The 115,343-nt window shown below is 36.1% G+C and carries 108 protein-coding genes, 2 tRNA genes, 2 pseudogenes and 3 other annotated features (2 of these 115 running past the window's edge); of the genes and pseudogenes, 12 read left to right on the forward strand and 100 right to left on the reverse strand.

Annotated features, from left to right (window positions below; translation table 11 throughout):
* From obgE to BN1372_RS09655, 33 genes and pseudogenes are all read right to left on the reverse strand, one after another.
* Positions 1 to 761, reverse strand: the 5' portion of a protein-coding gene (gene obgE / locus BN1372_RS09500; protein ID WP_062198885.1) for a GTPase ObgE. 535 nt of this gene lie to the left of the window's left edge; 761 of the gene's 1,296 nt are visible here — the first part of the coding sequence; the start codon lies at positions 759 to 761; its stop codon lies off the left edge, out of view.
* 10 nt (positions 762 to 771) lie between these two features.
* Complete coding sequence (locus tag BN1372_RS09505; protein WP_062198887.1) at positions 772 to 1,305, reverse strand: Spo0B domain-containing protein; 534 nt, start codon at positions 1,303 to 1,305, stop codon at positions 772 to 774.
* A 168-nt stretch (positions 1,306 to 1,473) separates the two neighbouring features.
* On the reverse strand, positions 1,474 to 1,764 hold the full coding sequence (gene rpmA, locus BN1372_RS09510; RefSeq protein WP_062198889.1) for a 50S ribosomal protein L27: 291 nt from the start codon (positions 1,762 to 1,764) through the stop codon (positions 1,474 to 1,476).
* Positions 1,765 to 1,776: 12 nt separating this feature from the next.
* Positions 1,777 to 2,109, reverse strand: coding sequence for a ribosomal-processing cysteine protease Prp (locus BN1372_RS09515; RefSeq protein WP_062198891.1), 333 nt, complete (start codon positions 2,107 to 2,109; stop codon positions 1,777 to 1,779).
* Between the two features lie 15 nt (positions 2,110 to 2,124).
* On the reverse strand, positions 2,125 to 2,433 hold the full coding sequence (gene rplU, locus BN1372_RS09520) for a 50S ribosomal protein L21 (protein ID WP_062198893.1): 309 nt from the start codon (positions 2,431 to 2,433) through the stop codon (positions 2,125 to 2,127).
* Positions 2,434 to 2,448: 15 nt separating this feature from the next.
* Positions 2,449 to 2,523, reverse strand: a sequence feature (ribosomal protein L21 leader region).
* A gap of 25 nt (positions 2,524 to 2,548) precedes the next feature.
* Complete coding sequence (locus BN1372_RS09525; RefSeq protein ID WP_062198895.1) at positions 2,549 to 3,934, reverse strand: ribonuclease E/G; 1,386 nt, start codon at positions 3,932 to 3,934, stop codon at positions 2,549 to 2,551.
* Positions 3,935 to 3,945: 11 nt separating this feature from the next.
* Positions 3,946 to 4,755 (reverse strand): M50 family metallopeptidase, encoded by an 810-nt coding sequence (locus BN1372_RS09530; protein WP_062198897.1) that lies wholly within the window; start codon positions 4,753 to 4,755, stop codon positions 3,946 to 3,948.
* Entirely contained in the window at positions 4,748 to 5,311 is a 564-nt protein-coding gene (locus BN1372_RS09535) for a M23 family metallopeptidase (protein ID WP_147515364.1), read from the reverse strand. The genes BN1372_RS09530 and BN1372_RS09535 overlap by 8 nt, the downstream gene beginning before the upstream one ends.
* A gap of 121 nt (positions 5,312 to 5,432) precedes the next feature.
* Complete coding sequence (gene minD / locus BN1372_RS09540; protein WP_062198901.1) at positions 5,433 to 6,233, reverse strand: septum site-determining protein MinD; 801 nt, start codon at positions 6,231 to 6,233, stop codon at positions 5,433 to 5,435.
* An 88-nt stretch (positions 6,234 to 6,321) separates the two neighbouring features.
* Positions 6,322 to 6,981, reverse strand: a complete 660-nt coding sequence (gene minC / locus BN1372_RS09545) for a septum site-determining protein MinC (protein WP_062198904.1) — start codon at positions 6,979 to 6,981, stop codon at positions 6,322 to 6,324.
* Between the two features lie 51 nt (positions 6,982 to 7,032).
* Positions 7,033 to 7,560 carry a rod shape-determining protein MreD gene (mreD, locus tag BN1372_RS09550; RefSeq protein ID WP_062198906.1) on the reverse strand — a complete coding sequence of 176 codons (528 nt, stop codon included), beginning with the start codon at positions 7,558 to 7,560 and terminating at the stop codon, positions 7,033 to 7,035.
* Between the two features lie 2 nt (positions 7,561 to 7,562).
* Positions 7,563 to 8,435, reverse strand: a complete 873-nt coding sequence (gene mreC, locus BN1372_RS09555; protein ID WP_062198908.1) for a rod shape-determining protein MreC — start codon at positions 8,433 to 8,435, stop codon at positions 7,563 to 7,565.
* A 21-nt stretch (positions 8,436 to 8,456) separates the two neighbouring features.
* The gene (locus BN1372_RS09560) at positions 8,457 to 9,482 is read right to left on the reverse strand and encodes a rod shape-determining protein (protein WP_062198909.1); all 1,026 of its coding nucleotides are present in this window, start codon (positions 9,480 to 9,482) and stop codon (positions 8,457 to 8,459) included.
* A 74-nt stretch (positions 9,483 to 9,556) separates the two neighbouring features.
* Positions 9,557 to 9,703, reverse strand: a pseudogene (locus tag BN1372_RS09565) (JAB domain-containing protein); the annotation flags it as partial.
* A 124-nt stretch (positions 9,704 to 9,827) separates the two neighbouring features.
* Complete coding sequence (locus tag BN1372_RS09570; RefSeq protein ID WP_062198911.1) at positions 9,828 to 10,820, reverse strand: group II intron reverse transcriptase/maturase; 993 nt, start codon at positions 10,818 to 10,820, stop codon at positions 9,828 to 9,830.
* Between the two features lie 494 nt (positions 10,821 to 11,314).
* Positions 11,315 to 12,328, reverse strand: a complete 1,014-nt coding sequence (locus BN1372_RS09575; protein ID WP_062198913.1) for a hypothetical protein — start codon at positions 12,326 to 12,328, stop codon at positions 11,315 to 11,317.
* Positions 12,329 to 12,741: 413 nt separating this feature from the next.
* On the reverse strand, positions 12,742 to 12,846 hold the full coding sequence (locus BN1372_RS14710; RefSeq protein WP_230198847.1) for a JAB domain-containing protein: 105 nt from the start codon (positions 12,844 to 12,846) through the stop codon (positions 12,742 to 12,744).
* A gap of 629 nt (positions 12,847 to 13,475) precedes the next feature.
* Positions 13,476 to 13,937, reverse strand: coding sequence for a RadC family protein (gene radC, locus BN1372_RS09580; protein ID WP_062198915.1), 462 nt, complete (start codon positions 13,935 to 13,937; stop codon positions 13,476 to 13,478).
* Positions 13,938 to 13,941: 4 nt separating this feature from the next.
* Positions 13,942 to 14,511, reverse strand: coding sequence for a Maf family protein (locus BN1372_RS09585; protein WP_062198917.1), 570 nt, complete (start codon positions 14,509 to 14,511; stop codon positions 13,942 to 13,944).
* A 103-nt stretch (positions 14,512 to 14,614) separates the two neighbouring features.
* The gene (locus tag BN1372_RS09590; RefSeq protein WP_062198919.1) at positions 14,615 to 15,313 is read right to left on the reverse strand and encodes a hypothetical protein; all 699 of its coding nucleotides are present in this window, start codon (positions 15,311 to 15,313) and stop codon (positions 14,615 to 14,617) included.
* A gap of 143 nt (positions 15,314 to 15,456) precedes the next feature.
* Positions 15,457 to 16,188: a hypothetical protein gene (locus BN1372_RS09595; RefSeq protein ID WP_062198921.1), complete on the reverse strand. Its 732-nt coding sequence runs from the start codon at positions 16,186 to 16,188 to the stop codon at positions 15,457 to 15,459.
* Complete coding sequence (locus tag BN1372_RS09600) at positions 16,185 to 16,790, reverse strand: PilN domain-containing protein (RefSeq protein ID WP_062198923.1); 606 nt, start codon at positions 16,788 to 16,790, stop codon at positions 16,185 to 16,187. The genes BN1372_RS09595 and BN1372_RS09600 overlap by 4 nt, the downstream gene beginning before the upstream one ends.
* A complete protein-coding gene (pilM, locus tag BN1372_RS09605) occupies positions 16,787 to 17,770 on the reverse strand; it encodes a type IV pilus biogenesis protein PilM (protein WP_062198925.1) in 984 nt (327 codons plus the stop codon). Before pilM ends, BN1372_RS09600 begins: the two co-directional genes overlap by 4 nt.
* A 15-nt stretch (positions 17,771 to 17,785) precedes the next feature.
* A complete protein-coding gene (locus tag BN1372_RS09610; protein WP_062198927.1) occupies positions 17,786 to 18,538 on the reverse strand; it encodes a prepilin peptidase in 753 nt (250 codons plus the stop codon).
* Between the two features lie 71 nt (positions 18,539 to 18,609).
* Entirely contained in the window at positions 18,610 to 19,077 is a 468-nt protein-coding gene (locus BN1372_RS09615; RefSeq protein WP_062198929.1) for a prepilin-type N-terminal cleavage/methylation domain-containing protein, read from the reverse strand.
* A 147-nt stretch (positions 19,078 to 19,224) separates the two neighbouring features.
* Positions 19,225 to 20,448 (reverse strand): type II secretion system F family protein, encoded by a 1,224-nt coding sequence (locus BN1372_RS09620; protein ID WP_062198931.1) that lies wholly within the window; start codon positions 20,446 to 20,448, stop codon positions 19,225 to 19,227.
* Positions 20,448 to 21,488 carry a type IV pilus twitching motility protein PilT gene (locus tag BN1372_RS09625; RefSeq protein WP_062198933.1) on the reverse strand — a complete coding sequence of 347 codons (1,041 nt, stop codon included), beginning with the start codon at positions 21,486 to 21,488 and terminating at the stop codon, positions 20,448 to 20,450. The genes BN1372_RS09620 and BN1372_RS09625 overlap by 1 nt, the downstream gene beginning before the upstream one ends.
* Positions 21,489 to 21,512: 24 nt before the next feature.
* Positions 21,513 to 23,177 (reverse strand): type II secretion system ATPase GspE, encoded by a 1,665-nt coding sequence (gene gspE, locus BN1372_RS09630; RefSeq protein ID WP_062198935.1) that lies wholly within the window; start codon positions 23,175 to 23,177, stop codon positions 21,513 to 21,515.
* 51 nt (positions 23,178 to 23,228) lie between these two features.
* The gene (locus BN1372_RS09635; protein WP_062198937.1) at positions 23,229 to 24,563 is read right to left on the reverse strand and encodes a VanW family protein; all 1,335 of its coding nucleotides are present in this window, start codon (positions 24,561 to 24,563) and stop codon (positions 23,229 to 23,231) included.
* A gap of 13 nt (positions 24,564 to 24,576) precedes the next feature.
* A complete protein-coding gene (locus tag BN1372_RS09640) occupies positions 24,577 to 25,299 on the reverse strand; it encodes a PRC-barrel domain-containing protein (RefSeq protein ID WP_325062685.1) in 723 nt (240 codons plus the stop codon).
* Positions 25,300 to 25,393: 94 nt separating this feature from the next.
* Positions 25,394 to 27,634: a hypothetical protein gene (locus BN1372_RS09645; RefSeq protein WP_062198939.1), complete on the reverse strand. Its 2,241-nt coding sequence runs from the start codon at positions 27,632 to 27,634 to the stop codon at positions 25,394 to 25,396.
* Positions 27,635 to 27,911: 277 nt separating this feature from the next.
* Positions 27,912 to 28,445: a prepilin-type N-terminal cleavage/methylation domain-containing protein gene (locus BN1372_RS09650; protein ID WP_062198941.1), complete on the reverse strand. Its 534-nt coding sequence runs from the start codon at positions 28,443 to 28,445 to the stop codon at positions 27,912 to 27,914.
* Positions 28,446 to 28,465: 20 nt separating this feature from the next.
* On the reverse strand, positions 28,466 to 28,903 hold the full coding sequence (locus BN1372_RS09655; protein ID WP_074018175.1) for a type IV pilus modification PilV family protein: 438 nt from the start codon (positions 28,901 to 28,903) through the stop codon (positions 28,466 to 28,468).
* Positions 28,904 to 29,472: 569 nt separating this feature from the next.
* Here BN1372_RS09655 and BN1372_RS09660 point away from each other — a divergent pair.
* Genes BN1372_RS09660 through BN1372_RS09670 form a run of 3 tightly spaced genes read left to right on the forward strand, consistent with a single transcriptional unit; the run spans position 29,473 to position 32,096 of the window.
* Positions 29,473 to 29,958: a hypothetical protein gene (locus BN1372_RS09660; RefSeq protein WP_062198944.1), complete on the forward strand. Its 486-nt coding sequence runs from the start codon at positions 29,473 to 29,475 to the stop codon at positions 29,956 to 29,958.
* On the forward strand, positions 29,951 to 30,445 hold the full coding sequence (locus BN1372_RS09665; RefSeq protein ID WP_062198947.1) for a prepilin-type N-terminal cleavage/methylation domain-containing protein: 495 nt from the start codon (positions 29,951 to 29,953) through the stop codon (positions 30,443 to 30,445). Before BN1372_RS09660 ends, BN1372_RS09665 begins: the two co-directional genes overlap by 8 nt.
* Entirely contained in the window at positions 30,438 to 32,096 is a 1,659-nt protein-coding gene (locus BN1372_RS09670; protein WP_062198949.1) for a type II secretion system protein, read from the forward strand. The genes BN1372_RS09665 and BN1372_RS09670 overlap by 8 nt, the downstream gene beginning before the upstream one ends.
* A 113-nt stretch (positions 32,097 to 32,209) precedes the next feature.
* On the opposite strand, the gene BN1372_RS09675 is transcribed toward BN1372_RS09670, so the two are convergent.
* A complete protein-coding gene (locus tag BN1372_RS09675; RefSeq protein WP_147515365.1) occupies positions 32,210 to 34,030 on the reverse strand; it encodes a hypothetical protein in 1,821 nt (606 codons plus the stop codon).
* A gap of 718 nt (positions 34,031 to 34,748) precedes the next feature.
* On the opposite strand from BN1372_RS09675, the gene BN1372_RS09680 reads away from it, so the two are divergent.
* Genes BN1372_RS09680 through BN1372_RS09690 form a run of 3 tightly spaced genes read left to right on the forward strand, consistent with a single transcriptional unit; the run spans position 34,749 to position 37,397 of the window.
* Positions 34,749 to 35,276, forward strand: a complete 528-nt coding sequence (locus BN1372_RS09680; RefSeq protein WP_062198953.1) for a type IV pilus modification PilV family protein — start codon at positions 34,749 to 34,751, stop codon at positions 35,274 to 35,276.
* Positions 35,273 to 35,758 carry a prepilin-type N-terminal cleavage/methylation domain-containing protein gene (locus BN1372_RS09685; RefSeq protein WP_062198955.1) on the forward strand — a complete coding sequence of 162 codons (486 nt, stop codon included), beginning with the start codon at positions 35,273 to 35,275 and terminating at the stop codon, positions 35,756 to 35,758. Before BN1372_RS09680 ends, BN1372_RS09685 begins: the two co-directional genes overlap by 4 nt.
* A 1-nt stretch (position 35,759) precedes the next feature.
* Positions 35,760 to 37,397: a hypothetical protein gene (locus tag BN1372_RS09690; protein ID WP_062198957.1), complete on the forward strand. Its 1,638-nt coding sequence runs from the start codon at positions 35,760 to 35,762 to the stop codon at positions 37,395 to 37,397.
* 62 nt (positions 37,398 to 37,459) lie between these two features.
* Here the strand turns inward: BN1372_RS09690 and BN1372_RS09695 are convergent, their stop codons facing one another.
* The 4 genes from BN1372_RS09695 to BN1372_RS09710 form a co-directional block, all read right to left on the reverse strand.
* The gene (locus BN1372_RS09695) at positions 37,460 to 38,749 is read right to left on the reverse strand and encodes a bifunctional folylpolyglutamate synthase/dihydrofolate synthase (RefSeq protein ID WP_062198959.1); all 1,290 of its coding nucleotides are present in this window, start codon (positions 38,747 to 38,749) and stop codon (positions 37,460 to 37,462) included.
* Positions 38,750 to 38,838: 89 nt separating this feature from the next.
* Positions 38,839 to 41,478, reverse strand: coding sequence for a valine--tRNA ligase (locus BN1372_RS09700; RefSeq protein WP_062198961.1), 2,640 nt, complete (start codon positions 41,476 to 41,478; stop codon positions 38,839 to 38,841).
* Positions 41,479 to 41,528: 50 nt separating this feature from the next.
* Positions 41,529 to 41,753, reverse strand: a binding site (T-box leader).
* Positions 41,754 to 41,781: 28 nt separating this feature from the next.
* The gene (locus tag BN1372_RS09705) at positions 41,782 to 42,459 is read right to left on the reverse strand and encodes an ABC transporter ATP-binding protein (protein WP_062198963.1); all 678 of its coding nucleotides are present in this window, start codon (positions 42,457 to 42,459) and stop codon (positions 41,782 to 41,784) included.
* Positions 42,459 to 43,697 (reverse strand): ABC transporter permease, encoded by a 1,239-nt coding sequence (locus BN1372_RS09710; RefSeq protein ID WP_062198965.1) that lies wholly within the window; start codon positions 43,695 to 43,697, stop codon positions 42,459 to 42,461. Before BN1372_RS09710 ends, BN1372_RS09705 begins: the two co-directional genes overlap by 1 nt.
* Positions 43,698 to 43,843: 146 nt before the next feature.
* Between BN1372_RS09710 and BN1372_RS09715 the strand changes: the two genes are divergently transcribed.
* Complete coding sequence (locus BN1372_RS09715; RefSeq protein ID WP_062198967.1) at positions 43,844 to 44,038, forward strand: hypothetical protein; 195 nt, start codon at positions 43,844 to 43,846, stop codon at positions 44,036 to 44,038.
* Between the two features lie 316 nt (positions 44,039 to 44,354).
* Here the strand turns inward: BN1372_RS09715 and BN1372_RS09720 are convergent, their stop codons facing one another.
* The 18 genes from BN1372_RS09720 to hemA form a co-directional block, all read right to left on the reverse strand.
* Positions 44,355 to 45,008, reverse strand: a complete 654-nt coding sequence (locus BN1372_RS09720; protein WP_062198969.1) for a 3-oxoacid CoA-transferase subunit B — start codon at positions 45,006 to 45,008, stop codon at positions 44,355 to 44,357.
* Positions 45,008 to 45,706: a CoA transferase subunit A gene (locus tag BN1372_RS09725; RefSeq protein WP_062198971.1), complete on the reverse strand. Its 699-nt coding sequence runs from the start codon at positions 45,704 to 45,706 to the stop codon at positions 45,008 to 45,010. The genes BN1372_RS09720 and BN1372_RS09725 overlap by 1 nt, the downstream gene beginning before the upstream one ends.
* Before the next feature lie 16 nt (positions 45,707 to 45,722).
* Entirely contained in the window at positions 45,723 to 47,216 is a 1,494-nt protein-coding gene (locus BN1372_RS09730) for an acyl-CoA carboxylase subunit beta (protein WP_407656473.1), read from the reverse strand.
* Positions 47,217 to 47,275: 59 nt separating this feature from the next.
* Complete coding sequence (locus BN1372_RS09735) at positions 47,276 to 48,052, reverse strand: enoyl-CoA hydratase (RefSeq protein ID WP_062198975.1); 777 nt, start codon at positions 48,050 to 48,052, stop codon at positions 47,276 to 47,278.
* 14 nt (positions 48,053 to 48,066) lie between these two features.
* A complete protein-coding gene (locus tag BN1372_RS09740; RefSeq protein ID WP_062198977.1) occupies positions 48,067 to 48,969 on the reverse strand; it encodes a hydroxymethylglutaryl-CoA lyase in 903 nt (300 codons plus the stop codon).
* 16 nt (positions 48,970 to 48,985) lie between these two features.
* On the reverse strand, positions 48,986 to 49,198 hold the full coding sequence (locus BN1372_RS09745; protein ID WP_062198979.1) for an acetyl-CoA carboxylase biotin carboxyl carrier protein subunit: 213 nt from the start codon (positions 49,196 to 49,198) through the stop codon (positions 48,986 to 48,988).
* Between the two features lie 11 nt (positions 49,199 to 49,209).
* The gene (locus BN1372_RS09750) at positions 49,210 to 50,559 is read right to left on the reverse strand and encodes an acetyl-CoA carboxylase biotin carboxylase subunit (RefSeq protein WP_062198981.1); all 1,350 of its coding nucleotides are present in this window, start codon (positions 50,557 to 50,559) and stop codon (positions 49,210 to 49,212) included.
* A 47-nt stretch (positions 50,560 to 50,606) separates the two neighbouring features.
* Positions 50,607 to 52,259: an AMP-binding protein gene (locus tag BN1372_RS09755; RefSeq protein WP_062198983.1), complete on the reverse strand. Its 1,653-nt coding sequence runs from the start codon at positions 52,257 to 52,259 to the stop codon at positions 50,607 to 50,609.
* A gap of 38 nt (positions 52,260 to 52,297) precedes the next feature.
* Positions 52,298 to 53,440, reverse strand: coding sequence for an acyl-CoA dehydrogenase (locus BN1372_RS09760; RefSeq protein WP_062198984.1), 1,143 nt, complete (start codon positions 53,438 to 53,440; stop codon positions 52,298 to 52,300).
* A gap of 69 nt (positions 53,441 to 53,509) precedes the next feature.
* Entirely contained in the window at positions 53,510 to 54,148 is a 639-nt protein-coding gene (locus BN1372_RS09765; RefSeq protein WP_062198986.1) for a TetR/AcrR family transcriptional regulator, read from the reverse strand.
* Positions 54,149 to 54,253: 105 nt separating this feature from the next.
* On the reverse strand, positions 54,254 to 54,856 hold the full coding sequence (locus BN1372_RS09770; protein ID WP_062198988.1) for a hypothetical protein: 603 nt from the start codon (positions 54,854 to 54,856) through the stop codon (positions 54,254 to 54,256).
* Between the two features lie 8 nt (positions 54,857 to 54,864).
* Positions 54,865 to 55,836 (reverse strand): LysM peptidoglycan-binding domain-containing protein, encoded by a 972-nt coding sequence (locus BN1372_RS09775; protein ID WP_062198990.1) that lies wholly within the window; start codon positions 55,834 to 55,836, stop codon positions 54,865 to 54,867.
* Between the two features lie 142 nt (positions 55,837 to 55,978).
* Positions 55,979 to 57,271 (reverse strand): glutamate-1-semialdehyde 2,1-aminomutase, encoded by a 1,293-nt coding sequence (hemL, locus tag BN1372_RS09780; RefSeq protein WP_062198992.1) that lies wholly within the window; start codon positions 57,269 to 57,271, stop codon positions 55,979 to 55,981.
* A 14-nt stretch (positions 57,272 to 57,285) separates the two neighbouring features.
* The gene (gene hemB / locus BN1372_RS09785; protein ID WP_267902257.1) at positions 57,286 to 58,260 is read right to left on the reverse strand and encodes a porphobilinogen synthase; all 975 of its coding nucleotides are present in this window, start codon (positions 58,258 to 58,260) and stop codon (positions 57,286 to 57,288) included.
* Between the two features lie 3 nt (positions 58,261 to 58,263).
* Positions 58,264 to 59,037 (reverse strand): uroporphyrinogen-III synthase, encoded by a 774-nt coding sequence (locus tag BN1372_RS09790; RefSeq protein WP_062198994.1) that lies wholly within the window; start codon positions 59,035 to 59,037, stop codon positions 58,264 to 58,266.
* Positions 59,038 to 59,964, reverse strand: a complete 927-nt coding sequence (gene hemC / locus BN1372_RS09795; protein WP_062198996.1) for a hydroxymethylbilane synthase — start codon at positions 59,962 to 59,964, stop codon at positions 59,038 to 59,040. It abuts the gene before it with no gap.
* Between the two features lie 57 nt (positions 59,965 to 60,021).
* Entirely contained in the window at positions 60,022 to 60,855 is an 834-nt protein-coding gene (locus BN1372_RS09800; RefSeq protein WP_062198998.1) for a cytochrome C assembly family protein, read from the reverse strand.
* A gap of 12 nt (positions 60,856 to 60,867) precedes the next feature.
* Entirely contained in the window at positions 60,868 to 62,214 is a 1,347-nt protein-coding gene (gene hemA, locus BN1372_RS09805) for a glutamyl-tRNA reductase (protein WP_062199000.1), read from the reverse strand.
* Positions 62,215 to 62,400: 186 nt separating this feature from the next.
* On the opposite strand from hemA, the gene BN1372_RS09810 reads away from it, so the two are divergent.
* On the forward strand, positions 62,401 to 62,868 hold the full coding sequence (locus BN1372_RS09810; protein WP_062199002.1) for a hypothetical protein: 468 nt from the start codon (positions 62,401 to 62,403) through the stop codon (positions 62,866 to 62,868).
* A gap of 57 nt (positions 62,869 to 62,925) precedes the next feature.
* Here the strand turns inward: BN1372_RS09810 and yihA are convergent, their stop codons facing one another.
* The 15 genes and pseudogenes from yihA to ilvE all read right to left on the reverse strand — a co-directional run bounded on the left by yihA (position 62,926) and on the right by ilvE (position 82,963).
* A complete protein-coding gene (gene yihA, locus BN1372_RS09815) occupies positions 62,926 to 63,519 on the reverse strand; it encodes a ribosome biogenesis GTP-binding protein YihA/YsxC (protein WP_062199003.1) in 594 nt (197 codons plus the stop codon).
* Complete coding sequence (gene lon, locus BN1372_RS09820; protein ID WP_062199004.1) at positions 63,509 to 65,836, reverse strand: endopeptidase La; 2,328 nt, start codon at positions 65,834 to 65,836, stop codon at positions 63,509 to 63,511. The genes yihA and lon overlap by 11 nt, the downstream gene beginning before the upstream one ends.
* Positions 65,837 to 65,944: 108 nt before the next feature.
* Positions 65,945 to 67,612: an ATP-dependent protease LonB gene (gene lonB / locus BN1372_RS09825; RefSeq protein ID WP_082419013.1), complete on the reverse strand. Its 1,668-nt coding sequence runs from the start codon at positions 67,610 to 67,612 to the stop codon at positions 65,945 to 65,947.
* 141 nt (positions 67,613 to 67,753) lie between these two features.
* Positions 67,754 to 69,022, reverse strand: a complete 1,269-nt coding sequence (clpX, locus tag BN1372_RS09830; protein ID WP_062199007.1) for an ATP-dependent protease ATP-binding subunit ClpX — start codon at positions 69,020 to 69,022, stop codon at positions 67,754 to 67,756.
* 293 nt (positions 69,023 to 69,315) lie between these two features.
* Positions 69,316 to 70,608 (reverse strand): trigger factor, encoded by a 1,293-nt coding sequence (tig, locus tag BN1372_RS09835; protein WP_062199009.1) that lies wholly within the window; start codon positions 70,606 to 70,608, stop codon positions 69,316 to 69,318.
* A 111-nt stretch (positions 70,609 to 70,719) separates the two neighbouring features.
* The gene (locus tag BN1372_RS09840) at positions 70,720 to 71,682 is read right to left on the reverse strand and encodes a tetratricopeptide repeat protein (protein WP_062199011.1); all 963 of its coding nucleotides are present in this window, start codon (positions 71,680 to 71,682) and stop codon (positions 70,720 to 70,722) included.
* 137 nt (positions 71,683 to 71,819) lie between these two features.
* A complete protein-coding gene (gene leuD / locus BN1372_RS09845) occupies positions 71,820 to 72,404 on the reverse strand; it encodes a 3-isopropylmalate dehydratase small subunit (RefSeq protein ID WP_062199013.1) in 585 nt (194 codons plus the stop codon).
* Between the two features lie 12 nt (positions 72,405 to 72,416).
* Complete coding sequence (gene leuC, locus BN1372_RS09850; protein ID WP_062199015.1) at positions 72,417 to 73,829, reverse strand: 3-isopropylmalate dehydratase large subunit; 1,413 nt, start codon at positions 73,827 to 73,829, stop codon at positions 72,417 to 72,419.
* A gap of 28 nt (positions 73,830 to 73,857) precedes the next feature.
* Complete coding sequence (leuB, locus tag BN1372_RS09855; protein WP_062199017.1) at positions 73,858 to 74,922, reverse strand: 3-isopropylmalate dehydrogenase; 1,065 nt, start codon at positions 74,920 to 74,922, stop codon at positions 73,858 to 73,860.
* A 22-nt stretch (positions 74,923 to 74,944) separates the two neighbouring features.
* Positions 74,945 to 76,477, reverse strand: coding sequence for a 2-isopropylmalate synthase (locus BN1372_RS09860; protein WP_062199019.1), 1,533 nt, complete (start codon positions 76,475 to 76,477; stop codon positions 74,945 to 74,947).
* Positions 76,455 to 77,487: pseudogene (ilvC, locus tag BN1372_RS09865) on the reverse strand (ketol-acid reductoisomerase). The gene BN1372_RS09860 and the pseudogene ilvC overlap by 23 nt, the downstream one beginning before the upstream one ends.
* Before the next feature lie 239 nt (positions 77,488 to 77,726).
* Positions 77,727 to 78,248, reverse strand: a complete 522-nt coding sequence (ilvN, locus tag BN1372_RS09870; RefSeq protein WP_062199023.1) for an acetolactate synthase small subunit — start codon at positions 78,246 to 78,248, stop codon at positions 77,727 to 77,729.
* Entirely contained in the window at positions 78,245 to 79,972 is a 1,728-nt protein-coding gene (ilvB, locus tag BN1372_RS09875; protein WP_062199025.1) for an acetolactate synthase large subunit, read from the reverse strand. The genes ilvN and ilvB overlap by 4 nt, the downstream gene beginning before the upstream one ends.
* A 152-nt stretch (positions 79,973 to 80,124) precedes the next feature.
* Positions 80,125 to 80,394 (reverse strand) — a binding site (T-box leader).
* A 2-nt stretch (positions 80,395 to 80,396) separates the two neighbouring features.
* On the reverse strand, positions 80,397 to 82,064 hold the full coding sequence (gene ilvD / locus BN1372_RS09880; protein WP_062199027.1) for a dihydroxy-acid dehydratase: 1,668 nt from the start codon (positions 82,062 to 82,064) through the stop codon (positions 80,397 to 80,399).
* A 17-nt stretch (positions 82,065 to 82,081) separates the two neighbouring features.
* The gene (gene ilvE / locus BN1372_RS09885) at positions 82,082 to 82,963 is read right to left on the reverse strand and encodes a branched-chain-amino-acid transaminase (protein ID WP_062199029.1); all 882 of its coding nucleotides are present in this window, start codon (positions 82,961 to 82,963) and stop codon (positions 82,082 to 82,084) included.
* Between the two features lie 1,428 nt (positions 82,964 to 84,391).
* Between ilvE and BN1372_RS09890 the strand changes: the two genes are divergently transcribed.
* Entirely contained in the window at positions 84,392 to 84,826 is a 435-nt protein-coding gene (locus BN1372_RS09890) for a hypothetical protein (protein WP_062199031.1), read from the forward strand.
* A 192-nt stretch (positions 84,827 to 85,018) separates the two neighbouring features.
* On the opposite strand, the gene BN1372_RS09895 is transcribed toward BN1372_RS09890, so the two are convergent.
* From BN1372_RS09895 to BN1372_RS09955, 13 genes are all read right to left on the reverse strand, one after another.
* Positions 85,019 to 85,645: a uracil-DNA glycosylase family protein gene (locus tag BN1372_RS09895; RefSeq protein WP_325062697.1), complete on the reverse strand. Its 627-nt coding sequence runs from the start codon at positions 85,643 to 85,645 to the stop codon at positions 85,019 to 85,021.
* 266 nt (positions 85,646 to 85,911) lie between these two features.
* A tRNA-Arg gene (locus BN1372_RS09900) sits at positions 85,912 to 85,985 on the reverse strand.
* Between the two features lies 1 nt (position 85,986).
* A tRNA-Gly gene (locus BN1372_RS09905) sits at positions 85,987 to 86,060 on the reverse strand.
* Positions 86,061 to 86,145: 85 nt separating this feature from the next.
* On the reverse strand, positions 86,146 to 86,652 hold the full coding sequence (locus BN1372_RS09910; RefSeq protein ID WP_062199035.1) for a metallophosphoesterase family protein: 507 nt from the start codon (positions 86,650 to 86,652) through the stop codon (positions 86,146 to 86,148).
* Positions 86,649 to 87,248 carry an XTP/dITP diphosphatase gene (locus tag BN1372_RS09915; RefSeq protein WP_062199037.1) on the reverse strand — a complete coding sequence of 200 codons (600 nt, stop codon included), beginning with the start codon at positions 87,246 to 87,248 and terminating at the stop codon, positions 86,649 to 86,651. Before BN1372_RS09915 ends, BN1372_RS09910 begins: the two co-directional genes overlap by 4 nt.
* The gene (rph, locus tag BN1372_RS09920; RefSeq protein ID WP_062199039.1) at positions 87,241 to 88,011 is read right to left on the reverse strand and encodes a ribonuclease PH; all 771 of its coding nucleotides are present in this window, start codon (positions 88,009 to 88,011) and stop codon (positions 87,241 to 87,243) included. Before rph ends, BN1372_RS09915 begins: the two co-directional genes overlap by 8 nt.
* 105 nt (positions 88,012 to 88,116) lie before the next feature.
* On the reverse strand, positions 88,117 to 89,166 hold the full coding sequence (locus BN1372_RS09925) for a GerMN domain-containing protein (RefSeq protein WP_062199041.1): 1,050 nt from the start codon (positions 89,164 to 89,166) through the stop codon (positions 88,117 to 88,119).
* A 125-nt stretch (positions 89,167 to 89,291) separates the two neighbouring features.
* Positions 89,292 to 90,086 (reverse strand): glutamate racemase, encoded by a 795-nt coding sequence (gene racE / locus BN1372_RS09930; RefSeq protein ID WP_062199043.1) that lies wholly within the window; start codon positions 90,084 to 90,086, stop codon positions 89,292 to 89,294.
* Positions 90,087 to 90,212: 126 nt separating this feature from the next.
* Complete coding sequence (locus BN1372_RS09935; RefSeq protein WP_407656474.1) at positions 90,213 to 90,416, reverse strand: helix-turn-helix domain-containing protein; 204 nt, start codon at positions 90,414 to 90,416, stop codon at positions 90,213 to 90,215.
* A 119-nt stretch (positions 90,417 to 90,535) separates the two neighbouring features.
* Positions 90,536 to 90,976, reverse strand: coding sequence for an acyl-CoA thioesterase (locus BN1372_RS09940; protein ID WP_187118424.1), 441 nt, complete (start codon positions 90,974 to 90,976; stop codon positions 90,536 to 90,538).
* Between the two features lie 112 nt (positions 90,977 to 91,088).
* Positions 91,089 to 91,847 (reverse strand): succinate dehydrogenase iron-sulfur subunit, encoded by a 759-nt coding sequence (gene sdhB / locus BN1372_RS09945; protein WP_062199047.1) that lies wholly within the window; start codon positions 91,845 to 91,847, stop codon positions 91,089 to 91,091.
* On the reverse strand, positions 91,847 to 93,661 hold the full coding sequence (sdhA, locus tag BN1372_RS09950; RefSeq protein WP_062199049.1) for a succinate dehydrogenase flavoprotein subunit: 1,815 nt from the start codon (positions 93,659 to 93,661) through the stop codon (positions 91,847 to 91,849). The genes sdhB and sdhA overlap by 1 nt, the downstream gene beginning before the upstream one ends.
* Positions 93,662 to 93,676: 15 nt before the next feature.
* Positions 93,677 to 94,306: a succinate dehydrogenase cytochrome b558 subunit gene (locus BN1372_RS09955; RefSeq protein WP_062199051.1), complete on the reverse strand. Its 630-nt coding sequence runs from the start codon at positions 94,304 to 94,306 to the stop codon at positions 93,677 to 93,679.
* A 454-nt stretch (positions 94,307 to 94,760) separates the two neighbouring features.
* Between BN1372_RS09955 and BN1372_RS09960 the strand changes: the two genes are divergently transcribed.
* Positions 94,761 to 95,219, forward strand: coding sequence for a DUF2507 domain-containing protein (locus BN1372_RS09960; RefSeq protein WP_062199053.1), 459 nt, complete (start codon positions 94,761 to 94,763; stop codon positions 95,217 to 95,219).
* A gap of 164 nt (positions 95,220 to 95,383) precedes the next feature.
* Positions 95,384 to 96,376, forward strand: coding sequence for a biotin synthase BioB (bioB, locus tag BN1372_RS09965; protein ID WP_062199055.1), 993 nt, complete (start codon positions 95,384 to 95,386; stop codon positions 96,374 to 96,376).
* A 56-nt stretch (positions 96,377 to 96,432) separates the two neighbouring features.
* On the opposite strand, the gene BN1372_RS09970 is transcribed toward bioB, so the two are convergent.
* From BN1372_RS09970 to zapA, 15 genes are all read right to left on the reverse strand, one after another.
* Positions 96,433 to 97,650, reverse strand: coding sequence for an aspartate kinase (locus BN1372_RS09970; protein WP_062199057.1), 1,218 nt, complete (start codon positions 97,648 to 97,650; stop codon positions 96,433 to 96,435).
* Between the two features lie 9 nt (positions 97,651 to 97,659).
* On the reverse strand, positions 97,660 to 99,435 hold the full coding sequence (uvrC, locus tag BN1372_RS09975; RefSeq protein WP_062201268.1) for an excinuclease ABC subunit UvrC: 1,776 nt from the start codon (positions 99,433 to 99,435) through the stop codon (positions 97,660 to 97,662).
* Between the two features lie 93 nt (positions 99,436 to 99,528).
* The gene (gene trxA, locus BN1372_RS09980; RefSeq protein ID WP_062199059.1) at positions 99,529 to 99,843 is read right to left on the reverse strand and encodes a thioredoxin; all 315 of its coding nucleotides are present in this window, start codon (positions 99,841 to 99,843) and stop codon (positions 99,529 to 99,531) included.
* A 137-nt stretch (positions 99,844 to 99,980) separates the two neighbouring features.
* Complete coding sequence (locus BN1372_RS09985; RefSeq protein ID WP_062199061.1) at positions 99,981 to 100,982, reverse strand: ABC transporter ATP-binding protein; 1,002 nt, start codon at positions 100,980 to 100,982, stop codon at positions 99,981 to 99,983.
* Positions 100,983 to 100,993: 11 nt separating this feature from the next.
* On the reverse strand, positions 100,994 to 102,535 hold the full coding sequence (locus BN1372_RS09990; RefSeq protein WP_062199063.1) for an ABC transporter permease: 1,542 nt from the start codon (positions 102,533 to 102,535) through the stop codon (positions 100,994 to 100,996).
* Complete coding sequence (locus tag BN1372_RS09995; protein ID WP_062199065.1) at positions 102,532 to 103,608, reverse strand: extracellular solute-binding protein; 1,077 nt, start codon at positions 103,606 to 103,608, stop codon at positions 102,532 to 102,534. Before BN1372_RS09995 ends, BN1372_RS09990 begins: the two co-directional genes overlap by 4 nt.
* A gap of 332 nt (positions 103,609 to 103,940) precedes the next feature.
* Positions 103,941 to 104,906, reverse strand: coding sequence for an electron transfer flavoprotein subunit alpha/FixB family protein (locus BN1372_RS10000; RefSeq protein ID WP_062199067.1), 966 nt, complete (start codon positions 104,904 to 104,906; stop codon positions 103,941 to 103,943).
* A 27-nt stretch (positions 104,907 to 104,933) separates the two neighbouring features.
* The gene (locus tag BN1372_RS10005) at positions 104,934 to 105,707 is read right to left on the reverse strand and encodes an electron transfer flavoprotein subunit beta/FixA family protein (RefSeq protein ID WP_062199069.1); all 774 of its coding nucleotides are present in this window, start codon (positions 105,705 to 105,707) and stop codon (positions 104,934 to 104,936) included.
* A gap of 25 nt (positions 105,708 to 105,732) precedes the next feature.
* Positions 105,733 to 106,509, reverse strand: coding sequence for an enoyl-CoA hydratase (locus BN1372_RS10010; protein WP_062199071.1), 777 nt, complete (start codon positions 106,507 to 106,509; stop codon positions 105,733 to 105,735).
* Positions 106,510 to 106,549: 40 nt separating this feature from the next.
* Positions 106,550 to 107,143: a TetR/AcrR family transcriptional regulator gene (locus BN1372_RS10015; RefSeq protein ID WP_062199073.1), complete on the reverse strand. Its 594-nt coding sequence runs from the start codon at positions 107,141 to 107,143 to the stop codon at positions 106,550 to 106,552.
* Between the two features lie 102 nt (positions 107,144 to 107,245).
* Positions 107,246 to 108,955 (reverse strand): AMP-binding protein, encoded by a 1,710-nt coding sequence (locus BN1372_RS10020; RefSeq protein WP_062199075.1) that lies wholly within the window; start codon positions 108,953 to 108,955, stop codon positions 107,246 to 107,248.
* A 252-nt stretch (positions 108,956 to 109,207) separates the two neighbouring features.
* On the reverse strand, positions 109,208 to 111,562 hold the full coding sequence (locus BN1372_RS10025; RefSeq protein WP_147515368.1) for an endonuclease MutS2: 2,355 nt from the start codon (positions 111,560 to 111,562) through the stop codon (positions 109,208 to 109,210).
* A 3-nt stretch (positions 111,563 to 111,565) separates the two neighbouring features.
* The gene (polX, locus tag BN1372_RS10030; protein ID WP_062199077.1) at positions 111,566 to 113,296 is read right to left on the reverse strand and encodes a DNA polymerase/3'-5' exonuclease PolX; all 1,731 of its coding nucleotides are present in this window, start codon (positions 113,294 to 113,296) and stop codon (positions 111,566 to 111,568) included.
* A 51-nt stretch (positions 113,297 to 113,347) separates the two neighbouring features.
* Positions 113,348 to 113,893, reverse strand: coding sequence for a CvpA family protein (locus BN1372_RS10035; RefSeq protein WP_062199079.1), 546 nt, complete (start codon positions 113,891 to 113,893; stop codon positions 113,348 to 113,350).
* Entirely contained in the window at positions 113,886 to 114,164 is a 279-nt protein-coding gene (gene zapA / locus BN1372_RS10040; protein ID WP_062199081.1) for a cell division protein ZapA, read from the reverse strand. Before zapA ends, BN1372_RS10035 begins: the two co-directional genes overlap by 8 nt.
* 112 nt (positions 114,165 to 114,276) lie before the next feature.
* Here zapA and rnhC point away from each other — a divergent pair, with 112 nt between their 5' ends.
* Positions 114,277 to 115,206 carry a ribonuclease HIII gene (gene rnhC, locus BN1372_RS10045; protein WP_062199084.1) on the forward strand — a complete coding sequence of 310 codons (930 nt, stop codon included), beginning with the start codon at positions 114,277 to 114,279 and terminating at the stop codon, positions 115,204 to 115,206.
* 60 nt (positions 115,207 to 115,266) lie between these two features.
* Here rnhC and pheT read toward each other — a convergent pair whose 3' ends face one another.
* Positions 115,267 to 115,343, reverse strand: partial view of a phenylalanine--tRNA ligase subunit beta gene (gene pheT / locus BN1372_RS10050; protein WP_062199086.1) — the final stretch only. Its footprint extends 2,350 nt past the window's final position; only the last 77 of its 2,427 coding nucleotides appear in the window; its start codon lies beyond the right edge, outside the window — the gene reads right to left on this strand; its stop codon occupies positions 115,267 to 115,269.

Genomic DNA, 115,343 nt, shown 5'->3' on the forward strand with positions numbered 1-115,343 from the left:
GGATTGCGTCCTTCAAAACCGCTCATATCGACAACATGCACAATCACGCGAGTTCGTTCAATATGACGTAAAAATTGATGTCCTAGACCTGCACCTTGATGTGCTCCTTCTATTAATCCGGGTAAGTCAGCCATCACGAAACTACGGCCATCATCTGTTTCTACTACCCCTAAGTTTGGTGTAATCGTTGTAAAATGATAATCAGCAATTTTAGGTTTTGCTTTAGAGACAACGGATAAAAGCGTAGATTTTCCAACACTCGGAAACCCGACTAATCCAACATCTGCTAACACTTTTAATTCTAGCTGCACGTACCGTTCTTGACCAGGCTCCCCTTTTTCTGCTAAATCAGGAGCTGGATTTGCTGCTGTTGCAAATTTTGTATTTCCGCGACCACCGCGACCGCCTTTTGCAATAATTGCTCGCTGTCCATGAGTGGTTAGATCTGCTAGCACTTCTTTTGTATCGTCGTCTACAATAATCGTCCCAGGTGGCACTTTTACGACTAAATCTTCTGCGCCGCGACCGTGCATATTTTTTGGCATACCATTTTCGCCTTTTTTTGCTTTAAAGTGTTTTTGGTAGCGGAAATCCATTAACGTACGTAACCCTTCCTCTACTTCAAACACAACGTCCCCACCACGACCACCATCACCGCCGGCAGGGCCTCCTTTAGGTACAAACTTTTCTCGGCGATAGGCAACCATTCCGTTTCCACCATCGCCTGCTTTTACATATATATTGACTTGATCGACAAACATCGTATCCTCCTCAGTCGCATTTTGCTTCTAGTTTCAATTCAAATCCATTATTCGTTACTTCATAATGGATTATACGTAACGGAGATGCATTTTGCGTAAAATATTGGTCTATGTCTTGAATGTTTCTTTCTCCTTCAAATTCATATTGAACGTAGAGCGTTCCATTCGTACATTGATAGAAAAGATACAATTCATTTTCCCATTGTTGGTTCTCTTGTTGATCAATTCGTTGAAACAAATATGATTGAAAATCATAAAGCGATTGATCGAGACACATCATCGTACAAACATCTCCAACGATTTCATAATCGAGTTCAAAAAAATGAGACTCATAAGAAAATGTTAATAATTGTTCTGCTACTTGTGGCATATTTAAATTACATAAATGAGCATCATTTTTAGCTTTTACAATAATATCATCGATAATTTGTTCGATACGGTCACAATGGTTCAATGCTAAATTTCCTTTTATTAATTGAATTTGATTCAAATAATCATGACGAACGTGGCGTAACAATTCCACTGTAGACCAATTTTTTCCCATTACACATGCTCTCCTATCATTCAATTTATAACGATTATACCAAAGTTAAGGCTAAGAAAAAATAGAAAGAGAATAGAAAAAATCGTTCTTACCAAACCTTTTTCTTTTTTTATCTTTCACTTAAAAGTAAAAATAAAACTCTGACTGAGAACAGCCAGAGTTTTATTTTTACGCTTCTTGTGCTTCTGGATATACGCTAACTTTTTTGCGATCACGACCAAAACGTTCGAAACGTACCACACCATCTACTTTTGCGTATAATGTATCATCGCCACCGCGACCTACATTTTCACCTGCGTAAACTTTAGTCCCACGTTGACGGTAAAGGATTGACCCACCTGTAACGAATTGACCATCTGCACGTTTTGCACCAAGGCGTTTTGAAATCGAATCACGTCCGTTTTTCGTACTACCTACACCTTTTTTCGATGCGAAAAATTGAAGGTTTAATTTTAACATTTGTTCCACCTCCTAGTTTTCTTTTATTTGTATGAACTTCCCGTACTCTTCTTCAATCGATTTTAGCGAGACAATCATTCCTTCTAGTAACAATTGAACATTATCAAATGTTTCTTTCGAAAGATTGTTCGGAACATCACAACGGATAAATCCACCATCTTCTTCTATATCTGTCACAAGGTTGACCCCTGTTAAAGTGTGAATAGCATTAATGGTACCGATTGAAACCGCTGAAACGGCAGCGCATACTAAATCTTGACCATATGGCCCACTTTCAGCATGTCCACTCATCGCAAACGACTGAACAAACGTATGATTTTTTCGATTAATACGAATAATAACCATAATATTTCTGCCTTATTATGCGTTGATTTTTTCAATCACTACTTTTGTATATGGTTGACGATGACCTTGTTTACGACGGTAGTTCTTTTTCGCTTTCATTTTGAAAACAAGAACTTTCTTTTGACGACCTTGTTTTTCTACTTTCGCAGTAACAGTCGCCCCTTCTACTGTTGGGTTACCAACTTTCACGTTGTCACCACCAACAAATAGAACTTCGTCAAACATTACAGTTTCGCCAACTTCTGCGTTTAACTTTTCTACGTAAATTGCTTGACCTTCTTCAACTTTAACTTGTTTACCACCAGTTGAGATAATTGCGTACATTCTAGCACCTCCCTAATATAAACTCAGACTCGCCTTCATCAGGTAGCATCTTATGCTTTTAAAACCTGTTCAGTGCGGTTGGAGCACAAATGGTGCTCGTAACGTATTAAATTTATCACTCCCAAATTAAAAAGTCAAGTTTATTTTTTACATAGGAAAGGAGTGTTTCTTTCGTATCAAAGCGACGAATATAATACGGTTTTTCTTGCTTTTCCTTCCGTGCTATAATCCATGTAAAAGTATCTTTCTTAGGAAATAGATGATGCTGTTCCTTTATCTTATCCCATATTTCCCCGTTCACTTCCACATATACAGCTTCTTCCTCTTCTTTTTGATACGCTAATGTTTGTAACAAATCTGTCAGGAAAATATCTGCTTCATATTTTTCTGCGATTGTTTTCACGTCTTCTTGTGTTTTTTTTCGCGTTACTTCAAACAAGCCTAAAGGTGTAAATCCAATACATTTTACTTGGACTATATCTTTTTTTACTTCCTCTTCTAACATATGGTGTACTTGTCGTTGATGTTCTTTACTTTTCATATTAATGAAATCGATAATAATGATGCCAGAAAGGTTTCGTTTCCGCATTTCTTTTGCGATTGTTTTAGCTGCTAGCATATTCGCCTCTACTGCCGTTCGCTCCATGTTTTCTTTTCCTATAAATTTTTTCGTATTGACATCAATCGCTGTTAACGCTTCTGTTTTTTCTATGACAAGACTTCCGCCATTTTGCAACCAAACATGGCTCGATAATAACTTTTCTCGTTCCTTTTGTAGCTGATACCACGATTGCATGGACGCTTGTCCTTTATAAATTTCGAGGGTTGCTTCTGGATACATATGTTTCAATGTTTGATAAAAGGATGTATCATCTACTATGATTGGATGTTTTCCTTTCTCAATCCATTCTTGTACCTTTTTTTCCATAACGGTTAATCCAGCTTGTACCACAGAAGGGGATGGCATTTTGTTTGCTTTTTTTAACAACGAATCGAACGTATTTTTTAGTGTTTCGTATTCTGACTGAAGCCTTTCATCGGCAGCTTCCCTTGCTAACGTGCGAAACAACCCTCCTTCTGGTTCATTTAAAAACGTCTTTGCTAATCGTTCTAACCGTTCCCTGTCAGTTGACGATACCTTTTTAGAAACGGCAATATAAGGACGATAGGGAAAATAAATAAAATATTTCCCCGGAAATTCTAAAAAAGTTGTCACATATGCTCCTTTTGTTCCGATTGGTTGCTTTTTTATTTGTACGAGAATCGATTGACCTTCCGTCGCTTCTCCCTTCATCTCCGAGAAAGGTAAATACGCTTTCTTATCTGTGCCAATGTCGATAAAATACGCATTCATTCCTTTTACTTTTTTTTCTATTTTTCCTTTTACAATTGTCCCTTGTGGCATCTCGTCATCTTCGATTAACCATTCTACAAGTTCTCCATTTTGCATGACAAATGCTTGTCTTTTCGTTCCGTATGTTTGAATAAGTAATCCGTCCATTGCTAGTCTCCTTACTGTTCTTTCCTAGTAAAATAATCGTGTAACAATTTCTTTTCGTTTATTATTTCTTTTTGTTTCCTTTGTTTATATTCACAAAAGCGATCTTTATATAACCATTTTAACCGTTCATAAATGGAGACATTAGTTTGATGCGTAATTAATTTTCTTTTTCGTCGTATTTTCTCCATTTGATACCGTTCGAATAAAAACATTTGAAATAAAACAAATCTTTTTTTCCAATCTAGCCAAACAGATACGAGCAAGAATAAAATCATCATCCAAAAATTTAATTGCTTCGGGACAACGAACAACACAATCCCTGTTAAACAAAGCAAAAGAAGAAAAGAAATACGCAACGTTTGTTCAAACGCACGGTGATACGGCTTACGATAGGAAAATAATAGCAACATGATTTTCCCACCGTCTAACGGATAAATAGGCAATAGATTAAAACAGAACAACGAGAAGTGAATCATCATTTGGACATCCCGATATGGAAAAGAGTCTGGAAGAAAATAAAAAATCGCGATAACCCAGACATGTTGAATTGGTCCTGCTAGCAATACAATCCACTCTTGTTTAAACGGACGGTTTCCGTATTCCTGTAATTTCACTACTCCGCCAAATGGCATTAATTCTATTTTTTCGATTACATAACCAAAACGATAAGCAGCATAAAAATGTCCCCACTCATGTAGCAATACAGCCATCATTAAAAAACATAAATAATAAAAAGAACCGGTAAGAATACTGAAGAGGATAATGATAAAAAAAAGGGGGTGGATGTGCAAATGACGAAAAAAGAAAACCCAACTATTCAAGAAAGAACACCTTCTCTGGAGACTCCCATTGTCCCTCATGTTTCAAGGCAACAAAAAGAAGATTGTCCTTTGATTTCCCAATGTACTCCCCTTTTTGAATAAACGAATACATTGGCACGTCACATTTATCTATATGCCCAATCCACATTTCACGATTATTTTCTAATTGAATGATTACTGTCTTACCGTACTGATTTTGGTTCCCACAAAACAAAATAAATCCATTTGCCGGATTTTGAATAACAGCTTGATTTGCTACTTGAACCCACCATCCTTGTGTCGTTTTTTCTACAATAGTGCCAGTCAAAAATGGTGATTCTTCTGCTACTTGTACGACATCCGTATATTTCCCATCATCTTGTAGTAAAAACGGGACAGCAGAGCCAAAAACAGATTCATATGTTTGTTTAAATGCTAAAAAAGGAAATTGTTGCGACATGATTCGATGCATCCATTGCTTATCAAATGTATCTTCATAAAAAGCAATCAATAAACAACTAAACAAACAGAAACTAGCCAAAGATTGAAAGAAAAACGGGTGTCTCTTTTTCTTCATTTGAATCACTCATCTCCATCTCTTATCTTTTTTCAATATATGAAAAAAAGAAAAAGTTATGAATGAACAAATGAAAAAAGAAGGTTATCTTCCTACTAACCTTCCTTGTTTGACTACTATGTTATTTTCGCATCCCGAAAAACTTTTTCATCTTTGTAAAAAAGCCTTCATCTTTATCTTCTAATGTCTGAAGTGGTACAGACTCACCTAAAATACGACGGGCAATATTGCGATACGCAATCCCTGATTTTGTCGACGGATCTAATGCGACTGGTTCTCCTTTATTTGATGCTTTTATCACTTCTTCGTCATCCGATACAATGCCTAATAAGTCAATGGCTAAAATGGAAACAATTTCTTCTACGTCAAGCATTTCACCATTTTGCATCATATGATTACGGATACGGTTCACGACCAATTTTGGTGACTCTACTTCTGATTGTTCTAACAAGCCAATGACTCGATCTGCATCACGAACAGACGCTACTTCCGGTGTTGTCACAACAATCGATTTATCTGCTCCAGCAATCGCATTTTTAAACCCTTGTTCGATTCCTGCAGGACAGTCAATTAACACATAGTCATATTCTTGTTTTAATTCTAAAATAATTGTTTTCATTTGCTGTTCATTTAAAACTGATTTATCTTTCGTTTGCGCTGCAGGAAGTAAGTATAAACATTCAAATCGTTTATCTTTAATTAATGCTTGTTGAAGACGGCAGCGTTCTTCTGCGACATCGACTAAATCATAAATGATTCGATTTTCCAATCCCATCACTACATCTAAATTTCTAAGACCAATATCGGTATCTATTAAACAAACTTTTTTTCCTGATAACGCTAAAGCTGTCCCGATATTAGCCGTTGTTGTTGTTTTCCCAACGCCACCTTTTCCTGACGTAATCACAATGGACTCTCCCACGCGACATTCTCCTTTCTTAAGAACGTGCAAACTTACAATCTATTTATTAGTATACTAAAAAGCTTTATAAAAAACAGTGATTCTTTGTTCAATTTATGCTGAAATTTTGTAACGTTTGAATTCGATCAATGACAATTTGTCCAGTTTCTTCGTCAATAAATGCACATTCACTTTCTCTCATTTCAATTGTTGAGTAATCAGGAGCACGACTGACTAAATCTGCAATTCGGAGTTGAGTTGGTCGCATTTGACCCGCCACAATCTTTTTATCTCTTTTTCCTGTCATCCCTGCATGAGCAATTCCTCGAAGCGCCCCAATTATGTATATATTTCCAGTTGCTTGGACGATTCCCCCTGGGTTTACGTCCCCTACTAACAATAAATCTCCTTCTACTTCTAACACTTGACCCGAACGAATCATTTTTGTAACAGAGACAATTTGTTTCGCTTTTAACAACTCCTCTGCTTCTTGTTTAGAAATAACATTAGAATAGATTTCTTGTACGACTAGTTTATTTTTTTTCCGGATAATATTTTTTAATGTTTCTTGTTCCTCATTCGTTAAATATCGGTTACCAACATGAATATTCACCGTTACAAGTGAATACTCCTCATCTTCTGGAACGGTGACTGCTAATTTTTCTTCTAGTTCTTGTAACAATTCATCAAAACGACATTGATCATCTAAATTTAACGTTAATCCATCTTTCGTTCCTTTCATGATGATATATTGCTGCTTTTTAATCATTAAGAGGTTCACCTCATCATCTAATTATTCAACAATTATTTGTGTAGTCCTTTAACGTTCATCTTCAATTTTTAGTTGTTTAAATAAACGATATAAATAACGACTCATCGGAAAATAAATGATTATTAAAAAACAGCTATTCAAAATTAACGTTGGGAATAACCTTATTTTCAAAAAGACTGGAAAAGAAATCGTAATAAATCCAAGAAAATGATAAAAATAATACAATCCGATTTCCAGTAATCCTAATCCGATAATCGTTCCTATAAAAACGGTTAGTAAATTTGGTTGTAAAAAGCGAAAGATGAATGCAATCAAATACGTTAAAACGAGTAATAAAAAAATATTAATTCCAATAATACCTGTATGAATAAAATCCAACAAAAAACCAAAAACGAGGGCATAGAGTAACCCACGTTTTCTCCCTAAAAAAGCCGTCATTAAAAAAATGACAACGACAACAAAATGAGGGACAAGCATCGCTTCAGCACCGAAACGTTCTGGCGAGAACACTTGCATGACTGTACTTTCCACAATAAAAACAAAAAATGTAAGAAGGGGGAGAAAATATTTTTCCATGTCTATTCCTCCTCTACTTGCTCAGGTTCATTTCCAATTGTTTGCGCAATTCGCTCTGTTACCATAACATGATCAACATCATATAGATCTGCTGCTGGTTCAATCAGTGCAGTTTGCGTTAAACCATAATCATCGGGGGTCACTTTTTTAATTTTCCCAATGACAAGTCCTCTAGGAAACGTTCCACCAAGTCCACTCGTTGCCACAATTTGTCCTTTTTTAATTTCAACATCACTCGGGATTTTCGTCATCACGATTGCTTTTTTTTCTGTTTGATATCCTTCAATTAATCCAAATGCTCGGTCATTTCCTTCCACTACTGCAGAAATTCGATTGGCTCGGTCAATATCACTAATTAATTGTACAGTAGAAGAAAATTGGGATACATCTTTCACTTTTCCAATTAAACCTTTGTTCGTAATAACCGCCATATTTTTTTCAATGCCATCTTTTTGACCTTTATCAATCGTGAGAAATTGATGCCATTCTTCTGGCGAACGCGCAATGACAAGCGCATTTCTTACTTTATATTCGCGAAGTGTTTCGTCTATATTAGCTTGTTCCCGTAAGTCTTCATTTTCTAACGTTAACTCTGACACTTTTACTGACAAACTAGCATACTCATCTAATTGTTTTTTTAATCGTTTATTTTCTTCATATACACGATTAATATCACGGACATTTTCAAAGAAACCCGCTACATAATCAGCGGGCTTAGTGAAGATGGACTGTACCCATCCAACGCTATCTTTCATTAATTGTTCCGGCCACGTTAACTTATCACGATCTCGCATCGACAAACCGATCAGTGCCACTAATAAAATGATGCTCGCAAGCAGTAAGATTAATTTTTTATTAGAGAAAAATTGTGGCATGATTGACACCTACTTACTATTTTAATTTCGTTTCCTTAATCCTGATTTATTCATTAAATGAAGATTTTCTAACGCTTTTCCTGTTCCAATTGCGACACAATCTAACGCATTTTCAGCAACGATTACTGGAATTTTTGTTTCTTCACTTATTACACGATCTAAACGGTGTAAAAGTGCCCCACCGCCGGTTAAAACGATTCCACGATCCATAATATCTGCCGCTAATTCTGGTGGTGTTTTCTCTAATGTGTTTTTTACGCCGTCCACAATCGCTGTCACTGTATCACGTAATGCACGTGCAACTTCTTCTGATGTAATCGTTAATGTTTTTGGAAGACCTGAAACTAAATCACGACCACGAATATCCATTTTTTCAATTTGTTCAGGTTCTCCAGCAGAACCGATTTCAAATTTCACCGCTTCAGCTGTCCGTTCCCCAATCATTAAATTATATTCCTTTTTCACATATTGAATAATTGCATCGTCCATTTCATCTCCACCAACGCGGACCGATTGACTGGTTACAATTCCACCTAATGAAATGACTGCTACTTCGGTAGTACCACCACCGATGTCCACCACTAGACTTCCTGTTGGTTCCCAGACTGGTAATCCAGCACCAATCGCTGCTGCAAATGGTTCCTCAATGGTATATGCTTCTTTTGCACCTGCTAATTTTGTTGCATCTTCAATGGCACGTTTTTCAACGGCAGTAATCCCAGATGGCACACAAACCATCACATTTGGTTTCCGTGCAAAAATATTACGTGTTTTTTGTGCCTGTTTAATGAAATGTTTCATCATCGTGGCAGTAGTATCAAAATCGGCAATGACCCCATCTTTCATTGGACGAACAGCTACAATATTTCCTGGTGTCCGACCAATCATATTTTTCGCGTCGTTTCCGACTGCTTCTATTGTACCTGTATCTTTTCTGATCGCTACGACAGATGGTTCACGCACGACAATTCCTTTCCCTTTTACAAAAACAAGTGTATTTGCTGTTCCTAAATCAATACCCATATCTCGAGAAAATCCACCAAACATTTATGTCTCTCCCTCTCTTATCAACAAAAACTCATAGATTTTATTATACTTAAATTTTTTAAAAAATAATAGTACTAGATATAGCCTTTTTCTTTTAAACTAATAAATTTTTGATCACCGATGACTAAGTGATCTAACAATTCAATGCCTAAAATTTTTCCACATTCCACTAATCGTTTTGTTACTTCAATATCTTCTCTACTCGGAGTTGGATCGTAGGATCGGGTCTCCCCTTCCTCAGAACCGTACGTACAGTAGAGTAGGCAAAAGGTCTTTGCCCCTCTCAGAACGGAGCGTGCAAGTTTCCCTGCACTCCGCTCGCCAGTCATGAAAAAACGATTTATCTCATTCATCCTTACGTATCGTTATCCTTTTCTTTTCATACCGATTATATACCTCTTTTACCGAAGTTTGATACTTTAATGCCAACGTCTTTACTAACGATAATTGCAAACAACGTTCAAACGTCCGCATCTTCATTGGCGTCGTAGTATGAGAAAAGTAATCAGATAAACGCATATATTCGTTTCGAAACAATGCAACGATTTCATCGTCTTGTTTATGCATCCACTTTTGTTGTGGGATAATTCGATGTTTTGGACAATAAACATGTAATTGTTGTTGCACATACACGGGACAAGCCATAATAATCATATTCCGTTTGGCTGTTAGTGATATGCGGTAATTGGCAAAACGAATGATTGTTTTTCCTACATGCCCGCCAGCAATACGACAATAAACTTTTTGCTTTTTATACCGGCTCTCTAGCAATTGTTTACAAGAAACAAAATCCTTTTTCCTTCCTTTAATGGCAACGATACATGTATCCTCTATTCCATCATACCATATGATTTGGTTTTCCTTTTCATATTCCTTCCTCTCTTGGAAAAAGAATAGTTGCACTAAAAACTGTTTCAACGGTCCGTCGCGCCTTACTTGTAGATAATGATGGATGAATGGATACAAATCTGCATCCTGTAACGATTGAATCGGTTTTAATAACTGAGCATTTGGAATATGCTCAAACGTAACGACATAAAACCAATCCCACTGCTCCAACGATTGTTGTTTGAACGCATCCATCATTGTCTTTTTCGTTTTCCTTCGGATGGAAAAAAGTTGCTCTAACCATTGAACAAGAATAGATTCTGCTAATTTTTGAATAAGAAAAAAGTCTACATCTGTTAGTTTCGTTTTTTTTTTCTGTTTTTCGGGTGTCCAAGTAAATGGACCATTCTGTAATAACATTAATAATTGTTTCGCGATGGCTTGATTAGGACCTTGTTTTTGCATTATTTTTTGAATGAGTTTCTCGTATTCATTCCTTCGTTTTATCATGACCTACTTCCCTTCCCCTACCAAATGGTCAGCGACACACATTACAGTTCGCCTGTGCTTCCACGATTACCGTAAAAACATTGAGTACTATGAAAGTTCCGTTACCATAGGATATTTCCCTTAGGCAATCCCATGTTCCTTTTCATTCTTTTTAGAATGTGTCCAATACGACATATAAAAACAATCGTGCAACGTAGGTTTTCCACTCATATCTTTGATTGAACGATTCGTTCAACGCTTGGTACACTTGAGGTTCGTTATGCGAAAGGCGAACATAACCTTTATACCAGTGAGCATCTACTCGCTAGATATTGGAATTCAAGCAGTATAGCCTTAACCATATTGCACAGAGCTTCTTTCATGCTATTGTCCCCTTTCTTTTTCAAGTCTAGGTAAGAAAGTTGCTCTCAAAGTTTCCTCAAGAACTTTGGTCTGCTACACAGACAATTTTTATAAAAAGTGACATGGCGCACCCTTTCGATGTATACGGCTCGCTAGTAAAAACGAGGACGTCGTTTTGGTTTGGGAACGACAACACTGCGAGGCCACGCTCGTTTTGTTTTTTGCAACGTACTCCGCTTTTTTTGCATGATTGTTTTTAGAAAACTATAATACCAAAGGGATTCTACATGTTTCGGGATACGATTCGTCATATATGAAAGTTCTTTTTTCATCTTTTCATACTCTTTTTGATAGCAAGATACAATAAACGATTCCTCTTCCTTTAAGAAATACACGCGTGCTTTCGGATAAAAAGGACGTAATGAACCGTAATGGTACTGTTTCATAAACAATTCTAAAAACGAAAATGTTGGTCGAAACGTATGTTCTTTCGAATCAAATCTGGCATGTAAAAAGGATGGCTTATATCTCGTTATCTTGCTTTTCATAAGCGGTAAAAACTGCATCATCTTTGTTTCTAATTGTTTTGCTTCTTGAATCGTTCCTTGAAGCACTATCACCCATTCGGTTTGATAACGAACCATCGACACAAATGTAGCCTGTCCTTCTAACCATTGCTCTATGTGCCCATGCACGAGCTCGCAAATAAGGCGATGTAACGTTTTCGATGGTCGTTGTAAACAAACGTATAGAAGGGAGAGAAACCTTTCATCCTGCACGTATAAAGGGAAAAAAGTGAAAAGAGTGGACATCCATTTCGTTTCTGAGGAAGTCACATGTAGATAATAAGTTCCTTTTAATTGTTTGTAGGTAAGAAGCGCCAATCCTTTTGTGGTCGAGTGGCGGCGGAGTAACGTAGGAGCAAAAAGCGTAGATAGCAAAAATGTCACCGCTTGCAGGCAAATAGGGGCGACAGACGAACGAATAAGCGCTCGGAATTGTTTTTTTTGTAACATATCGCATACTTGCTCAATCTCTTCTTTAGAACCGTTCGTTACCGTATAAAAAGCTGGCTTGCATAACAGGCGATACACATCATACACAGGCCGTTGTCGTTCGTGTACTTTTGTCATTTGAGTTAGTTTTAAAAAAGGATTGGTTGTCAACTTCATGACTCCTTTTCTTGTCCTGTTTTTACCTGTTTTCCTTCCCCGTGCTAAACCGATTACCGGCAAACGTTGGGTACTATGAAAACTCCGGTACCATAGGTTTCCCCTTAGGTAATCCCTGCCTTACAAAAACGAATAGAAGCGTGATGGGTAGGTGGTCCTTTCGATCGTTTGTCAAAGACATGTAGAGAAGAAAGCTGTGTAACGGACAAAAACGGCGATTTATCGTTATTCTTCTCCATCCCGTCCACTCGGGTACTTGATCTAGACTTCAGGCAGTTTAGCTTTCACCATACATCACTTAACATCCCTTTCATGCGAATGTCCCCGCAAGGTTTCCCTTTGTAAGGTAAGAAAGTGTGTTAAAGAACGTCACAGCTAGTTCTTGACTTAAAAGTCACTACTCGTTTTTACATGTGCAGGCGCACGCCGCTCGGATGATTATGAATACAAATGATCGAAGCTGCGGAACGTTTGTAAGCTTCTCGAAAGTAGGATAAGTATTTGGTGCTAATTTTTTATTACCATACTTTCCTCCAAACCGTACGTACATCTCTCAATGTATACGGCTTTCCATTTACCCTTTACCTTTTAAAAGATAAACTGTTTCATTGCATCATAGAATATTCGATCAGTTTTTCACTTTTTCTAGGATGCATGAAACTGGATAAACTGCTCTCCTTCGCCATGTAATAGGCTCTCCCTATCCCGGACTACTACGAGAACTCCGTTGCCATATCAGATAACTGACGTAGGCAATCCCCATTTAGATAAGTCGAAACATCGCGTTACATAGTAGCGGATGGGACGTTTGCTCGTTTCTTCTATCTAAAAGATGGTCGAAAGCGGATCACAACTTTTTTCTTGAAACCTTAAAGAAAGAAGCAACTTTCGTTCAGCGTTTATCGCTACCGCTCGCTGAAGGTCCACGGTCCCCCCTTAAGCTATCCTTCAAGCAATCAAGCTTTCATCCTTATCTATGTATCTCACCTCACCATACAAATCACTCGGTAACTAGCGACTGAACGGCTTTGCCAACATGCTACACTCCCCATTTCGTTTCCGGCCTGGATAAGTTGACTGATGATAGGGTAAAAAGTGATCTTTCCCTACTGTTTTGCGAAAACAGATTTTCCACTTCTCCTTATGGGCGCACGATTTCACGCGGATGAACAATAGAAGCATTTAAACTTCCGATAAAAACTGTTTTTTTGTGTAAAATTTGATTTTTTGTATTTAGATAGAGGGTGACGAAATGCTCTTGTACGAGAAAGCGCATTTCGTCCATGACGATTTTGGCGACGTCTTGTGGGGAACGAATGGAATGTTTTTCACTTACTTTACTTTCGGTTAAACGAAAACCTAACTCTAATGCTGCTTTCATTTGGATTGCTTTCGCTTCCCCAATGCCTTTTAATGCGGCTAGTTCTTCAATCGAAGCATCGCGGAGTTCTCGGAGGGATTCAAAGTGAGATAAAACTTGTTCTGCTAATTGGATGACTGGCTTGTCTTTTGTACCAGTCCGTAAAATAATGGCCACTAATTCAACGTTCGTTAAATAGGATTCACCGAACTTTTTTAATCGTTCTCGCGGAAAATGTTGCAATCGATTATCTCCCTTCTAAAAATGGTCGAAGCTCCCTTTTTAAACGGGCTATTGGCAACCCTACAACAGTAAAATAGTCCCCATGAATCTTTTCGACAAACAGCGCACCATACCCTTGGATACCGTAGCTTCCTGCTTTATCAAATGGTTCTTTCGTTTCGAGATATGCCTGTATTTCTTCGTCTGTTAAAGGATAAAATGTCACATCTGTTTTTTCATAAAAAGTGTGGATGCGTTCATTTGTTACAAGTGCTACAGCGGTATATACGTGATGTGTGTCACCGGATAATTGTCGCAACATTTCTATCGCTTCTTGTGTATCTTTTGGTTTACCGAAAATACGATTATGCTGAACCACAATCGTATCTGCCCCGATGACAATAACATCGTTTTCCTGCATCGTCTTTTGTACTGTTTTTGCTTTTTCTAATGCTAATGTTTGCACATAATCAGTCGGAGTTTCAGCTGCGATAGACGCCTCATCAAAGTCGCTTGGAACGATGTCAAATGGATGGTGTAATAGTTGCATTAATTCTTTTCTTCGTGGTGATTGCGAGGCTAATATTAGTTTCATTTCTATCTCCTTTATTTAGGGACTGATTGTATCATATCAGTCTCGATTGTTTTGATGGTATTCTTCCACCAATCTTCATGAAAGTTTTACAAAAAACAAACCGTTAACGAACGGTGATTTCTTCGTACGCCTCGATGCATTGTAATAATTGCTTCGTGTACGCCGCGCTAGATTTCTCTTGAATCGTTAACAATTCATCGACCGATTGTTGATAGTTTGTAAATGATGGTGGCAATTCTCCTTCTATATCTGTGGATAAATCAACTGGTTGTCGTCGAATTAAAGCTGGCAATGCATCTACATACGCTTTTACGACCGCTTCTTGGCTCTCTAGCACTTCTATTTTCTTTTCGGCAATTTCCACTTGCTTAATATACGCATTTTCCTTTTGAAGGAGTGCTTCTTTTTCAAACGATACATCTGAGTATATCACCCAGTTTGCTTCTCGCTTTATCATCTGTAAAGAAGCCATATTTTTTTCTAACGATGCCATTGCTTTTTCTGCACGATGTTTTTCTTGGAACACACCGTGTTGCACAACATATGCAGAAAAAGCAGGTTGATCGACAACTTGGTAGACAGATGGTTGCTCTGTTACAGGCTCTTCGATGGAAAGTGCAGTAAAATGAAACGTTTTTAACACCACCCACCCAAACACTCCACCTAACACGAGTGCTAGTAAGACGATACTCCCCCACTTTCTCCATTTGTGGAAAGAAGGAAGAAACTTATATATGTTCGTAGCATCCGTATATCGATGTGTTTTTCCGTTAAATCGAATGACAATCGGTCGCTTTTTCATGTCTCTTTGCCCCTTTGCATCCATTTCCGCTCTATTTGTCTGTGCGTCTATTGATGTAAAAAAGTGAGCTATGTTTGGACAAGTATAGCATACGTAACATAAAAAAAGACAAGACTTTTGTCGTCTCATCCTTTTTTATTCTATCAATTTTCTTGCTTTTTTTCCTTTTCATATAAAGGTGTCGTTTTGTTGCTTGGTTCTGGAAATTCAATCGCCGGACCGTTTTCTTTTAAACTTTTTAAATCCGGTGCATAGTAAGTCGTCACCGTTAATTTTGCTTGTAGTTTTTCTTTTTCTGCTTCTTCTTTTAACTCTAGTACTTCTTCTTTTCCTTTAAAATTCACTTTATTCACAAAGCTAACCCGTTCTAATTCTTGTACCGTATTCATAAATTTTTCAATTTCATAATAATTATCAGCACTTATTTCTAACGTTGCTTCTAGAGATTTTAACTGTGGAACCGTTCCTTCACCCGTATCCACTTCTATTTGTTCTTCTTGTTCTTCCCCTTCTTTAGCATCTCCTGTTCCCTCAACCGATGCTTCGCCATTTTTTAATTGCATATCTAAAATGACCGTATCTGAAAGAACTTCTGCTTTTTCTAACATTAAAATAAATTGATCTGCAAGCGGAGAAATTGGTAATTGTCGTTGCCAAATATATGTACTGCTCGTTTTAATTTGTTCTTCGACATCTTTAATTTTTTGTTCAAGCATTGCAATTTGCGTCTCTTCCTGTTGGACTTCTTGTAAAAGCTTTTCTGCTTCTTTTTTATTCGGAGAAACAAGCGTTATATATATCACGATAGTTGCCACGATGAGGACAAAAGATACAAGAAGAGAAATGATTATATTTTTTTTTGTAAACTGAATCATAACTCTTGATCCTCCTTTTTCAACTTCGCTATTTCTTTTTGATTTAACATGATTGTATATTTGGTTACATACCGTGGTTTAAGAGATTCTGTTAATTTCCAATTTTCTTCTTCTTGCATCTTATCATAAAACTCTTCTGCTTTCATATCTTCCATCGAAACATCTTGTACGTATGGAGAACTACTTAGTGCATTTAAATAGGTGGATGCTTCACGGATGGTATCAAATTGCGCTTCTAATGCCATTTTTTCCGTTTTGTCAAAGTCAATATTTCGTATATACCCCCGCTTCGGTAATAACTGTGTAAAATATTGCATCAACTCTACTGTATTATTTGGTGTATCATTTAATTGTTTAACATAGTTTTTTAAACTTTCAATTTCATTCGTACTCACTACTTTTTCGTATTCTTGTTCTTGCAGCTCTCGTAACCCTTTCATATTTTCTAGTTGCATGTTCGCATCTGCTAGTTCTGTTTTACTTTTGTTGTAGCTTAATGTTAAAAACGTTGCGGCGAAAATTGCAACCATTACTAGAACCCCAATCGAAATAAAGATTGCGTAGTTTCTTCGTTCACGTATTGGTAACAGGTTAATATTCATTCTATCACCTCTTTAAGTGCTAGTCCTAATGCTACATATTGTTGTGGTGAGATATTTGAGCCGTTGTCCGTTTTAAATTCGTTACATTCAAAAATTTCAACCGATACGTTCGTCATTGCTTCGATTTTTTCTTTTGCTTTTTTCAAGTACGGAAAATCACCAGATAAAATAATCTTTTGAATGCTAGTATTCGGATTTAACGTTTCTTCGTAAAACTTTATCCCTCGCTCTAAACTTTGGATCATCGTATCGATTTGTTCATCCATCGATTCCATCGGACCAGTCCAATAATATTCAGAAAAACCTTCTTGGTTCTTTTTATGTTTCCATTGATTAAAATACTCTAACATTAAATATTGCGATAAAAGCGGCGTATCTTTATGTACAAAACTAAAATGAGCAGATTGAATGTCAAATTGAATAAAAAGTGTATGTGCATCTATTTTCGTACGATGTTTCACATACTCATACAAACGTATAAAACAAAAAATAGAAACATCTGCAGCAATCGGGAATAATCCGATTTCTTCAAATAAATCTGCATAATCATTGACAAACGATTGTTCTGCTGCAAGTAAGACGATATCTTTTTCCCCTTCTCGTTCATAAATACCGTAATCAAACACAGCATGCTCAAAAGGTAAAATAATATTCGTGCCAATTTCTAAATATAAATGTTGTTGCAACTCCATTTCGCTTACCTCTTCTGGATAAGGAATTTTACGAAGGACAACGTGTGCATCCGGAACCGTAAACAATACCTCCCGTTTTTTTAATTGATACGTTTTCACCATTTCTTCTAGCACTTCTTTTAATTTTGGGCGATCGACAATTTTTCCTTCGCTAATAATCCCTTCTTCTAGAAAAAATTCATCTGCTACATGAACTTGTTCCACATCCCCTTGACGGACTTCTACAAAACGAATGACATGGTCTTGAATAACCAAACTAACTCTTGTTTTATTTCTCTTATTAAACATCCGCTTCACCCCTTACTATATTAAACTGATATACCAATCTAGGATTTGCTTCCCGTAAAAATAAACCGTTAACGTCCCGAATACGATAAAAGGTCCAAATGGGATCGGTTCTTTTCTTGATTTTTTCTTCGTCGCTAATAAATATCCCCCGATGATGGCACCATATAAGGTAGATAAGAAAAAGGCGAGCAATAGTTGCTTCCATCCAAGCACAAAACCTAGCACAGCAAATAACTTAATATCGCCACCGCCCATTCCTCCTTTACTAATAACCGCTATCAGGTACGGAATAAAAAAACCAATCGTCAAGCCAAGAATCATCGAAAGAAGTGTTTCTTCTGAAATAAACAATCGTTCGATTAGTAAGATTGGCATAAAAAAGAGCAAAATCTTATTCGGAATTAACATATAATGAAGGTCTGCAATAAAGACAATCACTAATAACGAGATAAGTGTTAAGGCAACGAGTAATTCTAACGTAAATCCCACTTTATAAGCAGCAAAAACGAATAACACACCAGTCATAAGTTCAAAAAGTGGGTAAATCGGGGAAATCTTCTCTTGACAAGAATGACAACGCCCTTTTAATAAAAAATAAGAAACAACCGGAATCAATTCCCACCACGCTAACTCATGCCCGCAACTAGGACAGTGCGATCTCGGTTTCACGATCGATTTTTTCAACGGCACTCGCAAGCCTACCACATTAAAAAACGAGCCAAATACAAGACCTAAAATAAATAAGTAGGTATATAGTAATGTGTCCATAGGTCCTCCTTTCGTTATAATGAAGAAGTGCCCCCACATTTGTGGGAGCGACTTCATTTTTCTTAAATTATTTATTTTGCTGGTTCTTCTGGTTTTACTTTAAGTGTTACATCACCACGTTCTAATTCTGCAGTAACTTTATTACCTTTAACATACGTTCCGCCGTCCCCAACTAATTTCACTGTATATCCACCTGGAGTGTTAGTAGTAGCTTTTACTTTCTTAATTACTGTCTTATCTGCATCATAAAAACCTTTTTTCGTTGAAGGATCTTTAACTTTTTCAAGATAATCATTATCATAAAGATCTTTTAATTTAATTTCAGCACCTTCTGGCAAAGCATCTTCGCCAGCTTCATATAATTTTGCAGCGTTAGCTATTTGTTTAGCATTTGAAATATGTGTATCCTTTTTGGCATTATCAACAATATTACCAATAGCAATAATGGCAATTGCAGCAATAATACCTAAAATAACGATAACAACTAGTAATTCAATTAACGTTAAACCTTTTTCGTTTTCTTTTAAACGTTTAAACATGTGTTTCCCTCCAATGAAATTGTAGTGATGTTTCTTTTAAAAATCGTAGCTGTTTATCAAAACTAGTAGAATAGTATTTTTAAATGAACAGTTTGCATAACGTTTGAAAAAATAATGATTAAAATAATGAATAATGCAGGATGCCTTTTATCCGTTAATGACACTGTACATTTGAAACATTGGAACCATAATCGCAATAACGATTGTTCCTACTACCGCACCAATGATCATAATCATTAATGGCTCAATTAGTGCTTTTAGTTGTTCGGTTGTGTTTTCTACTTCTGCTTCGTAAAAGTCAGCTACTTTGCCCAACATGGAGTCTAATGCCCCAGTTTTTTCTCCAATAACAATCATTTGTGTTACCAAAGGTGGAAACACCCAATGTTTGTGCATCGGCGTTGCTAACGACTCCCCCCCTTCAAGTGCTTTTCTAGCATCTTTTAGCACACCCGCAATCACTTCGTTATCAACTACTTTTTCAGCAATCGAAACGGATTTTATGATGGGGACAGAACTTTGAAACAACGAACTTAACGTTCTTGTCATTTTTGCTATCGATGCCTTTTGCATTAACTTTCCAAACAAGGGCATTTTTAGTATAACATAGTCTAAGTAAAATTTGCTAGTACTTTTTGACTTAATTGTGACAATTCCGACATATATTACAACAAAAAGTAGGATGAAGACCCACCAAAAGCTTTGCATAAAACTACTTGTGCCTATTACAAATCGTGTAATTAAAGGCAATTCTGCTCCTAAGTCATCAAACATTGAGACAAAAGTAGGGACTACTTTTGCTAGTAGAAAAATAATGACTCCTGTTGCTAAAATACTAATAATGATCGGATAGGTCATCGCAGCTTTTACTTTTTGACGTAAATGGTGTTGCTTTTCATAATAATCTGCAAGTTCGTCTAATGATTCGTCAATTTTACCACTCGCTTCCCCTGCAGCTACTAGGTTAATATACATATTTGGAAATACTTTCGGATGTTTATTAGCAGATTCTGATAACGGGATCCCACTCCGTAAATCTTCTTCTACTTGTAATAATGCGAATTTTAATGATTTACTTTCCGTTTGTTGCGCTAAAATACGCGTAGATTCCGTAATCGAAACACCAGCGCGAAGCAATGTTGCAAATTGGCGTAAATAAATAACAAAGTCTTTTAACCGAACACCACGCGTTACATTAATATTGATGGCTAAGTCTTTGTTTAATAAGTTTTCTGGTTTTTCTTCAATTCGGTGAATCATAATACCAGTTTTTTTCAACTCTAAAATAGCTTCTTTTTGATTAGAAGCAGTAATTCGTCCATTTTTCTTTTTTCCTTTTACCGTACGACCCTCGTATTGGAAGATAGCCATTATGCTCTCAACTCCTGTAAATACGGTTCTGCGACTTCTTTTGAGATAATTCCTTGACGAACTAATTCTTTTACACTCATTTCCATCGTATGCATACCGCTAGATCGGCTCGTTTGCATAATACTTTCCATTTGATATGTCTTTTTGTTACGAATTAAATTACTTACAGCCGAGTTTCCAACTAAAATCTCCGTACCCGACCGACGGCTTTTTCCATCGATTGTTGGAAATAATCGTTGAGAAATAACAGCTAATAACACAGCCGCTAATTGAATCCGAACTTGGTCTTGTTGATGTGGCGGAAATACATCAATAATACGGTCAATCGTCGATGTCGCACTTGATGTATGCAACGTTGCTAAGACTAAGTGACCTGTTTCTGCTGCTGTAATCGCAGTGGCAATCGTCTCTAAGTCCCGCATTTCCCCTACTAAAATCACATCTGGGTCTTGTCGTAAAGAAGCACGTAATCCATTTGCAAAACTGTGTGTATCAAATCCTATTTCACGTTGGTTAATCATACACATATTGTGACGATGCAAATATTCAATGGGGTCCTCTAGCGTAATGACATGTTTACTAGCATTTCGATTTAAGAAATCAATCATCGAAGCTAGTGTTGTTGATTTTCCGCTACCAGTAGGACCCGTCACAAGTATTAGTCCTTGTGGACGTTTAATTAATGTTTTTAGTAAGCTTGGCATATTCAATTCTTCAAGTGAAGGGATTTTTGTCGGAATGACCCGTACCGCTATTCCGACACTCGAACGTTGATGAAAAGCATTTACCCTAAAACGAGAAACGTCTTGTACACCATAAGAAAAATCTAGTTCCCCTTTTTCTTTAAATTCCTCCCACTTCTCATCCCCAATCATAACGCGTGCCATGTTCTCTGTATCTGCTGGCATTAACCGTTCTTTCCCATATCGTTTTAACGTACCATTAATCCGCATTAATGGCGGTATGCCAACGGTAAAATGAACGTCACTTGCTTTTAATTGAAAGGCGTGCTTTAGAATTTGATCCAATGTTTCTTTCATTTGGCTCCTACTCCTTCATTTTTCTTAATCTGCCCTAGCAATCCTTAACACTTCTTCTGTTGTCGTTAATCCTAGTTTTACTTTTAACAATCCATCATCAATTAAAAAAATGGTTCCTTGTTTTCGTGCATATTGATGTATTTCTCGTTGCGATGCTTTATTCATCATCATTTGTTTAATATTGTCATCTACAACTAACAATTCATGAACAGCAATCCGTCCTTTATATCCCGTGTGATTACAGTTAGCACACCCTTTTCCGCGTACAATTTTCTCCATTTTCATTCCGCGTTTTTGGAATATTTCTCGTTCTCGTTCACTCGGTATATGCTCTTCTTGACAATCTCGACAAACCCGTCGAACGAGACGTTGGGACATAATTCCTGTTACAGAAGACGCTACTAGAAATGGTTCTACTCCCATGTCAATCAATCGAAAAATAGTTCCAATGGAATCATTCGTATGTAACGTACTTAACACTAAATGTCCCGTTAACGAGGCACGAACAGCAATTTCAGCTGTTTCTGTATCCCGAATTTCCCCGACCATGACGATATTCGGATCTTGTCGTAAAATCGAGCGAAGTCCAGCGGAAAATGTTAATCCTACTTTCGGATTCACTTGCACTTGGTTAATTCCTTGTAACTGATACTCAACGGGATCTTCGACCGTAATAATATTTACTTCTTCTGTATTTAAATGGTTTAATGCCGCATATAAGGTGGAAGATTTTCCACTACCAGTAGGACCAGTAATTAAAATAATGCCATTTGGTTCTTCAATTAGACGGTAAAAACGTTCTAAATTTAACTTGTTAAAACCCAATTTTTTTAAATCATTCAAATTAGAACCTAAGTCCAAAATACGCATTACAATCTTTTCACCATAAACGAGTGGTAAAGTAGATACACGCAAATCAATTTCATGTCGATCTATCTTTACTTTAATCCTTCCATCTTGCGGAATTCTCATTTCGGTAATGTCTAAATTGGACATAATTTTAATCCTTGCTGTTAGCATACTTTGAATCGTCTTCGGCAAAATTTGCTCTGTTTTTAATATCCCATCCACACGAAAACGAACATATACCTCGTGTTCATGTGGGTCAATATGAATATCACTAGCTTTTTGCTGATACGCACTAGCTAATAGTTGATTCACTAATTTTACAATCGGAGAATCTTCTACTTCTATTTCCGTTGTCTCATTCGTTGTTTTCGTTTGTTGTTGTTCACTTAAAAATTCTTGCATCGATTCATCATTAGAATCATAATATTTATGGATTGCTTGTAAAATTTGGTTTTTTGTTGCAATTGTTCGTTCAATATGAAACCCTGTCACAAGTCGGATATCTTCTATTGCATAAAAATCTAGCGGATCAGCCATGGCGATTAATAGTTTATCGCCATTGGATTGTAATGGGAAAATGAAATGATGTTTCGCAAGTTCTTTTGGCACCAAATTCATTACTTTTTTATCGATAGGATAACTAGACAGCGTCACCTTTTCAATCCCTAGTTGTTGTTCTAACGCACTAATCAATTGATTTTCCGTGATATAGTTTTTCTCTAAAAAGTAATCCCCTATTTTTTGATTTGTCTTTTTTTCTTTTAGAGCTTCGTCTAATTGTTCCTTTGTAATCAACGCTGATTCGATTAAAATGTCACCGATTCTTTTTCTTTTTTTCATCTCGTTCACACTTCCCTTGATGGATATAGTTCTTTCCTCCCTATTCTACCATCATTCTGTAGCTTTTGTTGAACCGCTTTCATCCGACTTATTATTCACATTATCATTTGTCTTTTTTTGCTCGTTTTTTGTATCCTCCGTTTTTTGATTTTTCTCGTCTACTTTCTTTTCTTCCGTTTCTGGTTTTGTTCCTTCTTTGTTTGTTTCCGTAGGTTCTTCTTTTTCTGTTACACTTGGCCCCCGTACGACTACACGATGAGTCGGTGGATAAAAATCTTCCGAAATTAATTCTTCTTTAATTAGTCCTAAAGGTCCATTTACATTACGGTATACATTAACCATAACTCCCCTTTTTCCAGCTTCTTTCGTAATTTGTTGAGTAGGTCCGTATTTTTCATCAAATTGAATAATCGTTTTTGGTGCAAAATATTGTTTATCTTTCACTTCACTCGTATATTGATAGTAAAAAGGTATCCCTATTAAACGAGTAAATAATTGATTGTCTACTAATTCAAATTGGAACGTATATGTCATATGATTTGGATTTTTAAAAACTAAATCCATCGTTTCCGCGTTAATTTTTGTTTCATATCCTAGCTTTGCATAAGGTGGAAGTTCTAAACTAGTATGTCTTTCATATAATTCAAAATTTGTTTTTAATACAGTTTGATAAATACTCATCGCCAAAATATCCAGTGCTTCTGAATCAACTGGCGAAACACCATTTTGTTTCAACATTTGAATGAGAGAAACATTTGTTTTTGGTTCTACGACATAATCATTAATGTGCTCAATCCAACCAGCAATCATTTCTTGATTATTTCCGACATTGACAGAGTTTTCCGCAACAACAGTTGGTTCCCCTTTATTTTCTTCTTTTATGTATTCATAAAGATCAATCGTATGCTTACCTGTTTCTAAATTAATAGCAATGGTCGTTAGTGCATTTTCTAATGTTAACGGATCTAATCCATTCTCTAAGTTTTCATCATTTAAATTATGAATCATCGATTGATAATACTCTGTTTGAATCTCAATATATAACGGAGACTCCCCATTTTTCTTTGCATTTTTAACACTTTCATCTACTTTAAATACGATCATTTGAGAATCGATTGGTTTTTTCACTTCTTTATAGACAAATGTAAACTTGCTTGTTTCATACCATTTGTTTGTTTCATTTGCTATTTTATCCATTGCTTCATTTTTTGTTAGTCCCGAGATAGACACGGGACCAACTTTTGCATGTTCTCCAAATGTATTATCTAATCCAAGCACCGCTGTTACAGCAGCACTTACCCCTGTTGTAAGTCCTAAAATAACAGCGCTAACCCCCACAACAAAAACAATACCTATGACAAATGACGGCATCTTTTTTGAGCCCAAAACATGTTGCCTCCTATTCTGTTACAGCGTTCATCGATACTTCAATTAACAGATGTGCTCCTCTTTTTCTAGCTCGTTCAATATCTTCTTTTGTTAGCACAGTACCGCTCGCAATTAAAATTTCACCTTCATCACTTACAATATCTTTTTGTACTTTTTTTCCTACTAATAAATCAATTTGCTTTTGAACAACTGTTTCTAGCTGTCCGTCTAATGGAGATTCTATCTTCTCCCCAAAAACTTCTTGAACAGACGATAAGAAATTCTCTTCTGCATTTTCATTCACAACGATTAAATCTTTTCCGTATGTAATTACGTTCTTTACATCTAATACGACTTCTTTCTCTTGTACGTGTAATAAAATTGCTTGAATTGCACCTGTATCTTCATCAATCGCAAATTCATATACATCCCCTAGTAATTTTCCTAGGCGAGTCATTACTTTTGTATCAATAATTTTTACTTTTTTCATGATTAATTGATTGGCAACTGGAATTTCTGTTAAGTTTAAAATCGCATTATCAGATTCAATCGTTACCGCATATTCCCCAATACCGATTACTTTTTTAAACGGAATAGCTTTTACGTTAAATTCCATATCTTCATGATTGATCGTTAAAAAGTCAATTGATCCTTTTTCATTGTTTACAATTAACGATTTTACCGTGCCAATTTCTTTTCCATCACTGATACAAATAATCGGTAGTCCTACTACTTCTTTACTTAATTTCATCATTTCCACACTCTCTTTCATGATTTTTCAAGACTTCTTCCTTATTTTATCGCAAATTTTAAGATTCACAATAACATTCAGAAAATGCCACTTCTTATTATTTCACCCGATTTTCCTCTATTGATTGAAGAAAGGCTAGACATTCATCGATACGGTTTTGCTCTTTTAAAAACTCTACATAGTGCATAGATAACACGATAAATGCATCTTCATTTAATTCATCATGTAAAGAATGAAGAAGTTCTTTTTCATATTGTGCTGGATTGAGTTGCTTTAACAAATCAAGTTGTTCAATCACAAGAGCCATCATATTTTTAGTAAATTGTTTATTTTCTATTGCTTGTTCTCCTGCTTCGTTAGATTCCATTACTACTACTTCTGGATCACCTGCTTCGAAATCTTCTAATTCTAACGGGACTTCTGGTAATGCTGGTTCTTCTTCTATCTCGATTTCATCGAAATCCACATTACTGCTAGATGCCAACTCGTCCGCTTCTAGTTCTGATACCATTTCAGTTGATACTTCTTCCCCTAATGCTTCCTCGATTGTTTCGATTTCTACTTCAGAGGGTTCATTCACTACCACTTCTGTATCTCCCGTTTCGAAATCTTCTAATTCTAGCGGGACTTCTGGTTCTTTTGGCTCTTCTTCTATCTCGATTTCATCGAAATCTACATTGCTACTAGATGCTAAATCGTCCGCCTCTAGTTCCGATACCATTTCAGTTGATACTTCTTCCCCTAATGCTTCCTCGATTGTTTCGATTTCTACTTCAGGGGGTTCGTTCACTACCACTTCTGCATCTCCTGTTTCGAAATCTTCTAATTCTAGCGGGACTTCTGGTTCTTCTGGCTCTTCTTCTATCTCGATTTCATCAAAATCTACATTACTGCTTACTACTAGCTCGTCCGCTTCTAGTTCTGATACCATTTCGGATGATTTTTCCTCTTCTAGTACTACGTCGATTGTATCGATTTCCGCTTCAGGTGGTTCATTCACTACCACTTCCGAATCTCCCGTTTCAAAATCTGCTAAATCTAGTGGGACTTCTGGTAATGCTGGTTCTTCTTCTATCTCGATTTCATCAAAATCTACATTACTGCTTGCTACTAGCTCGTCCGCTTCTAGTTCTGAAACTATTTCAGATAGTTTTTCCTCTTCTAGTACTACGTCGATTGTATCGATTTCCGCTTCAGGTGGTTCATTCACTACCACTTCCGAATCTCCTGTTTCAAAATCTGCTAAATCTAGTGGGACTTCTGGTAATGCTGGTTCTTCTTCTATCTCGATTTCATCAAAATCTACATTACTGCTTGCTACTAGCTCGTCCGCTTCTAGTTCTGAAACTATTTCAGATAGTTTTTCCTCTTCTAGTACTACGTCGATTGTATCGATTTCCGCTTCAGGTGGTTCACTCACTACTACTTCTGCGTCACCTACTTCAAAATCTGCTAAATCTAACGGTACTTCTCGCTTCTCTGGTTCTTCTATCTCGATTTTGTCAAAATCTACATTGCTGCTTGCTACTAGCTCGTCCGCTTCCATTTCTGAAATGTTTGCCAAAGCCTCTTCGATTGTATCAATTTCCGACTCCCCACTTACACTATCGTTTACTTCTGTTTCTTGTTCTGGTAATTCCTCAACCTCAAAGGAACAAACATCAACATTCTTATCAGTCTTATGTTCAAAATCTCTAATCTTCATTTCCTCAAAATCAACATTTAATTCATTTGATAGGGTTTGGATTTCATCTTCTGATAATGATTCCTCCTTCCTATCCGTATAAGAACTTACTTTCTGCTCCAAAGGCTGTTGTTGTACTTGTTCATTATCCTCCGTTACCTCTTTTGTTTCTTGTTCTTTTTTCTCTAAAGCAATTGGTTCAATCATTAAATTTTCTATGGACATTTTTGATACTTCCACTTCATCATTCGAAGACACATCTTCTGGATTAGAGTCCATTTTACCAGGTGTCAATTTTTCGGATGGATTTGCTCTACTATCGGTACTAGGATAAACGATAGAGTGCTCTATGTTTCCTTCTACTTCATCTAAGTCGTCCTGTTTAGGTAGTTCTTCTTCATCGTTTTCTTTCCCAATCCCTTTACTCCAGAAAAGAATGATGGTGGTCAAACCCAACACAACAGATACAATACTGGCAACATAAAATGAGGTTACTTGACTTAACCCAACAACTAAAAGGGAACATCCAACAGCAATTCCAGCCCAAATTAACTTTGTTTTATTACTCACTTTTAGCGGAATAAAATAGGCAATTAAAACAGCTAATAAAGAACTAATGACAAATATAATTGCCGTGATCCATTTATTTTCCACAGTACCCCTCCCATACGTAAGTAATAGACATCAGTTATCACTCACTATTTTTTTACAAACAAAAGAATGGTTCTCTCTTCATTTTAAAGTTTTTTTTATATTTTGACAGTAAACAAGAAGTATTTAATACCTAGATACCATGATTATGTATAAAATGTAACGTAATTTCACGTTTCTGCAATTAGGAAAATGAAATGACAAAACTTTTAGTATAGCTAAAATCTTCTTCATCCAACTTAAAAGCCCTAAAAATACTAATATATTCAGCTGAAAATTTTTATAAATATCCAATCGAACTTTCTAATTCTAATACCCTATCCATTTTGTCTGATTTCATTACTAGTACAATATGAACAATTTTATTCACTTCATCTACTTTTATGGATGACTTATTCATATCCACCTTGTAACCTTCACTGTTTAAATAAGTTTTATCGGCTCCACCTTGGATAAACGCATTACCATTTTCAAAACCTAATCTACGTTGATCACCATCGAAAGTAGTAATCGTTACTTCTGTATCTTTTACTCCCGTTTGAGGTTCTCCTGATTCTGGATAACCTATCACATCATCCGCAACAAATACATAATTAATAAAATCAGCTAAAATAATGTCCGCTTCATCCCGTAATAATACTTCCTCTTCTATACGAATTGCACTTTTCATCATATCAAACATAAACATTGTCATAGGAACAGAAATAATAGCAACAATGGCAACTACAACAATTACTTCTACTAAACTATTCCCAGATTGAGATTGAAGATATTTTTTTGCCCAATTATTTTTTGTCATCCTTTTAATTTTCATTAATCATTCGTTCCTTTATTCTATTCTTTATCGATTTCAATAAATCCACTAATAGATGTAATCTTTTTTTGTTTGTCATCATTGACATTAACGATAATTGGATAAATGTTCACATCATTTTTTTCTAATACTTCATACTCAATGTAAAAAAGTCGATTATTCACAACAGTAGTATACGTATTTTTACATTCTGTCTCTTCTTTTGTGCAATTATCATATGTAAACGTGCCAATGTTATCAAATTGGACAACACCGTATAATGTTCGCTCGTATGCTTGTTGAGCTAATCGTACAGCTACTGTTTTTTCTTGGCTACTTGTTGTAGTCTTTGCGGACAATGCATAAAAGCCTACTACTGCACCCATCACAATAAAGAACAAGGTAATTGAAACAAGGACTTCCACAAGAGTTATCCCTTTTTCATTAGTCTTATATATCCGATGTTGTATTAAAACCACTTCCTTTTATCATACATTTAATGAAAATTAGATATTTTTAATTACTATTTTACTAACATCTTACATAAATCTTCTAAATATATCAATACTCCCAAAACAAACTTTTTAGAATTTTCATTTTTCCTTCCTATAGGTCCAATATTAACCATCCCTTTTCCTCATTATACAACTGTTATTATTTAGTTACAAATACTCATTATATTAAATTATTACAAACTTTTACAACTTATTCACAGTGTTAATAATGATTTTGAACTTTTTGGGTGCTTTCGTTTTGGACAATATTAACCAAAGCCTTCTATTTCTTTCAAAATAATTGCACTGAAATGAATGTGAATTCCTATAAAAAGTCCCATTTCTGCAAAACTACAATATTGTCTTACTATTACTTTCCCTCTATAAATCGAATTAAAAAAACACGAACTATTTCTTTTTTCTTATAAAATAAACAAACAAAAGGATTGATTATTTTTCCATAAAAGGATACCCTTATTTTGGAACACTTCATCATCTTTTAAGACCTGTTACTAATCTACTAAGTATGATGTAAAAAAAGGAGGTAGATAAAAATGAGTAGACTAAACGATGAAAGCGGTCTCTCTTTACTAGAAATCCTTATTTCTATCAGTATCTTATTCATCATTTTAACTGCAGTTGCTGGAATTTTTATTCAAGCTCAAAAATCTACTACTATTAATGCAAATAAAACAATCGCTACTTTTTTAGCACAGGGAACTGTTGAAAAAATCAAAGCAGATTCATCCGGAAAAGGTGGCACTACTCTTCCACCGGATATGGAAGAAAGTTTTAAAAATAAGTCACTTTCTTCACCAAATGTTTTTTCAAAAACAAGTTGTGAACAGATTTCTAATGATGAAATTTGTAAAGCTATTTATGAACCGACTGTAAATGGACATGACTATAAAATAGAAATCCATACCTTTGAACCAAAATTAGAAGAAAAAAGTCTTCATTTAGTACCTTTTTCTTTATATGTTTTTTATAATAATAATCGTTCGAAAATAGCTTTGGAGGGATATATACAAAATGATTAAGAAAGACGAACATGGTTTTACTTTAATAGAAATTCTTGCATCAATTGTCATCTTATCTATCATTATGATCATTGTATCCTCCGTCTTAACTTCTGGTTTAAACACGTATCGGAGTACAGCGATTCAGAATGAAATACGAACAGAGGCTGATGTAGTTATGACTACCATCATCAAACAAACATATTCTCGAAACGTGTCGAATTTATCCATATCAGATAATAAAAAGGTGGTCACATTAAATGCAAAAAACGAAAAAATCGGAATTGAGAATGGAACATTATTTGTAGAATTATTAAACGAAGAAAATAAATTAGAAAAAACGATTATTAGCAGCGAAGACTACACGTTAGAAGACTCTACTTTTTCTGTAATTAACAAAAAAATATTAAAAATAGATTTAGTCATTCAATCAAAGAAAAATGAAAAAATTAAAATTCAACTAAACAATGAACTAGGTCTATTAAGTGGAGGATGTGGAAATGCTTAAAAATGAAAAAGGTTATAGTTTGATACTTACACTAGTTGTATTTTTTATTTTAAGCGTATTAGGTTTCATTATATTAAGTTTATCCATCAACGGTGCCAAACAAACAGAAACAAAAGAGGAACAAACTCAAGCCTTTTATTTAGCAAAAAAAGGAATGGACTATTTTTATTCCGACTTTTCTGCTCAGTTAGGAGGATTAGAGAATAGCGAAATAGATGTTTTTGATTTCAAGATAAAAGAATTCATGAAGACATATGACAAAACAGTAGGCAATAAAAAAGAGTTTACGAATGAAAAAGGACATCAATACACTGTTGAAATAATCGATTATGAAGAAATTCGTGAAAATAATGAATCAATACAAGATAAAATTACTGTTCAATCTACTGGAAAAGTAAATGGAAAAACGAAAACATTAACACATACATACCAACTAGGTGCAAAACGATTACCAGATCAATTAAAATATGCAGTTGGTGCTAAGGACGATAATTGCGCTCTCTATCAAGTTCAAGATGGTAGTAAAAAGTGTAATAAAGGAAATATTTTTATTCATGGACCAGCCTCGATTGTGGGAGATATGTACGTTGGTGGTGATTTAATTACAACAAATCAAAGCCAGTATCAGAAAGGTGATACAAGTTATTGGCCTTACACTGATGATCCTTCAATAGAAGGAATCGATAAAAAAAATCCAAAGTTAACACTTTTAGGGAATTATTATACTTTTAATACTGACCAAACTACTTCCGTCGAAAAATATAATAAACATAAAAAAAGAATGGACTTTGATAATGAATCATTTGATGAAACTATCAAAAAAAATGTTTGTATCGACCAGCCTTCAAATGGACCTTGTGAAAAATATGGAAATATTACACTACCAAAAGATCCATATAAAAATAACACCGCCATTTTTCAAGAGGGATTTAAGAATGGATATACACCAGAACTCGAAACCAAACCGGCAAATTTTAAAGAAATTGATATTACAAACTCCGCAAATGCTATCTTTAAAGGAAAAAACGTTGAGAGGAATGATTATTATATAAACAGAGAATACGATGCTAAGGAAGGAACAATTTTTAATAAAGATCTAACAATAAATGCTATTGGTGGGAAAAAGGTAACCGGACCCATGTATGTAAAAGGAGACCTTAGCATTAACAAAGCAGATGTTAAGATTGATTCTGTTATTTATGTGGAAGGAAATGTTGAAATCAAAGAATCAAAAATAAAAAAATTAAATAAAGGTTCGTTAATTATTTTCGCAAAAGGGAATGTTCATCTTTCTAATATTAACTTATATACAAATATAAATAATCCATTATTACCTGGAATAGAAAATACTGATGCCTTAAATATGTTTATTTATACAGATAATGAACTTGAAATGTATGGAGTTGGTTCCAATCTACAAATTAATGGTGGAATTTTTGCAAAACGAATTATTTTAAATGCTGCAAAAGGCCATACAAAATCTTTTGGAGATTTAGAAGAAAATCAAACAGATTTACCACCTACTCAATCGCGCCTTCGTATCGTTTACAACAAAGATTTAATCCAAAATCCTTCTCTTGGTTTACCTACAGTTGAAGGGCTTGATTTATCATTAATTAACCAAAAAGAGGGGGCTTCTAAAAATCCTTAAAAAAATCGACAAGCGAGAAAATGTATTCTCACTTGTCGATTTTTCTATGTTTTTACTTCTATAAAAAAGGTAAGACAAGTCATTTTAACGACTATTGAGCTACCTTTTTTTCTTTATGGATTAGCTACTATTTTTTTACCAACCGGTTTTAATAGAATATCTGTATGTTTAGGAGTTTGCAATTTTTCTAAATCTACTCCATTTACGACTAACTTCCCTTCGCCTACAACTTGACGTTTCCCAATAATTCCGCCGTTAATTGTAAGTTGTTCTCCTTTAGGAACATGAGCGTACACACCTTTTTCAGCATAAAGAAAAACTTTTTGTTGAGGGCATTGTTGCGTTAAATGGTGAAAATCAATTTTCCCCTTCGCGTAAATTTGAATAATATTATTATTTCCATTGGCAAAAAAGCAAGAATTTTTAACCTCAACATCCCCATTTACATAGTATTTTGAAACAGGATATGTTTCTATCTTTTTATCCTCATGACTCCATCTTTTTATAAGCAAACCTTTTTTCTCAAAATGATCTTGAAATTTATACGAATCGATTGCCGTCATTTGAGCACCTGAAATAAGAAGCGCTGGCGTTTTTTCTCTTTCTTTTATGACCTCTTTATCTGCATACTGATTGATAGCATCATATACATACATATCTCCGCCTAATCCCAACTTTGCCATTTTTTTATCATAAGCTTTCGTTACTGAATCACCATTTCCAATTTGCAATTTTTGGTACACAAATAAACCACCCGCGTCTTTCTTTAACGGTTCTTTCGTTAAAGGTTCTTTTGTATCAGGGTCATATTGATAAAAATCTTTTCGATTAAAAGTAAAATTCCGTCGATCTGCTCTATCATTAATTAAACCAGTTTCCCAATCAACTTTTTTCTTTTGCGTGATTTGAGCATCACCTGTAACCGCAAATTGTGTAAATTCTATATCACGAAATGTATTAAATCTTAAAAATAATAAATTAAATACGTTAACACTTCCATCAATGACAACATTCGTAGGTTTAAGACCTTTTACTTCTTTATTTTTTTTATCTTTATATGTCGGTTCCCATTGTAATAAATTAAAACCTATTTTAGAAGTTTCTAAATCTTTAGATGTTGCAAGTGGATCAATATTCTTAATATCTTGATCCTTTGGAGCTTCTCCACCATTGTCATCAACTACAACGTTATCTTCTACATTCTTTTCTTCTTTTTCTTTTTCTATTTCTTGTAAGTCTTGTTGTAACTTCTCTTTTTCTTTATCATTTAAGTTTTCTTCCTTAATTTCTGATGGTGTTGGCTGAATTTGCGTATTGCCAATATTACTTCCTAGCCCTAAACTTAAAAAATGTCCTTGCCTTACGGCAATAATTGGATTGGCTCTTAGATATTCAAATCGATCACCATCTCCAATACTAAAACCTAACAAGGAATCTAATACACCTAATTCTAAGGCTGCGTCATTAGGAACGGGATAAAATTTATCATCTGGTCCGTAAGCTTTCAATAAACTTACATCAACAGTATTTTTACCCACGTTTAGCCCTAATGTTTTCCATGTATTAGCAACATCTCGCTTCATTGTATTTTTTGGAAAACTAGCAAATTCTAAAGCAACATCATCAAAATCAACATCATAATTCAATAATAATCGTTGTTCAATCGTTCGCTTAACTTCCTTTTCTCCTTCTTCCGTTTTTGTAAAAGACGTTCCTTGTCCAAGGACCGTAATAGTTCCATCCTTATTCAATTCAAACTTGCCGTTTTTAAAATGCTTATCACTAATTCGAACTGCATATCTTTCTTTTGAATTTTTTGGTTCTGTAAATTGTCTTGTTTCTTTATATTGATTAAAAATAGTCACGACATTCCATTCGCTTTGTTGGCCTTGTGCTGTTTTTACTTGTTTTTCAAAATCTTTTTGAAAATACATAATTCCTTTTTCCGCTAAATATATTGCTCTAGTATCCGCTTCACGCATATTGGTCCGATTCATCCCATTGATACTTACTGAAATTAACGTTAAACCAATGACCGTTAATAGTACCATCATTATTAGTACATAAATTAAAGTAGATCCCCGTTCGTGCATATACTCTCTATTTTGCAATATCAATCACCCTTTTATTTTCATATTTGCTGATGCACTAAGTGAATAAGTGATATGTTATGTCTGTTTTCAACATATAAGTGTGATTAGTGTATCTAAGATGTAAAAGATTTTTTATTTAATTCTCCATTACTCCTCGACTATTTTTACAATCTTCTACGCTATCCACAACCCTTTCTATTTGGCACTAACGTTTTTACTAATACTATTGATATTTGATTATATTATACCATGTTTTTTATAGTTCTTTTGAATCATATATTGAGAAATGTTGCATTTTTTATATTTATAAGTTTTGTTTAATATTTTTTGAAATTTTATTAAATTATTAACTGAAAAATTACTAGAATAATTATTAATATCCATAACTATGTTTGTCACTTATCCATACTTATATTTTGGTTTAATTGGTAAAATAATCATTTTAACTTGATATTTAGTGGGAAAATTGGTATTTTGTTATTAATAAATAGTAACTTTTTTTTACATTAAAATAATTAATTTGTTAGGAAGTTAAAATAAGGAGGTTGGTTAACTTCATATGTCTAAACATTTTTCTATTATCTATCAACAAAAAGGTATAACGTTGGCAGAAGTATTAATCTCGCTTGTCATTTTTTCTATATTATTACTTACTGTATTCCAGTTTTTTATCGCAAGTCAAAAACATACAACCAATAATACAAGTAAAACTGTTGCTACATACCTTGCTCAAGGTGCAATTGAACAGCTTCAACTCAGCTCGTTACAAACAACAGAAAATATAACACAACAACGCAATAAAACTATCGAAAAATCTTATTTTCCACCTGATTTAAAACAAGATTTTAAAAATAATCAACTAAAAAAAGAATATTCCTATGCTACTTGTAAAACTGTTCAAAAACACGAAGATGATTGCCACTTTTATAACGCTAATGTTAACAACAAAGACTATCAAATTAAAATTTTACTATTAAACCCTAATAGCGCAAATAACGAAGAAAAACTAAATTTAATTCCTATTGAAATTCATACGCATTATAGTAAAAATCAATATGTTGTTATAGAAGGGTATGTGAAAAAGTGAAAAAAATAAACAATGAGTACGGACTTACTCTTTCTGAATTGCTAGTTTCAGTGTTAATTGGATCCATTTTTCTTGCTGTTATTTTTATTATTTTTTTATCCGGATACAATTCATACTATCGCACGATGAAAGAAAATGAAATTCGTTCTGAGGCTGATTATGTCATGGGGAAAATTATTAAAGTATTATATCCTGTACCTATTGATGATATTAAAGTTTCCAATGATACTATTACACGTTTATCTTCTAATGAGCAATTCACTTTTAAAGATAACAAACTTATTTACTTTAATAAAGATGGCTCGGAAGATATCATTAGTGAACAACTGGAGCATATTAATTTTTCTAAGCCAGATATTAATCATGATGGCGAAATGGATGAAAAAGATAATCTCATTTCCATTAAACTTTCCTTAAAACAAAGTAAAAAACGAACACATACATTTACTAGTCATATTGCATTACCAACTGGAGGAGAATAACATGCGTGTTTATGTGAACGAAAAAGGCTACTCCTTACTTCTTGTTCTCGTCGTTTTTCTAGTCTTCTCCATTATTGGGCTCACTGTTTTTTCAGCTACCATTTCTGGAGCTAAACAAACAAAAAAGAAGGAAGAAAATGTTCAAGCAACATATTTAGCTGAAAAAGGCATAAACTATTTCCAAGCAGAGTTTATTGAATTAATACATGATTTGAATGAATATTCCAATGATAGTGTGCAATATGAAGTGGAATTAACAAAATTTAAAGAAGAAACAAATAAACTATTAAAAAAATATGAAAAAGGAGTTCCTTACGAATCGACACAAGGTCACACCTTTACAGTAAAGATAATCGAACCAACAGAACTCTTTCATTTACAGGAAAAAAATAAAACAATGGAGAAAAAAATTTATATTGAAAGCACAGGGATTGTGAAAAAAGAAAAGGTGACGGTAAAAAAAGTATTTCGCCTACAAGGAAGAACAACAGATGCTTTAAAATATGCATTAAGTGCATATAATAATTGCCAAGAAACGTCATGTAATAACAAAGGAAATGTAACCATATTTGGGGCACCTTCTATAAAAGGAAATATGTATGTTGGTGGTAATTTAGCAAGTATTAATTATACTCATTATTATGATTTAAAAAAGGATGAGCAAGGAAGAACAACACCGAAAACAAAATGGACGATAACAGATTTTCCTACTGTTGAAAATGTTGAAAAAAATAAACGTGCTACTACACATGTTGGTGGTCAACTATTTACTATTGATCCTTCTTTTTTAAAATCAGGACAACTTCTTGATTCAAAAAGTGACTTCTTTCAAAAATCACGAAAAGAGTCAGCATTTTCAAAAGAAAATGGGTATATTCCACAACAAGAGATTGCGAAATTATTTAAAAACGATGAAACCTTTCGATACATACCCATGTTAAAAAAGGAAGAAAAAGAATTTATTACTGCTGATATAAAAGGACAAGAAATACTTCAATTTAACGGACCAGCTGTCGAACGTCTAAATGGGACAAAAATAAAAACATCTCAAACAGTGCCTGAAGCAGGACGAGTATATGAAGGAGATGTTACGATTTCTAATAATACGCCAATCACTATTCAAGGCGGACCAATTTATATTAAAGGAAATTTAATAATTAAAAACGCTAATGTTTCATTTGATAGTGTCATTTATGTTGAAGGGTTTACCGAGATTAATGACTCAAAAATTTCTGCTAATGATCCCAAACATTCCTTAATTTTATTTAGCCGTGAAAGAATTTCTATCGCAAATACGAACTCCTACAAAGATGTTCCAATATCAGGTACTCCACCTGAAGATGTCATACAAGCCTTTTTGTATAGTGATGATTTAATTAGTTTACAGGGCATTATTTCCAATATTCAAATTTATGGAGGATTATTTGGTTCAAAAGTAATTTTAAATGGTTCTAGGGGAAATACAAAGCAAGTTACAAAAGAATATGAAAGCATCATTGAAAAAAATCAAACAAAAATACTACCTGAACGAGCAAGACTACGCATTGTTTATAACGAAGAATTACTTCGCAATCGGTTAGTTGGCCTCCCGATGGTCAATGGCCTTGACTTAATAGAATTAGAACGGAAAAGTGAATAAAAAAATCTTCCATCAGTGAAAGAAGCTATTCTTTTCCTTCATTGATGGATAAATTTTTAACATTATTTATATAAATTTCGTATTTCACTAATGAAATATAAAGATCCTGCAATGACAACTATTCCATCATTTTCTTTTGCTTGTTTCTCCGCTTCTGTTATTGCATTTTGATAGCTTGGATATGTTTTTGTATCGGCAGAAGTCAGTTCTTTTAACGTTTCAAGACTTGCAGCACGCGGAAAATCAAATGTCGTTAGGAACATTTGTTCACTGATTTTTTCTAATGGTTCTATCATTTTTTTAATGTCTTTATCTGCTAATGCTGTAAATACGGTATATATTTTTTTGTTGCTGTATTGTGCTTGTAACGTATTAACTAGCGCTTGTATTCCTTCTTCATTATGCGCACCATCTAAAATAACAACTGGATCTTCTTTTACCTGTTCAAAACGTCCTGGCCAAAACGCATTTTTTAATCCAGCATATACGTGTTCTTCATCAATTAATAAAGAAAAGTATACTTTGAGTAAATCAAGTGCCATTAATGCAACCGTCGCATTTTCTACTTGATGCGTTCCTTTCATTTGGATTGCCATATTTTCGAAAGAACGGAACATCGATGTATAAGAAAATGTTGTTTCTTTCGCTCCTTGTTTCACATCTTTAACCGAAAATTGCTCTCCTAATGCGTATACATTGATTTTCTTTTCTTTTGCAATGGTATTAATAATTTGTTTTGCTTCCGGTTGTTTCACAGCGGTTACAAGACGGATACCATTTTTCATAATGCCTGCTTTTTCCCGCGTAATCTCTTCGATAGAATTCCCTAAAATGCCCATATGGTCATGTCCAATATTCGTAATCACCGTTAAAACAGGAATAATGCAATTGGTAGAATCTAATCTACCGCCTAATCCTGTTTCTACTAAAACGATATCAGGATACACCACTTCCGCAAAATAAATAAATGCTATTAACGTCAGCACTTCAAATTCTGTTGGATTCCCAAGTCCTTCTTCTGCACATTCTTCGACGAGTGGTTGTACGAAATTAGCGATTTGTACAAGTGAATCATCGTCGATTGGTCGATTGTTTACTGCAATTCGTTCATTAAACACATCGATATATGGAGATGTAAAGGTACCGACCTCGTATCCTGCTTTTTCTAGGACAGAACGCATATACGTAATGACGGAACCTTTTCCATTTGTCCCTGCAACGTGGACGAGTTTTAAACGACGATCTGGTCTTCCTGTTCGTTCTAACAACCATTCAATTCGTTCTAGACCTGGTTTTACTCCAAATTTCAGCAATGATTGTAGCCATTCTTGTACTTCTTGAACTGTTTTCATTCCTGTTATCTCCTTTCAAAATCTTTGGTATGTAAAAGAGCGATTCTAGTGGAATCGCTCTTTATTTAATTGACAAGTGGGAATGACTTTTACCCTTGTAGCTCCTCTAATCGAGCACGAACAGTTTCTCTTTGTTGGACGTAGTCCTTTTCTTTTGCACGTTCTTCTTCTACTACGTGTGCAGGCGCTTTGCTGACGAATTTTTCATTGCTTAATTTTTTCTGTACTCGCTCCACTTCTTTATTTAATTTTTCTAGTTCTTTTTCTAACCGTTCCATCTCTTCTTCAATGTTCAATAATCCTTCAAGTGGGAAGAATAGTTCCACATTCGATACAACGCTCGCCATCGATTTTTCCGGTGCTTTCCATGCAACGTCAATCGTTAATTGACGTGGGCGACAGAATTTATCTAAATATGTCCGGTTGTTTTCTAATACATGTGCTACTTGTTCATTTGCTGGTTTCATAAAAATATCTACTTCTTTACTCATCGGTGTATTCACTTCCGCACGAACATTACGAACAGCGCGAATCACTTCTATAAGTAAGTTCATTTGTTTCACGCTATCTTCATCATGTAAATCTTGGCGAACTTCTGGCCAACTTGTTTGTGTAATCGATACACCTCCATGAGGAAGGTGTTGCCAAATCTCTTCTGTAATGAATGGCATAAATGGATGAAGAAGACGCATCGTTTGATCTAATACATACGCTAAAATCGAGCGAGTTGTTTTCTTCGCAGCTTCATCGTCACCGTATAATGGTAATTTTGCCATTTCAATATACCAATCACAGAAATCGTCCCATATAAAATTATACAACGCTCGACCCACTTCACCAAACTCATATACTTCAACTAATCGTGTAACATCTTCAATTGTTTCATTTAAACGAGTTAAAATCCAACGATCCGCTACTGATTTTTCTCCTGATAAATCTAATTCTTCGTAGGTCATTCCATCCATATTCATTAATGCAAAGCGAGACGCATTCCAGATTTTATTGGCAAAGTTCCAAATTGATTCAACTTTTTCCCAATAAAAACGTAAGTCATTTCCTGGTGAGCTTCCTGTAACTAAGAAATAACGCAGTGCATCTGCTCCGTATTTTTCGATGACTTCCATTGGGTCTACACCGTTACCGAGTGATTTACTCATTTTACGTCCTTCACTGTCACGTACTAATCCATGAATTAATACATCTTTAAATGGACGTTTGCCAGTGAATTCAATTCCTTGGAAAATCATACGTGCAACCCAGAAAAAGATGATATCATATCCCGTTACTAGCACGTCTGTCGGATAGTATCGTTTAAAGTCTTCCGCGTCCACATCTGGCCATCCCATTGTTGAAAAAGGCCATAATGCAGAAGAGAACCACGTATCAAGCACGTCTTCATCTTGTACCCAATTTTCTTTATCTGTTGGATCCTCCATTCCTACATAAACTTCACCAGTTTCTTTATGATACCAAGCAGGAATACGATGCCCCCACCATAATTGGCGAGAAATACACCAATCACGCACGTTCTCAATCCAATGTAAATATGTCTTTTCAAAACGTTCTGGTACAAAATTCACTTTGCCATCTTCATTTTGTAATGCAATCGCCGCGTCTGCTAATGGTTGCATTTTCACAAACCATTGAGTTGATAAATAAGGCTCTACAACAGCTCCACTACGTTCTGAGTGCCCAACAGAATGAAGATGGTCTTCCATTTTAAAGCATACACCTTGTTCTTGTAAGTCCTTTACAATTTGTTTTCGACATTCAAAGCGGTCCATACCGTTATATTTTCCTGCGTTTTCATTCATCGTACCGTCTTCATTCATGACTAAAATTCGAGGTAAATCATGACGATTTCCTACTTCAAAGTCATTCGGGTCATGTGCAGGGGTAATTTTTACGACACCAGATCCAAATTCCATATCTACATATTCATCTGCAATAATCGGAATTTCACGACCTACTATTGGAAGTGTTACTGTTTTACCAATTAAATGTTGATAGCGTTCATCTTTCGGGTTAACTGCGACTGCTGTATCCCCAAGCATCGTTTCCGGACGTGTTGTCGCAATTTCAATCGTTCCACTTCCATCTGTTAATGGGTATGCCATGTAATAAAAATGACCTTGAACGTCTTTGTAAATAACTTCAATATCAGAAAGCGCTGTTTTCGTTTGCGGATCCCAGTTAATAATATATTCCCCGCGATAAATAAGCCCTTTTTCATATAAATCAACAAATACTTTACGTACTGCTTTACTTAATCCTTCATCTAACGTAAAACGTTCTCTTGAATAATCAAGTCCAAGTCCTAACTTACTCCATTGTTGACGAATCGTTGTCGCATATTCTTCTTTCCATTCCCACGCTTTTTCTAGGAATTTTTCACGACCTAAATCGTAACGGCTAATCCCTTCTTCGCGAAGTTTTCCTTCTACTTTTGCTTGTGTTGCAATTCCCGCATGGTCCATCCCTGGTAACCATAGCACGTCATATCCTTGCATTCGTTTTACGCGTGTTAACATATCTTGTAATGTCGTATCCCACGCATGACCAAGATGCAATTTTCCTGTAACGTTTGGCGGTGGAATAACAATAGTATATGGTTCCTTTCCACTCTCAGGATTTGCTTTAAAACATTCTTTTTCTAACCAAAAATCATACCATTTCGCTTCTGTTTCTTGTGGATTATATTTTGTCGGCATTGAAATTTCTTTAGACATAAGATGCCCTCCTTTTTCTTCTTCTACATAAAAAAAACTCCTTTCGCCCTAAAAAGGACGAAAGGAGATGTCTTCCGTGGTACCACCTTCATTTGTAAGAATCGTTTCTTACACACTCAACTCGGTAACGGCGATGTCCCGCCCTTTTCTACTTAGACATGTTCAAAAAGGGTGCTCCGAGGCTACCTTCCATCGTTTATCCTAAGAAATCTCTCACCAACGACTTCTCTCTCTGAAAGGTTTCACGACGTACTCTTCCTCATCAATGCATCTATATCAACTAACAGTTTAACGAATCCACCTTTATTCGTCAATATGTGTATAAATCTTTCCATCAATAATCGAAATTACGGTATCAGCATATTGTGCCATTTTTTCATCATGGGTTACCATGACAATCGTCGTTCCTTGCTGGTGAAGGTCTTGGAAAATCGCCATCATATCGGCAGCTGTTTTGGCATCAAGGGCACCAGTCGGTTCATCCGCAAATAAAATTTTCGGGTGATTAATGAGCGAGCGCGCCAAAGCAACTCGACGTTGCTGTCCCCCACTTAATTGATACGGGAGATGATCTTTCTGTTCTTCAAGCCCAACCTTTTTTAATAAACTCATCGCCCATTCTTCCTCTTCTTTTGTTGCCTTTTTCTCTAAAAGCACTGGTAGAAGAATATTTTCATATGCTGATAGTGTCGGCATTAAACTCGAAAATTGATAAATAAAACCAGCCTTTTCAAAACGTATTTTTGTCCGTTCTTTATCCTTTAATGGACTTGTTTCCACACCGTCAAAATACATTTCACCACTGGTCGGTACATCTAACAGCCCCATTAACGCTAGTAAAGTAGACTTTCCACTTCCAGATGGCCCCATGATAGACACGAAACTTCCTTTTTCAATCGTTAAAGAAATACCATCTAACGCTTTCACGATTCGTTCACGACCAATTTTATATTCCTTTACGACATTCTTTACTTCAATCATTACACTTCCCCCTCTCGAATAGACTCATACGGTTCTTCGCGAATTGTTTCACGAATAGGGAAGAATGCACCTAATAATGTAATAATTAATGTAACAAGAATTACTCCACCACCGAGCATTAAACTAAAGGTTACTCCCTCCACCGACTTTAATTTTGGGATCACAAGTGGAAGTTCCATTGCAGCTAACCAAAAACCACGGTTATCAAACATAATTCCAGTTGCTAAAAAAGCACCGATAAGACTTCCAATAACCGATGTAATTCCTGCTTCCGTCAGAAGTAGCCGATAGACATTTTTCTTTTTCACACCCATCGCTCGAAGCATTCCTATTTCTTTTTTACGTTCACTCATAATTGCAGAGAATAGTGTCATCACTTGAATCATAGATAATACAATAACGAGTCCCATCATTAAGTAACTCAATAATTGAACAGGAAATAATTTTTTTTCTAACTCTTGTGCTAATCCTTTTCCTTGGACGATATCTACATTCGGTAACTTATCTTCAATTTGATGCATGACAAACTCTTCCATTCCATCTTGTGTATCAATAAACACAGTAGATACGACACCATCTGGAATGTCTAATGCGTTATCATCTTTTTTTGCTAATTCTCTAGCGGTATCCATTCTCATAAAAATCGTTTCATCTGTCGCGGTACCTGTTGGGAAAAGCGTGTTTTCAATAAAAAATTCTTTATTAAATAACACTACCCATTCCGTTTGTTTTTTATCATCATAATGATAAATAAAGTTTTCACCACCTGCTTTTGACCCAATAATAACGTCGTACTTATCTAAATCCCAATCACGAATTTGATACGTTTTTAAAATAAAATCATTGTTCGGATCAAAGGCAACAATCGGATAATCACCACCCGTACCACAACAAACAGCAGATATTGTTTCTAAATATAATTGCGGTGCCACTTGTTCAATTTCTGGAATTTCTTTTAAAGCATCCATTACTTCTTTTTCATTGACATATGCTTTTGTCACAATTCCACTGACCGCATTATCTCCTGCATATGCACCCATTCCTTTAGGAACAAGTACAAGATCTGCACCAAAGCGTCCTTTTGTCGCTTCTACACTTTTTTGCATCGAAACAACGAAAAAATAACTTGCGAATAAAATAAGTGCCGTAATCGCTGAACTAATTATTAATAAAATGGCTCGCGACCGTTTTCGCTTGACACTTTTCCAAGCAATTCCCCCTTTAGTACGCACATTCATTCACCCCACTTTTAAAATAACAACATAAAACAACTCTAAACATAGTATAACAAAACAAGTTCTACAACGTCATTATATCAAAATTCACCATTAAACCTTAGTAGGTATGAAATGACGTCACAATTTCGTCACAAAGGAGGAAAAAAATGCGTCATCGTTTTTTTAGAAAACGCGTGTTTGTCAAACATCGAAACCGCCAATGGCAACAAGGTGCCATCACGATTTGCTGGGCATTTGTCGTTTTTCAAGCCCTCCGTCTATTATTTTCTCCTTCGATGTTCGATTGGATTTTATGTATAATATTTATTGTAATCGCCATTGCGTTATCTATCAAAAAATAAAGAAATCTTTAGGCAGTGGGGGTCTTACTTACCATTAATTAGGGTTGAAAGACATCTCTTTCGTTCATCATTTTTTTACCGCTCTTACCGAGGGAGTATCCCCACTATATACTCCTCTTTTTTACATTTATTTATCATTTTAATTAGCTATTTTTCCGTTATCCATCACTATTTGAACTTTAAAGAAAAACAAGAAGTATGTATTATACCTTTCTACCCAAAAATGGTGCCGTATTTTTTCACCACTACTCTTTTAGAACTATTTATTCATAAAAAAACCTTTTCCTGATGTGCATGTAGGAAAAGGTTTCATTTTTTAATACGCATCCATTTTTATAATAGGGGAGACAACGATATTTCCTTCGGTAGAAGCGAGTATTTCTTCTACTGTATATCCTTTCGCCACCTCTACTAGCTCTAGTCCATCTTCTTTCACATCCATTACTGCGCGATCGGTAATTATTCGATGAACGACTCGTTCACCAGTTAAAGGTAACGAACATTTTTTGACGATTTTCGGTTGTTGTTGTTTGCTGACATGTTCCATAATGACAATTACTTTTTTTGCCCCATGAACGAGGTCCATTGCCCCGCCCATTCCCTTAATCATTTTCCCTGGAATCATCCAATTTGCTAAATCACCTGATTCTGATACTTCCATCCCTCCTAATATTGCAACATCAATATGTCCTCCACGTATCATCGCAAATGATGTTGCACTATCAAAAAAGGATGCTCCAACCTGTTCTGTTACCGTTTCTTTTCCCGCATTAATTAAATCTGGATCAACGTCTTCTTTTGTCGGATAGGGACCAATGCCTAAAAGGCCATTTTCTGATTGCAAGACGACTTGTTTTTGCTCGTCTAAATAATTGGCAACGAGGGTTGGCATGCCAATTCCTAAATTGACATAACTATTAGAATGAATTTCTTTTTCGGCACGACGAGCAATTTTTTCACGAACATCCATTAACAACTCACCTCCGATATCATTAACCGTTCAATTCGCTTTTCTTGTGGTTGAACTGTCATGGCATCGATATAAATTCCTGGAGTATGAATCATATCTGCATCTATTTGTCCCGCTTCTTTTATTTTTTCTACTTCCGCAATCGTATATTTTCCTGCCGTCGCCATAATGGGATTAAAATTTCGTGCTGTTTTCCGGTACGTAATATTTCCCATTGTATCTGCCAAGTGCGCACGAATAATGGAAACATCTGCTGTTAGCGCTTCTTCTAATACATACATTTTTCCATGAAACATTCGTTTTTCTTTTGACTCACCGATAGGCGTACCAACCCCAGCAGGTGTATAAAATGCTGGAATTCCTGCACCACCAGCCCGAATTTTTTCTGCTAACGTTCCTTGGGGGACTAATTCCACTTCTAGTTCTCCTTTTAGCACTTGCCGTTCAAATTCTTTGTTTTCCCCAACATAGGAGCCAATTACTTTTTTAATTTGCTTATTTTTTAATAGCAATCCAAGTCCAAAATCGTCTACACCACAATTGTTCGAAATGACAGTTAAGTCTTTCACACCTGATTCCGCTAATGCCGAAATTGTCATTTCAGGTATACCACAAAGCCCAAAACCACCAACCATAATCGTCATTCCATCTGCCACAAACGAAATAATGTCTTGAACTTTTTCATAAATTGGCTTCATCTTTGCATCCCTTCCTTTACACCGGATACACGCCGTGTTTGCGATCCGTAAATACAACATATTTACTCATATATGCGTCGAGACGTTTGATTAAAGCTGATCGTAAATCATCCGGAGCAATAATATCGTCGACAATCATTTCAGATGCGAGACGATAAATATCAATATCTTCTCGATATTCATTTCGTTTTTCTTCAATAAAAGCTGGACGGTCTTTTTCGTCTAGTGCTGCAATTTTATTCGCATATACAGCATTGACAGCAGCTTCTGGTCCCATCACTGCAATTTGTGCATTTGGAAAAGCTAAACAACAATCCGGTTCAAATGCAGGACCTGCCATTGCATACAGACCAGCGCCATACGCTTTTCGTACGATAACCGATATCTTCGGAACCGTCGCTTCACTCATAGCAGAAATCATTTTCGCACCGTGACGAATAATCCCCGCTCTTTCTACTTTTGTTCCAATCATAAACCCTGGAATGTCTGCTAAAAATAGAAGTGGTATATGATAAGCATCGCATAGCGTCATAAACTTCGCTGCTTTGTCCGCAGAATCGTGGAACAATACGCCACCTTTCATGCGCGGTTGATTGGCAATAATTCCAACTGCTTGTCCATCAATTCGTGCAAGGGTGGTAATTAGTTCTGGGGCAAATAGCTTTTTAACTTCACATAACGAATCTTCATCGACCACTCGCTCAATTAATTGATACATATCAAATGGGGCATTTTGATTGGCTGGTAATAATTCACTAATTGATTTTTCAAAAGCTTTCGGTGCACGTCCTTCTACTTTTTCTGGTTTTTCCCGGTAGTTATTCGGAAAATAACCAATATATTTACGAGCATAACGAATCGCTTCTTCTTCTGTTTTCGCTAATACATCCCCACAACCTGACACGGAGCAATGCATGCGCGCACCACCCATTTCTTCTAATGTTACTTTTTCTCCGATTACCATTTCTGCCATACGTGGTGAGCCTAAGTACATAGAAGCATTCCCTTCTACCATGACAACAGTGTCGCAAAAGGCAGGAATATACGCACCTCCTGCTGCAGAAGGACCAAACAACAAACAAATTTGCGGGATTTTCCCAGATAATTTTACTTGGTTATAGAAAATCCGTCCTGCACCGCGACGACCAGGGAACATTTCAATTTGATCGGTAATTCGTGCACCAGCAGAATCGACAAGGTATAAAAGGGGGCATTGTAATTTTTCTGCTGTTTCCTGAATACGAATAATTTTTTCTACTGTCCTTTTCCCCCAAGATCCTGCTTTGACAGTTGAATCATTAGCCATTACCGCTACTGTACGTCCATGAATTTTTCCTATTCCCGCTACAACACCATCAGCAGGAAGCCCGTCTTCCTGACAGTTTGCATATAAACCATCTTCTATTGATAATCCTTCATCAAATAATAATTCTAATCGCTCACGAACAAATAACTTTCCTTGTTCTCGGTTTTTTTCATGATACTTTGCTTGTCCACCTTTTTTAAGCATTTCTTCTTTTTCATGTAGTCGTTCTGTTACTGTTTGCGAATGTACTGTTTTCATTTCCGTCACTCTCCTTTATAATTTGGTACTCTTTTTTCTTTAAATGCTTGTAATCCTTCGATTCGATCTTTAGAACCAAGCAATAAATCATATGCCATTTTTTCTATCACAAACCCTGTTTTACTATCGACATCTAACCCTTCATTGATTGCCTTTTTCGCTTGAATTAAGGAAAGTGGTGCATTTTTCACCATTTCTTCTGCAAGTTCTGTCGCCTTTTGTAACACTGCTTCTGTTGGAACGACATGTTCTACTATTCCGTAATGCAACGCATCTGTTGCAGATACACGACGTGCGGTATAAATGAGTTCTTTAGCACGCCCACGTCCGATTAATCTTGCTAACCGTTGGGTTCCTCCAGCTCCTGGAATAATTCCTAGCGATGCTTCTGTTAGCCCGACCTTTGCCTGCTCATTTAAAACACGAATACAACACGCAAGTGCTAATTCGAGCCCTCCACCGAATGCTGCACCATTTATTGCAGCAATAACAGGTTGTGGCAAACTTTCTACTTCATTAATCGTTGTCCCAATAAAAGAAACGGTTTTTTTCGCTTCTTTTGGTGGCATCGATGCTCGTTCTTTTAAATCAGCACCAGCACAAAATACCGCATCCCCACTTCCAGTTAAAATGACCACTCGGACATTCGGGTCGTATTTTACTTTATATAACGTATCATGGAGCTCTGTAAGCAGTTGTAAACTCATTGCATTAGCAGCTTCTTTTCTATTTAATGTAATCGTCGCAATATGATTTTTCACTTCGTACATTACTGTCTTCATATTCCTCACCTCGTCTATACACATTGTTCACGGTTTACTTTAAGAGAATGGCTCGTTAATGGATGATCGATATGTGGTTCAATAAATCGTGTCGCTTGAAAAAGAGCCTCTTCCTTTATGCCCGTTTCCACTCCAAGTTCATGCATAAAATGAACGACATCATCTGTTGCGACATTACCAGATGCTCCTTTCGCATAAGGGCAACCACCGAGTCCACCCAAAGCACTATCAAAGGTTGCCATTCCAAGTTGTAAACTCGCATAAATATTAGCAATGGCAAAACCACGTGTATTATGAAAATGAAGGGCTAGCTTATCTTTTGGAATTTCTTTCAATAACTCACGTAGCACGTATTCCACTTGTTTAGGATTAGCTACCCCGATTGTGTCTCCTAGTGACAATTCATAAATACCAGCTTCAAGCAAGGTGTAACTAATTTTTTTCACCTTTTCCACCGATACCTTCCCTTCATAAGGACAACCAAAAACGGTAGACAAATATCCCCGAACGGGAATATTCGCCTGTTTTGCTTCTGCAATGACTTGTTTTAACGCAACGATAGCTTCGTCTGTGGATTTATTAATATTTTTTTTGTTATGTGCATTCGTAGCAGACATAAACACACTTGCTTCGTCTAATCCCACTTGAATAGCGCGTTCTAATCCATGACGATTGGGAATAAGTGCTGCATACGTCACATCTTTGTTTTTTTCAATATTTTTTAATACTTCTTCTGCGTCTTTTAATTGTGGAATCCATTTTGGATGAACGAAAGAAGTCACTTCTATATACGAAAGCCCTGTTTCACTTAATTGTTCGATCCATTGAATTTTTGTCTCGGTTGGCACAAACGTCTGTTCATTTTGTAATCCATCACGCGGGCCAACTTCCTTAATGGTCACATGGCTAGGAAACATTCCAACCGCCCCCCCCTTATTCAAATTCCACTAAAGTATCACCCTCGTTTACAAAATCACCTTCATTAATTTGCAGTGATTTTACGGTTCCGTCTGTTTCTGCTTGGATAGGGATTTCCATTTTCATTGATTCTAAAATAACCACATCATCTCCAGCTGATACGGTATCCCCTGGTTTCACTAACACCTTCCAAACATTACCTGCCATATTCGTCATCACTTTACTCATTTTTATTCCTCCTAATTCAATTGTTTATTGAAATGTTCTTCTACAAAATTTGTGGTTGTATTGCCTTGTTTAAAAGCTTCATGCTTCACAACATCGATTAGCATCGGAATGTTTGTTTGAATTCCGGTAACTTTGTATGCAAGCAATGCTTTTGTTAACGTTTCAATTGCCTGTTCACGTGTCGGTTCCTTTACAATCATTTTTGCAATCATCGGATCATAAAACGGACTAACTACTGTTCCATTTTCGATTGCTGCCTCATGTCGAATAGCATTTCCTCTCGGCAACACACACGTCTCAATCGTACCCGGAGACGGATAAAACGTTTTTGGATTTTCTGCATAAATTCGAACCTCAATAGCATGTCCATCTTTTTTCATATCCTCTTGTGTAAAGGATAATGGCTCCCCGCACGCAACTTTTAATTGCCATTCCACCAAATCTAATCCACTAATTTCCTCCGTTACGGGATGTTCTACTTGCAACCGTGTATTCATTTCAAGAAAATAAAAGTTTTTTTGTTCATCGACTAAAAATTCAATCGTACCAGCGTTTTCATATCCAATGTGTTTGGCAGCTTTTACAGCTACTTCCCCCATTTTGCGTCTCGTTTCTTCATCTAAAAAGGAAGATGGTGCCTCTTCGACAACTTTTTGGTTTCGACGCTGAATCGAGCACTCTCTTTCCCAAACATAAACCGTATTTCCATGTGAATCAGCTAAAATTTGCACTTCAATATGACGTGGATTCGCAATATATTTTTCTATATACATCGCACCGTCACCGAAGAAAGATTGCGCGCGTTTTTGATTACCTGCAAATGATGTGAGTAATTCTTCTTTCGATGAAACGAGTTGCATACCAATCCCGCCACCACCGCTAGAAGCTTTTAACATTACGGGATACCCGATAATATCTGCTACATCTGCTGCTTCTTGTTCATCTTTTAACGATGTTTCGATTCCTGGAACAACTGGAACTCCAGCAGCAATCATCGTTTTTCTAGCTTCGATTTTATTTCCCATTGCATGAATAACTTCAGGAGAAGGACCAATAAAAACTAGTCCTTCTTCTTTGCACCTTCTAGAAAATTCTGAATTTTCAGATAACAATCCGTAACCGGGATGGATTGCTTCTGCATTTGCTTGTTTTGCGACATCCATAATAGCATCGATATTTAAATAACTTTCGTGAACTCTTGGTTTCCCAATACAATATGCCTCATCCGCTTGTCTAACATGGAGCGCCTGTTTATCCGCTTCCGAATATACTGCAACTGTCTTGATTCCTAACCTTTGGCATGTCCGAATAACACGTAAGGCGATTTCGCCACGATTGGCAATTAAGATTTTTTGAAACATAATCTTCTCTCCTTTTCTATTTTCGAATCTTTTTTAGGAATTCCTTCCTAAATTGGTAATTGATTATTTTTAACGATTTGCTCTGATTGTTCACGTAACTTGTATTTTTGAATTTTTCCAGACGCCGTCATTGGATACGCATCCGTAAATTGAATATACCGCGGAATTTTATGTCGAGAAATTTGTCCTTTACAAAAATCTTTGATTTCATCCGCTGTACATGTTTCGCCTTCCTTTAAAATAACCCAGGCCATCACTTCTTCTCCAAATTTCGGATCAGGAACACCGACTACTTGTACATCTAACACTTTCGGATGACGATATAAAAATTCTTCGATTTCACGTGGATAAATATTTTCTCCTCCGCGAATAATCATATCTTTCAATCGACCGGTAATTCGAACATATCCTTGTTCATCCATCACAGCTAAATCGCCAGTATGGAGAAAACCATCTTGATCAATTGCTTCTTTTGTTGCTTCTTCGTTTTTGTAATATCCCTTCATAACATGATACCCGCGCGTACAAAGTTCCCCTGATTCACCGCGCGGAACTTCTTCGTTCGTAACTGGATTAACAATTTTTACTTCTACATTTGGATGCGGTCGTCCTACTGTTTCTACTCGAAGTTCAATCGGATCGTCTGTCCTTGTTTGAGTAATAACTGGTGCAGATTCCGTTTGTCCGTATGCAATTGTAATTTCCTCCATGTTCATTTTCTCCATTACTTCTTTCATTACTTCAATTGGACATGTCGAACCTGCCATAATTCCTGTACGTAGTGTAGATAAATCATACTCTTGAAAATCTGGATGATGTAACTCCGCTATAAACATCGTTGGTACACCATGAAGAGCCGTACATTTTTCTTTTTGAACTATTTCAAGCACAACTTTCGGGTCAAATTCTTGAACTGGTAAAACAGTGGCTCCAACGCTCACAGCAGCAAGTACTCCTAACACACAACCAAAACAATGGAAAAACGGAACGGGAATACATAATCGATCTTTGTACGTTAATTCCATACATTGCGCAATTTGATGGCCATTATTCACAATGTTTCGATGCGATAGCATCACGCCTTTTGGAAAACCTGTCGTCCCGGATGTATATTGCATATTGATCACATCTTCCGCACGTAAGCTATTTAATTGTTCTTCTAATTGTCCTTCTGTTACAGTTTTGGATGCTTCGATAATATCATTCCATTGAAACATACCTGGGTATCTTTTTTCTCCCATAAAAATAACGTTTTTTAGATGAGGTAATCGTTTACTTTTTAACTGTCCTGGTTTAGATGTTCGTAATTCTGGGCAAATTTGATAAATGGTATCAACATATGACACATCCCGATATTGCTCCATTAAAATTAACGTTTTCGAGTCAGATTGTTTTAACAAATATTCTAATTCTGCTGCTCGGTAATTAGTATTTACCGTTACTAACACAGCTCCCATTTTCCCAGTAGCAAACTGTAAGGATAACCATTCCGGCGTATTCGTAGACCATGCTGCTAAATGTTCTCCTTTTTCAATTCCTAAGGCCATTAATCCTCGCGCCACTTTCCGACAATGATCATCAAACTCTTTATACGTCATCCGTAATCCACGGTCATCGTACACAACCGCTTCATGATTCGGATACTTTTTTGCCTGCTCTTCTAATAACTTTCCGACCGTTACATCTAATAAATTGGACATTAATTTTTTCCCTCCCGTAATCGTCTATCCAAAAAACGTTAACAACCAATTCGACGGGAAATAACTAGTCGTTGAATCTCAGAAGTCCCTTCACCAATTTCCATTAATTTGATATCACGCAAATGTCGTTCCACTTCATATTCACGCATATATCCATACCCACCGTGGATTTGAATAGCTTGATTACACGTACGGAATCCTGTTTCGGAAGCAAATAATTTCGCCATTGCCGCTTCTTTTCCAAATGGTTTATTTTGATCTTTTAACCACGCTGCTTTATGCACTAAAGTACGAGCTAATTCGATTTCTGTTGCCATGTCAGCCAGTTTAAATTGAATAGCTTGGAATTTTGAAATCGATTTTCCAAATTGGACACGTTCTTTTGCATATTGTAACGCCTTTTCATATGCAGCTTGAGCAATTCCAACCGATAATGCAGCAATCGAAATACGACCACCATCTAGTGTATATAAAAATTGACTAAATCCTTTTTCCGGATCTCCTAAAAGATTTTCTCGTGGTACACGCACATTATCCAAAATAATTTCACACGTATTAGAACCTCGTACACCCATTTTTTCATAATTGCTGTTAATCGTAACTCCTGGAGTATCCGTTGGCACGATAATAGCAGAAATTTTATTACGTCCTTTCTCATCTTTTCCAGTTACCGCTGTTACGATAATTTGTCTTGCATACTCTGCATTCGTAATCCAACATTTTTCACCATTAATGACATATTCCTCTCCATCCACGACGGCTTTTGTTCGAGTGCCACCTGCATCGCTTCCGGCATTTGGTTCTGTTAATCCAAAACTTCCTAATGTTTCCCCCATTGCCATCGGAACGAGCCATTTTTCTTTTTGTTCTTGCGTTCCAAAATAATAAATAGGGCTAGCACCTAAAGAAATGGTTGCCGCATAACTTAAGCCTGTCCCACCGCACGCCTTTCCTATTTCTTCTACTGCTAATGCATAAGAAATCGTGTCGCCACCAGCTCCACCATACTCTTCTGGAAACGGTATACCTAGTAATCCTAGCTCCCCCATTTTTCTGAATACTTCTTTTGGAAATCGGCTTGTCCTATCCACTTCATCAGCAATTGGACGAACTTCTTTTTCGGCAAAATCTCGCGCCATGTCTTTCACCATTTTTTGTTCTTGTGTAAATTCAAAATTCATCTTTTTCTTCCTCCCTCTCCAAAACCGACTAGTCGGTTTGTGTCGTTTTATATATAAACCGGTCTCTATTTATGAAAAAGAAACCGGCTTATTCACTAATAAATAGGGTTGAACGACTGGATCATATTTTGCTTCTTCTGTGAGGAGAGAATGTAATATTAGATCAATGAAAACAGCAGCAATTTCGTCAATTGTCATCGGTCCACTCGTATTAAACCACTTGTACGTCCAGTTCACCATGCCAATAATCGACATCCCTATAATTTCACGCGGTAACTCTTTCCGAAAAACGCCTGATTCGATGCCTTCTTCGATGACTTTAAAAATAATTTGTTTGTATAAATCACGCTTTTCATTAATTTTTTGCTCATATTCTTCTTTTAAGTACGTATTTTCCTGGTAAAAAACTGTAATGTGAGGTTTGTACATATCAAAGACTTTTGTAAATGATTGAATAATAGCACAAAGTCTTTCTGTAGGTGTTGTGTAGTTTTCGTACGCTTCGTTTGCTTTTTGTAACACGTATGAAATAAAAAGATCGTGGATGTCATAAAGGAGCTCGTCCTTTGACTTAAAGTTGTGATAAAAGCCACCTTTGGATGTATTTGATTCCGCGACAATGCGATCAACCGTTACTCCATGATAGCCATTTTTTTCAAAAAGATCAATTGCAGTATCAATGATTCTATCTTTCAAACTCTTTTCCATTTTTTTCTCATCCTTTATTAAATACAATACTATATTTTCTGAAAACTTTGAAGTATTTTTTGAATTTTTTTTAGATTTCGAGAATTATATGTTCTATACCCGAGTTTATTCCTTTTTATGCACTGGTACAGAAAAGTGTTTGACCATTTTTTGATACAATTGATAACGTTTTTTTTCTATTTTCCATTGTTTTATCATCTCATACTCACTAATTATCTTTTTATTATCATACGTTTGTAATAGCGTAAGAAAAGGTGACAAATCAGATAAATATAGGTTTAAAAGCAATCGTTCTAGTTTAACGAGTGAAAAATGTTCATCATACTGAATGACCATTTGATCAATCGTATTAGAATGAAAACGACGAATAAATTTCCACAGTTCCTCTACCGGTGAAACATATACATAATTTTCCAAATAAAGAACGAAGCGAAGAGTTTTCTTTTCTTCCCACTCTTTTTCTAAATGAAAAACGAAACGCTTCATCGTTTCGACTGATTGTAATAATCTATTAAGATCTTCTAACAAAACAAATTCAAATGGGGAAATGTAAATTTCTAATTCTGCTTTTTTTATTCGTGATTCGAGATACGTAAATTGTTTTTGAATTTTTTCTTTTATTGTATGAATAAAAGGCTCTAGCGAAACAGATGTTTCTTCTTTCACCGTCTGTTGATGAAAATTGGCTAATTCGATAAAACGTCTCATCTGATCACCTATGCTTTTTTCGTGACTTTAGGGACATATACTAACATACCTGCTTCTACATCTGTCGTTTTCAAATCATTAAAACGAACGAGCTCATCTACTGGCATTTCATATCGACTTGCAACTGTATGCAACGTTTCATCCCGTTGTACAATATAAATCTTTACTTGAGAAAAGTGATCTTCTTCGTCTGTAGCAAATAATTCTGATAGTAAAAATTCCTGTTCAAATTCACCTTCATGAACATGTGCGTCTTGTTCTTTAGATTCTTCGTTCCTAGCTTCTTCCGTTTCTTCCTTTTGAATTTCTTGTACTACTTGAATTTCTTCTACTACAACTGGATGCTTTTCTTCTCTTGTTGATTCAACTTGAACAAGTGGTCTATCGTTTTCTTCTCTTGTTGCTTCAATTTGAACAAGTGGTCTAACTTCTTTTTCTTCTTGTTTTTCAATCGTCATTTCGCCCATTTGTTCTTCCCCAAGTAACGTTGTATCTACAGTAGAAGTTTCTACTGCTTCATCTTCTACTCGTTCTGCTTGCTTATGTCCTGCTTCCATTCTTACTAGTGGTTCTTCTAACGTTTCTTTTTCTCTTTCTTCTAGCACAAACGCACTTTCATTCGTAATACCACTAACAAGCAAATCTGCTTGAATAATAAGACGCTCTTGTTCTTCAAAATCATAATCAAAACTTTCAATCATTAATTGAATTGTATCTAGACTCGTTACTCGTGATTTTGGAATCGTAATATCGATAGGAAAAGAATGTTCTAATTTTCGAACGTTTCCCGCTAAGTCATCCTCACCTGACTCATATTCTCCTTGAAGAATTAAAGCCCCCTTCATGGTAACAAGATCATTTAATGGCTCCACAGAAATATTCGGTTCCAATGATAAAGAAATCATTTGTTTAACCTGAGCTTGACTAATATTTACAAACTCTGAAATTGAAAAACGAAGCAACCCTTCCTCATGCTTCACACCACATTCCTCCTTTACGATATGTACAATACATTCTATGACCCAGAAAAAAAAATATGAAACAAAAAAAGCGAAGATGGGCTTGGTCAACAACGGAATTAGATGAACAAAAAAAACGAGTACATAAAGTACTCGCTTTTCATTATTGTGCTTGAATTTGCTCAAATGCACGTTCTGCAGCTTGAATCGTTTTTTCGATATCTTCATCTGTATGTGCAGTAGATAAAAATAATCCTTCAAATTGTGACGGTGGTAAGAAAATTCCTTGATCTGCCATCAATTTATAATATTCCGCAAACATTTCAAGATCACTTGTTTTGGCTGTTTCGTAATTGATTACTTTTTCATTTGTAAAGAAAAAGCCAAACATAGAGCCAACACGATTCACGCAATGTGGAATGTCATATTTTTCTGCTGCTTTAATGAGTCCTGCTTGAAGTTTATCTGCTTTTCGATTAATTTCTTCGTACGCTGCTGGTGTTAATTGAACAAGCGTTTCATATCCAGCTGTCATTGCTAGTGGATTTCCTGAAAGAGTACCCGCTTGATAAATCGGACCGCTTGGAGCAATTTGTTCCATAATTTCACGTTTTCCTCCAAAAGCACCTACAGGAAGACCACCACCAATAACTTTTCCTAATGTTGTTAAATCAGGAGTCACACCAAAAAGGCCTTGTGCACATCCGTAATCAACGCGGAAACCTGTCATTACTTCATCAAAGATTAATAATGCACCATATTCATTTGTAATATCACGCAAGCCTTGTAAGAAACCAGATAGTGGTGGCACAAGTCCCATATTTCCTGCTACAGGTTCTACGATAATACACGCAATGTCATCACCATATTGTTCAAACGCTTGACGCACTGCATCTAAGTCATTATAAGCAGCCGTAACGGTATTTTTTGCAATCGATTCAGGTACACCAGGGCTGTCTGGTAAACCAAGTGTTGCGACTCCAGAACCAGCTTTAATTAATAAAGAATCACCATGTCCGTGGTAACTTCCTTCGAATTTCATAATTTTATTACGACCCGTATAACCACGTGCAAGCCGTAAAGCACTCATCGTTGCTTCTGTACCTGAGTTAACCATACGAATCACTTCGATTGATGGCACGCGTTCAATAACGAGTTCTGCTAGTTTGGTTTCCATCAATGTAGATGCACCAAAACTTGTTCCTTTTTCGGCTACCTTTTTAAGACTTTCTACTACGCGATCATCTGCATGCCCTAAAATTAATGGTCCCCATGAAAGAACATAATCGATATACTCATTTCCATCGATATCATATACTTTAGAACCTTTTCCGTGATCCATAAAAATAGGATCCATATGGACAGATTTAAATGCACGAACGGGACTATTTACTCCACCTGGCATTAATTTTTCTGCTTTTTCTTGTGCTTTTTTTGAGTTGATATAAGAACGCATCCTTTGGCCTCCTTTTATTGCTCTTCTTTTAACCATTTCGCAACATCTTTTGCGTGATACGTAATAATTAAATCACAACCAGCGCGTTTCATACTTAGTAATTTTTCAGTTACGACTGCTTTTTCATCTAACCAACCGTTTTGGCAAGCCGCTTTAATCATCGCATATTCCCCACTTACATTGTATGCAACGATTGGTAAATCAAATTCGTTGCGAACATCTCGGATAATATCTAAGTAAGAAAGGGCTGGTTTTACAATAAGAAAATCGGCACCTTCTTCCACATCGCTTGCTGCTTCACGAAATGCTTCTAAACGATTGGCCGGATCCATTTGATATGATTTTCTATCTCCAAATTGCGGAGCACCATCTGCTGCATCACGGAAAGGACCATAAAAAGCAGAAGCATATTTTACAGCGTACGACATGATTGGAATCTCTTCGAATCCAGCTTCATCTAATACTTCTCGAATTGTTTCAACAAATCCATCCATCATGCTTGATGGAGCAATAATATCCGCTCCCGCTTTTGCTTGAGATACGGCAGTTTTCGCATGATACTGTAAACTTTCATCATTTAATACACGACCGTGCTCATCACACACACCACAATGTCCAGTGCTTGTATATTCACATAGACACGTATCCGCTATGACAATCATATTTGGAAAATTCCGTTTAATTTGTCTCGTTGCTTTTTGAATAATTCCATTGTCCTCAAAAGCACCTGTTCCACATACATCTTTTTCAGCTGGTATACCAAATAAAATAATACTGACAATTCCTAGTTGCTCTAATTCTGCAATTTCTTCATTTAAACAATCTAAGGAAAAATTATAAACACCTGTCATAGATGGAACTTCTTTTTTTATATTTTCCCCTTCTGTCACAAAAATAGGGTAAATAAAATCTTCTACATGCAAATGATTTTCACGAACTAATGCCCGCATTTGTTTATTTTTTCTTAATCGACGATGACGTTTAAACACTAGTCATTCACTCCTTTTAAAAAATTGTTGCATCGCATCTATCATTCCATCAATCGTATACGGTGTTGCTTCGATTGCTACTAGTAACTGTTGACGTATGCATGCTGCTGTCGTAATTGGTCCGATAGAACAAACGACAGCATCTTTTATGTACGTTCGATTTTGTTCCTCTAACAATTCCATAAAAAAGCGTACCGTAGAAGGACTTGTAAATGTGATTACATCTATTTGCTCTAATTGTATCATTGTATTTAATGTATCTTTTATGGCATCATTTCTAACCGTTTCATATATCGTCACATCGCTCACTCGAACACCAAACTGAACGAGTTCATCGTACAATTTTTTTCGGGCGAGCTGACCGCGAGGCATAAAAACAGCATCTTGTTTCGTTAATACGCGCATTAAATGTTCTGCTAAACTCTCGCCAACAAATTCATCTGGAATTAAATCTGCTTTCCTGCCATATTCCTGTAGCGCTTGTTCTGTTTTTATACCGACTGCAGCAATTTTCATCGTATCAGGAAAGGCTACTTGAAAGCGGTCTAAAAGCTCAAAAAAATATCGGACACCATTCACACTCGTAAAAACCGTCCACGTATATGACTGCAATTTTGAAAATTCTTGTTGAATAGCATTTATGTTATTTGGAAGTTGAAACGTTAAAAGCGGCACTTCTACAGGGATTGCCTGCACTTCTATTAATTTTTTTGAAAATGCTTTATTTTGTCCTTTTGCTCTCGTAACAAGTACTCGTTTTCCTGTTAAATACGTCACTTAAGACAAGTCCTTTTTGACAGATGCTAAAATATGAGTAGCTCCTTTTTCTTTCAAGCGATTCGCTACTGCCACTCCGATTTGTTGTGCATTTTCACCTGAAACAGTTTCTTTTAAAACGGTTTTTCCGTCTGTTGTTGCTACAAGAGCAGTTATTTCTATTTCGTTGTCTTTCAGAACAGCATGTCCTGCGATAGGAACTTGACAACTACCTTCCATTTCGTCTAAGAAAGCACGTTCTGCCATAACTGTATCGTATGTTTCTTGATCATTAAAACGATCTAACAATTGTCGTAACTCATCGTCGTCTTCACGACACTCAATAGAAAGCGCACCTTGTCCAACTGCTGGTAAACAAACATCTGGTTCTAAAAATTCGGTAACCGTTTCTTTCGACCATCCCATTCTTTCAAGACCAGCAGCTGCTAAAATAATCGCATCAAAATTTTCTTCTTTTAGTTTTCTTAAACGAGTATCGATATTTCCACGAATCGGTTCAATTTGTAAATCTGGTCGTTTTGCTAACAATTGTGCGGAACGCCGTAAACTACTTGTACCTACAATCGCACCCGTTTTTAATTGCTCAAGCGGAATATTATCTTTTGAAATCAACACATCACGGTAATCTACTCGTTTTGGCACACAACCGATAATTAATCCTTCAGGTAAAACCGCAGGCATATCTTTCATACTATGTACTGCCATATCAATTTTTTTATCGAGCATTGCTTGTTCAATTTCTTTTACAAATAATCCTTTTCCCCCAACCTTAGACAATGTCACATCTAAAATTTTGTCGCCTTTCGTGACAATTTCTTTAATTTCAAATTCAAAAGGGAATCCGAAAGATTTTAATTGTTCAATAACCCATTTTGTTTGTGTTAATGCTAATTTACTTCTGCGTGAACCAACAATAATTTTTCGCATATTCTCCTCCAACTTTTATTGTTACCTTATTGCACATGGCAATAAGAGAAATGACGTTTATTGATACCATAAATGAAAATTCGATAACCTAGTGGACAAAAATAAATTAATTAAAACACATAAAAAAGCCATAATGTTTATCCAAGCTAATGATTTTCCTTGTTTTTTCTCTGTTACTTTCATATATAAATAAAAACTATATAAGCCAATAATAAACAAAGTAGTCAATACTTTCGGATCCAACCATACAAAAATTGTCAATTTCGCCATAGCCCAAATAATACCTAAAATGATACTTAGTAACAATAAAGGTACACCAAGCATCGTAGAATAATAAGCTAAATTTTCAAGCCTTGATAAATTTCCAAATCGTTTCATGCGAATCGTCCATTTTTTTTGTTTTAGCATTTGATGTTGAAGTAAATACATTCCAGAAAAAACAAAAGCAAAAGTAAATGCACCATAGGCAATCAACGCCATCGTGATATGAATCGATAACAATTCACTCATCAACTGAGCTTGCACGACAAGTGGAACTTGATCCGTTGGCATAAACAAGTGAAGCGATAACATTAAAAATCCTAGTACATTCGTAAAAAATACAATAAAATCAATACGTGATAACCGATTAATAAGCAACGACAATGTCACTAAAACCCAAGAATAAAACAGTAGCCCCTCAAATATCGTTAAAACCGGAAAGCGCTCCGTCATCATGTATTTATATATTATCGAAACCGTTTGCAAAAACCAAACAATAGAAAGCAACCAGAAGGCCAAGCGATTGACCTTCCGGTTGTTTTGTAAAAAATCAATAAAATAGCCAAGGACGCTTAACGCATACAATATAATCGTGACATCTGTCAGCCAATTAATATGCAATTCTCCCATCTGCATTCCCTCTTAGGAACGAAGCATAGACGGTGCCGGTTTATTTTCCACCCCTGCTAATGCGATTCCTTTTCCTTTTGCTTCTTGTTTTACTTCTTCTTCAATAGCAAAAATTTTCATAAACAATTGTAACGATTGTTCCGCATGTTTGTCCGTTGCCATTTCTTTGGCTTGTAAAATAGGATCACGTAATAACTGGTTGATAATACTTTTTGTATGTTTACTTAATACTTTTTTCTCGCGATCGGTTAAATCCGGCATTTTTCTTTCAATACTTTTCATTGTTTCTGCTTGAATAGACAACGCTTTTTTACGTAAAGCTGAAATAACTGGAACGACCCCAAGCATGTTTAACCATTCATTAAATATATCTATTTCATCTAAAATCATCATATCAATTTTCTCTGCATGACGACGACGTTCTTCAATGTTTGCTTCCACAATATCTTGTAAATCATCAATGTCATATAAAAAGACACTTTCTAACTCATCGATTGAAGGATCTAAGTCACGTGGTACTGCGATATCAATCATTAACAACGGGCGCCCTTTTCGTTTACGAATGATTGCTTGTACCATTTCTTTCGTAATGACATAATCTTTTGCTCCTGTAGAACTAATTAAAATATCTCCCTCTATTAACGATTCTTCTAATTGTTGCATGGAACGTGCTACACCATTAAAGTCTTTCGCAAGTTCTTCTGCACGCTCTACGGTTCGATTAAGAACGGTCACTTGTGATGCTCCGGAACCGTGTAAATTAAGTGCTGTTAATTTCCCCATTTGTCCAGCACCAACAATTAAAACATGTTTATTCGTTAATTCACCGAATATTTTTTTTGCAAGTTCCACTGCTGCATAACTGACAGACACAGCATGTTCTCCGATTTCTGTTTCAGATTGAGAACGTTTTGCTATTGTGATTGCTTGTTTAAACAATTCATTAAAAATAGTACCTGTTGTTTGCGCTTCTTGCGCAATTAAAAAGGCATCTCGTACTTGTCCGATAATTTGCGTCTCCCCTAGAATCATCGAATCCAATCCACAAATTACGCGGAATAAATGTTGCACCGCATCTGTTGCTTCTCGAATAAATAAGTACGGTTCAAACTCTTCTTTCTTTAATCCAAACCAATCTGCTAAAAATTCTTTTATATAATAACGTCCTGTATGAAGTTGATCAACTACTGCATAAATTTCCGTTCGATTACAAGTTGAGACGATAACATCCTCTAAAATACTCTTTTTGTTTCGAAGAACTTTAACAGCATCTACCACTTCTGATTCATTAAAGGATAATTTTTCTCGAATTTCTACAGGCGCTGTTTTGTAATTTAATCCTACAACTAGGATATGCAATCGTGCCACCTCCACGTGTACCTCTGTCGTACATAGTTCTCTAATAGTAGTATATCATGTATCGCTATAAATTAATAAAAAAAATATGAACAGATTTTGAAGTCCTTTGTTATAATCATACATACCACTATCTTCTCTACTAACCCATTACGAGTGTATCATATTTTGTCGAAAAGGAGTAAGTAAATGAACAACTATCGTCCATTTTTGTCTATTTTACTTATCGGTTTTGGCCTATATTTCTTTTTGGAACAACTAGGAATGTCCATTGCCTTATACGTACCTTTCTTACCGTATTCTCTTCTTATTTTTGGCCTTGCTTTTTTTGTCCAATCAAAAAAAGATCCATTCCAAATCTTTTTAGCTGTTATTTGTATCGGTTTTGGATTACATATTTTCGCGCTTCATTCTTTTCTATTCTGGCCGAATCACTGGGCTATTTACCCATTAATTATTGGAATAGCTTTTTTAATTCAATTTCAAAAAACGAAAAAAAAAGGTATGTTAGCAGGCATTGTATTATTTTTATTAGCGGCTGCGGGATTATTATTTGAACCAGTGAGCCAAATGGTAAATCCGTTATTTGGTTATATCAAACAATACTGGTCTTTATTATTCATTGCACTCGGATTATATTTTTTAATTAAAAAGTAAAAGACATTTATAGGGGAATAAAAGCTGTATCCAATCTAATCTGGATACAGCTTTTATTCATTCTTTTGGTTGTAAATAAGCACTCAATTGTTTCCAAGTTTCTTCTTTTCCAAGTCCTGTTTCAGAAGAAAATAAAACAACCGTATCGTTTTTATCTACTTGTAATGTTTCTTTTACGATTTTTATATGTTTTTGATGCTTCCCTTTTGGGATCTTATCTGCTTTTGTTGCCACAATCATCGTTGGAATGTCATAATGTTTTAGCCATTCATACATCAATTGGTCATCTTTAGACGGAGCATGGCGTAAATCGACGATGAGTAATACCATTTTTAAAGGTTCACGCTGCCCTAAATACGTTTCAATCATTCTTCCCCATGCTTCTCGCTCTGATTTTGATACACGGGCAAATCCGTATCCAGGAACATCCACAAAATAAAAGGCATCATTGATTTTATAAAAATTTAACGTTTGTGTTTTACCAGGTTTGGACGACGTTCGTGCTAAATTTTTTCGACCAATCATCTTATTAATGAACGATGATTTTCCCACGTTAGATCGCCCTGCAAGTGCAAATTCTACTAGATCATCTGTTGGATATTGTTCTTCCTTTACCGCACTAATAATAAATTCAGCTTGGTTAACTTTCACGTTTGTCACCTACTAACGCAATATCAAGCACTTCGTCTAAATGACTAACTGGTTTAAACGTTAAATCATTGCGAATACTTTCTGGAATATCTTCTACGTCTTTCACATTATCTTTTGGAATAATAATGATTGTTAATCCCGCCCGATGTGCACTTAACGATTTTTCCTTTAAACCACCAATCGGTAACACGCGACCACGTAACGTGATTTCACCCGTCATCCCTACATCATTACGTACAGCACGCCCTGTTAACGCAGAAACTAAAGCGGTCGCAATTGTAATACCTGCAGAAGGCCCGTCTTTCGGTACAGCCCCTTCAGGAACGTGAATATGGATATCGTACTTTTCATAAAAATCTCCTTCAATGGATAAATCGGCTGCTCGTGACCGGACATAACTAAAGGCTGCTTGTGCAGATTCCTTCATCACGTCTCCTAGTTTACCTGTTAACAGTAACTTTCCTGACCCTTTCACGACAGATACTTCAATAGATAATGTATCGCCACCTGCTGTTGTATATGCAAGTCCTGTTGCTGCTCCGATTTGATTTTCTTTTTCTTTTTTTCCATATTGGAAAATTGGTTTTCCTAAAAATTCATCGACGTTTTTTTCTGTTACGACTACTCGTTTTTTCTCACCAGAAACAATGATTTTTGCAGCTTTCCGGCAAATCGCTGCAATTTTTCGTTCTAAGTTACGTACACCCGCTTCTCGCGTATAACGACGAATAATCATTTCAATGGCATCTTCGCGCACTTGTAATTGTGATTTTTTTAATCCATGTTCGCTCACCTGTTTCGGTAATAAATGACGTTTGACAATTTCTAATTTTTCTAACTCTGTATAACCAGCGATTGTAATCAGTTCCATACGGTCTAGTAATGGTGCTGGAATGGTCATCATATTGTTAGCAGTTGCTACAAACATTACTTTCGATAAATCATACGGCTCTTCTATGTAATGGTCACTAAACGTATGGTTTTGTTCAGGATCTAACACTTCTAACATGGCACTTGATGGGTCGCCGCGAAAATCATTACTCATTTTATCAATTTCATCTAATAAAAAGACTGGATTAATCGTACCTGCTTTTTTCATTCCTTGAATAATTCGTCCTGGCATCGCACCAACATACGTTCTTCGATGTCCGCGGATTTCCGCTTCATCTCGAACACCACCGAGCGAAATTCGGACGAAATTCCGATTTAAACTTCGAGCAATCGAACGTGCTAACGATGTTTTCCCAACCCCTGGAGGCCCGACTAAACACAAAATAGGTCCTTTTAATGAATTTGTTAATTGTTGGACAGCTAAATATTCTAGTACACGTTCTTTCACTTTTTCTAATCCGTAGTGATCTTCATTTAAAATGTTTTCCGCCCGATTAATATCTAAAATATCTTCCGTTTCTTGCGACCAAGGAAGTGTCACGAGCCATTCTAAATAATTACGAATAACCGAACTTTCCGCAGACGTTTGTGGCATTTTTTCATATCGGTCGAGTTCTTTTAATGCTTTTTCTTCTACTGATTCTGGCATATTCGCTTCTTCAATTTGCTTGCGTAACTCTGCTACTTCTCCTAATTTGCCTTCTTTATCTCCTAGTTCTTTCTGAATAGCTTTCATTTGTTCGCGTAAGTAATATTCTTTTTGTGTTTTTTCCATCGAACGTTTCACGCGTTGGCTAATTTTCTTTTCTAAATCTAACACTTCTTTTTCGTTACGAAGCATCGAAATTAATAACATTAATCGTTCTTTCGTATCAATACATTCTAAAATTTCTTGCTTGGCACTTGTTTTTAACGGCAAGTGAGAAGCAATAATGTCAACTAATCGACCAGGTTCTTCTATGTCTGTAACAGATGTATATGTTTCTTGTGTAATTTTTTTCGAAACTTTTATGTATTGTTGAAATAGTTCTAACAACGTTCGCATGAACGCTTCTTCTTCTACATCTGCTGTTTCCTTTTCATCATACAACTGTACTTTTACTTCAAAATACGGTTCGGTTGAAACATATTCCATAATCTCCACTCTTTTTTCAGCTTCGATTAAAATACGCATCGTTCCATTTGGTAATTTTAAAATTTGTTTAATATGTGCAAGGACGCCAAACGGATAAATTTCCTCTTCTTTTGGTTCCTGCAAAGAAACTTCTTTTTGAGTAGCCAATACAATTTTATGTTCATCAAGCATCACTTTGTCTATTGCTTTCATTGATCGATCTCTACCTACATCAAGATGAAGTACCATCGTTGGATAGACGGTAATTCCTCGAAGGGGCAGAAGTGGAATCGTTTTTAATTCTTTTTCCATAAAGTACACCTCCATCAACCCTAGGTATGTGTATACCTTTGTACAATTCTATCCTATCTTATCGTTTTTTGTCTATTATTAATGTCCAAATGAAAATCCCTTCCACTGCTAAAAAAACTCGGAAGGGATGGAAGCGGATGATTGTGCCGCTATACTCTCTTTTTGTTCATTAGCTGGAAATATAGTTAAAAGAAGTTCTTCTAATGTTTTTACTGTAATAATGTCGATGTCGTTTTTACTAGGAATGTGCTCATTGCCTTTTGGTAAAATCACTTTTTTACAGCCTGCTTCCATTGCTGCCTCCACTTTCTCTACAATACCTCCTACAGGCAATACTTGACCGTGTATACTTAATTCCCCTGTTAATGCTAAATCAAACGGAACTTCTTTTTTATAAATTGCTGAATATACTGCAACTGCTATCGCAATCCCAGCAGAAGGACCATCAATCGGGATTCCACCTGGAAAATTCACATGAATGTCATACTCCTGAATTGGTACGCCAATACGTTTTAATGCTGTTTGAACATTTTCGATAGAACTTTTCGCCATGCTTTTTCGCATGGTTTCCTTTGATGGCGCTTTCGTTTGTTCTGTCTCTACAATCCCTGTTACATTCATTTGCCCTTTTGATTGTGCTCTAGCTCTTGTTGCATCCGCTTCAATTTCTAGAATAACCCCTTCATGTTGACTCGTTACTCCTAATCCACATACGACACCAACTTGATTTTTCTTTGTCATTTGGCGTTTCATTCTTGGGGTCAACCGACTTGCTTGGACCATCCAACGCACGTCATCATCAGTGATTTTTTTCCGTTTCTGTGAAATGACAAGTCCGCCTACTAGCTGTACCATGGATACTGCATGACGACCATTTTGTGCAAATGATACTAAATAATCGAGCGTTGATTTGTCTATCGTAAGCTGTAATTTTTCCACTGCATTTTTCATAATTTCTTTCATTTCCTTCGGTGTCAGTGAACGAAAAAAAATTTCTAAGCAACGCGAACGTAATGCTGGTGGTAATTCTGCTGGATTTCTTGTCGTCGCTCCAATTAATCGAAAATCAGCGGGCAATCCTTTTTGAAACATGTCGTGAATGTGAGCCGGAATTTTTTCATTTTCTTCATTATAATAGGCACTTTCGATAATTACCTTTCTATCTTCTAAAACCTTTAATAATTTGTTTAGCTGAATCGGGTGAAGTTCCCCAATTTCATCAATAAACAATATTCCTCCGTGCGCTTTCGTCACGGCTCCTTCTTTCGGTTGTGGAATTCCCGCTTGTCCCATCGCTCCTGCCCCTTGATAAATCGGATCATGAACAGAACCCATCAAAGGATCCGCAATCCCTCGTTCATCAAATCGGGACGTAGCACCATCTATTTCAATAAATGGTGCATCTAATCGGAAAGGGGATGTTTCTTCTTTTTTAGCTTCTTCTAACACGAGGCGGGCAGCGGCTGTCTTTCCTACACCTGGTGGGCCATACACAATAACGTGCTGTGGATGCGGGCCACAGAGAGCTGCCTTTAATGATGTAATAGCATCCATTTGCCCAATAATTTCAGAAAAGCGGGTCGGACGAATTTTTTCTGCTAACGGTTGCGACAAGGAAATATTTCGAAGCTTCGTTAATTTATCTAACTCTTTTTTTGAAACTTTTGTTACCGACACTTTTTGAGTTCGTTGCGAACGCAATAATCCCCAAAAATAAAGTCCAACAATTACCGCAAAAAACACTTGAATAAATATAAAAAAGGCCGTCCAATTCATTTGTTATCCTCCTTCATCTTTACGGTTAGTATGACCTATGCAAAGGAAGATAAACAAAAAAGTCAAAAAGCTGGCTTTTTCTCATAGCCAGCTTTTCCCATCATGATGTGAAAGTCACCCCTCCACTGATGGAAGGTTTCTTTATGCCGTTTCTTTTGGCGGTTTTTCATACAATGTGCCATCTTCTAAATAAAGTTTTGGTCCTACTTTACCGAGAACCGTATCTTTGGAAATAACACATTTTTTAATTTCTTCACTTGATGGCAATTCAAACATCACATCTAACATAATGCCCTCAATAATAGAACGCAGTCCACGTGCACCTGTTTTACGCTCAATTGCTTTATTTGCAATCGCATATAATGCTTCTTTTTCAAATTCTAATTCTACATCATCTAACTCAAGAAGCTTTGTATATTGTTTCGCAAGTGCATTTTTCGGTTCTGTTAAAATTCGAACAAGTGCTTCTTCATCTAATTGATGTAAACTTGCGATAACAGGTAAACGTCCAATAAACTCTGGAATTAACCCAAAACGAAGTAAATCTTCTGGTAATACTTTTTGTAAGTACTCCCCTTGTTTTAATTCTACTGTTTCACTTGTTTCTGCTCCGAAACCAATTACTTTTTTCCCTAGACGACTTTTGATAATTTGTTCAATTCCATCAAAAGCTCCACCCACAATAAATAGTACATTTGTAGTATCTATTTGGATAAACTCCTGATGAGGGTGTTTTCTTCCGCCTTGTGGAGGTACGCTTGCTACCGTTCCTTCTAAAATTTTAAGAAGTGCTTGTTGTACACCTTCCCCACTTACGTCACGTGTAATAGATGGGTTTTCCGATTTGCGCGCAATTTTATCAATCTCATCAATGTAAATAATCCCTTTTTCTGCTTTTTCTACATCATAGTCTGCAGCTTGAATTAATTTTAATAAAATATTTTCAACGTCTTCCCCAACATATCCAGCCTCAGTTAAACTTGTTGCATCAGCAATCGCAAATGGAACATTTAAGATACGTGCCATTGTTTGTGCTAATAACGTTTTTCCGCTACCTGTTGGTCCAATCATTACAATATTACTTTTCGATAATTCTACATCATCCACTTTACTGTTTGAATTAATTCGTTTGTAATGGTTGTACACCGCTACAGAAAGTGCTTTTTTCGCTTCATCTTGGCCGATCACGTATTCATCTAAAATAGCACGAATTTCTTTTGGTTTCGGAATATCTTTAATTTCTACTTCTTCTTCTGTACCTAATTCTTCTTCGACAATTTCACTACAAAGTTCGATACACTCATCGCATATATAAACGCCTGGACCAGCGACTAGCTTTCGTACTTGATCTTGCGTCTTGCCACAAAAAGAACACTTTAATTGTCCTTTTTCATCATTAAATTTAAACATAAGAAATATTCACCCCTTGCAAAAAATATTGCTCTAGCTTTGAGGCTGCAAGTTCATCCTTGTACTTTGCATACTCAATTAGATAATTATGTATTGCATTGTATCACAAAAAGAGTAGTTCTTGGTAGTGATAACTCTTTCTATGGTGATACGATATGTATGATTCTCTTTTATCTATTATATACGTTTCAAGTAAAAAAATGCCACTGTTATGAAAAAGGATGCCAAAAAATCGTTTAATTAATAAACAAGGCACGATATTATCGTGCCTTGTCTCTAAGATGTATATTTACTTATTTTACGTTTGCTTTTTCTACTAAAAGGTCAATTGCTTTACGTGCTTTTAAATCGTCGCGTAAGCTTTCTAAGTAACCTTGTGATTCATATAAATTTTTAACGGTAGCTACATCCGTTTGATACATCTCTGCAATTTTACCAATTTCTTCTTCCACATCTACATCACTTGCTTCGATGTTTTCAGCATTAGCAATTGCTTCTAATGTTAAACGAGTGCGTACACGCATTTCAGCTTCTTCTTTCATTTGCTCTTTTAAAGCATCTTCATTAGAAGCTGTTAATTGATAATATAATTCAAGGTTCATCCCTTGCATTTGAAGACGTTGTTCAAATTCAGGAATCATACGATCTAATTCCGTATTAATCATCGCTTCAGGAAGATCCACTTCACTATTGTTTACTGCTTGTTCGATAACTGCATTACGTTTTGAATCAAGCGCATCTGCTTCTTTCTTTTGAGCAAGATCTTTTTTGACGCTTTCTTTTAATTCTTCTAATGTTTCTACTTCTTCATTTGCATCTTTTGCAAACTCATCGTCAAGCTCAGGAAGTTCTTGTGCTTTAATTTCGTTTATTTTCACTTTAAACGTAACTTCTTTACCCGCTAATTCTTCTGCGTGGTATTCTTCTGGGAATGTTACTTGGATATCTTTTTCTTCGTCTTTTTTCATTCCAATTAATTGTTCTTCAAAACCTGGAATGAAAGAACCAGAACCGATTACTAATGGATAGTTTTCACCTTTTCCACCTTCAAATGGTTCATCATTTAAGAATCCTTCAAAGTCAATCATTGCTGTATCGCCATCTTCAACTTCTCCGTCTTCTTTTACAACTAATTCTGCAAAACGTTGTTGAAGGGCTTTTAATTCTGCTTCAACATCTTCATCCGTTACGGTTACATCTTTTTCTTCTACTTCTAAGCCAGTGTATTCACCAAGTTTTACTTCTGGCTTTACTGTCACAGTAGCAGTAAAAATTAAATTTTGACCTTTTTCAAGTTGTTTAATGTCTACTTCTGGAGTATCCACTGGTTCGATTCCTGACTCTTCTACTGCTTTTGCATACGCTTCTGGTAATAGAATGTCTAAAGCATCTTGGTATAAACTTTCTTCACCGAAATGTTTGTTAAAAATAACGCGTGGTACTTTCCCCTTACGAAAACCAGGAATATTCACCTGTTTTACCACTTTTTTAAACGCTTGATCGATTGCTTCTTTTACTTTGTCTGCGTCAACTTCTACCGTTAAAACGCCTTGGTTGCCTTCTAGTTTTTCCCATTTAGTACTCATGTATTCAATCCCTCCAACATTCAAGGTAGCATAGTATTCTATGTAGAATCCGTATTTATAACTTCTTTATTATATCATAGAACAACTTGCTTTCAACTATTTTTCAATATTTTACGTAGAAAACGGTAATTGTAACACTTCTTTCAGATGACGATACACCTGTTGTACGATGTTTTTTTTCACAGAAACAGGCGTATTCCACTTTACTTGACCAAACATTGCTTCTCTCGTTATTTGTTCGATAGCTAGGACGTAATCAGTGACTTCTTCTAATGGAAATGGAAAATGTCTAAATAAAAACTGACGCAATAAATCTTTCATCATTTGCGCTAAAACTGGATCTTGTTGTTCTATAGATTCTTCTATTTGCTTCATCGCTTTTTGTTCAAATTGGACATACATTTGATCAAATTGGTCGATATGGTGAATTGTCATTTCCTTTTGAAATTTTCGAACGACAACTGGCTGTTCATAGCCTTGTTCTCGTAACACTTGTAACATCATCGTTTTTAACCAATCATCTCCGTAGTCTGATTGTAAAAAAGTTAAACATAACTCTAATCGTTCCGTTTCATTTCTTTCTACGATTCGTGTAAAATGATGGATTCTTTGTTCAAATGTGTCGCTAAACAATCCTTCATAATCGTCATGAAGCGAGTGAGAAGGAGCATCGACTCGTTGTAAAAACGACTCAATGTGATAAAAAGGAGATTCTATTTCAAATAAGGATGGTACTTTTTCCTTTATTATTTGTAAAAAAGAATTCGCTTCATGGTAATGGTTTAGCTGAATCAAAATAGATACATACATTTGGGCTACCTCCACAAAATCCCCCAGTTGATGATTGAGCATCATTTTACAATAAAATTTGGCATCTTGGTATTTCCCTATTTCCATATAACAAGCAGTTAAGCCCATATACACTTCTTCTGTATATCCACTAAATGATTCTAATAACAAAAACGATTCAATCGCTTCTTGAAAATTTCCTTGTTGGATACAATCTTTTGCTTTTTGAAATAGTTTTTCTTCTACATTCGGAAACAGAATAACCTTTTTATTTTTATCCTTCATTGTAATCGCCTCATCTAATTTCATATTCTTTCTTTACGTTACACCATTTTTCATATGAAAGAAAGAAGCGAATCTAAAAAAGAAAAGCAGCTTAGAGTTTGCTACTCTAACCTACTTTTCTTTCATTAAACATCTATTTATGCACGCTTTGCTTCAAATGCTTTAATTTTATCTTCGTACGTAAGTGTTACGTCAATTTCATCCCAGCCGTTCAAAAGCATTTCTTTCCAATATTCGTTAATTTCAAAAGAACGTTCAAATCCTTCTGTATCAGAAAGTTTATTTTCTTTTAAATTGACCGTTAATTCATAATCGCTTGCTTTCGCCTTTTCGATGAGCGTTTTTATATCACCTTCAGAAAGACAGATTGGTAAAATCCCATTTTTTAAGCAGTTATTGTAAAAAATATCAGAATAACTTGGTGCGATTAGCACTTTAAAGCCGTAATCTAACAATGCCCAAGGTGCATGTTCACGAGAAGAACCACATCCAAAGTTTTCACCAGCGACTAAAATAGATGCTCCTTTATTTTCTGGACGATTCAATTCAAATTCGGGATTATCCGATCCATCTTTGTTAAAACGCCAATCAAAAAATAAAAATTGACCAAAACCTGTACGCTCGATACGTTTTAAAAACTGTTTCGGAATAATTTGGTCAGTATCGACATTCACCCGATCCATTCCTGCTACTTTTCCTTCATGAATGACAATTGGTTCCATTCCTACTCCTCCTTATGCTACAGGTTCTTTGTCTAATTTACGTACATCAACAAAATGGCCATGAATGGCTGCTGCCGCTGCCATTGCTGGACTTACTAAATGCGTTTTGGCACCTTTTCCTTGACGCCCTTCAAAGTTCCGGTTCGAAGTAGAAGCACAACGTTCTCCTTCAGGCACCGTATCAGGGTTCATCCCAAGACACATACTACAGCCAGCATCACGCCATTCAAATCCGGCTTCGATAAAGATTTTATCTAATCCTTCTTCTTCCGCTTGCGCTTTTACTTTTTGTGATCCTGGAACAATCATTGCACGTACACCTTCTTTTACTGTACGTCCTTTTATTACTTCTGCAGCTGAACGTAAATCACTTATACGAGAATTTGTACAGGAACCGATAAAAACATGTTGAATTTCGATATCTGTTATCTTCATTCCAGGCGCAAGCCCCATGTATGATAACGCTTGTTCTGTTGATTTTTGATCCGTTTCCGATTCAAAATCTGATGGCGACGGAACGACATTGTTAACATTTGTACCTTGTGCTGGATTTGTTCCCCATGTTACTTGCGGTTCAATTTCATCTGCATGAAGTTCGATTGTCCGATCGTACGTAGCACCTTCATCTGTTGCAAGAGCTTTCCATTCCTCAACAATCGCATCAAACGCCTCGCCTGTTGGAACAAAACGACGGCCGTGAAGGTATTCAAACGTAGTTTCATCAGGGCTAATAAGACCTGCTTTCGCTCCCGCTTCAATACTCATATTACATACTGTCATTCGTTCTTCCATCGACATATTTTTAAATACTTCACCTGTATATTCGATAACAGAACCAGTTCCAACATTAACACCATACTTCGCAATAATCGCCAAAATAACATCTTTTGCTGTTACACCTTTTCCGAGCTTACCGTCTACTTTTACTTGAAGTGTTTTCGGTTTTTGTTGCCAAAGTGTTTGTGTTGCAAAAACATGCTCTACTTCGCTTGTCCCAATCCCAAAAGCTAGTGCACCGAACGCGCCATGTGTAGCGGTATGACTATCTCCACACACAATCGTTTTCCCTGGGTGAGTTAATCCTAATTCAGGTCCAATAACGTGAACAATCCCTTGGTCTGGGCTCTTCATATCAGCGATTTTCACACCAAACTCAGCACAGTTTTTGGCTAACGTTTCAATTTGTTTTTTAGCAATTTCATCTGTAATATTAAAACGATTAATGGTCGGAACGTTATGATCCATTGTTGCAAACGTTAAATCTGGACGACGTAATTTTCGTCCTTTTAACCGTAATCCTTCAAAAGCTTGTGGGGAAGTTACTTCATGGATGAGATGTAAATCAATATAAAGAAGGGATGGTTTTCCTTCTTCCTTTACGACTTCATGCTTTTCCCAAATTTTTTCGATAATTGTTTTTGGCATACATAACCCCTCCTTACGTTTGTTATCATTACAGACGATTAATAACCGCTTCTATCATTTCTTCTGTTGTTGCATAAGAAGTTGTTTGTTCATCTGCAATATCACCTGTTCGTAATCCCGCTTCTAAAACATCTGAAACAGCTTTTTCAATCGCAGAAGCTTCTTCTAACATTTCAAATGAGTAACGAATCATCATTGCACTTGATAGAATCATAGCTAATGGATTGGCTTTGTTTTGCCCAGCGATATCTGGTGCCGAACCATGGACAGGCTCATACAGACCTGGACTATTATCTGTTAAGCTTGCAGAAGGTAACATACCTAGTGATCCTGTTAACATCGCTGCTTCGTCACTTAAAATGTCGCCAAATAAGTTTTCTGTTACAATCACATCAAATTGACGTGGATTTCGAACAAGTTGCATCGCGCAGTTATCCACCAACATATGTTCAAGTGTAACGTCTGAATATTCTTTGGAGATTTCTATCGCTGTTTCTCTCCACATCCGACTAGATTCTAGGACGTTTGCTTTATCGACAGATGTTACTTTCTTTCCGCGTAAACGAGCTAAATCAAATGCTTTTTTAATAATCCGTTCCATTTCTCGTTTTGTATAGTAAAGAGTGTCGACTACTACTTCTCCATTTTCTCGTCTTTCACTCGGTTTTCCAAAGTAAAGTCCGCCTGTTAATTCACGAACGATTAAAATATCGACTCCATCAATCACTTCTTCTTTCAGTGTGGAGGCATTTTGTAAACTTTTGAAAACAGATACCGGGCGTAAGTTCGCAAATAAATTAAGTTCTTTACGAATGCCAAGCAATCCTTGTTCTGGACGAACACTTCCTAAATCCCATTTAGGACCGCCAACAGCTCCCATTAATACTGCATCACTATTTTTACAAAGTGCGATTGTTTCTTTTGGTAATGGGGAACCAGTCTCATCGATGGCACAGCCACCGATAAGACCTTTTTCAAAAGTAAATTCATGACCAAATTTTTTTGCAACTACTTCTAATACTCGTATCGCACCATCTGCAATTTCCCGACCGATTCCGTCACCTGGTAATACCGCAATTTGTTTCTGCGCCATGTTCGTTCCCCTTTCTCATTCCTTACACTTGTTCTTTCATACGATCTTTTTGAATCAATACACGATTTAAAGCATTCACATATGCTTTGGCTGATGCTTCAAGCACGTCTTGCGCAGTAGCACGTCCTGTGGATTCCCCGCCATTATACGTCACTTTTACGTGAACTTGTGCTAATGCATCACGTCCACCTGATACAGATTGAATTCGGTAATCATGGAGAACTACTTCTCCTTCTACCATTTGTTCTAACGTATTATAAATTGCTTCTACACTACCGCTACCAGTTGCAGCATGTTGCTTACATTCACCGCTTGGTTCTTTTAACGTAATCGTTGCAGTTGGAACATTATTTGTTCCGTATTGCACTTGTATGTTTTCCACATCGTAATAAGAAACAGAAGCATCGATTTTCTTGTCTGTTAAAAGCGCAAATAAATCTTCATCTGTAATTTCCTTTTTGCGATCGGCTAACTCTTTAAACGCTTTAAATGTTTCATTTAATTCGTCTTGTGTTAAATCAAATCCTAGCTCGATAATTTTTTCCTTAAATGCATGTCGCCCGGAATGTTTTCCCAGTACCATTGCATTTGATTGAACACCAACAAGCTCAGGAGAAATGATTTCATACGTTGTTTTTTCTTTTAATACACCGTCTTGGTGAATGCCAGACTCATGTGCAAATGCATTTGAGCCTACGACTGCTTTATTCGGTGGAACAGGGAATCCTGTTAATTTACTTACTAAATTACTAGTTCGTTTTAACTCTTTTAATTGAATGTTTGTATCTGCTTGATAAAAATCTTTTCGAATATAAAGAGCGATTGCAATTTCTTCTAGTGCAGCATTCCCTGCCCGTTCTCCGATTCCATTAATCGTACATTCAATTTGATCGATTCCATTTTCAACCGCTGAAAGTGAATTGGCAACTGCCATTCCTAAATCGTCATGACAGTGAGTGGAGAATAAAGCTTTATGCGCATTCGGTACATGTTCTTTTAAGTATCGTAATCGTTCTCCGTACTCTTTCGGTGTAATGTATCCTACTGTGTCAGGTAAATTGATTACCGTTGCTCCAGCATGAATTACTTCTTCAAGAATTCTTGCTAGGAACGGTAAATCAGACCGACACGCATCTTCCGCCGAAAATTGGACATGAGTAAAACGACTTGCTGCATACTTAACAGCTGACACCGCATTTTCTACGACTTGATCTGGAGTCATACGCAGTTTATATTCCATATGCACAGGGCTTGTTGCGATAAACGTGTGAATACGTGGTTCAGCTGAATTTTTCAGTGCTTCCCAACACGCATCGATATCTTTTTGATTCGCACGTGAAAGTCCTGTTACTGATGAGTGTGTTACTGCTTCTGCAATCTCCTTTACCGATTGGAAATCACCAGGGCTTGCAGCCGGGAAGCCGGCCTCAATTACATCTACACCGAGGCGCTCCAACTGCTTTGCAATTTCCATTTTTTCTGTAAAGTTTAAGTTAATACCGGCCGATTGCTCCCCATCACGAAGAGTCGTATCAAAAATTTGAATTTTGCGCACGTTCTTCCACTCCTTTATTATTTTTGTTTAACAAATGGCATCATTGCGCGAAGCTCTTTTCCGACAACTTCAAGTTGATGCTCTTTTTCTCTTGCATTAATAGCGTTAAATTGTGGACGATTTACTTCATTTTCAAGAAGCCATCCTTTTGCAAATACACCTGTTTGAATATCTTTTAGTACGTCTTTCATTGCTTGTTTTGTATCCGCTGTAATAACGCGTGGTCCACTTACAAAGTCACCCCATTGTGCTGTATCAGAAATAGAGTAACGCATGTTTTCAAGTCCACCTTCATAAATAAGATCAACGATTAATTTTAATTCATGGCAGCACTCAAAGTATGCTACTTCTGGTTGGTAACCTGCTTCTACAAGTGTTTCGAATCCAGTTTTAATTAATTCTGAAACTCCACCACAAAGTACTGCTTGTTCACCGAAAAGGTCCGTTTCTGTTTCTTCTTTAAATGTTGTTTCTAACACACCAGCACGAGCTGATCCGATTCCTTTTGCATATGCAAGCGCGATTTCTTTCGCTTTTCCTGTTACATCTTGGTAAATACCGATTAATGCAGGAACTCCAGCACCTTCTGTATACGTACGACGAACAAGGTGTCCTGGTCCTTTTGGTGCAACTAAAAATACGTCTACGTCTGCAGGAGGAACGATTTGACCAAAGTGAACGTTAAAACCGTGTGCAAATACTAATGCATTTCCTGCTTCAAGGTTTGGTTTGATTTCATTTTCGTAAACTTTTGGTTGGAACTCGTCTGGAAGCAAGATCATGATTAATTCTGCTTTGTTTGTTGCTTCACTTACAGGTAACACTTCAAATCCATCTTCTTTTGCTTGATCCCAAGATTTACCTTGACGAAGACCAACTACTACGTTTACGCCACTTTCACGTAAGTTTTGCGCATGAGCGTGACCTTGTGAACCGTAACCGATTACTGCAACTGTTTTTCCTTCTAATAATGTTAAATCTGCATCTCCATTGTAATAAACTTTAGCCATTTTAAAATTCCTCTCCTTTAAATTAAGTTGTTTAATATTTTACATTTATCCTTGCTTGATGGTCAGTAAGACACTCACTTCGAATCGTTACATAGATAGAAACCGAAAGTGTGGATCTAACTGTCCGAATCGAGCTGCAGGCGCTGTTGGCTAGTAACATAAGCGTTGCTGCTTGTTTGGATTATTCTATCTAACCATCCCTGCAGGAAAACTACTCCTGCTGATGGAAGATTTGTATATTAGATAATTGCAAAGGTTGCAATATCATTGCTAGATAATTTTTGCATGCCGCGTGGAAGTGCGGTAACACCAGTACGGCTCATTTCTTTGATACCATAAGGGCGTAATAATTCAATTAAAGCTTCGATTTTATCGCTTCCACCAACGACTTCAATAGTTTGTGAATCTTTTGCAACGTCAAGAATTTGACAGCGAAAAGGTTCAATTAATGTGTTAATTTCAGGTCTTGTTTGTGGGGTAACCCCTACTTTAATTAGTGCAAGTTCTCTTGAGACCATCGCCTGATCAGTAATATCGACTACTTTTAAAACATCAATTTGTTTATTTAATTGTTTCAAAAGTTGCTCGATTTCTTTTTCGTTTTCTGCGTTTACCGTAAAGGTCATCCGAGAAATTCCAGGGGTTTCCCCGTGGCCTACAGAAATGCTTTCGATATTAAAGTGACGACGAGTAAACAACCCTGTAATACGGTTTAAAACACCAGCTTGGTTTAAAACTGTTGCCGTTACAATTCGTCTCATTTACCTTTCACCCCCACCATTTCATGTAATCCAGCTCCCGGCGGAATCATTGGATATACTTTTTCCTTCGGAGCCACTTGGAAATTAATAAAGACAGGTCCATCAATTTTCATCGCTTCATCGATTGCAGCTTTTGCTTCTTCGTTTGTTGTTGCATTAAATGCATCGATACCGAACGCTTTCGCAAGGTTAATGAAATCTGGTTGATAATCTAACAATGATTCAGAATAACGTTCATCATAGAAAATTTCTTGCCATTGACGAACCATTCCTAATGCATTGTTGTTAATAATAATCACTTTAATCGGCAAGTTCCATTGACGAATAATCGCTAGTTCTTGCATAGTCATTTGGAAACCAGCATCTCCGAGGACAGAAAAAACCATTTTATCTGGCTCTGCAAATTGTGCTCCAATAGCAGCTGGCAACCCAAAGCCCATTGTTCCTAAACCACCGCTTGTTACCCAGCGATTTGGATGGTTAAAGTGATAAAACTGTGCTGCCCACATTTGATGTTGACCAACGTCTGTTGTTACCACTGCTTCCCCTTTTGTTGCTTTTAAAATCATTTCGATCACTGTTTGTGGCTTTAATACCCCGTCTTCTTCTTCGTAGTGAAGTGGATATTTTTCCTTACAGTCTTGTAAGTATGCAAGCCATTCTGCATGTTCTGGTTGTGTGCCTTCTTCTGCTAACAATGCTTGAAGTGTTAATTTTGCGTCTGCCACAACTGGAATGTCTGTTGCAACATTTTTACCGATTTCAGCAGGATCAATATCAATATGTGCTACTTTTGCATTTGGCGCAAAATGCTCCAAATTTCCAGTAACACGATCGTCAAAACGAGCTCCGATACTAATAATTAAATCACATTCATATAACGCCATATTTGCTGTATATGTTCCATGCATACCCGCCATTCCTAAAAATAATTCATGATTTGCCGGGAATCCACCAAGGCCTAATAGCGTATTTGCTACTGGAATCTTCATTTTGTCTACATAGGTTTTTAATTCCTCATTTGCATCTGCAAATAATACCCCTGCGCCTGCTAAAATAACTGGTTTTTTTGCATCAGATACAGCTTGTTGAAGTTTTCGAATTTGCAGAATATTCGGTATAACATTCGGTTGATATCCTGGTAACTTGACTTCTTCTTCATAATTAAAAATACCGGTTGCCGTTGCGATATTTTTAGGAATATCAATTAATACTGGTCCTGGTCTACCTGTCGATGCAATATGAAACGCTTCTTTAATGATTCTTGGAAAATCTTTAATGTCACGTACTTGATAGTTATGCTTTGTAATCGGCATTGTAATACCGACAACATCAGCTTCTTGGAATGCGTCAGAACCGATTACTGCAGTTGATACTTGACCAGTAAGGACTACTAAAGGAATAGAGTCAATCATTGCATCTGCAATCCCTGTCACTAAGTTTGTCGCACCCGGACCACTAGTAGCGATTACTACACCAGGTTTACCTGAAATTCTTGCGTATCCTTCTGCTGCGTGAATGGCACCTTGCTCGTGTCGTGTTAACACGTGGCGTAATCCCGAATTATAAAAAGCATCATAAATTGGTAAAACCGCTCCGCCTGGGTAACCAAAAATGACTTCAACGTTCTCTCTTTTTAGGGCTTCGACTAACATTTGTCCACCCGTCATTGTTTCATTTTGAACAGTTGTTTTACGATCCATCGTCTTTGATTGAGCGCTCATAACCTTTCCTCCCTTATCATGATTTATTTTTCGTTTATGGGTAGCTATACTCCCACTTTTAGAAGTTTTTTATTTTTTACCAAAACATATTACAACAAACATAAAATTGTATAAAAAAAGAACCTTTCCATCTCCATACGAGTCCATCGACTTGAAGGGATGAAAAGATTCTTACTTTCCATGGTACCACCCTTGTTCATGCTAGTCTTTCGACATAGCACCTCATTAGCGAATGGTTATTATCCTTTTTCACATTCGCTTGTTTTTGTAACGGGTGCGGGAACACCCGGTTACCCTTACTACACTCGTTCAGGGTAACACTCAGAGGCGAGTTCACTAAAAATGTTATTACTTACTCACACCAACCGTAAGCTCTCTGAAAATAATCATTTAAAGCTACTTATCCTCTTCGCCGTTTTAATTATTATATTTTCATAATACCGCCTGTATTAGCGGATGTTACTAATTTAGAATAACGTGCTAACCAACCAGTTTTTACTTTTGGTTCTGGTACAACGAAATTTTCTTTCCGTTTTTGCAGCTCGTTGTCGTTAACAAGTAATTCAATTGTTCGATTTGTTAAATCAACGCGAATTTTATCTCCGTTTTCAATAAAGGCAATTGGCCCACCTTCTGCAGCTTCTGGAGAAATATGTCCAATCGCAATTCCACGAGATGCGCCTGAAAAGCGTCCATCGGTAATAAGTGCTACTTTTGTCCCGAGCCCCCGACCAACAATCGCTGATGTTGGAGCTAGCATTTCTGGCATTCCTGGACCGCCTTTTGGTCCTTCGTAACGAATGACAACAACATGCCCTTCTTTTACTGTCCCGTTGTTAATTCCTTCAATTGCTTCATCTTGTGATTCAAAAACAATTGCTTCCCCTTCAAACACTTTAATAGAAGGATCTACTGCACCTACTTTAATCACGCCACCATCAGGAGCAATGTTACCGAAAAGAATAGACAATCCACCAACTGGGCTATATGGATTTTCTTTCCGACGAATTACTTGATCGTTCGTAATTTCTGCATCTTTAATGTTTTCACGAAGTGTTCTGCCTGTAATCGTAATACGATCAGGATGAATAGCTCTTGGTACACTTGCTAGTTCTTTTAAAATAGCACTAATACCACCAGCGTTATGCACATCTTGCATAGAATAGTCCGATGCTGGACTAATTTTCGCTAAATATGGCACGCGTTTTGCCACTTCGTTAATACGGGTTATGTCATAATCAATTTCCGCTTCGTTCGCAATGGCCAATGTGTGAAGAACGGTGTTTGTTGAACCACCCATCGCCATATCTAATGCAAAAGCATCATCAATTGTTTCTTCTGTAATAATATCGCGTGGTTTAATATCCTTTTTAATCAGTTCCATTAAGTGAGCGACTGCATTTTTAATCAGTTGATGTCGTTCTTCACTTGTGGCAACAATTGTTCCATTTCCTGGTAACGCCATTCCGAGTACTTCCATCAATGAGTTCATCGAGTTTGCTGTAAACATACCAGAACATGAGCCACATGTCGGACAAGCACTTTGTTCAATTTCTAGCAATTCTTCACGACTCATTTTTCCTGAAAGCATTGCGCCAACACCTTCAAATACAGAAGATAAAGAAAGAGCTTTTCCGTCTTTCGTACGCCCTGCCTCCATTGGACCACCAGAAACAAATACACTCGGAACGTTCGTACGAACAGATGCCATTAACATCCCTGGTGTAATTTTGTCACAGTTTGGAATATAAAATACACCATCAAACCAATGAGCGTTAATAACCGTTTCAGCAGTATCTGCAATTAACTCACGGCTTGGTAAAGAATAGCGCATTCCGATATGTCCCATGGCAATACCATCATCCACACCAATTGTATTAAATTCAAAAGGCACTCCACCCGCTTCACGAATCGCTTGTTTCACAACATCCGCAAATTCACGTAAATGAACATGACCGGGAATAATATCGATATATGAATTACAAACCCCGATAAATGGTTTGTCTAAATCTTCTGGTTTTACACCTGCAGCATATAGCAAGCTTCTGTGCGGAGCTCGATCGACTCCTTTTTTGATCATATCGCTACGCATCGTAACAACTCCTATACTTATTTATATACTTTAAATCCTTCTGCGACTACTCGTTTGCGGAATTCTTCTAATAATTGTTTGAATACTTTTCCTGGTTTTCCGTCTCCAATTTGACGACGGTCTACTTCGATTACTGGAATTAATTCAGCAGCTGTACCAGTTAAGAAAATTTCATCCGCAATATATACATCATGGCGTGTAAAAGGTTCTTCACGCATATCATATCCAAGTTCTTTTGCTACTTCGACAATTGCATTACGTGTAATGCCTTCTAAAGCACCTAAATAAGTCGGAGGAGTTAAAATAGTGTTTCCTTTAATAATGAAGATATTATCTCCAGAACCTTCTGTTACATATCCTTCATCATTTAAAATTAATCCTTCTGAAACACCTAATTGATGTGCTTCTAATTTTACTAAAATATTATTTAAATAGTTCAATGATTTCACTTTTGGACTAAGTACGTCTGGTCGATTACGTCTTGTTGCAACGGTTGCAATAGCAATTCCTTTATCGTATAACTCTGGTGGGAATAGAGCAAGCGGTTCAGCAATAACGACGACATTAGATACACTGCAATTATTTGGATCAAGCCCTAAATCTCCTGTTCCACGAGAAACGACGACACGAATATATGCGCTGTCCAATTTGTTTTTACGAATAGTTTCTGCGATAATTTCGTTAAACTCATCTTGTGTATGTGGAATGTTTAACATAATTGATTTTGCGGAATCATATAAACGTTGTGTATGTAATTCCAGGCGGAAAATATTACCGTTGTATACACGAATTCCTTCAAACACTCCGTCCCCATACAAAAAACCGTGGTCATAAACTGAAATTTTTGCGTTGTCTTTTGTGACAAATTCGCCGTTTAAGTAGATCAATTGCTCACTCATTTAATCATCTCCTATATATTGTAAAGCTACTTAAAAGACATCATAATATAACTTTCTTTGCGAAGTTTTTGTCACTCCTACAAAGGGATATTTAAATTCATCTCTCATCTAAATAAGGATGAATTTAAAATTTTCTTAAAATTATGAAGTTACTAATTTTTTATATATCATAAGATTAAAATGATATTTCGTCAACCGTTTTTTAGGATTATCTTCCTTCCTAAACGGGTAATAAACTTACCTGTATACGTTTACATCCTTATTCTATCAATATTTATTTTACTAGAAAAACTTTTTAAAGTTTTTTGACAATTTGCATTTTTAAAAAAACGTTTAAATGATGACTGGATATAATCCAAAAAACATCATTTTTTTGTTTCGTCATTATATAACCTAATTTAAAATTTTTACATAATGTTTTTTTAAAAAGTAAATGATGCTAGTTGCTACTTGTCCAAATCTTGATCAATAAAGAAATCTTCCATCAGCAGAAGTTTTCACACTTCCCCCTTACCTGTTTGCAGACCTTTTGAAGTGAGGGTCTTACTTCGCCCATTAATGAGGAATAAATTTCTTTTAACATCATTGACATTTAACATAACGGACACATATGATAGTTTGTTATTAGGAAAATTAAACATATAAACAACCGATTAATGGATATAAGGTGTTATCTCCAACAGCGTTTATTTCATGTGAAAATTTATCTATGTGGAAAGGAATGGTGTATAATGAGAGGTTTATTAGAATTAATATGAATTATATTGATATTTGGACTTTTAGGGGGCATTTTCTCTACCATTTTAAGCGTATTTTATCAATCAATTAGTGTAACTCAATTTGAATGGTTAGGTTTCTTAGGCATTTTGTTATTATTATTTGTCCTGTATCGAAACAGATGGCAATTTACTGGTTGGTACAATGGGGAAAGAAACGAAAAAGAAATGTTATCTCAAAAAACCGCTAAACTTTTAATTTTTTTCTCTATACTATTACTCCTTTCACCACCTTTGGTCGATTACTTTTTACGATAAAGAAACCTTCCATTCAGTGGTGATTTTCGCACTTCCTCCTCCCACCGTTGGTTGGATGCACGTATCCCACGTTTATCCAAAAAAGTGAAGATAGGCTTGGTCAACGACGAGGCTATAAATAATACGAAAAGCAGAAGAAGCACTTTGGAATTCTACAGTACTTTGATTTATAGTGAATGAAAGTCATTAGTCCATCTTATGAGGATCAAATAATTTGATTCCCCTCTTAATTATTTTCGGTGCTACCTTAACATTTTAATCAGGATTCTTGTTACCTGTTAATAAGTGATAAAACAACGTATTTCTCCTTGCAAAAATCGGCAAAAAAACGTATGATGTATTCGTAAAAAATTATTGAATGATTTCAAATACTAAAAAGAAAAGAGGGTTGTAGATGAGTGAAGTTTTGTTAAAACAAATATTGTCTGAAGTGCAAGGTTTAAAAACTGACGTACAAGGATTGAAGACGGAGCAACAAGAAATAAAAGCTGACTTGCAAGGATTGAAGACAGAGCAACAAGAAATAAAAGCACAAATGAATGGGCGATTCGATACGCTTGAAACGAAATTATCTTTTGTCCAAGAAGATGCGAAAGAAATAAAAAATACTGTTGGTAAATTAGAAAAAGAAGAACAGGAAAATGTAGTTGCTCTTTTGAAAAAAATTGAAAGTAATCAACAAATAATGAAAGAAGATCAGAATGAAATAAAAAATACTCTTAACACCGTTGTGTATACTCAAAATCGACATGAACAAATTTTAGCAACACTTTCGTTGAAATCTATTGAACATGAGTCAGAACTTAACTATTTAAAAAACATGAAATAAACTACCATACTTACAAACACCAAATTTTCTCTCCTCTTTACTAGAAAAATACTCACATCTTCTTTGTAAATAGACAAAAACTAATCATGTATCCAAATGAAATTTTCCTTCTTAGTAACATTCTCGTGATTCATTAATATGTATTCTTGTGTTACAGGAATCTATTTTATGGGCAAACTCGTTGCGATAGAATCATCTTTTTAAAGCAGTTAAAATGAGGATGCATTGAGTTTCTAATCTTCTTAAAGTATTTTCATAACCAATTGCACGTTCATCTCTTTCATCCCCATTTTGTTTTATTTTTTTGACGCTAAGTATTTCATTTCCTTTCATATCTGTCGAAATTTGATTTAATGATTGATATCCTAAATGTCTGATTTTTACTATTGTCACTTTCTTATTTAATAAATCTTTTATTTTTTCTACGGCATTATAAGCCTTTTCTCCGCTACAGATTATTAATCGATTAATATGGTTGAGCTCATTAGTCAAACGTTGTAAATTATCCGAAGCGTATATTTCACTTACTTTCGCTTCACTTCTTCCCGTTTCATTTTTATATTCTATTTGATCCCATGCGTTAGTAATCGTAATTGCTTCACGTGTAAATTCCAAATCACTTCTTTCATTTAATAGACCTAATAACAGTGCCAAATTTGTCCCTGTTTTACCTGCTGCTGGCTTACCCGCTCTTTGCTCTTCTTGACCTGGACAAGAAAAAACAATCGCTATTTCGTTTTTTGTTCCAGGTTCAAAGTGTGGTTTTACATCCATAAATTTTGAACATATTAAAGTAGATTTTACGTTGTTTTTGTTCACCAATTGATTCGTCAACCTTTCTTTCTATCGTATATTTCTTCTTACTAGTGTATGCTTTTGAAAAAGAAAAAAACAGGATTTCGAATTTTATCCACTTTTGACTCAGCTCATTATGTTTACACTTTTTTAGACATTATAATAACGGCTTTCTGCTCCGCGATTTATAAATATTGCTTAGAATAAGCAAACATTATGAAAAAAATCGCTATAAACCTTCATTGTAAAAGGTTTATAGCGATTTTTTTATCTTTCTAAAACGTCTGTAACGTCCCAGGAGAGATTCGAACTCCCGACCGACGGCTTAGAAGGCCGTTGCTCTATCCTGCTGAGCTACTGGGACATGGAGCGGGTGATGGGAATCGAACCCACGACATCAGCTTGGAAGGCTGAGGTTTTACCATTAAACTACACCCGCACTGTGACGACACTAATTAATATAAAATAATACCGGATTATTGTCAAGACTTTTTTGTGATTTACCTAATTCTCCATATGGAGAATTAGGTATGCACAGGATATTGCTGAAACATATCTGTTAACTCTCTTCCTTCTAGATCAAAAAATCGAACCGACATCTTTTGTTCTTCCCAATCCAAAATACAATATGTCTTCTCTACTCGAATACGTGGTTTTTTAATGCTGCCAGGGTTAATAAATAACACATCGTCAACTTTTTCAGTCATCGCTACATGTGTATGACCAAAACAGACGACTTTTGCTCCTACTTCTTCACTACGATATTTTAATGGCATTAACGTTGATTTTACTTGATAATGATGGCCATGGGTGACAAAAATTACCCCTAAAGGTGTTTCGATTTTTTCTTCCTTTGGAAAAGGTCCGAGATCACAATTTCCCTTCACTGCAACAAATGGTTGTAAGGAGTCGGGAAAAAGTTCAGAATCCCCACAATGGATCCATAATTCAACTTCATGTTGATGACGTTGGTAAATGGCTTTTATTTCTTGAACAAGTCCATGACTGTCACTTACAATTCCTATTTTCATTGAAAAGATTCCTCATCCCATACTTGTACTAATTTTTCTAATGCGTAATGGCGATGGCTAATTTTATTTTTTTCTTCTTTTGATAGCTGTGCCATCGTTTTTTGTTTTTCTGAAACGTAAAAAATCGGATCATAGCCAAAGCCTTCTGTCCCCATTTTTTCTCTTGTAATAACGCCTTCACATTCTCCGCGTACTGTAAATGGTTCTTTTCCAGGAACCGCACCTGCAAGAACACATACATATCGTGCAGTTCGTAAAGGATCTACCACGTCTTTTAAGTTTTGTAACACTTTTTGCAAATTAGCTTCGTCGTCTTTTTCTTCTCCCGCATACCGTGCAGAATAAACGCCTGGTTCTTTATTTAACGCATCTACTTCTAATCCTGAATCATCCGAAATAACGGGATATTGTAATTGTTCCATGACGCTTGTCGCCTTAATTAAAGCATTTTCTTCAAACGTTACACCCGTTTCTTCTGGTTCGATCACCTCAGGAAAGTCACGAAGCGATAATACTTCGTAACCAAGAGGTTGAAATAACGTTTCAAAGTCTTTTACTTTGCCTTGATTATTTGTTGCAATAATAATTTTATTCATTCGTATCTTCCTTTTTTGTATAAGCTGCAATTTTATTTGTAATGGATTCTCCTAAAACTTCTTGTTGCATCGCAATCAATTGGTTAATTCCATTTGACGCTAATTTTAACAATGTTTCTAATTGTGCATATGAAAACGTTGCTTCTTCTCCAGTACCTTGAATTTCAACAAATTCTCCTTGGCCAGTCATGACAACATTCATATCAACATCCGCACTAGAATCTTCTACATAACAAAGATCAACAATTTCTCCGTGTTCTTCCGTTACGCCGACGCTTGTTGCTGCTAAAAAGTCTTTTAATGGCCATTGTTCTAGCAATCCTTCTGTTGCTAATTTTTCCATCGCTAATGCTACTGCAACGAAAGCACCTGTAATAGAAGCCGTTCTTGTCCCACCATCCGCTTGAATCACATCACAATCAATCCATAATGTGCGTTCTCCTATTTTTTCTAAATCTACAACAGAGCGGAGTGCTCGTCCGATTAAACGTTGGATTTCCATCGTTCTCCCCATTACTTTTCCTTTAGACGATTCGCGAATATTTCGTTGTTCTGTTGCACGGGGTAACATAGCATATTCTGCAGTAACCCATCCTTTTCCTTCCCCGCGCATAAATGGGGGCACACGTTCTTCCACTGTAGCCGCACAAATCACTTTTGTATCTCCAACTGTTATTAAGACAGAACCTTCTGGATGTTTCAAATAATTTGTTTCTATATGTACAGGTCTAACCTCACTATTTCCTCTTCCATCCATTCTCATCATTAAAGCCTCCCTTTTTTCTTTTAGTATATCCTAAGAGGGTCACAAAAAAGAGGCAGTGTTCCTGCCTCTTTTCTTTCCTTCTTTTATTATACCAAAGATTTTTTAAAATGTACCGATGTTCACATTTTTCGGACGTGCCACTGGTTCTGTTAACAATTTTCCGGATGCTTGTTGCACTTGTGTTTGTCCATTTACTAAAATGGCAACTTTTTCAATCCCTTCTTGCTCCGTTAATGATAAAACGAGAGATTGAACAATTTCATCAGCAATTTTATTTTCTTTATTATTATTTAAAATAGCATCATTAAAATTTAACGTTACTACACCATTTTCATATTTCGGTTTTTCGACTAATTTTACTTCTTCTTTTAATGGTGTTAAAAGGCCAGATTGAACACTTGGGCCTTTTAACACCTCTTGAACTGTTGCTTCAATTGGATCTAGTTGTTCTTGGACTCTTCTAGTGACCGGGACAAAATATTGTGCATTTTCTTTTTTCGTTAAAAAGTAAACAATCACTGGATACGTTTGTGTCACATCATTAATGGACTCATTTTCAAAATTAATGCCTTCTAATCGAGATACCCCCTCATCTATTGGTGTATGATTCACTGGCATTTCTTTTAATTCATGTCCATTAATTTGAAGTTTTACTTTTTGAATTTGATCAAATTGCGTTAATGTGTACGTAATCGATTGTAAAATCCTTTCTTCTTCTTCCGCTTTATATTCTTTAAATTCTGGGGAAAAATCCACGACAATCGTATCTCCAACAAGGTTTACAGATAATACTTCCGTTCCAGCTGGTAATATTGCTTGAAACCCTTCTGGTAGCAATTCCGTTACAGGGCCATTTTTCACTAAATATTCTACTGATTGTTTCGCTACCGAAGTCGTATGCGGTACTTTTAAGACCGTTGGAACGAGCATTCCTTTCTCATCTAACAAATATAATTCACGAAGCACTGTTTTTTCTGTTTTTTCTTTGGTTTGTTCCGACTCTTTTGATTGTTCTTTATCTGAAAGTGTTGCTTCTTCATCTACAACTGTTACTTCTGGCGGCGGGTCAATCGTTTGTTGCGCTTTCCCACCCCCCCATTGACAACCTGCTAACCATACAACACAAGCACTTATCACCAGTAAGCGTTTCATTGTTCGAACCCTCCTTAGGCCTGTTTATCCATTTTTAAAAAGGATGTCCTATCTCTTATCGTATATATACGAGCCCTGCTTGTTTTTTAGCACAAAAAAAAGAAACTTTCTTATTCGAAAGTTTCTTATAACTGAATGGTTTTAATATATCGTATTGGTTGTTCAAACCAATCTTCAGCAATTTTACGAAACACGTCACTAGAACCTGTCGTATAAAAATGATGTTGGGGTTCTCGATTACCTGTATACAATAGATTACTTTCATATAAAATCGTACTTACTTCACGGGCAGTCTCATCCCCAGAAGAAATTAAAGAAATATGTTTTCCCATCACATTTTGAATGACTGATTTTAATAATGGATAATGGGTACAACCTAAGATCATCGTATCAATCGGTTTATCTTTTAATGGTTGTAACGTTTCTTCTACAATTTTTTTCGCTTTTTTATTCAAAAAATTTCCACTTTCAACTAGCGGAACAAAGGATGAACATGCCAAACTTTCCACCTGAATATCATCATGAATACTTTTTAAAGCGTGTTCATAGGCTTTACTGTTAATCGTTCCTTCTGTTCCGATTACAGCTACGTGATAATTATTCGTTTCTTTTAATGCTGTCCGTGCACCTGGGTGAATAACCCCAATGACAGGAATAGATAAACTTTCTTTTAATTCTTCTAACACTGCAGCCGTCGCAGTATTACACGCGATAACGAGCATTTTAATTTCTTGTTGTAATAAATAATCTGTCATTTCCCACGTAAATTGACGCACTTCTTCTTTAGAACGTGGACCGTATGGACAACGCAGAGTATCCCCTACATAATAGATTTGCTCTTTTGGTAGCTGTCGTAATATTTCTTTTACAACAGTTAGTCCTCCAACTCCTGAATCAATAACTCCAATAGGTTTATCCACTACAATCGCCTCATTCTTTCTTTTTAACAGTAGTCATCAATATATTGCTACTTTTCATAAAAAAAAGCAATAAGAATGTTCATTTTTGTAATTTTCAATCAAAAAAAAGCCAACAAAAATGTTGGCTTATACTTGTAATTCTCCTAGTCGAATCAGTTCTACAACTGCTTGTGCTCTCCCTTTTACGCCAAGTTTTTGAATAGTGTTAGAAATATGATTTCGAACCGTTTTTTCACTAATGAACAATTCCTCTGCTATTTCTCTTGTTGTTTTATCTTGGACGAGCAATTCAAAAACTTCACGTTCTCGCTTAGTCAGCAACGGCTTCATACGGTACTCGTGTCCTTTCAATGTCTGCTCCCTCCTTATCTTTTTCTTAAGTAGAGGGTTTATTTGAAAGGAATAAAGTTAGTTATCGTATCGTATGCATAAAAGAGCCTCTTGGTACCTTACAAAAACGAAGATAACTGATTTTTTATCGATTTGGGCCAAGAAAACGGTCGTTTTGTCTCTTTCGATAATTGAACTAATCGTCCCCTGGCGGTGAGAACAACTTCTCCTTTTTCGTTTTTGGCCATGTAATGAAGATCGACAGATGTCCGTCCAATATCCCCCACTTTACAATATACTGTAAGCTGATCATCAAAAAATACTTCCTGTAAATAATCACATTGCATGTCACGAACCACTAACATCGTTGGCATATTAAAGGAAAATAAGTTTATTTTTTTCAAAAACTCAATTCTCGCTTCTTCAAAGTAAACAAATACTTTTGTGTTATTAAGATGACCATATGCATCGGTATCAGAAAAGCGTACTTTAATTGGAATGGAAAAAGAAAATGATTGAACCCAACTCGAGAAATCATCTACATATGAAATAGTTGCCATCATCATTCCCCTTTCATCATTTTTGTCATATATCATTCTATGAATATCATATCTATTTTTCATGCAAAAAGACCTCTTCTGTTTAATCGAAGAGGTCTTTTCAAGACGATTATTATTTGTCGCTACCAAAGAAGTTTTTGAAGCCTTGTACAACTGTGTCACGGTTAATAGCTGCAATAGAAGTTGTTAAAGGAATACCTTTTGGACATACTTGAACGCAGTTTTGTGAGTTACCACAGTTTGTGACACCACCTTCACCCATAAGTGCTTCTAAACGTTCTGCTTTGTTCATTTCACCTGTTGGGTGAGTATTGAATAAACGAACTTGAGACACGGCTGCTGGTCCGATAAATTTTGTTTTATCGTTTACATTCGGACAAGCTTCTAAACAACAACCACAAGTCATACATTTAGAAAGTTCATACGCCCATTGACGTTTTGATTCTGCTAAACGTGGACCAGCTCCTAAATCGTATGTCCCGTCAATTGGAACCCATGCTTTTACGCGTTTTAGCGCATCAAACATACGACTACGATCAATCACTAAGTCGCGAACAACTGGGAATGTACTCATTGGTTCCAAACGAACTGGTTGTTCTAATTTGTCAACAAGTGCTGTACAGGCTTGACGTGGTTTTCCGTTAATGACCATCGAACAAGCACCACAAACTTCCTCAAGACAGTTCATTTCCCAAGAAATAGCTGAAGTTTCTTTGCCATCAGCAGTTACTGGATTACGACGAATTTCCATTAATGCAGAGATAACGTTCATACCTGGACGATAAGGTACTGCAAATTCTTCTGTGTACGGAGCAGAATTAGGATCTTTTTGACGTTTTACAATAAAACGAACTGTTTTTGTTTCACTCATTATTTTTCACCCCCAACTTGCTCTTCTTTGAAGTGTTGTATTGTTTGTTTATCTTTATCTTTTTTAGATTTCGTATAGTCACGTTTACGAGGTTTAATCATAGATGTATCTACATCTTCGTAAGTGATTTCTGGAGCTGTCATTTTACCTGTATACGTCGCAATTGTTGATTTTAAGAATTTTTCATCATTACGATCTGGGAATTCAGGTTTATAATGTGCCCCACGACTTTCATCACGATTTAAAGCACCTAATGTGATAACACGAGCTAATTGGAACATATTCCATAATTGACGTGTAAATGAAGCAGCTTGGTTACTCCATTTTGCTGTATCATGGATGTTAATGTTTTGATAACGTTCCATTAATTCCACGATTTTGTCGTCTGTTTCTTTTAATTTATCGTTGTGGCGAACAACTGTAACGTTTGCTGTCATCCATTCACCAAGTTCTTTGTGAAGAACGTATGCATTTTCGTTACCTTTATCCATACCCATAATGTCATCATATTTCGTTTGTTGTTCTTTTACTGCAGCATCGAAAACAGAAGATTTTACTTCATCAGAAGAGTTATCTAATCCACTAATATATTCAACTGCATTTGGACCAGCAACCATTCCACCAAAGATTGCAGAAAGTAAAGAGTTAGCACCTAAACGGTTTGCACCGTGGTATTGGTACTCACATTCACCTGCAGCAAATAAACCAGGAATGTTTGTTTGTTGATTAAAGTCTACCCACATACCACCCATTGAGTAGTGAACAGCTGGGAAGATTTTCATTGGTACTTTACGTGGATCGTCACCTACGAATTTTTCATAAATTTCGATAATACCACCAAGTTTAACATCTAATTCATGTGGATCTTTATGAGAAAGATCTAAGTAAACCATATTTTCACCGTTAATACCTAATTTTTGATTTACACACACGTCAAAGATTTCACGTGTTGCAATATCACGAGGTACTAAGTTGCCGTATGCTGGATATTTCTCTTCCAAGAAATACCAAGGTTTACCATCTTTGTATGTCCATAAACGTCCACCTTCCCCACGAGCAGATTCACTCATAAGACGTAATTTGTCGTCCCCTGGAATTGCTGTTGGGTGAATTTGGATGAATTCTCCGTTAGCATATTTCACACCTTGTTGATAAAGTGCACTTGCTGCTGTACCTGTATTGATTACAGAGTTTGTTGATTTACCAAAGATGATACCAGGACCACCAGTAGCCATAATAACAGCATCTGCATCAAAAGCACGAATTTCCATTGTTTTAAGATTTTGCGCAACAATTCCTTTACATACACCTTCTTCATCAACGACAGCTTGAAGAAATTCCCATCCTTCGTATTTTGTTACGAGGCCAGCTGCTTCGTGACGACGAACTTGTTCATCTAATGCATATAATAATTGTTGCCCTGTTGTTGCACCCGCAAAAGCTGTACGGTGATATTCTGTTCCTCCGAAACGACGGAAGTCTAATAAACCTTCAGGTGTACGGTTGAACATAACTCCCATCCGGTCCATTAAGTGAATAATACCTGGTGCTGCTTCAGCCATTGCTTTAACAGGAGGTTGGTTTGCTAAAAAGTCTCCGCCATATACTGTATCGTCAAAGTGAATCCACGGTGAGTCACCTTCACCTTTTGTGTTTACGGCACCGTTAATTCCACCTTGCGCACAAACGGAGTGAGAACGTTTCACCGGTACGAGTGAAAATAATTCAACTGGAACACCAGCTTCTGCTGCTTTAATCGTTGACATTAATCCTGCAAGACCACCGCCGACGACGATTAATTTACCTTTACCCATTTATTAACTCACTCCTTACATATTTGCTAATTCTGGATTTGTGAATGCAAAGATTGCACGAAGTGCAACGATTGATAATAACACAAAAATACCCATTGTCACATAAGTGTTGATTTTTTGCGAACGAGGTGTGATTGTAATTCCCCAACTTACACAGAATGACCATAAGCCATTTGCTAAGTGGAATACTGCTGAAAGTACACCTATTATGTAAAACGCAAGCATACCTCCATTTGCAAGAATTTCCGCCATCATGTTGAAATCAACTGTTGCCCCCATTGCTGCTGCGATACGAGTTTGCCATACGTGCCATGCAAGGAATATTAAAGTAAATACACCTGTTACACGTTGTAATAGGAATGCCCAGTTGCGGAAATATCCGAAACGATTTGTGTTTGGTTTAGCTTGGAATGCATAATAAAGACCATAAACCGCATGGTATAAAAGAGGTAAAAAGATAATAAAAATTTCTAAGAAATAGCGAAATGGTAAATTCGCCATAAAGTTTGCAGCGTTATTAAAAGATTCTGCCCCATTCGTCGCAAAGTGGTTCACAACTAAATGTTGAGTAACGAATACGGAAACAGGAATAACGCCTAATAGTGAGTGAAGCTTACGATTAAAAAATTCTGGATTACCTGCCATTACGTTTTTGCCCCCCTTAAAGACTTTTAAATTTTTTTTGACTAGATTGATGGATGATGCTTTGTTACACTTCGGTTAACAGCTAGAGCATTTCCAACCCCTCATCGCAAATAACTCCATTCATTGGAATCTTGGATGACACTTTCGAGCATTAAAACCATCCATAAAAATTGTGACAATTTCATTTTACTCTCAAGATGGTATAACGTCAAGAAAACGCGTTCATTAATACGTCAAAATTTTATTTTTTTACATCCCCCATCATAAACAGAATATTTTTGTTTTTTTTGGTGGGTATGGAGAAACACTTTTCACTTTTCTAATCTTTATGAGTATTCGCTAAAACTGTATAATCATACATTTTTACACCTTCATTGTTCAAAAAAAGAAAGAAAGTAATTTTTTCTTTTCTTCATTTATCGGTATAATAAAATCCAGAAGGAAGTGAGGAGAAATGAAAAAACTGATAACTTGGGATGAGTGGAAAGAAGCATATGATTCACAAAGCATCAATTCATTTGGCTATGATATGTTAAAGGAAGTACTACTTAATGATATTTTAGGTAAAGAGGAAGATTTTATTCTTTATTTAGCAGGGCGACATTTAGCACGAAAGTTCCCTTGCACGTCGATAGAAGAATTGGAAGAAATGTGCCACTGGTTCGGGTTTGGTTCTTTGATCATTGAAAAAGAAAAGAAGAATGGCATGTGGTTAAAACTTACTTCTACTGAAATAGAAAAAAGATTGCAGGTGTTTACGAAACCTTCCTTCCAATTAGAAGCAGGATTTATCGCAGAACAAATTCAACATTTTAAACGATGTATAACAGAAGCAACCGAAGAAAAGCGAAAAAAAGATGCTGTCTTTTTCTTTGTTCAATGGGATCCATCCGATTCCATTGAAGACGCTTAATAAATATACATATTTACCCTTTTTTGAACTTATCGTATTTTTTTAAAGTACGATAAGTTTCTTTTGTTAACTTAAATATTATTAATGTTGACATATTTTACTTTCTCTTTTATTGTTAACTAACAAGGCATTTTTGTTAACAATTATTAAAGGGGGACTTATAAATGACTCAATGGACACAATTAGCAGAAGAAGTTATCGGTGGTAAAAGAATTTCAGATGAAGAAGCAATGGCCATTTTAACTAGTGATGATAAAGAATTATTAGCTTTAATAGACGGAGCATACAAAATTCGTCATCACTATTTTGGAAACCGTGTACGTTTAAATAAAATCATTAATGCAAAATCTGGTATGTGCCCAGAAAACTGTGGATACTGTTCACAATCCTCTATTGCCAACACAGGTGTGGAAAAATATAGTTTCGTGAACAAAGAAACTATTTTAGAAGGGGCAAAACGTGCAAACGATCAAAAAATCGGTACATACTGTATCGTAGCAAGTGGACGTGGCCCAAGTGAAAAAGAAATCGATAATGTAGTGGAAGCGGTAAAAGAAATTAAAGATAAATACAATTTAACTGTATGTGCGTGTTTAGGTTTATTAAACGAAAACCAAGCAACACGTTTAAAAGAAGCTGGTGTAGACCGTTACAACCACAACTTAAATACATCTGAAAATCATCACGAAGAAATTACAACATCTCATACATACCAAGATCGTGTAAACACAGTAAACGTTGCAAAAGAAGCTGGAATTTCGCCATGTTCTGGTGTAATCGTAGGGATGAAAGAAACAAAAGAAGATGTGGTGAAAATGGCACGTGAGCTTCATGCATTAGATGCTGACTCTATCCCAGTAAACTTCTTAAACGCAATTGATGGTACACCTTTAGAAGGAACAAAAGAATTAGATCCGCGTTATTGCCTGAAAGTACTTTCTTTATTCCGTTTTATTAACCCAACAAAAGAAATCCGTATTTCAGGTGGACGTGAAGTGAACTTAGGAACATTACAACCACTTGGTTTATACATAGCAACCTCTATCTTTGTTGGTGACTACTTAACAACAGAAGGGCAAATGGCTTCAAGTGACTTCCAAATGTTAAAAGATTTAGGATTTGAAATTGATTTTGCTGATGAAGCTGTTGCTATTTAATAATCAAATGAAGAGCCACCGTTTTCTAATATTAGAAAACGGTGGCTCTGTTATAGTTAGAATTCTACTTCTTTATCTTCTATATTTAATTCAAAGGAGTCATGTAAAATATCAACGGCACGAATCATATCTTCTCTTGGAATAACAGTAGATATTTTGATTTCTGACGTACTAATCATTTTAATCCTAATTTTTTCATCTGACAGTGCTTGAAACATTTTAGCTGCTACACCAGGATAAAATATCATTCCTGATCCCACAATCGATACTTTCGCTAATTCATTTTCTACTTCGATACTACTATACTGCAACTCTTCCTTCTGTTTAGATAAGATTTTTTCTACTTTTTCTACATCTTTTGAATCAATTGAAAAAGAAATGATAGAGTGATCTAATTCATATGTATTTTGAATAATAATATCGACGTTTATTCCATTATCCGCTAACGTAGAAAACACACCAGCGACATTTAATTTTTTTTGTTTTTTCCCTTCTAGCGTTATTTTTGTTACGTTATCGATAAAGGTAATACTTCTTACGAGTAAATTTTGTTCCAATGAACATTCCTCCCCAACCATCGTTCCTGGCATTTGTTTAAAAAGAGAGCGAATTTCCACATTAACATTATATTGCTTAGCAAATTCAATAGCACGAGGATGAATAAGCGACGTTTCACTTAGCTCTAATAATTCATCATACGTCACATATGGCAATTTTTGTGCCTTTTGAACCCACTGTTTAGGAGCAGAAAAAAGCCCTTCTTCCTTGGAGAAATATTCGCATTTTTCCGCACGTAAACTGGCAGCTAAGGCGACAGCTGTCGTATCTGCTCCGCCTTCTCCTAATGTGGAAATATCTAATTCTCCAGTCATTCCTTGATTGGCCGCAATAACGACCATTTTTCCTTTTTTTAACCAATCTTTTAGATGATTCGTTTTTAACGCTAATAATCTGGCCTGCGAAAATGTATGATCTGTTTCAATTCCCGCTTGCCATCCAGTAAAAGCAATTGAATCATGGCCTTTTTCACATAAATAAGAAGCTAAACGAGCTGCTTCTATTTGTGCTCCACTTGCAGAAAGCATGTCACCTTCTCTTCCTGTAAAACGCGAAACGGGTGCTGTCATTTTTTTTAGATACGTTTGATTTGCTGCGCTCATTTCTACCACGGCAACAACACTCTTTTTTTGTCTAGTTGCTTGTATCATTTTATCCGCCACTTGTTCTAAATGATTCATTGCAAATTGATTAAAATTTTGAACGATAATTTGCATACAGACACCTCAACTATTTTCTAAATGTTCTTTAATCGTCAGCGCTACTTTTTCTGGTATATAGGCTTCTTGAATTTCCTTCACAGATGCTTCTTTTATTTTTTTTATAGAACCGAAATGTTTTAACAATGCTTTTTTACGTTTTTCCCCAACACCAGGGATATCATCGAGCACCGATTTAATCATTGTTTTGTCACGCAATTGACGATGGAACGTAATTGCAAAACGATGTACTTCATCTTGTATTCGTTGCAATAAATAAAATTCATTACTTTTATGATCCAACTCCATTAACACTGGCGGATCACCTATCCAAAGCTGACTCGTGCGATGTTTATCGTCCTTAGAAAGCCCGCAAATCGGAATAAAACATCCTAATTCGTTTTGTAGTATATCTTTTGCTGCATCAATTTGCCCTTTCCCACCATCAATAATCAATAAATCTGGCAGAGGTAGCCCTTCTTTTAACACTCGCGTATACCGCCGTCGAATTACTTCTCTCATGGATTCGTAATCATCGGGCCCGTTTACCGTTTTAATTTTATATTTCCGATATTCTTTTTTGGCTGGTTTTCCATCAATAAAAACAACCATTGCACTTACAGCGTCTGTCCCTTGAATATTAGAATTATCAAAAGCCTCAATACGATACGGTGTAGCAATATTTAAAATAACTCCTAACTTTTCAACTGCACCGATTGTCCGTTCTTCATCACGAGCAATAAGGGCAAATTTTTCACCTAATGCTATCTTTGCATTTTTTGTTGCTAATTTTACTAAGTCTTTTTTTAACCCTCGTTGTGGTTGAAAAATTTTTATTTGCAATAATTGCATTAATACGGCTATATCTATTTGACTCGGAAGCAATATTTCTTTCGGGAATGGATGATTTTTTTGCAAATAAAAATGGACGACATACGTTAAAAATTCTTCTTCTGCTGTTTGATAAAAAGGAAACATCGAAACTTCCCGTTCAATCAATTTTCCTTGTCGAACGAAAAATACTTGGACACACATCCAACCTTTATCATAAGAAAATCCGAATACGTCCCGGTCTACTAAATCAGCATTCGTAATCTTTTGTTTTTCCATGACTGCTTCAATACTAAAAATTTGATCGCGATATTCTTTTGCTCGTTCATATTCTAAATTAGTTGCTGCCTCCGTCATTTTTTCTTGAAGATGCTTTTTTATATCTTGATGGCCACCATTTAAAAATCGGCTAATTTCGTGAATAATTTGATCATTTTCTTCTTTTTGCACATCGTTCACACAAGGGGCTAAACATTGTCCCATATGATAATATAAACAAATTCTAGTAGGGATTTTGGAACATTTACGTAATGGATATAAACGGTCTAACAACTTTTTCGTTTCATTCGCCGCCATCACATTGGGATAAGGGCCAAAATACTTTCCACCATCTTTTTTCACTTTTCGCGTAATAACTAAACGTGGCTGTTTTTCATTCGTAATTTTAATATATGGATACGATTTATCATCTTTTAACAAAATGTTGTATTTTGGATCGTGCTTTTGAATTAAGTTTATTTCTAATAAGTATGCCTCTACATCCGAAGAAGTAATAATATATTCAAAGTCAACAATTTGACTTACGAGTTGTTGGGTTTTGCCATCATGACTTCCTGTAAAATAAGAGCGGACGCGATTTCGTAAATTTTTTGCTTTTCCAACATAAATAATCGTACCATGCACATTTTTCATTAAGTAACATCCTGGTTGCTCTGGTAATAAAGACAGTTTATGTGTTAATTGATCATTCATCATACTTCGTGCCCTCCTCTCTTTACATTTTATCATGTATTTCCGAGGAAATAAAAAAAAGGAGTCTGATTTCTCAGACTACCTCTTTTTTCATTATTGATGTTTTTTAAGTAATGCTGCTAATGATTCTTTAGGTTGGAAACCTACAGTTTTGTCAACCATTTCACCGTTTTTGAATACTACAAGTGTTGGGATACTCATAATACCAAATTGAGCTGCAGTTCCTTGGTTTTGGTCTACATCTACTTTTACGATTTTTGCGCTTCCTGCTAAGTCTTTGTCTAACTCTTCTAATACAGGAGCAATCATTTTACAAGGTCCGCACCAAGTTGCCCAAAAATCAACTAGTACTAACCCTTCTTTAATTTCGTTTTGGAATGTTGCGTCTGTCGCATGTACAATTGCCATTAATTTCTCCTCCTTATCAATACTTACATTTGCATTATACCACCATAGGTACTCGTTTTCTAGCCTTTTGCCTACACGTATTGTACCCTTTTTTATTCTGATTAAACAACCTTTTAAAAAAGGCCTAATTCATACACTCATTTCGCAATAAAACGATAGTCCTTGATGTGAAACTGTATTGTCTCCATCACTTGACAAGGGGCTTCTCCGTAAAATAACATCGCCATTTTTTCGCCATTTACATCACAGATTAGTTCCGAATACTCTCCCTCAAATGATGAATGAGTAACGATTCCTTGAAATGCACCATCATTTGATACCGTAAATCCATCGCGTGGAATGACGATAAATCCATCCGTTTTTTCTGTTACTTTTTTTACCGGTAATACCCCGATGGTACTTTCAATTTGATTAAATCCTTGTTTTGCACGTAATACATTTGCCCTAGTTAAAAATTTTGCAACAAAATTTGTTTCTGGATATCGATAAATATGTTGCGGTGTCCCGATTTGTTCAATCTTTCCTTCGTTCATAATAATAATCCGATCTGCAATCGCTAGGGCATCTTTTTGGTCATGCGTGACGAAAATAGTCGTAATATTTGCTTGTTTTAAAATTCGCTTCACTTCTAGGCGCATCGTATATTTTAATTCTTCATCTAAATTACTAAAAGGCTCATCCATTAATAAAATAGACGGAGAAGGAGCAAGCGCTCGAGCTAACGCTACACGTTGCTGCTGTCCCCCCGATAACTCATGGGGATACCTTTTTTCAAATCCTTCCAAAGCAACAAACGACAATACATTTTCTAAAATCTCTTGTTTATTTTTCTTTTTTTGCACACCAAATAAAATATTTTGTTCGACGTTTAAATGCGGAAATAATGCATATTCTTGAAAGACCATCCCAACGTTTCGTTTATGTGCTGGAATAGTATCTACCTTTTTTTGATCAAAATAAATAGATCCATCTGATTGCATCGTAAGCCCAGCAATCATACGCAAGGTTGTTGTTTTTCCGCATCCACTCGGTCCAAGCAGGGCAACAATTTCCCCTTCTTGAACCGAAAAATCAATCCCATTTACAGACGGCACATGATTATATGTTTTAGTTAATTGTTCTATCTGAATAGCTGTCACTTTTTGTCCCCCTATTCCTTTTCAAGCATATATTTTAACGGTAAAGCCGCCACTAAAATAATGACTAATGCACTTGGAGCAGCTACATCATAAAAGCCTTCACTCGTTTCAATCCAGACACGGACGGCTAGTGTATCAAACCCTGCTGGTCTTAATAACAACGTAGCAGGCAACTCTTTCATCACACTTACAAATACTAATGATCCACCTGCTAAAATACCTGGAATCATATTTTTTAGCACAACACCCATCATTGTTTGAAAAGGTGTTCTTCCGAGCAATTGGGCCGCTTCATCTAATGAAGGTGGCAATTGCGAAATACTTGCATCTAGTGTTTGAATATTTTGTGGTAAAAAACGAATGACATATGCGACGACAAGGGGAACGAGCGTACCGTATAACCATGGTACATATTGAATGAATACAAAAATGACACCTAATGCAACAATCACACCTGGTAACGCATACCCCGTGTAGCTAATGACATTCACCATTTTTCCAATTGCATTCGGATAGCGACTTTTCACATACACTAATGGAAATGCTAAAAGAATACAAAGTATCATCGCTATAAACGAAACCGTAAAACTATTCCATGCATATTGAGAAAAATGAATATCTATTTTCCCATTTTGGAATGCTTCATACGTCCAATACAACAACGTAAAAATAGGTGCTACCGTATACAAAAGAAAAATAAATGACGTAAAACCAAATGCAATCCATTTTCCTGTTCCTAACATCAGTCGACTATTTCCTTTACTTCCTTTGCCAATTTGATAAAATTTCATTTTTCGTTTAATCGCCACTTGCAAAACTAATAAAAGTACTGTGGCAACAATTAAAATCACACTTAAAATGGCAGCGCTATATCGATCAAAACTTCCCATTTGAAAATAAATCGCTTGTGCAAAGGTTGGATAACGTAACATTGCAACTGCTCCAAAATCACTAATAACATACAAAGCAACTAACAATCCACCTGCACTTATGGCAGGAAGCAACAGTGGTAATGTAATTTTGAAAAACACTTGCACTTTGGTAAGCCCTGCAATAATACCGACTTCCTCTAAACTTCGATTCATTTTCTTTAAGAGAGCACTCACAACAAAATAAACATATGGATATGTAAATCCTGTTAAGACAAAGACAGTCCCCCAAAAAGAATAAATATCGAATATATTACTTTCCATTAATCCACCTGGACCAATTAATGTAATATAAGCCATTGCCCCCACATAAGGAGGGATTACAATAGGAAGAGAAACGGCTATATTCCAAAATCGATGCATTGGTAAATTCGTTCGCCAAACGAAAAAGGCAAGACTTACCCCGATACAGATAGCTAAAATGGTAACAACAGCTGTTAAGGTAAATGTTTTTTCTAGTAAAAACGGAATTTTTCCATCCCATAATAACTTCCATCTAGATGGTTCCGCTTGAATTGCACGTACAAAAACATATACAAACGGAATCATCATAATTAGCCCAGTAATAACAACAAGGGATGATAAAACCATCCCTTGTCGTTTATAATGCTGTTTTTTCATCATTGTTGTACTTCTAGTGGTAAACCAGATTTTTCAATGATTTGTTTTGCGTCGTTCCATACCGGGCCGATGTCACGTAATGGCATTTTCATTGTTTGATATTCTGAAATTGGTTTTGCTTCTTTTACAGTTGGTACATTTGGATTTAATGGTACTTCTTTTGTAACCGAAGTAAATTGTTCTAAGTTTTTATCTTCTAAAATGTAACGAATAAATTCTGCTGCATTTGCTTCATTTTTCGCCCCTTTAATGAATCCAATTCCTGCTGCATTTACGAAAGCACCGATTCCGTCTTTTCCTTGGTCTGGATAGAAGAATCCAATTTTTTCATCACCTTCTGCAACCGCACTATGGTAATAGTAGTTATTCACTAAACCAAAATCAAATTCTCCGTTAGATACTGCCTGTACGATATCTGTATGGCCTTTCGTAATTGCACCTGCATTTTTGCTTGTCGTTTGTAACCATTTTTCCGTTTTGTCTTCTCCCCATTCTTCGCTAAGAGCTGCAATATGAGCAATCATCGAACCATTTCCACCACGAGTAATAGCATAGTTACCTTTATATTTTTCATCTATTAATTGTTCCATTGTTTGTGGTAAATCTTTTTCTTGAATTTTTTCTTTATTATAAACAAATCCACGAGTACGAGCTGATAATCCTACCCAAGAACCATCTTCTGCACGATACTTCTCATCAATTACTTTTAACGCTTTATCATCATTACCTTGTAATACACCTTCTAGGCGTAAGTATTCTAATGCTCCTGTATCATTTGAAATAAATAAATCCGCTTGTGGATTCGCTTTTTCTTCCATTAAACGATTCACAAATGTTTCATCCCCAGCAAGTAACTTTAATTCAATTCCTTGCTCTTTCGCAAATTTCTCTAAAATAGGAAGAACAAATTCTTCCTTACGAGTTGTATACACAACAAGTTCCTCTGTTTTTTCTGTCTTTTTACTTTCCACTTTTGATGTTGTTTTTTCGTTTGACTCATTTGCTGTATTACACGCAGCTAATGATAAAACGAGAACGAAAATCAATAACATTGAAAAAGACCTCTTAATATTCATTATATTACCCCTCCATTTATAACTATCCAAATAAGTATAATGATAATTTAATATAAATGAAAATGATTGTCAATATTAATAGTGAAATAAATGAAAATAAAAATCATTATTATAAAAGTACGGAGAGCATTCGGTCACCGACAGAGTAATAAGATGAACGACGCAAGAGACGCTCTTTGCCTCTGGAGATGGGCGGCTTATTACGGCAGTCGGTTGCGCTCGGAGCTGGATTATACAAAAGTGTGGAAGGAAAAAATACTTTCAAGACTTCTTACTCTTGTTTTCTAGCAAACAAAAAAGCAACTCTTATTATAAGAGTTGCTTTTGTACAATTATTTACCTAATAATTGTTTGATTTCTTGTGTTAATAATGGTACGACTTCAAAAAGGTCACCAACGATACCGTAGTCTGCTACATTAAAGATTTCCGCTTCTGGATCTTTATTAATAGCTACGATAATTTTAGAGTTAGACATACCAGCTAAGTGTTGGATTGCTCCAGAAATACCACAAGCGATGTAAAGATCAGGTGTTACCACTTTACCTGTTTGACCGATTTGTAATGAATAATCACAATATTCAGCGTCACAAGCACCACGAGAAGCACCTACAGCTCCACCTAGTAAGTTAGCAAGCTCTTTTAAAGGTTCAAAGCCTTCTTCGCTTTTCACCCCACGGCCACCTGCAACGACTACTTTTGCTTCTGAAAGGTCCACACCTTCTGTTGTTTTACGAACAACTTCTTTTACGATTGTGCGAAGGTCTTTAATTTCAGCTGAAAATGCTGTTACATCACCAGAACGTGATTCGTCTTTTTCAAGTGGCGTAATGTTGTTTGGACGAATTGTAATCATTACAACGCCATCTTCAACAGATTTTTTCTCAAACGCTTTACCAGAATAGATTGGACGAACAAATGTTGTTGCGTCTTCAATTTCTGTTACATCTGAAATAAGACCCACTTCTAATTTAGCTGCAAGACGAGGAGAGATATCTTTCCCGATTGCTGTATGACCAAAAACAATTCCTTCTGCATCTTCTTCTTCCATTACTTGTAATAATGCTTGTATATAAGCATCTGTTGTATAATTTTTTAACGCTGCATCTTCTACCACAATGGCACGGTCTGCACCGTAAGCAATCATTTCATTTGCATAAGCATTAACACTTTCACCAAGTATTACTGCTATCACTTCACCACCGTCAGCGATTGTTTTTCCTGCTGCTACAGCTTCAAAAGATACGTTTCTTAATGCACCGTCACGTGCTTCGCCGATTACTAATACTTTTTTAGACATGTGTTTTTCCTCCCTTTGCGTAAAAAGTTAGATGACTTTTGCTTCTGTATGTAAAAGATTTACAAGTTCTTTTACTTGATCTGAAATTTCACCTTCTAAAACTTTTCCAGCTTCTTTTTGTTTTGGTAAGAAAATTTCAACTGTTTCTGTTTTTGCTTCTACGTCATCTTCATCAAGATCTAAATCATCGAGTTCTAATTCCTCAAGAGGTTTTTTCTTCGCTTTCATAATTCCTGGTAAAGATGGGTAACGTGGTTCATTTAACCCTTGTTGAGCTGTTACTAAAACAGGAAAAGAAACTTCTACTACTTCTTTATCCCCTTCCACGTCACGCTCAATTGTTGCTGTATCGCCATCAACTTCAATATTCGTAATGGTTGTTACTTGAGGAATGTTTAAAAGTTCCGCTACACGTGGACCAACTTGACCAGATCCACCGTCAATTGCAACGTTACCACCGATAATTAAATCGTATTCTTGGTCTTCTAAATATTTTGCAATAATTTTAGATGTTGTATATTGATCGATATCATCTAAATCATCTTCTACATTGATTAATACTGCTTTATCAGCACCCATTGCAAGCGCTGTGCGTAATTCTTTTTCTGCTTCTTCAGTACCAATTGTCACGACTGTTACTTCCCCGCCGTGTTCGTCGCGAAGTTGAATTGCCTCTTCTACCGCATACTCATCGTATGGGTTAATGATAAATTCAGCACCATCTTCTTGAATTTGACCTTGATTAATGACAATTTTTTCTTCTGTATCAAATGTTCTTTTAAGAAGTACGAAAATGTTCATGAAAGTCCCTCCTTAGATTGTTACCTTAACGGTCTTGGAAATTAGGTTTACGTTTTTCAATAAAAGCGTTGATGCCTTCTTTTGTATCTTCAGACATAAAGATACGGCCAAAAAGGTCTGCTTCTTTTGCAACTCCTTCTTGGAATTTAATATCTTTCACATATGATAAACTCTCAAGAGCATAACCAATTGCGATTGCGCTTTTGTTTGCAATTTTTTCAGCTAGCTCTTTTGCACCTTCTAACAATTGTTCTTCAACCTCATAACAACGAAGCGCAAGGCCACATCGAACAGCTTCTTCCCCTGTAATCGGTTCACTCGTTAGCATCATTTCTGCTGCTTTTTGATAACCAACATAACGTGCCAAACGTTGCGTCCCACCAAATCCTGGAATCAGACCGAGCGTTAGCTCAGGTAAGCCCAATTTTGTTTTCTTTGCAACAAGACGAATGTGACAACTCATTGCAAGCTCTAATCCACCACCTAGGGCAGCACCATGAATCGCAGCAATGACAGGTTTCTTTAAGCCCTCAATACGTTCAAAAACACGTTGGCCGTATGATGACATACTTGAACCTTGGTCAATTGTTTGAACTTGTGTAAACTCTTTAATGTCTGCTCCTGCTGAGAAAAAACGACCTTCTCCATGTAAAATTACTACTTTTACGTCAGCATCGTTTTCAATTTTGTCAACTACTTCATTTAGTTCTTTTAGAAGCTCAGTCGCTAAAGCATTTGCTGGCGGACGATTAATAGACACAGTTGCAATACGATTTTCAACCTTATAGTTTAGTAAATTCATCTTCTCCACCCCTTTTGTTATGTATTTCTCTTGATGTTTCTCATGATGTTTGTTTATGGCAAAACCCATTCAACAGTAACTGAAGAACAGGTTCGGCTAGCTCAGTTAGATTATATTTAAAGTCTTTGATGACCCAATTAGTAACTATTTCATCTATTGTACCAAAGATCATTTGACGTGCCACTTTTACATTCAAATCTGGAACAAATAATTTCTGTTGTATTCCTTCTTCTAAAATGTCATCAATAAGCTTTAAATATGGATGTAATACAGTATTAATTTTCATGCGCAACTCTTTGTTTGTTTGTCTTAACTCTAGTTGTGTAAGAAGCGCTAAATCATAATTATCTTGCAATTGCGAAAAATGAAGAGAGATTAACAATAATAATTTCTCTTTCGCTGTTTGCTTTTCCTCTATTTTTTCTTTAATTTTTTTTATAAATAACCCCATCTTTTCATGAAAGACAGAAATTAATATATCTTCTTTGTTTTTAAAATACAAGTAAATCGTTCCATCTGCAACCCCTGCTTCTCGAGCAATCTTTGCAACTTGTGCTTGATGATAACCATTATGTGCGATAACTTTTACCGCTGCATCAATAATCTTCTGATGTTTAATTCCCTTTTTTTTCAACGTTAAAACTCCTTTTCTCAAAAAAAGTGATGCAAAAATTAGAATACTGAATGAGTACTCATTCAGTATTCTAAAAGATATAAAAAGAAAAGTCAAACGTCTTTATTTTTTATTCCCAGAATTATTTTCTTGAAACTTTCTTTTTTCTTCTTCCACTAAAGCCCTGCGTAAAATTTTCCCTACCATCGTTTTCGGAAGAGACGTACGGAATTCATAGACATGGGGCACTTTATAAGCAGCTAGTTGTTTTCGGCAATATGCATCAAACTCTTCAATCGTTGCTTCTACCCCTTCTTTCAAAACAAGATAGGCTTTTACCGTCTCCCCGCGATAAGGGTCTGGAATACCAACGACAACTGCTTCTTTAATAAGCGGATGTTCATACAGTACTTCTTCAATTTCTCGTGGATAAATATTATATCCACCGGCAATAACCATATCTTTTTTTCGATCAACTAAATAAAAGTATCCTTCTTCATCCATATATGCTAAATCACCTGTATATAACCAACCATCTTGCAACGTCATTTCCGTTTCTTCTTGTCTTCCCCAATATCCTTTCATTACTTGCGGACCTTTCACTAGTAGTTCACCAATTTCATTCACTTCTGCTTCTTCATTCCGACCAACTTTTATAATTTTTGCATCTGTACCCGGCCATGGAATCCCAATACTTCCTTTCACTCGGTTGCCCCAAACTAAATTTGCATGGGTAACTGGTGATGCTTCTGTTAATCCATATCCTTCTACCAACCGTCCATTTGTTAACTGTTCAAATTGTTCTTGCACTTCTACAGGAAGCGGAGCGGAACCACTAATGCACGCATTAATGGAAGACAAATCATAATTTGTAATAGAAGGATGATTGAGTAAACTAATATACATCGTTGGTGCCCCTGGAAACAATGTCGGTTTTTGTTTTTCAATCGTTTTCAATACTTCTTCTATCTCAAAACGAGGTAAAATAATAATTAGTGATTGATACATAATAGCAAAGTTCATGGAAACTGTCATACCATAAACATGAAAAAATGGTAGTACAGCAAGAATTCGTTCTTTCCCTTTTTCTGTTTCGTACACCCACGATTGACATTGCGTCGTATTAGCAACTAAATTATGATGCGTCAACATTACACCTTTCGGAAGCCCTGTCGTTCCACCTGTATATTGAATCAATGCGATGTCTTCTTTTGGATTTATCACGACAGATGGTAGTGTAAGCGCTTTAGATTTTAATAAGAAACGAAATGACTGTACTTCATCTGAATAATGAATATCCACATGAATTGGTTGCTTTTTCTTCTTTGTTAATGGGTATAACAGTTTTTTCGGAAACGGTAAATAGTCTTCGAGTTTTGTTACAATAATACGTTCAAGCGAGGAATTTTTTTTTATTTTTGCTACTTTTGGAAACAATAAGTCTAAAACAATGATTATTTTAGATTGCGAGTCATGGAGTTGAAATTCTAATTCACGTTCCATGTACATCGGATTCGTTTGTACAACAATTCCACCAGCCATTAACACAGCATAATAACTAATAACAGCTTGCGGACAGTTTGGTAACATAATCGAAACGCGATCACCTTTTTCTAATCCTAACTCTACTAACCGATTTGCCAATGTAACAGTATCTTCATATAATTGACGATACGTCATTGTTTTGCCTAGAAAATGAATGGCTGGTTTCGTCGGTTGTTCACTAGATACATCCATTAAATATTGATATAATGGTTTTTCTTCATATGATAGATGATGCGGTATTTCTTTTGGATAATGTTTTAACCAACGGTGAGCGACGTTATTTTCCATCTTTCTCCCCCTTTCTTTTTTTAAAAAACAGACAATACCCCTTGATACTATTATATAGAAAAAACGCGCACCTTGCACATAATTCTAAATTTTCTGTTAATTTTTCTAAAAAAATAAGATTGCTTATGTTCCGCAATCTTATTTCGTCACAACCTGATTAAATGACTACCATATAGATAATCCCTGCGATAAAAAAACCTATCGCTACAATCGCCAATACTTTCCAAAGGGTTTCCATCGTTATTCCTCACTTTACTTTAATTCTACCACTGTTGCTCCACTACCACCTTCTGAAGGTGTACCTAATCGAAATCCTTTTACTCGCGAATGTTTTTTTAAATAGGTATGTACACCTTTTCTTAAAGCACCTGTCCCTTTTCCATGAATAATAGACACACGTGGATAATTAGCAAGCAATGCATCATCTAAGTATTTTTCCACTTGTACGATGGCATCTTCATATCGAGCTCCGCGTAAATCTAACTCTGTCTTCACGTGATAAGAAGAACCTTTTATCGTTGCTAACGGTTTGGTTTCAATTTTTTGTTTTATTTCCGTTTTTATTAAATCATTTACATGAATTTTGGTTTTAATAATCCCGATTTGAACAGTATATTCTTCCCCGTTTATTTTTTCCACAATGAACCCTTTTTGTCCGAGAGAAGTAACTTTCACTTCTTCTCCTGGCGCAAATACTTTTCGTTTCGTTTGCACAGGTTGTTTTTTTCGTTGCTTCGTATCTAATTCTGGTACAGCTTTGTTTAATCGTGTTTTTGCTTCGATTAATTCATGTTCTTTTACGTTTATACCCATTAGTTGTTTTTGTCGTAATTCATGTATAATTTCTTCCGCTTCCTGTTTTGCCTTATCCACAACAGATTGTGCTTCTTGTTCCGCTTTTTTCAAGAACTGTTTCTTTTCATTTTCAAATTCTTCGTACTGTGTTTGAAGTTTTTTTCTCACCTGTTCTGCTTCTATTTTCCATTTTTCTGCCTTTTCTTTATCAAGTGCTGCTTGTTTTTGTAATTCTTCTAACGATACAATCATTTTATTCACTTTATTATGATCGGTAGAAATTTGTTCTCTTGCTTTTTCAATAATAAAATCTTCTAAACCTAGTCGTTTGGAAATTTCAAAAGCATTGCTTTTTCCCGGAACACCAATTAATAATCGATACGTTGGTTGTAACGTTTCAACGTCAAATTCTACACTAGCATTCATGACACCTTCACGATTGTATGCATATGCTTTTAATTCACTATAATGCGTAGTTGCTACGACACGTGCTTTATAGGCTAATACATAATCTAAAATAGCAATTGCAAGTGCTGCTCCCTCTTCTGGGTCTGTACCTGCACCTAATTCATCAAACAATACTAAACTTTTTTCGTCTACCTTTTTTAAAATTTGGACGATATTCGTCATATGGCTGGAAAATGTACTTAAACTTTGTTCAATGGATTGTTCATCCCCGATATCTGCAAAAATAGATTCAAACACAGCCATTTCTGATCCTTCTTGCGCCGGAATGTGTAGCCCTGATTGTGCCATTAAGGTCAGTAAACCAATTGTTTTTAAGGTTACCGTTTTTCCTCCCGTATTTGGGCCTGTCACTACTAATGACGTATACGTGTCTCCTAGAAAAAGTGACATTGGAATGACCTTTTCTGAATCAATTAACGGATGTCTAGCTTCTTTTAAGACAATGAACCCCTGGTCATTCATTTTAGGTTTGGATGCCTTGATTGCCTTAGCATAATGTGCTTTCGCAAAAATAAAATCAATGTCTGCTAAAATCAAGACGTTTTCTCGAATCGGTGCCAATTCTGTGGCAACAAGCCCTGTTAATGCACGTAAAATCCGATCGATTTCTGCTTTTTCTTTTACTTTTGCTTCTTGCAGTCGATGATTTAATTCAATAACACTTTGCGGTTCTATAAATAACGTTGCACCTGATGAAGATTGATCATGAACGGTCCCTTTAAAAGCATATCGGTATTCTTGTTTAACAGGTAAAACATAACGATCGTTTCGAATCGTAATAATCGAATCTGACAACATTTTTTGTGATGTTCGAACTAATTGTTCTAATCGTTCTCTAATTTTCTTTTCACTCGTCTTTAATTGTTGCCGAATATGACGCAACGCTTCACTAGCATGGTCTGCAACATGGCCTGATTCATCAATGCTATGTTTAATTTGTTGTTCTAGCTCTTTTAAAATAACAATCGCTTCACTTTTTGCTTCTAATATGGGTAACGTTACATCTTCGTCTTCCACCAATTGTTCCATAAATAATTTAAATTGTCGCGATGCATACAGAACACCAGCGATTTGTAACAATTCAAAAGCATTTAAATCCCCGCCAATTTCTGCGCGTTTTAATGCAGGACGAATATCTGTTAAGCCGCCCAATGGAACATGGCCTCTTAACCGTAAAATCGTACTTGCTTCTGCCGTTTCGTTTTGCCATTGCGTAACTTCTGACAAATGAATAGAAGGAAGATGCGAATCAATTTTTTCTTTCCCTAACGAAGAAGCGACATAATTCATCCATTGTTTTTTTACTTTGTCAAATTCTAACGTACGCATTACTTTTTCTAACAAACCTTACTCCTCCTTCGCCAAACGACGCTTTTTTTGAACAAATTGCACGAACTTTTCCTTCTCCCACGTATTCACAATATGTTCTGTTTGTAACCCCGCTCGATTGGCTAACGCAATCCCGTATTTCATATCCTCTAGCATCGCAATATAATGGCTATCTGTATTCAAAGCAACAGGTACTCCTTGTTGTTTTGCTTTTTGTAACCACTCACTCGATAAATCTAGACGATGTGGATTTGCATTACATTCTAAAATAGTATTTGTTTCTTTTGCTACGTTGATTAGCCAGTCGACATCCACTTGGTATCCTTCTCGTCTTCCTAGTAGTCTACCTGTAGGATGTGCAATCATCGATACATATGGGTTGTACAACGCTCGTTGTAATCGTTTTTTGATTTGTTCTTTTGTTTGATTAAAGCTAGAGTGAATAGACGCGATGACAAAATCTAGCTGGGCAAGTGTTTCATCCGAAAAATCTAACGAGCCGTCTGGTAAAATGTCCATTTCAATGCCAGAGAAAATATGAAAATCATTCATTTGTGCATTGATTTCTTTTATTTCCTTTTGTTGTTGACGTACTTCCTCTTCTGTCAATCCATCCGCTACTTTTAAAAATTGAGAATGATCGGTAATTACCATGTATTGATACCCTTTTTTCCGGCAGGCTTCTGCCATCTCGCTAATGCTGTGTGCACCATCACTCCATGTGGTATGCATATGCAAATCACTTTTTATATCGTTTTGTGTCAGATAAGAGGAATTTTTTTGAAATCGTTCTATTTCATCGGTTCCTTGTCGACATGCTGGTGGAATATAATACAAATCAAAATGCTGATAAAACGCTTCCTCACTACTAAACGTAATTACCTCATCAGTTTCTTGAACCGTCACGCCATATTCACTAATTTTTTCTCCACGTGCTTTTGCTAATTGCCTCATTCTCACATTATGCTCTTTTGAACCTGTGAAATGATGTAACGTCGTTGGGTATTCTTCTTTTGATACTAAACGAAAATCAACATTTACATCATACTCAAAATGAAGCGTAACGGAAACCTTTGTATCCCCATTCGCAATAACTTCTTTTATATTAGGCATCATTAAAAGTTGTTCCCGGACTCTAGACGGTTGTTCTGTTGCAAGAATAAAATCAACATCTTTTATCGTTTCTTCCATTCGTCGCAAACTCCCGCCACGACTATATAAGATAATTTCTGGGATAGCTCGTAAAGTTTTCTCCACAATATCCGCTACTTTTAACATATAGGCAATTGGCAACCGTTCTGGACGATACTTGATTTCTTCAATAGCTGTTAATATTTTTTCTTCTGTTTTTTTTCCGAACCCTGGAAGGCTTTGAACGAGACCATTTTTGCACGCTTCTTCTAGCATCACGATATCTTCAATATGTAGTTCTTGATATAATTTCGCAATTTTTTTCCCACCTAACCCTGGGATTTTTAATAGTTGCAATAATGTTGCTGGAATTTCTTTTTCTAATTCCACTAACAAACGAGATTCGTTTGTTTCGATAAATTCCGAAATAACACTAGCTGTTTTTTTGCCGATTCCTTTTAATGTTTCTAAATCATCTATTTCTTCTAACGACCGTTTATCTGTTTCTAACGTTTTTGCTGCTTTTCGATAAGCAGATATTTTAAAGGAATTCTCTCCTTTAATCTCTAAATATAAAGCGATGGTTTCTAATAACTGAATGACATCTTTTTTATTCAAAATAAAACGCCTCCTAAGGGAATTGTACAAAAAAAGAAACTTCTATGCCATCTATAAGAAGCTTCTTTCTATGTCTTGGAACCATTCATTTGTCAGATTAGATAAAATAGGGGTATGTTCTAACATCATTGTCGCTACAAAAGAATGTTGTAACATCGTCATCACATTCTCATTTGGAATAACAGAAGCGATAAAAAGGATGATAAATAAAAACAAGTACGTTTGAATGAAACCAACGATTCCACCAAACAACTGATTAATGCCATTCAAAATAGGCCACTTCACTAACGTGTGGAAAACATTACTAATAATACGAAAAACAATATTCGTCACAAAAAAAAGCAAGAAAAAGGCGACAACACGATAAAACCATTCTTTTACCGAGAACACGCCAAATAAAAAAGTTTGTATTGCATCTTCTCCCTTAGGAAATGGAAAAACAGACGACAAAGCAGTACCGAGTATTTCTGAAAAGACAAATGCTACTACGAATGCTGTTAAAAAGCCGATTAATTGAATCACTTGTCGTAAAAATCCTTTTCGTTTTCCAGCAATAAAACTAACGAGTAATAGAAGTAAAATAATGAGATTAATCATTGATTTGTTCATCCTCAATTTGTTTCATTTTTTCTTCTAATTGTTTCACCTTTTTGTCTAATTTACATGCCTCATCTGCAATATTTACTGCTGTTAACACTGCTAACTTTTGCAAATCCAAAAAAGGATTTCGTTCTTTTATTTCACGCATTTTATTATCTACAATATTGGCAACACGACGAATGTGCGTAGGGTCTTCCTCGCCAACTATCGTATATTTTTGTCCATATATTTCAACCGAAAGTTTCGTTTTTTTGCGTTTGTTCGACACATAGAGGCCTCCTTATGTAAAAGAATCCTAAAGATTATCATACCATGAAAATAGGGAGTTGTGGAAAAAAAAGCGACAGGTTATACTAAACATTTAGAAACGGGGTGAAAAGATGACCAATATCGTAAAAATTGTGTCAGAAAAAGAGTTACATACTATCATGGAATACTATGAAAAACAAGGTGCCCTTCTAGCAAAACTTCCACCTGGCGCCCTATTCAGTGCAAAAGTAAACAATGTTACTATTACAGGATATCGTTCCAAAAAGGTAATGTTCCAAGGGCAATATGCCACACAAGAAGCAAACAAATTTCAGTTCCAAGATGCACCTGTTACTAAAGCAAAAAAACAAGTAAAAAAACAAAAACACGACCTACCACCACAGTTTCAAACATTATCCGTCATCGGTTCTGATGAAGTTGGGACAGGAGATTACTTTGGACCATTTATCGTTGCTAGTGCTTTTTGTGCGAGTGATAAACTTCCTTATCTTGCCTCATTAGGCGTGAAAGACTCGAAACAACTTTCTGATGACACCATTATCAAATTAGCCCGGACACTAACAAAAGAAATCCCATATTCCCTTTTAGTAGTACCAAATGAAAAATATAATGCCCTTCACGAAAAAGGGATGAATCAAGTAAAATTGAAAGCAATTTTGCATAACCAAGCCCTTTATTTAACCCGTGAAAAAATTAAACCACAATCATATGATGCTATTCTAATCGATCAATTTGTTAAAAAAGAAACGTATTTTTCGTATATAAACAAGGAGACACATCAAGTAAAAGAACGCGTTTATTTTGCGACAAAAGGAGAGTCTCGTCATTTAGCCGTCGCGTGTGCTTCGATTATTGCAAGAGCTGCTTTTTTGCAACGAATGGATCAATTAAGTAAACAACTGGGCATCACTTTGCCAAAAGGTGCAGGAAAAAATGTCGACCAAGTAGCCTCTCACATCATTCGTACTCACGGTGAAAAAACACTCCGTCAATACGCAAAAATCCACTTTGCCAACACCGAAAAAGCAAAACAACTATAAGTATAGATAGACTTCATACACAACAAAAAGCCGCTCCACTTAGGAACGGCTTTTTGTTCTTTATTGACGTAATGTTGCTTGGAATTTTTCTGCAACAGTTTGTAAAATTTGTTCATGTGCTTTCGTTACTTCTTCGT

Origin of the sequence: Massilibacterium senegalense, from assembly GCF_001375675.1 — a bacterium.
In the GTDB taxonomy this organism is placed as follows: Bacteria; Bacillota; Bacilli; order Bacillales; family Massilibacteriaceae; genus Massilibacterium; species Massilibacterium senegalense.

What these genes read in the sequence shown, in the direction of transcription:
- BN1372_RS09610 (WP_062198927.1), bottom strand. Translation starts at nt 18,538, where the DNA reads ATGGACACATTACTATATACCTACTTATTTATTTTAGGTCTTGTATTT.
- BN1372_RS09915 (WP_062199037.1), bottom strand. Translation starts at nt 87,248, where the DNA reads ATGAATAAAATTATTATTGCAACAAATAATCAAGGCAAAGTAAAAGAC.
- leuB (WP_062199017.1), bottom strand. Translation starts at nt 74,922, where the DNA reads ATGGCGCAGAAACAAATTGCGGTATTACCAGGTGACGGAATCGGTCGG.
- BN1372_RS09625 (WP_062198933.1), bottom strand. Translation starts at nt 21,488, where the DNA reads ATGAAAGAAACATTGGATCAAATTCTAAAGCACGCCTTTCAATTAAAA.
- ilvD (WP_062199027.1), bottom strand. Translation starts at nt 82,064, where the DNA reads ATGCGTAGCGATATGATCAAAAAAGGAGTCGATCGAGCTCCGCACAGA.
- rpmA (WP_062198889.1), bottom strand. Translation starts at nt 1,764, where the DNA reads ATGTTAAAATTAAACCTTCAATTTTTCGCATCGAAAAAAGGTGTAGGT.
- rph (WP_062199039.1), bottom strand. Translation starts at nt 88,011, where the DNA reads ATGAGAATGGATGGAAGAGGAAATAGTGAGGTTAGACCTGTACATATA.
- BN1372_RS09740 (WP_062198977.1), bottom strand. Translation starts at nt 48,969, where the DNA reads ATGTTTCCTAGCCATGTGACCATTAAGGAAGTTGGCCCGCGTGATGGA.
- BN1372_RS09715 (WP_062198967.1), top strand. Translation starts at nt 43,844, where the DNA reads ATGCGTCATCGTTTTTTTAGAAAACGCGTGTTTGTCAAACATCGAAAC.
- ilvN (WP_062199023.1), bottom strand. Translation starts at nt 78,248, where the DNA reads ATGAGACGAATTGTAACGGCAACAGTTTTAAACCAAGCTGGTGTTTTA.
- BN1372_RS09755 (WP_062198983.1), bottom strand. Translation starts at nt 52,259, where the DNA reads ATGTCCAATTTATTAGATGTAACGGTCGGAAAGTTATTAGAAGAGCAG.
- BN1372_RS09700 (WP_062198961.1), bottom strand. Translation starts at nt 41,478, where the DNA reads ATGTCTAAAGAAATTTCAATGCCGACAAAATATAATCCACAAGAAACA.
- BN1372_RS09725 (WP_062198971.1), bottom strand. Translation starts at nt 45,706, where the DNA reads ATGAAGCCAATTTATGAAAAAGTTCAAGACATTATTTCGTTTGTGGCA.
- BN1372_RS09640 (WP_325062685.1), bottom strand. Translation starts at nt 25,299, where the DNA reads ATGATGAAATTAAGTAAAGAAGTAGTAGGACTACCGATTATTTGTATC.
- BN1372_RS09925 (WP_062199041.1), bottom strand. Translation starts at nt 89,166, where the DNA reads ATGAAACGCTTACTGGTGATAAGTGCTTGTGTTGTATGGTTAGCAGGT.
- BN1372_RS09650 (WP_062198941.1), bottom strand. Translation starts at nt 28,445, where the DNA reads ATGAAAATTAAAAGGATGACAAAAAATAATTGGGCAAAAAAATATCTT.
- BN1372_RS09705 (WP_062198963.1), bottom strand. Translation starts at nt 42,459, where the DNA reads ATGATTGAAGTAAAGAATGTCGTAAAGGAATATAAAATTGGTCGTGAA.
- BN1372_RS09935 (WP_407656474.1), bottom strand. Translation starts at nt 90,416, where the DNA reads ATGAAGCCGTTGCTGACTAAGCGAGAACGTGAAGTTTTTGAATTGCTC.
- trxA (WP_062199059.1), bottom strand. Translation starts at nt 99,843, where the DNA reads ATGGCAATTGTACATGCGACAGACGCAACATTCCAAAACGAAATTAAA.
- BN1372_RS09995 (WP_062199065.1), bottom strand. Translation starts at nt 103,608, where the DNA reads ATGAATATTAAGAGGTCTTTTTCAATGTTATTGATTTTCGTTCTCGTT.
- BN1372_RS09840 (WP_062199011.1), bottom strand. Translation starts at nt 71,682, where the DNA reads ATGAAGGATAAAAATAAAAAGGTTATTCTGTTTCCGAATGTAGAAGAA.
- BN1372_RS09590 (WP_062198919.1), bottom strand. Translation starts at nt 15,313, where the DNA reads ATGAAAAAGCGACCGATTGTCATTCGATTTAACGGAAAAACACATCGA.
- uvrC (WP_062201268.1), bottom strand. Translation starts at nt 99,435, where the DNA reads ATGAATGATCAATTAACACATAAACTGTCTTTATTACCAGAGCAACCA.
- BN1372_RS09730 (WP_407656473.1), bottom strand. Translation starts at nt 47,216, where the DNA reads ATGCTTAAAAAAGGTGGACAAGCAAAGTATCATGAAAAAAACCGAGAA.
- hemL (WP_062198992.1), bottom strand. Translation starts at nt 57,271, where the DNA reads ATGCGTTCTTATATCAACTCAAAAAAAGCACAAGAAAAAGCAGAAAAA.
- BN1372_RS09910 (WP_062199035.1), bottom strand. Translation starts at nt 86,652, where the DNA reads ATGAAAATAGGAATTGTAAGTGACAGTCATGGACTTGTTCAAGAAATA.
- tig (WP_062199009.1), bottom strand. Translation starts at nt 70,608, where the DNA reads ATGAGTACTAAATGGGAAAAACTAGAAGGCAACCAAGGCGTTTTAACG.
- BN1372_RS09940 (WP_187118424.1), bottom strand. Translation starts at nt 90,976, where the DNA reads ATGGCAACTATTTCATATGTAGATGATTTCTCGAGTTGGGTTCAATCA.
- leuC (WP_062199015.1), bottom strand. Translation starts at nt 73,829, where the DNA reads ATGCCAAAAACAATTATCGAAAAAATTTGGGAAAAGCATGAAGTCGTA.
- BN1372_RS09970 (WP_062199057.1), bottom strand. Translation starts at nt 97,650, where the DNA reads ATGCAAATTATCGTTCAAAATTTTAATCAATTTGCAATGAATCATTTA.
- rplU (WP_062198893.1), bottom strand. Translation starts at nt 2,433, where the DNA reads ATGTACGCAATTATCTCAACTGGTGGTAAACAAGTTAAAGTTGAAGAA.
- BN1372_RS09615 (WP_062198929.1), bottom strand. Translation starts at nt 19,077, where the DNA reads ATGTTTAAACGTTTAAAAGAAAACGAAAAAGGTTTAACGTTAATTGAA.
- BN1372_RS09595 (WP_062198921.1), bottom strand. Translation starts at nt 16,188, where the DNA reads ATGATTCAGTTTACAAAAAAAAATATAATCATTTCTCTTCTTGTATCT.
- rnhC (WP_062199084.1), top strand. Translation starts at nt 114,277, where the DNA reads ATGACCAATATCGTAAAAATTGTGTCAGAAAAAGAGTTACATACTATC.
- BN1372_RS09745 (WP_062198979.1), bottom strand. Translation starts at nt 49,198, where the DNA reads ATGAGTAAAGTGATGACGAATATGGCAGGTAATGTTTGGAAGGTGTTA.
- leuD (WP_062199013.1), bottom strand. Translation starts at nt 72,404, where the DNA reads ATGGAACCAATTGTCATTCATGAAGGAAAAGTAGCAGGAATGGATCGG.
- BN1372_RS09525 (WP_062198895.1), bottom strand. Translation starts at nt 3,934, where the DNA reads ATGGACGGATTACTTATTCAAACATACGGAACGAAAAGACAAGCATTT.
- BN1372_RS09560 (WP_062198909.1), bottom strand. Translation starts at nt 9,482, where the DNA reads ATGTTTGGTGGATTTTCTCGAGATATGGGTATTGATTTAGGAACAGCA.
- BN1372_RS10035 (WP_062199079.1), bottom strand. Translation starts at nt 113,893, where the DNA reads ATGATTAATCTCATTATTTTACTTCTATTACTCGTTAGTTTTATTGCT.
- ilvE (WP_062199029.1), bottom strand. Translation starts at nt 82,963, where the DNA reads ATGAGTGAGCAATTGATCTACTTAAACGGCGAATTTGTCACAAAAGAC.
- mreD (WP_062198906.1), bottom strand. Translation starts at nt 7,560, where the DNA reads ATGGAAAAATATTTTCTCCCCCTTCTTACATTTTTTGTTTTTATTGTG.
- BN1372_RS09695 (WP_062198959.1), bottom strand. Translation starts at nt 38,749, where the DNA reads ATGAAAACAGTTCAAGAAGTACAAGAATGGCTACAATCATTGCTGAAA.
- BN1372_RS10005 (WP_062199069.1), bottom strand. Translation starts at nt 105,707, where the DNA reads ATGAACATTTTCGTACTTCTTAAAAGAACATTTGATACAGAAGAAAAA.
- BN1372_RS09750 (WP_062198981.1), bottom strand. Translation starts at nt 50,559, where the DNA reads ATGTTTCAAAAAATCTTAATTGCCAATCGTGGCGAAATCGCCTTACGT.
- BN1372_RS09735 (WP_062198975.1), bottom strand. Translation starts at nt 48,052, where the DNA reads ATGAAGACAGTAATGTACGAAGTGAAAAATCATATTGCGACGATTACA.
- BN1372_RS09620 (WP_062198931.1), bottom strand. Translation starts at nt 20,448, where the DNA reads ATGGCTATCTTCCAATACGAGGGTCGTACGGTAAAAGGAAAAAAGAAA.
- minC (WP_062198904.1), bottom strand. Translation starts at nt 6,981, where the DNA reads ATGATTAAAAAGCAGCAATATATCATCATGAAAGGAACGAAAGATGGA.
- sdhB (WP_062199047.1), bottom strand. Translation starts at nt 91,847, where the DNA reads ATGAGTGAAACAAAAACAGTTCGTTTTATTGTAAAACGTCAAAAAGAT.
- BN1372_RS09675 (WP_147515365.1), bottom strand. Translation starts at nt 34,030, where the DNA reads ATGTATTTTCAAAAAGATTTTGAAAAACAAGTAAAAACAGCACAAGGC.
- BN1372_RS09570 (WP_062198911.1), bottom strand. Translation starts at nt 10,820, where the DNA reads ATGATAAAACGAAGGAATGAATACGAGAAACTCATTCAAAAAATAATG.
- lon (WP_062199004.1), bottom strand. Translation starts at nt 65,836, where the DNA reads ATGGAAAAAGAATTAAAAACGATTCCACTTCTGCCCCTTCGAGGAATT.
- BN1372_RS09710 (WP_062198965.1), bottom strand. Translation starts at nt 43,697, where the DNA reads ATGAATGTGCGTACTAAAGGGGGAATTGCTTGGAAAAGTGTCAAGCGA.
- BN1372_RS09660 (WP_062198944.1), top strand. Translation starts at nt 29,473, where the DNA reads ATGAGTAGACTAAACGATGAAAGCGGTCTCTCTTTACTAGAAATCCTT.
- BN1372_RS09990 (WP_062199063.1), bottom strand. Translation starts at nt 102,535, where the DNA reads ATGATGAAAAAACAGCATTATAAACGACAAGGGATGGTTTTATCATCC.
- BN1372_RS09680 (WP_062198953.1), top strand. Translation starts at nt 34,749, where the DNA reads ATGTCTAAACATTTTTCTATTATCTATCAACAAAAAGGTATAACGTTG.
- lonB (WP_082419013.1), bottom strand. Translation starts at nt 67,612, where the DNA reads ATGAATTGGACGGCCTTTTTTATATTTATTCAAGTGTTTTTTGCGGTA.
- BN1372_RS09800 (WP_062198998.1), bottom strand. Translation starts at nt 60,855, where the DNA reads ATGGGAGAATTGCATATTAATTGGCTGACAGATGTCACGATTATATTG.
- BN1372_RS09585 (WP_062198917.1), bottom strand. Translation starts at nt 14,511, where the DNA reads ATGAAACTAATATTAGCCTCGCAATCACCACGAAGAAAAGAATTAATG.
- BN1372_RS09760 (WP_062198984.1), bottom strand. Translation starts at nt 53,440, where the DNA reads ATGAATTTTGAATTTACACAAGAACAAAAAATGGTGAAAGACATGGCG.
- pilM (WP_062198925.1), bottom strand. Translation starts at nt 17,770, where the DNA reads ATGTTTAATAAGAGAAATAAAACAAGAGTTAGTTTGGTTATTCAAGAC.
- BN1372_RS10010 (WP_062199071.1), bottom strand. Translation starts at nt 106,509, where the DNA reads ATGAATTTACTAAACTATAAGGTTGAAAATCGTATTGCAACTGTGTCT.
- gspE (WP_062198935.1), bottom strand. Translation starts at nt 23,177, where the DNA reads ATGAAAAAAAGAAAAAGAATCGGTGACATTTTAATCGAATCAGCGTTG.
- bioB (WP_062199055.1), top strand. Translation starts at nt 95,384, where the DNA reads ATGACTCAATGGACACAATTAGCAGAAGAAGTTATCGGTGGTAAAAGA.
- BN1372_RS09720 (WP_062198969.1), bottom strand. Translation starts at nt 45,008, where the DNA reads ATGGATGTTCGTGAAAAAATTGCTCGTCGTGCCGAAAAAGAAATTCAT.
- BN1372_RS09770 (WP_062198988.1), bottom strand. Translation starts at nt 54,856, where the DNA reads ATGAGACGTTTTATCGAATTAGCCAATTTTCATCAACAGACGGTGAAA.
- BN1372_RS10020 (WP_062199075.1), bottom strand. Translation starts at nt 108,955, where the DNA reads ATGGAAAATAACGTCGCTCACCGTTGGTTAAAACATTATCCAAAAGAA.
- BN1372_RS09665 (WP_062198947.1), top strand. Translation starts at nt 29,951, where the DNA reads ATGATTAAGAAAGACGAACATGGTTTTACTTTAATAGAAATTCTTGCA.
- hemC (WP_062198996.1), bottom strand. Translation starts at nt 59,964, where the DNA reads ATGCGAAAAATTATTGTTGGTTCACGCAGAAGTAAATTAGCATTAACA.
- sdhA (WP_062199049.1), bottom strand. Translation starts at nt 93,661, where the DNA reads ATGGGTAAAGGTAAATTAATCGTCGTCGGCGGTGGTCTTGCAGGATTA.
- BN1372_RS09690 (WP_062198957.1), top strand. Translation starts at nt 35,760, where the DNA reads ATGCGTGTTTATGTGAACGAAAAAGGCTACTCCTTACTTCTTGTTCTC.
- BN1372_RS09890 (WP_062199031.1), top strand. Translation starts at nt 84,392, where the DNA reads ATGAGTGAAGTTTTGTTAAAACAAATATTGTCTGAAGTGCAAGGTTTA.
- mreC (WP_062198908.1), bottom strand. Translation starts at nt 8,435, where the DNA reads ATGCCACAATTTTTCTCTAATAAAAAATTAATCTTACTGCTTGCGAGC.
- BN1372_RS10000 (WP_062199067.1), bottom strand. Translation starts at nt 104,906, where the DNA reads ATGTCTAAAAAAGTATTAGTAATCGGCGAAGCACGTGACGGTGCATTA.
- ilvB (WP_062199025.1), bottom strand. Translation starts at nt 79,972, where the DNA reads ATGAGCGCTCAATCAAAGACGATGGATCGTAAAACAACTGTTCAAAAT.
- BN1372_RS09810 (WP_062199002.1), top strand. Translation starts at nt 62,401, where the DNA reads ATGAACAACTATCGTCCATTTTTGTCTATTTTACTTATCGGTTTTGGC.
- BN1372_RS09515 (WP_062198891.1), bottom strand. Translation starts at nt 2,109, where the DNA reads ATGGTTATTATTCGTATTAATCGAAAAAATCATACGTTTGTTCAGTCG.
- clpX (WP_062199007.1), bottom strand. Translation starts at nt 69,022, where the DNA reads ATGTTTAAATTTAATGATGAAAAAGGACAATTAAAGTGTTCTTTTTGT.
- BN1372_RS09505 (WP_062198887.1), bottom strand. Translation starts at nt 1,305, where the DNA reads ATGGGAAAAAATTGGTCTACAGTGGAATTGTTACGCCACGTTCGTCAT.
- BN1372_RS09765 (WP_062198986.1), bottom strand. Translation starts at nt 54,148, where the DNA reads ATGGAAAAGAGTTTGAAAGATAGAATCATTGATACTGCAATTGATCTT.
- BN1372_RS09960 (WP_062199053.1), top strand. Translation starts at nt 94,761, where the DNA reads ATGAAAAAACTGATAACTTGGGATGAGTGGAAAGAAGCATATGATTCA.
- BN1372_RS09600 (WP_062198923.1), bottom strand. Translation starts at nt 16,790, where the DNA reads ATGAATATTAACCTGTTACCAATACGTGAACGAAGAAACTACGCAATC.
- BN1372_RS09955 (WP_062199051.1), bottom strand. Translation starts at nt 94,306, where the DNA reads ATGGCAGGTAATCCAGAATTTTTTAATCGTAAGCTTCACTCACTATTA.
- BN1372_RS09535 (WP_147515364.1), bottom strand. Translation starts at nt 5,311, where the DNA reads ATGAAGAAAAAGAGACACCCGTTTTTCTTTCAATCTTTGGCTAGTTTC.
- BN1372_RS09670 (WP_062198949.1), top strand. Translation starts at nt 30,438, where the DNA reads ATGCTTAAAAATGAAAAAGGTTATAGTTTGATACTTACACTAGTTGTA.